The following is a 114,031-nucleotide window of genomic DNA, read 5'->3' on the forward strand; positions in this document are numbered from 1 at the left end:
CGCTCGATGGCGAACGGCGCGTTCTCGTCCGAGTACAGCCCCCGGCAGCTCTTGGAAGCCGCCAGCGCCAGGATCGCGAACCGCGATTCCTCGCCGATGCGCCGGCGCATGTCGAACGATACCGTGATCTCGGTGCGCTATTGCGCGCTGCCCGAGGGCGGCTTCGTCGCCACTTACGAGGACATCACCGAACGCGAGCACGCGATCGAGGAGCTGAGCGAGCAGTATCGCCGCTTCGACGCGGCGCTGAATAACATGAGCCAGGGCCTGTGCATGCTCGACGCGAGCCTGCGCGTCATCGTGTGCAATCGCCGCTACATCGAGATGTACGGCCTGTCGCCTGACATCGTGAAGCCCGGCGTCTCGATGCGCGAGATCATGGAGCATAGCTGCGAGCTGGGCATCCATCAGAACACCACAGCCGCGCGGCTTTATGCCGATTACGTCGAGCGGCTGCGCGAGGGCGAGCATACGCTGCATCGCCATTTGAGCGACGGCCGCATCATCAAGCTCAATCACAAGCGGATGGAGCATGGCGGCTGGGTCGTCACCTACGAGGACGTCACCGAGCGCCACAAGGCCCAGGCGCGCGTCGCGCATATGGCGCGGCACGATTCGTTGACCGACCTGCCCAACCGCACGCTGTTCCGCGAAAAGATGGGCGAGGGACTGAACCAGGTCGCGATCGCCGGCGGCGCCATGGCCGTGCTGTGCTTCGACCTCGACAATTTCAAGACCGTCAACGACCGCCTCGGCCACGCCGCCGGCGACCGGCTGCTGCGCTGGGTCGCGGCGCGGCTGAAGGAGAATGTCGGCGAGCACGATACCGTCGCACGGCTCGGCGGCGACGAGTTCGCCGTGCTCCAGCGCGGACCGCAGCCGCAAGCGGCGGAAAAGCTGGCCCGGCGTCTGGTCGAGGTTCTTGGTCATCCGCCGCCACTGGAAAATCAGTCGATCCATGTCGGCGCCTCCGTCGGCATCGCGATCGCACCCGACCACGGGCTCGATGCCGACGAACTGATGAAATGCGCAGATCTCGCGCTGTACCAGGCCAAGGCCAAGGGGCGCGGCGCCTATCAGCTGTTCGAGCCCGAGATGGAGGAAGAGGCGCGCAGCCGGCACGCGCTGGAGCACGATCTGCGCGGCGCGCTCGAGGCGCGTCAATTCCATCTGGTATTCCAGCCGCAGCTGCGGCTCGATTCGTCCGAGCTCACCGGGTTCGAGGCACTCCTGCGCTGGAAACATCCCTCGCGCGGCTTCGTCTCGCCGGCCGAGTTCATTCCGATCGCTGAAGAGACCGGGCTGATCGTTCCGATCGGCGAATGGGTACTCCGCAGCGCCTGTGCGACCGCCGCGTCCTGGCCCGATGTCAACGTCGCGGTAAATCTGTCGCCGGTGCAGTTCCGTTCGCGCGGGCTGGTGGCGATGGTCACGAGCGCACTTGCCGAAGCCGCCCTGCCGCCGCAACGGCTCGAGCTCGAGGTCACCGAGACGGCGCTGCTCGACGACAGCGAGGCGACGATCGAGATCCTGCACCAGCTTCGCGCGTTAGGCGTGCGCGTCAGCCTCGACGATTTCGGCGTCGGCTATTCCTCGCTGAGCTATTTACGCAAGTTTCCGTTCGATCGCATCAAGATCGATCGTTCCTTCGTCGGCACGCTCGGCGAAAGTCCGGAGAGCGTTGCCATCGTCCGCACCATCGCAAGCCTCGGTTCCGTGCTCGGCGTCGAGACGACGGCGGAGGGTGTGGAGACCGAGGAGCAACTCGACTTCGTCCGCGAATGCGGCTGCACCGCCGTACAGGGCTATTATTTCGGCAGGCCGTGCCCCGCATCGGAGGTCGGCCGCACCATCGAGACGCTGAACACGGTCCGGCGCGTGGCGTAGCGGCTTTCTGCTCCCTCAAATTCCGTCTCTCGGCACACGACCAAACGACGAATTGTCGCATGTGCCGCCTCGACCGGGATTGCCGCATCGCCCGGCGTCCGCGGTCCGCGCAATGCGCTTTTCTTCTCCCTCGATTTCAGGAACAATCGCCGCGCAAGAACGAGAAACGGCGGCCCGCAAAGAGGCCGCCGCGAGGGGAGGAGTTTCGATGCCGCGATACGGGCTGAAGACGATCGCATTTGCCGCGATGCATGCTGTCATGGGCGCATTGCTCTCGACTGCCGCCAGCGCGCAGGACTATCCCAGCAAGCCGATCACGCTGATCGTGCCATGGCCGGCCGGCGGATCGACCGATATCTCGATGCGCGCCATCGCCGACAGCGCCTCGAAGGTGCTGGGGCAGCCGATCGTGATCGACAACAAGGCCGGCGGCGGCGGCACGGTGGGCCCCGCGACCATGGCGGCGGCCGCGAAGCCGGACGGCTACACCATCTCGCAGATTCCGATCACCGTGTTCCGCCTGCCCTTGATGCAGGAAGTGTCGTGGGATCCGGCCAAGGACTTCACCTACATCATCCATCTCACCGGCTACACCTTCGGCGTGACCACCAGCGCGGAGTCGCAGTTCAAGAGCTGGAAGGACGTCGTGGAGTTCGCCAAGGCGAATCCGGGCAAGGTGACCTATGCCACGCCGGGCGCCGGCACCTCGCTGCATATCGGCATGGAGCAGATCGCCGGAATGTCCGGAATCAAGCTGACGCAAGTTCCTTTCAAGGGCGGCGCGGAGACCAACGCCGCGGTGCTGGGGCAGCACACGATGCTTCAGGCGGACTCCACGGGATGGCGGCCGCTGGTCGACGCCGGCAAGCTGCGGCTGCTGATGGTGTGGACCGGCGCACGCTCGCCGAACTATCCCGACGCGCCGACGCTGAAGGAGCTCGGCTATCCCATGGTTTACGATTCCCCCTTCGGCATCGCCGGCCCGAAAGGCATGGATCCAAAGATCGTCGCCAAGCTGCACGATGCCTTCAAGAAGGCGGTCGAGGATCCAGCGGTGGTCGCGACGCTCGCCAAATACGACATGGTGCCGAACTACAAGAACACCGAGGACTACAAGAAGTTCGTCGTCGAGGTCACGGAGTCCGAGCGCAAGGTGATCGATACGCTCGGGCTCGCGAAGAAGTAGCTTGTCCCACCACACATGCTGACCTCATCCTGAGGTGCGAGCCGCGCTTGCGGCTCGCCTCGAAGGATGGATCGGGGCACCGTCGCCCTTCGAGGGCTACGCTGCGCTCCGCCACCTCAGGACGACGGTGATCTCAAGGCGCTTCACATGAACAACGACACCAACGTCAAACTCCGCCTCAGCAACTCCGAGCTCTGGGGCGGGCTGATCGGGCTCGCGCTGGGCGGATTCGTGATCTGGTCCGGCATGAAGCTCAAGCTCGGCACCATCAACGATCCCGGCTCCGGCTACGTGCTGTTCTACACGGGCATCCTGATGTGCGTGTTCGCAGGCGCCATCATCGTCTCGGCGGTCACCGAGGGCGCGCCGACGCTGGCCTCGCGCTGGGAGAATGTGCGCTGGAGCAAGCCGCTCCTGCTGATTGCCTGTCTCGTGGCATTCTCCATTGCGCTGGAACCACTCGGCTTCCTGCTGTCGTCGATCCCCCTGGTGCTGCTGCTGTTGCGGCTGATCGATCCCGTTCGCTGGACGCTGGCGATCCCGATCGCCGTGCTGGTGCCATCAGGCATGTGGTGGGTGCTCAAGCGGCTGCTGCTGATCCAGCTGCCCTCGGGCCTGTTCGGGATCGGCTGACCCTATGGATACGCTATTCAATGTCGCGCATGGGTTCGGCGTCGCGCTGCTGCCAGTCAACCTGCTCTACTGCTTCATCGGCGTCTTCATCGGCACGCTGGTCGGCGTGCTGCCGGGCATCGGGCCGATCTCGGCGATGTCGCTGCTGCTGCCCGTGACGCTGTCGGGCACGCCGGAATCCGGCATCATCATGATGGCCGGGATCTATTACGGCTCGATGTATGGCGGCTCGACCACCTCGATCCTGGTCAACATCCCCGGCGAGGCGGCCTCCGTCGTCACCTGCATCGACGGCCACCAGATGGCGAAGCAGGGACGCGCTGGCCCTGCACTCGGCATTTCCGCCTTCGGCTCCTTCATTGCCGGCACGTTCGCGCTGATCGCCTTGATGCTGGTGGCGCCGAAGCTCGCCAGCGTCGCCATCGCGTTCGGCCCGGCCGAATATTTCAGCCTGATGGTGCTCGGCCTCGTGGTGCTCACCTTCCTGACCCAGGGTTCGATGCCGAAGGCATTGCTGATGGCGTGCATCGGCGTCGTGCTCGGACTGATCGGGCTCGACAGCATCACGGCGCAGCCGCGTCTGACCTTCGGCCGCATGGAGCTGATCGACGGCATCGGGCTGGTGCCCGTCGTGATGGGCCTGTTCGGCGTTGCGGAGGTGCTGCTCAACACCGAGCAGGCGATCAAGCGCGACATCATCAACACCAAGATCACCCATCTGCTGCCCACCAGGGAGGACTGGAAGGCGAGCGCAGGTCCAGTCGGCCGCGGCACCATCCTCGGCTTCTTCCTCGGCATCCTGCCGGGCGGCGGCGCGGTGGTGGCGTCCTTTGCCTCCTACGCGCTGGAGAAGCGGCTGTCGAAGACGCCGGAGCGCTTCGGCCATGGCGCGATCGAAGGCGTTGCCGGACCGGAATCGGCGAACAACGCCGCGGCGGGCGGCGCCTTCATTCCGCTGATGACGCTCGGTATTCCGCCGAACGTGGTGATGGCGCTGCTGCTCGGCGCCTTCGTTATCCACGGCCTGCAGCCGGGACCGCTGCTGATCACGAAGAACCCCGGCCTGTTCTGGGGCATCGTCGCCAGCATGTATATCGGCAACGTCATGCTGCTGATCCTGAACCTGCCGATGATCGGCATGTGGGTGCAGCTGCTCAAGCTGCCGTACAACATCCTGTTCCCCCTGATCATCCTGTTCACGATCCTGGGCGTCTACTGCTCCAGCAACAACGTGTTCGACGTCTATGTGATGATCGCGTTCGGGATCATCGGCTATTTCATGCGCAAGCTCGGTTACGAGCCAGCGCCGCTTGTGCTGGCTTTCGTGCTGGGACCGATGATGGAGAACAATCTGCGCAAGTCACTGATCCTGTCGCAGGGCGATCTCTGGACCTTCGTACAGCGGCCGATCTCGGGGGTCTGTCTCGTGTTTGCCCTGGTGCTGCTGATCGCGCCGCTATTGCCGTCGCTGCGCAAGAAGCGCGAGCTGGTGGCGCTGGATGAGGGGGCGTGAAGTTTCGCAGGGTGGGCAAAGCGACTTGTCCGCCGTAGCTCGAAGAGCGAAGGCGGAAGCGTACCCACGATCTATATCCATCACGGAGGAATGGTGGGCACGGCGCAAGTGCGCCTTTGCCCGCCCTACGAGACCTCAGCATGCAGCAGGAAGCGCACTATCCGTTGAAGTCCCCCACGGACGCTCGCCAGACGCAAGCCCGATCAGGCGGCCCTGGATGTAGTCGCAGCCCCAATCGCGCAGCATGCTTGCGGCTTCCTCGTCCTGCACCCATTCGGCGACGGTCTTGATGTCGAGGCGGCGGGCGAGATCGATCAGGGTCTGCACGAAGGCGCGGTCGTCGGCGGAATGAGTGATGTTCTGCACGAACGCGCCATCGATCTTCACGATATCCACGCCGAGCTTGCGCAAGTTTCGGAACGAGGTGTAGCCGGCGCCGAAATCGTCGATGGCGATGCGGCTGCCGAAATGCTTGAGGCGGCCAACGAAGGCGCGGACGTCATCGATGTCCTGGATCGCGACCGTCTCGGTGATCTCGACGATCAGCCGCTCGGCAACGCCGGGATGGGCCTGCATCAGCGATTCGATGCCCGCCCACCAGTCCGGGTCCATGGTCGTATCAGGCGAGATGTTGAGGCTGAGGCAGATGTCGGGCGCGGCGGCGAGTTCGGCGACCACGAGCTCGAGCACGCGGTGATCGACCAGGCGGATCAGGCCGAGCCGTTCGGCGACCGGCACGATGTCGGGCGCGAGCAGCACCTGGCCGTCGCCCTGGTCCATCCGCACCAGGCATTCATGGAATGCGCGCTCGCGGGAGACGGCCGAGACCACCGGCTCATAGGCGAGCTTGATGCGGCGCTCGTTCAGCGCGGTGACGATCTCGTCGGTGACGCGGATGTTGACGCGGCGCTGCGCGTCGCGTATGGCATCCGGACGCCATGCCGCGAACGAGCCGACGCGGCGGCGCTTGGCGGCATCCAGCGTCTCATGGGCGCGGTTGACGGCCTCGTCGGTGTTGCGGGCATAGCGCGGTACGCTGACCGCGCCGATCGAGGCGGTGACCGAGACCGGACCGGATTTGGTCGGCACCACCTCGTCGCGAATGCCGGCGAGGAAGCGCTCGGCGGCGACATTCATGTCGTCGACGGTGCAGTTCTTCAGGATCAGGCCGAACTTGTTGCCGGAAAAGCGGCCGAGCACGTCGCCGCCACGCAGGCGCGAGCGGATGCGCTTGGCGATGTCGAGGATCACGGCGTCGGCAACGTCGAAGCCAAAGGCGTCGTTGACGCGGGCAAGATGGTCGATACCGACCAGCATGAAGGCCGCGGTCGAACGGAAGCGGGTCGTCTCCTCGATCGCCTCGGCCAGCGCGGCAATCAGATGAGAGCGGTTGAGCTCGCCGGTCAGCGGATCGAGCCGGGCCAGCTTGGTCAGCTCCTCGTCGCGGGCGTGGCGTTCATTGTTGATTCGGACCGAGCCGATCGCGCGCACCGGGCGGCCGTCGGGGCCGGCGAACCAGCGGCCGGTCTCCTCGATCCAGATCACGGGATCGGCGGCGCTCATGCGCACCCCGTACTCGACCCGGTAGGGCGTGCCGTCGGCACCATGCACGGCATAGGCTTGCGCCAGCGCGGCGCTCCGCAGCGTTGGCGAGGGCTCGATCAGCTTGGCAAATTCGGCTCCCGTCGCCAGCCGCTCGGCGGGAATGCCGGGAAAGACGCTGCCGACCTGGTCACCCCAGACGATCGCATCACTGCCAATGTCCCAGGCAAACACGGCCTGGCCGAGGGCGGCCAGGATGTCGGAGGCTTGCGGTAATGCGGGGATCAAAATCGCCTCGTTTCGGGACAGCGGGAAAGTCCTGAGCTGACACAGGATAGAGCTAGATTCGCCCCCAACCCTAGGCAAAGTTGATAAACAATTTGGAAACCACGTTTCTACAGGCCGGGGGAACCAAACCGGCCCGTCCGGCATAGGCCTTGCGAGTACTGACACGCACCCGGCACCAGCGTCCCGAAACGCGACAGGCTCTGCCGGATCAACGGTGATAGCGATGTTGAGTACCGATCGATCGGACGCGGCGGATAGCGGCACAGGCACGGCCCTGGTGCCGGTACTGCCGATTTTGCAATGGGTCCACAAGACGCCGTTGCCGCGCCCCGATCCCAGCTTCGTCGCCCAGCTGATCGCCAATGCCGAACATCTGCCCCAGGCGAGCCGGCTGCGCCGCGCCTCTTCCGAAGATGCGCAGACGGCCTATGGCGACAAGCGCCCGCTGCAAAGCGTCAGCGCGCGCACGCGGCAGGTGGCTTGAGATCGGTCAGCGCGGCGGCGTGTCGGGGGACGGAGACGTGCCGTCGCCCGGCTGCAAATGCGGCGAGGGGACTTCCGGCGAGGGCGTGCTCTGCACCGGCTTCGGCGCGGGAGGATCCATCAGCACGGATTCGGCGACCGACTGTGCCGAGGGCGCGGGCGGTGCCGCCGGTGCTGCGATCGGCGCGGACACCGGTTCGAACTTGGGCTCGGCCACGGCATCCGGAGCTTCCACCTGGCGCTTGGCCTTGCGTGACGCCGGCACCGTTGTCTCGGCGACATAAGTGACGCGGCGGCGCGTGCGCTGGGCAATACCGCCGAGGAAATCGGCCATCGCGAGCAGCACCAGCAGGAAATAGGTCGAGTTGCCGAATTTGGGCCACATCACGAATTCGGCAGCGGCAGCACCAAACAGGATCAGTGACAGCAGATGATCCATCAGGAATTTCGAGCCCGGCCGCGCGCCCTTCACCACTTCGAGCAGCAGCAGCACGATACCGAGCGCCAGCATCACATCGGCGAGCGTGACCGGCCAGGTCTCGCCTGAGACCATCGGCACCTTGAACAGCACGTCCGTGAAGGACACGGTCGGCATCAGGAAGGCGATGATGTTGTAGACCGCGAGCGGAATGAGAAGCAGCGGGAAGCCGACCATCGGCGAAATGCCTTCTCGATCAAGATATCCAGACAGGACAATGCGGCGGCGAAGCATTAGCTCCGCCGCCGCCACTGTCATATCTCATGGGTTGGCCGAAATCAGGCAGGCGCAATCATCCCGCCTGGAGAAAGGTCCTTAACTCAGGACTCTTTCTTCTTCAGGACCTGGCGGCCCTTGTACATGCCGGTCTTGAGGTCGAGATGGTGCGGACGACGCAGCTCGCCGGAGTCCTTGTCTTCCACATAGGTCGGCTTCTTGATGGCGTCTGCCGAGCGGCGCATGCCACGGCGCGACGGCGAGGTTTTTCTTCTCGGAACGGCCATTTCAATATCCTCTAGGGATTGGTGTTATCAGGGCATCGTCCGCGAGGGACGGCTCAGCACCCGCAATCCGAGGCGAGCTGAATGCCGATCAAGGTCGCGCTTATAGAGGAAGGCTGGCTGCAAAGCTAGGCTCTTGGGCCGGAAAATGCGCCCGAAAAGAGCCCAAAATCAGCGATTTTCCCGCCAGCAGGTCGCAAGCGAAGAGGCCTGCGCCCTTGCCACATAGGTCCCTGCCAGCCGCCGGACGCCCGGACCGGGGGTTTTGGCGCTGCGTTTGACCGGATTCGGCAGGATCGAGGCTAGAAGGGCCGCCTCACGCGGAGAGAGGGCGGCGGCCGATTTGCCGAAGGCATAGGCGCTGGCCGCCCCCACCCCGAACTGGCCCTGCGGGCCGAGCTCGGCGATGTTGAGGTAAATCTCCAGGATCCGCGGCTTGGGCAGGACGAGATCGATCCAGAGCGCCAACGGGAATTCCAGCGCCTTGCGGACGAAATCCCGCCCCTGCCAGAGGAACAGGTTTTTTGCGACCTGCTGGGTAATGGTGGAGGCGCCCCGGAACGGCGTGCCGTCCTCCTGCGCGTCATCGATCGCCTCGCGCAGCGCCCCCCAATCGATGCCGTGATGCTTGCAGAAATGTGCGTCCTCAGCCGCCACCACCGCGCGCGGCAGATAGGGCGACATCGCCGCCAGATCGATCCATTCCCGCTGCATTGGCGCGCCGCGAAGCGAACGCCACGCCATCAGTGTCGAAACCGGATGGCCGGTCCGATAGAACGGCGCGATCACATAGGGCGCGAGAATGACGACCGCGAGCGCTACCAGCAGGATTTTGACGATGCGCAAATCGACCTTTCCGGCATGGAACGAAACGCGGCCACGGCTCTCCCCATTAAGTCTGTGATAATTCGGGCCTTTTCCAGCACTTTTTAGGCCTTCCAAACGATTGACTGGGGCGGGCGCATAAAGGATTGTCCCGCCGAATTTTAGTTCTGGAGCCCTTCTTGATGACCGGCACGTCCCCGTCCGATTTCGCCAAGCGTCTGGACAAGACCGCTGATGACACCGAGGCCCTGCTCGGGCGCCTGTTGTCGGACGACATCCTGCACGATGAGATCGCCCGGCCCAAGCGACTGATGGACGCAATGCGCTACTCGAGCCTGAACGGCGGCAAGCGTCTGCGCCCGTTCCTGGTGGTCGAGAGCGCGGCCGTGTTCGGTGTTCCCCGTGAAGCAGCGTTGCTGGTCGGCGCCGCGCTCGAATGCATCCACTGCTATTCGCTGATCCACGACGATCTGCCCGCCATGGACAATTCGGACCTGCGCCGCGGCCGCCCCACCCTGCACAAGCAGACCGATGACGCGACCGCGATCCTCGCCGGCGACGGTCTGCTGACGCTGGCCTTCGACATCGTCACCCGTGACGAAATCCATCGCGACGCCAATGTGCGGCTGCTGCTGACGCGCGCGCTGGCGCGCTGCGCCGGCATCGGCGGCATGGTCGGCGGCCAGATCCTCGACCTCGCCGGCGAAGGCCGCTTTGGCGGCAACGAGCCGATCGATGTCGCCCGCATTCAGCAGATGAAGACCGGCGCGCTCTTGCGTTACGGCTGCATCGCCGGCGCGATCCTTGGCCAGGCCTCGCAGAAAGAATATCAGGCACTCGACGATTACGGCCGCGCGCTCGGCGAAGCCTTCCAGATCGCCGATGATCTGCTCGATGTCGAGGGCGATGCGGCGGCCCTCGGCAAGCCGGCCGGCGCCGATGCCGCGCTCGGCAAGACCACCTTCGTCACCCAGCTCGGCATCGAAGGCGCCAAGCAGCGCGTGCGCGACCTGCTCGCCCGGGCCGACAGCGCGGTCTCGATCTTCGGCGATCGCGCCGCCGTGCTGCAGGCCGCCGCGCGGTTTGTCGCCGAGCGGAAGAGCTGACACGCATCGATGGCGGCCGAGGGCAAAGAAGATCCCGTCCTCGTCCGCTTCCGCCAGATGTCGCGGCCGATGCGGCTGCTTTACGCGCGGCCGCGGACCTTCATCGCGCTCGCGGCTGGCGTCCTGGTCTGTCTGCTGCTGCCGGGCTCGCACCGGCTGGTGACACGGCTCCTGTTCGGCTGGGATGCGCTGATCGCGGTCTATCTCGTGCTGGTCTACGCAATGATGCTTTGCAACGACCATCACCATATCCGGCGCGCCGCCGCGATGCAGGACGACGGCCGTTTCGTGATCCTGCTGGTGACGGCGACCGGCGCCTTCGCCAGCATCGCCGCGATCGTCTCAGAACTCGGCACACCGCATCGGGGCGTGTTGGAGCTGACCATCGCAATCAGCACCATCGCCATGTCATGGGCCGCCGTGCACACGACCTTCGCGCTGCACTACGCGCATGATTATTATCGGAACGCCAAGCCGGGCGGCCTTCAGTTCCCGAGCGGCGACAAGGAAGACCACGCCGACTACTGGGACTTCGTCTATTTCTCGTTCGTGATCGGCATGACCGCGCAGGTCTCCGACGTCGGCATCACCGACAAGACGATCCGCCGCACGGCCACGGCGCACGGGATCGTATCGTTCATCTACAACACGGCCTTGCTGGCACTGACGGTCAACATCGCGGCGAGCGCGATTGCGACCTGACGTCGTCCCGGCCTTTCGGGACGACGATCTGGCTCATGCATGCCCTAGCGACACACCTCGGCATTGGCGTCGTTGCCGGGACCGCCGCCGCCGCGATATTCGAGGTGGCAACCGCGGCTGACCGGGCGGCAGCCGGTGCTATTGCAGATGACTTGCCCGCCACCTGCGGCGCGACCGGCGCCCGCAGCGGCCGCAATGCCGGCCGCGGCACCATAGCCGCCCGCCGCGCCGCCGGCCTGAGGACGCTGCCGGGCGGGACGTTCGTCGCCATCATCGCGCTTCGCCGTTGCAGGCTTGGCCGGCTTGGCGGCGCGCTTCTTCTCGCACTCATTGTCGTCGTTGACCGCATAGCCCTCACGGCAGACGATCTTGGTGCACTTGTCGCCATCGGCCTTGAAGCCGTGCTCGCAGACCAGCGGGCAGACGCGTGACGGCTTGGCCTTGACCGCATCCAGCGCGTCCGTGCTCGCCACCTTCACGTCGAGCTTGGTGCCGGCATAGCGGTTGAACTGCGACAGCGAGCGCTGCGAGGATGTGCTCCAATTGCCGTCGGCAGTGCCCGAGAAGCAGCCGACGCGGCCGAGCTCGGTCTGCACCGAACGGCTGAGATCCGCCGGCGCGGTCGCCGGCGTCAGAGAGGCAACGTTGGTGCCGGCGGGGCTCGCCGTGCTGGCCGGCGCCGCGCTCGGGGCCGCAGCGGCGAGATTGACGCGCTGCTGCTCGGCGGCAGCTGCCTGCTGTTGCGCCTGCTCCTTGGCCTTCTGCGCAGCGAGCTGCGCCTGCTCGGCGGCCTTCGCATCGGCCGCGGCCTTGGCCTGCGCATCCTTCTGTGCGCCGAGGGCGGCAAGACGATCGCGTTCTGCCTCGGCCTGTTTCGCCTTCTCGGTGGCAGCCGCATGGGCCTGCTCGGCACCAATTTTCTCGACCTGAAGCTTGGCGAGGCTCGCATAGAAGCCATCGGGATGCTGGGCGAGGAAAGCGGCCCACGCCGCCTTGTTGCCGACCTGGAGCGCGAGCTCGTAATCGCGGCGGATATCGGCCTGCGGGTTCGGCGCGGGCGCAACCGTTGCTGCGGCCGTCACCTTGACCGGAACCAGCGGCACGTCCTCGCCACCGAGCGAGCCGTAGACGAACGGCTCCTGCTTGTTGCCGGTCGACTTGAGCACGTCGTCGCGCACGAAGCCGAAGGCACGGCGGACGTCGAGGCCCGGCGTCGTCAGATGCTTCGACAGCGCGACCGTAAAGGGGCTGTTGGCGCCGTCGCCGTCCTGAGCGGTGAAGCCGGCCTTCGCCGAATAGGCGATCAGCGTATTGGGGCTGGTCGGCTCGACCTGGGCGAGGCCCCGGCCGATACCGCGCGCGGCCACCGTGCGCTTCATGGTCTTGCCGAACGGATTGTCGCGGCAGGCATCCAGGATCACCAGCCGAAGCTGTTTTGCCGGTTCGACGGCGACCAGGACGCGGTCGAGCGAGAGCGCCTCGTCATAGACGTCGGTGTCGCGCTCGAGCTTGGCGTCGACGGGGATCAGATAATTCGAGCCCTCGACCTCGATGCCGTGGCCGGCATAGTAGACCACGGCGATGTCGGCATTGCGGGTCGCATCGGCAAAGTCGCGCAGCACGCGCCGCGTATCCAGGGCTGACAGGTCGTGCCGGAAATCGACGCTGTTGAAACCGGCCTCTTTCAGCGTCTTCGCCATCACCGCACCGTCATTGACGGGATTGGCGAGCGACGGCGCGTGCTGATAGGCCGAGTTGGCAATCACCAGCGCGACGCGGTTGCCGGCAAAAGCGGGATCCATGCCGAACAGCAGCACGGCGACGAGGAGAAGCGGGCAGAGTCTGAGCAGGTTGCGCATGACACGACTTCCGAAGTTCGGGACGTTTCGGTCCCCCTTGGGACCGCTTTAGCAGGATCCGGTGCCGGCGCTTGTGATGGAGGTCACCAAGGCCGCGCCGGCGACAGCCCGAAGGACCCCCTTTGTTTGTCGCGCCAGCGCGGTCACGGTTCGCTGCCAAACAGGCAAGCAGACCGAATTCCCCTAGGGATCGCCGATATGCCCCCGATATTGCGGCAGATTGTCCGTAATTTCGTGCCAGGGCGCCTTCGAGGCCACGAAGATGTGGGCGCTCGGCCGGATCGAGGGGGCATCAACCAGGGTTCCCATGGCGACATGGACCCATTGTCCTTCACGTACCCGGGAATAAAGCAGCGAGCCGCACCGGGAGCAATGGGCGTCATGGGTGGTGTCATCGCCGAAAATCATCCGCTGGTCCCCTCCCCGGACAATGCGGAGCTTGTCCTGCGCGATGCCGGCGAAGGGCTTGAAGGCGGAGCCGGTGGTGCGACGGCAGTTCGAACAGTGGCAGTTCATCGCATAGGAGAACGCGTCGGCCACCTCAAACCGCACGGCGCGGCAGTAGCATTCGCCGATCAGGATACGAGCGTTCGAAGTTTCTGATCCGGTCATTCCAGCGTCCTTGCGCGATTGGCAAGAGACACCCATAGCGCATTTCGGTGTGTACGACTAAGTTCCGCCCAAGCCATCATGCAACAGGATGACCTATGAACCAGAACCGTTCGAGTGTCGAAGCCGTCGTGCAATCCTATTTCGACGGGCTTTACGAGGGCGACGCCGAGAAGCTCGGCACCATCTTCCATCCCTCCGCTGACTTGCGCTGGGTCGAGAAGGGCGAGCTCCAGGTCCTGACCGTACCCGACTGGCTCGACCGCGTCCGCAAGCGCGCCTCCGCCAAGGCCGAAGGCAAGCCGCGCGAGGATTTCATCGTCACCATCGACCGTTCGGACGACAAGACCGCCTTCATCAAGGTCCGTTGCCAACTGCCGCCACGTTTCTTCACCGATTATCTGGTGGCGATGAAGCTCGCCGACGGCTGGCAGATCGTGTCGAAATCGTATCGGTATGACCTGAGGGAGTGAGGCTGCTCGACGTTCCGCTGCCCCATATCTGCCGCGCTCGATATCCATCCTCCGTCGTTGCAAGCGAAGCAATCGAGAGACCCTCCGCGGAGACAGACTGGGTTGCTTCGTCGCTTCGCGCCTCGCAATGACGAGGCGGATACAGCATCCGCCACATTTCTCGCCCCCACCTGTCTGAAAGCTCCCCCATGCCACTCGACCGCCGTTCCCTGCTCGCTTCGCTGTGCTGGATCGCCGCCTCTCCTGCGTTGGCCGCTGAGGCACCGCCTGAGCTCGAAACCTATGAGCGCGAGAGCGGTGGACGGATCGGGGTCTATGCAGAGAACCTTGCGACCGGCAAAAAGCTCGCTTGGCGCGCCGACGAGCGCTTCGTCATGTGCTCGACCTTCAAGGCCTCGCTTGCGGCTTGCATGCTGGCCCGGGTCGACCGCGCCGAGGACCAGCTTGCGGCCATGATCGCTTACGGCAAGCCCGACCTCTTGGACTACGCGCCGGTCGCCAAACAGAATCTTGCGGCCGGCGCGATGTCGGTCAGCGACATGTGCAAGGCGATCGTCGAGCTCAGCGACAATACCTGCGCCAATCTGCTGCTGGCGCGGATCGGCGGACCCGCCGCCCTCACCGCCTTCTGGCGATCGCTCGGCGACACCACCTCCCGGCTCGACCACAACGAGCCAGAACTCAACCGCTCGCCGCCGGGCAATCCCCGCGACACCACGACGCCGGCAGCAATGGCGGGAAATTTGCAGCGCCTGGTGGTGGGCGAAGCGCTGTCGCCAGCCTCGCGGGCCCTGCTCACCGACTGGATGGTGAACTGCAAGACTGGGGCGAACCGGCTGCGCGGCGGCCTGCCCGCAAGCTGGACCATCGGCGACAAGACCGGCAACAACGGCAAGGACGCTTCGGGTGATATCGCGGTCGCCTGGCCCAAGCCCGGGACGCCGATCCTGATCGCGGTCTATACCCAGGGCGGCACGCCGAATCCGGCGCAGATCGAAGCCGCCTTTGCACGCATCGGGCGGATGGTGGCCGAGCGGCTGGCGTAAGCCGCGCGCATTGACGTAGCCGTCGCTTCCGGGTCAAGACAGACTATCATGGAAGCGAAGTTTCAGACCTTTCTCATCCTGCTCGCCGTGCTGGCAGGCGTGGCGCTGGCCGCACGCCGCTTCAACGTCGCCCCCGCCATCCTGCTGATGCTGGCCGGCGTCGGCCTCGCCTTCGTGCCTGGCATGCCCCCGGTGGAATTGCCTCCCGAGCTGGTGCTGCTGATGGTGCTGCCGCCGCTGATCTACTCGGCGAGCGTCGCCATGAGCTGGCGTGAGTTCAAGAACAATTTGCGCCCGATCGTGCTGCTCGCGGTTGGCGCGGTGATCTTCACCGCAGCGATGGTGGCGGCCGCCACGCACTACATGATCGGCCTGCCCTGGACCATCGGCTTCCTGCTCGGCGCCATCGTCGCGCCGCCCGACGTGGTGGCACCACTCGCGATCGCGCGCCGGCTCAACATGCCGCGGCGGCTCCTCGTCATCCTCGAGGGTGAAGGGCTCGCCAATGATGCCACCGCGCTGATCCTTTACCGCTTCGCGCTGGCCGCCATCATGGTCGGACATTTCTCGCTGCCGCTCGCCGCCGGCGAATTCCTCCTCATTGTCGCCAGCGAGATCGCCTTCGGCATCGGCGTCGGTTGGCTCTCCCTTCGCTTCCGCAAATGGTCCGGAGATCCGCAGGTCGAGCTGACGCTGTCGCTGATCACCCCCTACGTCTCCTACTGGCTGCCCGAGCATATCGGTGGCTCCGGGGTGATCGCGACGGTGGCCTGCGGCCTCTATGTGAGCTGGAACGGCCCGCTGCTGATCTCGTCGGCAACGCGCCTGCAGGGCATCTTCTTCTGGGACCTCGTGATCTACCTGATCGAGGGGGTGCTGTTCCTGCTCACCGGATTCCAGATGCGCGCGCTCTACGAGAAATCGAAGGCGTTCCCGCTCGACGACATCCTGATCGCAACTGCCGTGGTCCTGGTGATCGTCGTGGTCGCGCGCTTCGCCTGGCTCTATCCTGCAACCTATCTGCCGCGCATGCTCAGCAAATCGCTGCGCCAGCGCGATCCGTCGCCACCCTGGCAATGGCCGTTCGTGCTCGCCTTCACCGGCGTGCGCGGCGCGGTGTCGCTGGCGGCCGCGCTGGCACTGCCGTTCACGCTGCCGGATGGCGATGCATTTCCGTATCGCGACCTGATCCTGTTCGTGGCCTTCGGCGTCATCTTCGTCACGCTGATCGGCGTCGGGCTGACGCTGCCGCCGGTGGTGAGATGGCTCGGCGTCGCCGAGGCCGGCCGTAACGAGCATGCCGCCGAGCACGAAGCCGAGATCGCCGCGCGCCGTCAGGCGCTGGATGCAGCGCTGAAATCGCTCGACGCGCTGACCGAGGAGAAGGAGGTGTCCGACGAAGTGATGCGGCTCCTGCGTGCCCGCCACGACATCCGCGTCAACCAACTGCCTGATTCACTCGATCCCACCCACCACGACGTCTCCGCCGCCGGTACCGCGCTGACCCGCGACCTGATCGCCGCCGAACGCAAATTCATTCACAACCTGCTGCGCGACGGCCAGATCACCGACGAGACGCGGCGGCGAATCGAGCGCGACCTGGATCTGGAGGAAGCGAGCCTGGCGAACCGGGAGTATCGGCGGACGCCGCTGTAGCCTCCCGTCACTGCGAGGAGCCGTTGCGACGAAGCAATCCAGACCGCCTCCACGGAAAGACTCTGGATTGCTTCGCGGAGTCTGTCCTCGGGCCGCGCTAGGCGCGGACCCGTTGGCTCGCAATGACGGCGGGAGCAACTACCGCCTTGCGCAAAACTCCGCTATGGCGGACGCCACGGCCGCCGCAATCGTTTCATGCCGCTCGGGTGCGTTCATCGCCATTTCCTCGTCGCGGTTGATGATGGAGCCGGCCTCGAGCAGCACTGCGGCACTGCTGGTCCGCGACAGGACGACGAGCCCGTCATAGCGGTAGACGCCGACGTCCTTGTCGAGCAACTGGCGCCGGTAACGGCCCATCAGCGGCAAAGTGTATTGGCTGGCATAGTGCAGGCCTTGCTCCTTCAACTGCCTGCCGATCATCCGGGCCAGCATCAGGCTGCTGGCGAAGTGCGAATTCCGCTGCGACACGAACAGCGAGTGGCCCGAAAAGCGATCGCTGAAATAGCTCTTCGCACCATCGAATTCCCAGGTCTCGAGCAGCTTGTCCGGCACCGAATCATGATGGATCGACAGGAAGAGATCGGCGTGCGACCCATTGGCGCTGCCGACACGTTTAAACAGGCTGGGCCTAGCCTTGCCGTCCGTGACGAGCAGACGTGTTGCGGCAAAGCCTTCGGACTTGAGTTTCGCCGTGATGAGTCTTGCGAGACGGAAGTTGAAGCCGAACTCCGGATCGTTGCGCGCGCTCAACGCGCCGTAGGAGTCCGGCGTATGCCCGACATCCACGACGATCCGGAATTTCGGCATCTCACATTTGGCCGGCGCGGGCGAAGGCTTGAGCCTTGCTTTCGCGACCTTTCGGGCCGGGGCAGCCTGCCCCGCATCGATGGACGGAAGCAATAACGCGACCAGCGACACCAGGAGAATTGCGACGATGTCCCGCCCTGACGACAAATCCTACTCCGCTGCCGCGATGCGTGGCCGGCCGACGAAGCCCGCGACGTCGCCGAATCGTTCGAGCATGACCGCGGGCAGATCCTTCGACTTGCTGGTGACGCAGGCGCCGGAGCGCACCGCATAGCGATCCTGATGCGCCGCCTGCGGGGGCGGCTCACCCTGCTGCAGCGCCCGCGCCAGATCCATCACCACTTTACGAAAATGCATGATGCCGAGATCGGTCGGCCCGAGATGCTCGCGGGTGCGGTCGGCGATCGGCCCCTGGCTGTCCTGCACGGCGGCGTCCTGCTCGGAGACACCCTTGATGCCGGTGTAGCTCCTGGTCTTCTGCAGCTTGCGATCGATCAGATAGTCGTTGCCCTTATGGCGCAGCGGCACGTAATTGTCGTCGACCTCCGCGATCACGCCGTTGCCGCGGTCGTAGGCATCGCGCTCCGCTTGCGACAACGGCCGCTCCGGATTCCAGGCATAGGTGTAGATCCAGCAATTGGTGTCGGTCACAGGCACGAAGGTCTGGCCAAAAATGCTCTCGCCCGGCATCGCGCTCGGCGCGTAGGCGTGGAATGGCATCAGGAATTGCGCGATGCGCCAGTAGATGCTGTCGCCGCCGGTGAGCCGGCCACCGGCAATGGTCAGTCCGGCCTCGTGCGAGCTGATCTTGATCACCGGCCGCGGGTCTTCCGCGATCCAGCGCATGTGATCGCTCGACATCCGCGCGATCGGATTCACGAAATGCTTCTTGATGTCCAGGATCTCGTTCTCCTCCTTGTCGAAGGAGAGATGGGCAAAGGTGAAATGTGCGGTGTCGATCGAGCCTTCCAGCGCCTGCACCCAGTTGCAATCCTGCCATTTCTTGCTGACGTAGCGGTGCGAGGCCGGCAGCAGCGCCATTTCGAGATCGGGCAGCTCGGGCATGGCCTCGATCGGACCCATATAGGCCCAGATCATCTCGCCCCATTCGCGCACCGGATAGGACTTGATGCGGATCAGGTCCTTGGCGTTGAGATCGGGATAGGAGGTCGGCATGTCGACGCAGCGGCCGTCGGTGTTGAACTTCCAGCCGTGATAGACGCAGCGGATGCCGCATTCCTCGTTTCGCCCCAGCCAGAGATTGGCGCCGCGATGCGGGCAATATTGGTCGATGACGCCGACGACGCCGCGCGTGTCGCGGAAGGCAAGCAGTTCCTCGCCGAGCACGGTGATCTTCTTCGGCTCGCCGTCTGGTTCGGGGAGTTCTTCGGACAGCAGGACGGGAATCCAGAACCGGCGCAGCAATTCGCCCATGCCTGTTCCAGGGCCGGCCTCGGTCAGGAATTTGTTGTCCTCGGCGCGGAGCATGGCTGATCCTCCCGAATATTTTCGGGAAGATTGGCGCGAGAGTGAGAGAACGTCAACGCAAGAACAACGGGGCGGTACGAGGACGGGTCAGCGAAGCCTGACCCGCCGTCCTTCTTGCGGACCGACGAGGCGAGTCATTTGCTTCGATTCGTCCCGTCGCAATTACCTGACCGTGACGGCGACTGTGTATACCTTGCCATTATCCGGGTCGGTGGGATCCGCCGTCACGCGCCGATAGGTGAAGGAGTCTTCACCGACGTAGCCCTTCTTGGATTGGTACACCACGCTGGTCAGCCGCACGGTCTTGGCCTCTCCGTTTCTCAATTTGCGTTGCCCGGTGCTCACTCGCGTCGTCACGGCGCCACTCTTCGGCGGAGACACGACTTCAATGCTCACGGGCCAGACCTTGCCACTGCTGTCGACTCGCCAGTGTCCCCCGCATTTGCAGATTTCCTTTGCCTCGCCCGATTTTACGACGAGCGACATGTTCGACCCGCCCGCATGGGCGCCACAGAGGATTCCGAAGAACAGGACGAGCCCCGCCGTGATTTTGATCAAAAGAGCCGTCGGCAGGCGTACCGGGTAAGTTGTCATGTCATATGTCTCCAATGAAAATACTGGTGCTATTGTTTGAGGTCGTTCCGGCTGGCGAGGCCGATGCATTCGGACCTGGCTATCTCAATGTCCTCGCGACACGAAATCCAACGTTGCTGACGCGTCCTTCGGACTGCACGCCATATCGGCTCCCCGCTTCGACTGCATCCGCCTTGCTGACCCAGGAGCCTCCCCTCAGGACACGCTGCTCACAGCGGCCTTTCGTCCAGGGGCTGCCGTCAGTAGGCGCGCCCTCATAAGTGTCGTTGACGCAATCCTCGACCCATTCCCAGATATTGCCGTGCACCTGATAAAGGCCCCACGGATTCGGCTGAAAGGAATCGACCGGGGCCGTCTTTTGCCCAGAGCCTCCTTTTGCGTTTTTGTCCTGTCCGGTCTTGTCATCGTAGTTAGCCCGCCCCCGAGAGACCGAGGCGCCCCACCAGAACGACGTCGTCGTCCCCGCCCGCGTCACATATTCTCGCTCGGCTTCGCTCAACAGCCGATAGGCCTTGCCGGTGCGAGCCGACAGCCAAGCCACGTAGCTCTTGGCATCCGACCAGGAAATGTTTATCGCCGGCCGCCTCCCGCGGCCCCAGCCGTTGTCCCAGGGCTTATATCCGTTGCATCCACCATCGGCGACGCAGGCATCCCATTCGTCGAATGTGACAGCGTAGCGCCCAACTGCGAACGAACGCGCGAACGTGACCTTGTGGCGAGACGATTCCGTGGAGCGTTTGGATACGCTGTCCGACGACCCCATCATGAAGGTACCCGGCGCGACCACGACCATCTCCGGGCACTTCTCGCATTCCTTGAAGCTGGCCTTCTGCTTCAGGGCGCCCTCTTCCGAATCGGACAGCGCCTTGATGCCGAGCGCACTCAATCCCTCGCGCGGCGGGGCGGTGTCGGCGGGGAGCGTCGCATTGGTGGAGGCCAACTGCGTCCCTTGTAGTGCCCTGAGACGTTCGCGCACCTCCGCCGATCGCGAGCTTTCCGGAAATTTGCTGAGGAACTCTTCGAACATGGCCGGCGAACGGCCGTCCTTGATCGCGTTCCAGACGATTTCATCGGTCGCGGGCGGGGGCGGAGGTACTGCCGCCGCTACTCTTTCTTTCTTCAATTCGTCGCGACGTGACAACGCGGCAGAGAGGTGCGAACTGTTCGAATATTTTGCGGCAAACTCCTCAAAGATCGCGGGGTCGTGCGACTCCTTTATCGCGTTCCAGACGATCTCGTGCGCAGGCGGTGGAGGCGGCGCTTGAGCGGCAGCGATCTCCTTCCTGAGGTCATCCCTGCGCTGTCGTGCGTCCGCGACGTGCGAGCTCGCCGCATATTTGCTCACGAACTCATCGAAGATCGCGGGATCACGCGAGCCCCTGATTGCGGCCCAGACGATGTCCTCTGCGGCGGGAGGCGGCGGAGCCTGCGTGGCGGCAATCTGCTTTTTAAGCTCATCCCGGCGCGTCCGTGCGTCCGCCAGATGCGGGCTTGCGGGAAACTTGCTGGCGAAATCATCGAAGATTGCCGGATACGTCGAGCCCTTGATGGCATCCCAGACGACCTCATCGGCCGTCGGAGGCGGCGGAATGCGGGCGGCGGCGGCCGTAATCTGCTTTTGCAGTTCGTTGGCACGCGATTGCGCTTCGGCTCGATGCTTGCTGGCGGGGAACTTGCTGAGGAAATCATCGAAGATCGCGGGATAGGTTGAATCCCTGATCGCCGCCCAGACAATTTCGTCGGCGGTCGGCGGCGGGGGTATGCGCGCGGCTGCAGCAGCTTGCGCCTGCCTCAGTTCGTCGCGCCGCGCCTCGGCCGCCTTAAGATGCGGGGTGGTCGGAAACTTCGCGATAAACTCCTCGAACACGCCTGGATAGGTCGAATCCCTCACGGCATTCCAGACGATATCATCCGTCGTCGGCGGAGGCGGCAGTTTCGGTGCATCGACGATCGAGACAATGGAGCCGCCCAATGATCCGTAGACGAACGGCTCCTGGTGACGATTGGTGACCTTCAGCACTTCGTCACGAACCCGACCGAACGCAATCCGCAAGTCCAAGCCGGGAGAAGCAATGTTGTGCAGAAGCGCGGACGTGAAGGGACTGTTTTTCGCATCGCCGTCCAGCGCGACCGATCCGGCCTTGGCCGCGAAGGCAATCAGCGTATCGGACACCGCGGGCTCGACCTTCGCCAGACCGCGACCGATCGATCGGGAGGCTATGGTTCGCTTCATGGTCTTCAGGAACGGATTATCCCGGCACGCATCGAGGATGACGAGGCGAAGTCGCCTGGTCGGCTCTATCGATTTCAGAATGCGATCAAGAGAAATGGCCTCGTCCTCGATGTCGAAATCACGGGACAGCTTCGCGTCGACGGGAATGACGTAGTTCACACCGTCGACCTCGATGCCATGGCCGGCGAAATAGATGACGGCCACGTCGGCATCGCTTGCCATCTCGGCGAAATCGCTGATCGCGCGCCGCATATCTGAAATTCCGAGGTCGCGACGGGCATCGACCGCGGAAAATCCTGCAGATCTGAACAGCGAGGCAATCTCGGCGGCGTCATTCCGAGGATTCGGAAGGCTCGGGACATTCCGGTACGACGAATTGCCAACCACCAGAGCGACGCGCTTCTCGGCCAGCGCTTGTCCCGCGAACCCGTAAAAAACGAGCGCAAGAATGGTAGCCGCCACCCAGCGCATAAAATTCCCCCAAATCGCCCTTAGCGAGTATATCGCTGGTTGCAGCGCCTGCAAGCAGCACCGCGAGCCCACATCATTCGACGGGGACAGCGCCAAATCCGTGATTCAGATCACTTAGCAATCGGCGACGGTCGCCACCTAAACCGGCCTCTCCCCCTTCACCGTCACCCGCGTGCCCGAGCGCGTGTGGGGCCAGTAGTCCCACATCGCGCGGTGCTGGGTGCAGCGGTTGTCCCAGAAGGCGATGGCGTTCTCGGTCCAGCGGAAGCGGCACTGGAACAGCGGGTTTTCGGCGTGCTGGTAGAGATAGGCGAGCATCGCATCGCTCTCGTCGCGCGGGATGCCGTTGATGTGGCGGGTGAAGCCGCGGTTGACGTAGAGCGCCTTTCTGCCGGTGACCGGATGCGTGCGCACAACGGGATGCTCGGCGCTCGGATAGGACGGACGGTCGGCAACGCCGTAGTTCGCATAGAGCCCGCGATAGATCGGCTCGCCATCATGCAGCGCGGTGAGGCCATTGAGATAGGTCTTCATGCGGTCGGACAGCGCCTCATAGGCGGCGTACATGTTGGCGAACAGCGTGTCGCCGCCGCGCGGCGGGCACTGCTTGATGTAGAGGATCGAGCCCATCGGCGGTTCGAGATCGCAGGACACGTCGGAGTGCCAGCCCTCGCCGTTGGCACGCGGCGAGTTCTTGTCGGCGTAGATCTTCATCAAGGCGGGGTCTTCGTCCTCATGCGGCGCGGCGGGATGGAAATGCAGCTCGCCGAACTTGCGGCCGAAGGCGAGCTGCTGCTGCGGCGTGATCTGCTGGTCGCGAAAGAAGATGACGAGGTTTTCGGCGAGCGCGCGGTGGATCTCGTCCATCTGCTGATTTGAACGCGCGTCGTCGGAGACGAGCCCGCCGATGTCCACGCCCGATATTTCCGCGCCGATGATGGGGGTGAGCTTTTCGACCGCGATGGTCTCGTAGAGCGCGCCGTCGTCAGCCGTGTGGCGATAGCGCGGGCCCTGCTTGCCGGCGAGTGAGCTCATGGCGTGTCTCCCGATCTGTTGTTCGTTGCTTGCTATCCTAGGCCTCGGGAGCGCAGACGCAAAGATAGCAACCCGCGAATCTTGACACACTTATAAAGCTTTAATAGTGTGTAGAAGGAAAAGAGGCTTCCACGATGGGTAAATATGAGCGACTTGGCGCGTTCCTGAAGTCCCAACGGGCCAAAGAGGTCCCTATGACCTTTGCCGAAATCGAGCGAGTCATTGGAAGCAAGCTCCCTCCTAACTCTCCTCAATACCCGGCCTGGTGGAGCAATAATCCGACCAACAATGTGATGACCAAGGTCTGGCTGGCCGCCGGCTTTCGTACCGAGCAGGTCGACACGAAGGCTCGCAAGGTCGTGTTTCGCCGGGTCGAATTGAGTTCCGCAGAACCGGCGCCGTCGCGCGTCAAGAAGCTCGGCCGCCCTCCGCTGTTCGGCGCCCTCAAAGGATTGGCACACATCCCACCCGGCGTTGATTTGACACAGCCGGCCGATCCCGATTGGGGCCAAGTGTATGAGTGATCCTGCGCCTCTTTTGCTCGATACGCATGCCGCGATCTGGATTGCAGAAGACAAACCTATTGCCACCGAGGCGAGCGAGGCGATTGAAGCCGCCTATCGCGCAGGATCTGCCATCTTCGTCTCTGCAATCACCGCATGGGAAATCGGCTTGCTCGTTGCACGCAACAGGCTGGGCCTCTCCACGAGACCAGAACTCTGGTTTCAACGGCTGCTTGCCGTCGAAGGAGTGCGGCTCGCCGAACTCACGCCCAATATTTTGATCGCGTCTTCATTCTTGCCCGGCGCACCGCCGCGTGACCCTGCGGATCGAATCATCATTGCAACCGCTCGCGACCTTGGCGCGAGCGTGATTACCCGGGACGGATTGATGCTGAGATATGGCGAGACAGGCCAGGTCAGCACGATTACATGCTGACCTGAACGCCTACTCCGCCGCGGTCACCGGCACCTTGGCGCCCTGGCCGTAACGCTGCTCGATATAGTCGATCACCAGCGCCTTGAAGTCGGCGGAGATGGTCGGGCCGCGCAGCGTGCGGAACTTCTTGCCGTCGACGAACACGGGTGCGGCCGGCGCTTCACCGGTGCCGGGCAGCGAGATGCCGATATTGGCGTGCTTGGATTCGCCGGGGCCGTTGACGATGCAGCCCATCACCGCGACGTTGAGCTCTTCGACACCAGGATATTTCGTCTTCCAGGTCGGCATCTCGTCGCGGATGAAATCCTGGATCGAGCGCGCCAGTTCCTGGAACGTGGTCGAGGTGGTGCGGCCGCAGCCGGGGCATGCGGCGACCAGCGGCACGAAGGTGCGGAAGCCCATGGTCTGCAGCAGCTCCTGGCCGACCTGCACCTCGCGGGTGCGGTCGCCGCCGGGCTCCGGCGTCAGCGAGATGCGGATGGTGTCGCCGATGCCCTGCTGCAGCAGGATGCCGAGCGCGGCGGACGACGCCACGATGCCCTTGGTGCCCATGCCGGCCTCGGTCAGGCCGAGATGGATGGCGTAGTCGGAACGAGAAGCGAGATCCTGATAGACCGCGATCAGATCCTGCACCGCCGAGACCTTTGCGGAGAGGATGATGCGGTTCTTGGGCATGCCGAGCTCTTCGGCGCGCGCGGCCGAGAGCAGCGCGGACTGCACCATGGCCTCGCGCGTCACCGCGCGCACGTCGCGCGGATTGGCGGAGGCGGCGTTCTCGTCCATCAGCTTGGTCAGCAGCTCCTGGTCGAGCGAGCCCCAATTGGCGCCGATGCGCACCGGCTTGTTGTTCTTGTTGGCGATCTCGATGATGTCGGCGAACTGGGTGTCGCGTTTGTCCTTGAAGCCGACATTGCCGGGATTGATGCGGTACTTGGCGAGCGCCTCGGCGCAGGCCGGATAGGCCGCGAGCAGCTTGTGGCCGATATAGTGGAAGTCGCCGATCAGCGGCGTGGTGATACCGCGCTTGGCGAGGCCGTCGCGAATGTGCGGCACGGCGGCCGCGGCTTCCTCCCGGTCCACAGTGATGCGGACCATTTCGGAGCCGGCGCGCGCGAGCGCTGCGACCTGGGCGATGGTACCGTCGATGTCGGCGGTATCGGTGTTGGTCATCGACTGCACGACGATCGGCGCACCGCCGCCGACGGCGACGTCGCCGACCTTGACCTGGGTGGTATGGTAACGCGGCGCTGGCCCCGCGATGTCGGAATCGATGGTGGTTTCGGGCTTGTTCATGGGGTCCAAATATCAGGTTTTGGTGACGTTCAGCAATGCATCGCGCGGCGCCGCAGCGACTTGGCTGGGACGGTTAACCAGAAAAAGCCCAGCAATTACAAGGACGGCGGCCGCCCCGAACGCCAAGCTTAGCGTGTCGTGCATGATGAAATAGCTACCGACGACGCCAAACAAAGGGGTGATGAAGGTAAAAGCCGACAATTTGCTGGCCGAATAGGCCTTCACCAGCGCGAACCAAAGCGTGAACGTGGTTCCAACGACCCAGATCGCCTGGAAGGCCATCAGGCCGAGCGACAGCGGCGCGGGGGTGTGCGTGATGGTCTCGCCGAACAGCCAGGCCGCCAGCCCCAGGATCGGGATCGAGATCGCAACCTGATAGCCCAGCGCCTTCTCCGGCGCGGCAAACCGCAGCCGCGTGCCCTTGGCAACCAGCGTGGTTGCCGCCCACAGCGCGGCGCCGCCGACGATCATGAGGTCGCCGAGCAGGACATGCGAATCGACATTGGGCTGCGGCACGCCGATGGCGAGCGCGACGCCGGCAAAGCTGATGGCAAGACCCAGCCATTGCGAGGCGCCAAGCCGTTCGCCGAGCACCTGATAAGAGCCGAGCGCAACGAAGAACGGCGCGGTGTAGAGGAACACCACCGCGCGCGAGGCCGACGTGAGGCGCAGCCCCTGGAAGATCAGCACGAATTCGATGCCGAACATCAGCCCGGCGATCAGGCCCGGCTTCCACGTGCCGTCATTCTCGAAGAATTTAACCCCGCGCAGCGTGCCGATGAGGAACAGCACCGGCAGCGCGCCCGCCGACCGGATCGTGGCCTGCAGCATCGGCGGAATGTCCGGTAGCACCAGCTTCACCGCGATCTGGTTGAACCCCCAGGTCAGGCACAGCATGAGCATCAGGGCGATGGCGCCGGCACTGAGGGGACGTGCGGCGGAATGTAAGGCTTGTGGTGAGGACATCTCTTCCCGATTACCGGCTTTGCGCCGTTGTTGCTCTATGCAGCTTTCTGACAATGGGTGCAGACGCCCGTGATCTCCACCACGGACAATTTAGGCGCAAAGCCCGAGCTGCGCGCGGCGGCATTGAGGTCCCCGGCAAAGGACGCCGACGGGATCTCGCCGACCAGGCCGCAGCGCTCGCAGATCAGGAACGCCACCGCCGAGGTCGCGTCGTGGTCGTGGGCGGCACAGGCAAGGTAGGCATTGCGGCTCTCGATGCGATGCACGAGGCCGTTGGCCATCAGGAAATCAAGCGCGCGATAGACCGTGATCGGCGCCGGCCGCGACATCGATTTGGCGAGCTCGTCGATCACCTCATAGGCGCCGAGCGGGCGATGGCTGGAGAGCAGGGCCCCCAGCACCTGACGGCGTATCGGCGTGAATTTCTGTGCGCGCTGCTTGCAGACCTCTTCGGCATGCGCCAGCGCATCCGCGGTGCAGCGGCCGTGATCGTGGTCGGGCGCGGGAAATGCCGGTTTTGCGAGGGTCATGCGGCCACGTTCTAGCATTTGGGCCCGGGAACCCAAAGCACGACCCTGCGACCGGCTGCCAGCCATGCTCGCGCTGCGGGACAGCATCGTGATATCCGCCGTGGAATAATCATAAGCTTGCTTATTATATCCCAAGCTTATTGGAGACCAAGCTTATGACCCGCGGGTCTGTCGACCAGAACTTCCTGTTCACGCTCGGTGAGCTCTACCGCCTCTTGCGCGTCTATGCCGACAAGGAGGCCTCGCGGTTCGGCATCACCCGGGCGCAATGGGCGGTGCTGGCCAAGGTTGAGCGCAGCGAGGGCATGAAGCAGTCGGAACTCGCCGAGCTGCTCGAGATGCAGCCGATCACGCTGACCCGCCTGATCGACAAGCTCTGCGACAATGACTGGATCGAGCGCCGCAGCGACGCTTCGGACCGCCGCGTCAAGCGCCTGTATCTGAGGAAGGCCGGCCGGCAATTGCTGGGCCGGATGAGCGGGCTGAAGTCCGAGCTCACGGCCAACGCGCTCGACGGCATCACGCCGGCGGACGCCCATCGCCTCCTGACCCAGCTCGAAACCATCAAGGAAAACGTGCGTACCGCGATCCAGACCAGCGGCGCGGAACAGGCACGTAAGGAGCAGCGCTATGGCTGACCAAGTCCTCAAGTTCCAGCCCGAGCAGAAGACCGACAGCGGCAAGCCCACCAAGAAGGCCGGCACCGACCCGCGCCGCCGCCTGGTAGCCGGCCTGCGGCGTTACCGCCGCTTCCTGCTCCTGGTCGTGCTGCCGGTGATCGCCGCCATTGGCGGCATCACTTTCTACCTGCATGGCGGCCGCTATGTCGGCACCGACGACGCCTATGTCGGCGCGCAGAAGGTGCTGGTGACGCCCGACATCTCGGGCAAGATCCAGAAGGTCGTCGTGAAGGAAGGCCAGTCCGTCAAGCAGGGCGACGAGCTGTTCGAGATCGACCCCGCTCCGTTTCGCCACGCGGTGGTCGAAGCCAAGGCGCAGCTCGCGCAGGCCCGCACGACCTACGACAACCTCGTCGCCAACATCAAGATCTATGGCGACATGCTGGGCCTCGCCCAGCAAGGCATCGATTTGAAGCAGCGCGACGTCGAGCGCAAGCAGGCGCTGGTGAAGAACAATTACGGCTCGCAGCTCGATCTCGACAATGCCTCGAATGCGCTGGTCACCGCCGGCGCGCAGGCGCAATACATCAAGCAACAGCTGTCCAACGCCAGGACGCAGCTTCTCGGCGACCCCGAATTGCCACTGGAGCAATTCCCGCCTTACGCACAGGCGAAAGCCAAGCTGGACGATGCCCAGCGCAACCTCGATCACACCGTGCTGCGCGCGCCGATGGACGGCGTGGCGACGCAGGTCGAGCAGATCCAGCTCGGCCGCTATGTCGCCGCCGGCACGCCGGTGTTTTCCATCATCGACGTCGCCCACCCCTGGGTCGACGCCAATCCGAAGGAGAGCGACCTCACCCACGTCACCGAAGGACAGTCCGTCACGCTCGAGGTCGACGCGTTCCCGAACCACGTCTTCAAGGGCAAGATCGGCTCGCTCTCGCCCGGCACTGGCGCGCAATTCGCGATCCTGCCGCCGCAGAACGCCACCGGCAATTTCGTCAAGGTGGTGCAGCGCGTGCCGATCCGCATCTATTTCGACGAGACCGACAAATATGTCCGGAAGCTGAAGGCCGGCATGAGCGTCTACGCCACCATCGACACCGGCCATCAGCGCTCGCTCGCCGGCCTGCTCGGCCTGTCGGCGACCGCGAGCCAGGATAAAGACTGAACGCAAGGACTGATCCGATGTCTGGTCCCAATGCCAGCCTGATGGTCCCCGGCCTGCGCCGGAACATGGTGACGATCTGCGCCATGACCGCGACCATCATGCAGGCGCTGGACACCACCATCGCCAACGTCGCCCTGCCCTACATGCAGGGCACGCTGTCGGCCTCACAGGACCAGATCAACTGGGTGCTGACCTCCTACATCGTCGCCGCCGCGATCATGACGGCGCCGGTGGGCTGGATCGCCAACCGCTTCGGCCGCAAGCGCATCTTCATCATCTGCTCGGCCGGCTTCACCATGGCCTCGGTGCTGTGCGGCCTCGCCCAGGACATCAACCAGATGGTGCTGTTCCGCCTGCTGCAGGGCGTGTTCGGCGCCGCCCTGGTGCCGTTGTCGCAATCGGTGATGCTCGACTATTACACGCTCCAGGAACGTGCCAAGGCGATGTCGATCTGGGGCATGGGCGTGATGATGGGTCCGATCATGGGGCCCTCGCTGGGCGCCTGGCTGACCGAGACCTATTCCTGGCACTGGGTGTTCTTCGTCAACCTGCCGTTCGGCTTCATCACCGTGCTCGGACTGATCGTCTTCATGGACGAGACGGACAAGAATCTCAGCCTCAAATTCGACTGGTTCGGCTTCGCCGCGCTGGCGGTTGCGATCGGCTCGCTTCAGCTCGCCCTCGACCGCGGCGAGCAGCTGGGCTGGCTGGAATCCAATGAGATCCTCGCGGAGTTCATCGTTTCGGCGGTCGCCTTCTACTTCTTCCTCGCGCACTCCTTCACGACCTCGACCCCGTTCATCCGGTTCGCGCTGTTTCGGGATCGCAACTTCGTCACCGGCTGCGTGTTCATGATCGTGATGGGGCTCGTGCTGTTCTCGACCATGGCGCTGGCCTCGCCCTATATGCAGAACGTGATCGGCTATCCCATCATCACCGCCGGCCTCTTGCTGGCGAGCCGCGGCTTCGGCACCTTCTTCGCGATGATGCTGGTCGGTCGCATGATGCGCTATTTCGAGGCGCGCACGCTGATCATCGCCGGCCTGACGCTGACCGCGGGCTCGCTGTTCCAGATGACCGGCTGGACCGATCTGACCCAGGTGCCGGAGATCGTCACCGTCAGCGTCATTCAAGGCTTCGGCTTCGGCCTTGTCTTCGTGCCGCTCTCGACCGTGGCCTTCCTGACACTGTCGAACGATCTCCGTACCGACGGCACCGCGATGCTGACCCTGATGCGCAACGTCGCGAGCTCGGTCGGCATTTCCGTCGTCATCGCCCAATTGACGCAGGGGACGCGGCGGACCTACGCAATCCTGTCCGAGCACATCAACCCGTTCAACCATGCACTGCAGATGCCCGACGTCAGGGGCCTGATCAACCTGTCCACCGACGCCGGCCGCGCCATGGCCGACAGGATGGTCAGCGTCCAGGCGCAGATCATCGCGTTCGCGCAAGACTACCAGATGGTGATGCTCTTCGTCCTCTGCACCATCCCGCTCGCCTTGCTGATCGGTTCGACCAAGGCCGCGCTGCGCAAGCAGACCGCGGGACCGGAGCATGCGGTGATGGAGTAACGCACGCTCGATCTCCCAATCTCCACTGTCATCCCGGACAAGCGCAGCGAAGCGGAGCGCAGATCCGGGATCTCAGCGCGAGCGCTTGCGCTCGTCGCGATAATCACAGGGAGTAGTTTGGCGAAGACTGTGAATTACCAGTCTCGCGCCAAACTACTCCCTGTGGTTATGGGTCCCTGCGTTCGCAGGGACGACACTGAATATGCGGCGCGCCCTACAACAACTCCTCGCAGCCCAAATCATCCACCGCCGCAAACACCCGCTCCAGATTATTCCACCAGATCAGCGGCGGGAGATTGACGCTCCATTGCCAGACCGGCTTGGTGATGTGCCAGAGCACCGACCGGCGATAATCCTGGTCAAGTGCGCCGCGCGTGTAGCCGCTGACGCCGTGCGAGATCAGGGTCTCATGATAGCGGTTTAGCAGCAGGCGCTCGAGCGTCTGCCGGCGCTCCGGATACCATTGTGTCGCCATCATGTAGGCGAGATCGTGGGTCGGCACGTTGATGCGCCACTGGTCGAAGTCGAAAATCCGCACGGTGTCGGCGATGTCCGCGCGCGGCAGGAGGAAATTCCAGGTATGGGCATCGCCGTGGGCAATAGAGAGATGTCGATGGGAATGATAGCGCTCAAGCAAACGATCCGACTGCTCAATGAACCGACGATAGAGGATGCGTCGTTCTTCGCTCAGACGGTCGCCGAGAAGATCGGCAAAACGATCATAGTGGCCAGCAAAGGTCTCCATCAACCTTGACGTATCATCGGCGCTCATCCAACTGCCGACGATGTCGCCGAGACTTGGGTGGTCCCACCATGCCGCGTGCCAGCCCGCGAGCGTCGTGACGATCGCCATCGCCTGTTCGCGAGACGGCGGCAAGGGCCACGGGGCCGCGACCTCATGGCTGTCGGTGAGGTCCTCGAGCAGCAGATGCCAACTGACATTTTCCTCATCGAACTGTCCGTCAAAGCAACGCGGCACCAGCCCCGGCGGCATATTCGGTGCAAGTTTCGCATAGAAGGCCACTTCGTGCCGGCCACCATGCGCAAGCGTCTTGGCAAAATCGGCATGCGGCGTCTTCAGGATCAGTGTCTGCGGCGCGCCGCCGGATTCACCGACATAGCGCAGACCGAGGCGGATGATGTGTGACACGACGGTGTCGCGCTGATGCAGCACCTTCACCTCACGGACCGCGCCGGCGTCCAGCACGCCGCCTCTGCGCAGTGCCGCCGTCAGTCGGGCGGGCTCAACGACATCAGGCAGTTGTGGAGGTGTCATGAAATTCACGATGCCCCTGTCCCGCGCCATACTGCACGATCATAGCCCCGCGCACCAGCGGCCGAACCGACGCCGCGCTCAAGCCGCCTCGGTCGAGTCGCGCACGGTCCGCACCACGACCGACCGAAGCTGTTCGAGATTGGCCGCCATGCCGGCGATCGCCTGCCTGACCTCGGCGGCGCGCTCGTTCACGGAAGCGGCGTCGCGGCTGACATTGCCGATCTTGGCCGAGACCTCCTTCGCCGCTGAGGCCGATTCGGAAATCGACCGCGTGATCTCCCGCGTCGCGGCGTCCTGCTCTTCCATCGCGGCGGCAACCGAGGTCGCCACGCCGTCGATCTCGGCGATGTGCCCTCCCATCGTCTCGACGGCATCGACCGCGGCCTGGGTCGAGGCCTGAATCTCGGTGATCAGCCGCGTGATCTCCTCGGTGGATTTGGCGGTCTGGTCGGACAGGGATTTCACTTCGGCGGCGACCACGGCGAAGCCGCGGCCGGCCTCGCCGGCACGGGCGGCCTCGATCGTGGCGTTGAGCGCCAGGAGGTTGGTCTGGCCGGCGATGCCGCCGATGAGGTCGGAGACCTCGGCGATCTTCTTCACCGATCCGGCCAGTGCCTGGATGGTCGAACGCGCCTGCTCGCGGCCGGCGACCGCCGATTTTGTGACGGTGCTGGTCCGCACGACCTGGCTTGCGATCTCGCGGATCGAGGCGCTCAGCTGTTCGGCCGCGGCCGAGACGGTCTGCGAGCTGCCGAGGGCCTGGGTGGAGGCCGCCGCGACCGCTTGCGACTGTGCGGAGAGCGACCTCGCGATCTCGGACAGGCTGGACGCCGCCCGCTCGACGCCTTGCGTCGCTGCGCCGGCGGTGTCGACCGATCGGCCGGTCTCGCGCTCGACGGTCTCGGCCATCTGGTGCAGGGCGGAGCGCTTGGCGAGCGCCGCCTCCTGCTCCTGCCGCAACTGCTCCTCGCGCAGGCGGGAATTCTCGACCGCCGCCTGCTTGAACACCACAAGCGCCCCCGCCATCGAGCCGACCTCGTCCTTTCGGTCAGCGAAAGGAATATCGGCGGCGAGATCGCCGGTCGCGAGCTTCTGCATCGTGCCCGTCATGCGCACGATCGGCCGCACCACGCCGAGTGCGACGCCGAGCAGGCCCGCAGCAACGAAGGCCAGGACAGCGGCGGAGACGCCGAGGAGGATATAAAGCATCGAGCTGTCGCGGTCCGCGGCCAGCTTTTCCATGGCTGCATTCTGCTTGTTGGCGTTCTCGACGATGCTGTCGATCACGGCGCGATGCGCGGTGTAGGCGTCCTTCACCTGCGCATAGATGCGCTCGGACGCAGCGGCGTCCTTGGCTTTGAGGGCCGGCAGGAGCTGGTCGGACGCCTTCCAGAACTTCTGCACCTCGGCGTCGGACTTGGACACCAGCGCCGTCTTCAGGTCGGCCGAGAGGCTGGAGGTGATCCAGAACGCCTTGCGCTCGTCGTAATCCTTGCGGAGCTGGACCAGGCGTTCGCCGTGGGCCGCCAGCTGGTCCGGCTCGCGCACGGCCAGGGTCGCCTCGAGATAGGCCTCGATGACATATTCCGGCGGCGGCAGAATGTCCGCGATGAGGTCGTTGCCGAGCTTGATGTCGGAATAGAGCGGACCGCCGACCTTGAGCTCTTTCAAGGCGTACAGGCTGGTCGAAACCACGGCGGCAAAACCGATGGCGAGAACGATGCCGAACGCAATGATCGCAGATGACAACGACAGACGAAATTTCATGAAAACAATCCAGGGCGGTGTCAAAACTGCAGCCACCCTAGACGAATACGGTAAATACGGGATTGCTTCGCGCCGAAATTGTATCGCGCGCACTCCGTCTAACTACGGGAATTTGACGTCAAGCCATCGGTATTTGAGTCAGCGAGGCTGACGCACACGCGTGCGGGAGAATCGTTTCGGCCGGAGGCAGCCTCGACCTCGATGCGCCAGATGAGACATGCGTGCCGAGGATCAAGCCTCCCCGGCACGCATTGTCTCACACGTCGAAGAACACCGTCTCGTTGTCGCCCTGCAGCCGCAGGTCGAGCCGGTAGGCCGGCTTGCCGGCCTCGCGCGCCGCGGTCAGCGTGGCGCGGCGCTCGGTGGGCACCAGCGCCAGCACGGGGTCGGCGGCGTTGCTGGCCTCGTCGGCGAAATAGATCCGGGTGTAGAGATGCCTGAGCATGCCGCGGCCGAACACCGCAAGGAGGATGTGCGGCGCCTGCGGCTTGCCGTCGGGATCCGGCACCGTGCCCGGCTTGATGGTCTCGAACGCGTAATTGCCGTCCTTGTCGGTGCCGCAACGGGCAAAGCCGCGGAAGCTTGCATTTGGCAGCGCACGCTTGTCCTGCGGGTCGGCGAAGCGGCCTTGTGCGTCCGCCTGCCAGATCTCCAGCATGCAGTCCGGCACGGCAACGCCGTCACCGTCGAATACGCGACCCTCGATGCGGATGCGCTCGCCGGTGACATCTGGCGTCAGCGTCGAGTTGGTGAACGCGTCGTTCCAGGCGTACTCGCCGTTCGGCGTCAGGCCGTATTTGAAGAACGGGCCGACCGTCTGCGATGGGGTGATCCCGTCGGGCGTCACAGAATCCTGCACTTAGTGATTCTCCATGGGGGTGGCGTTCTTGCCGCGCAGCACGACGTCAAAGCGGTAGCACAGCGCCCATTCGGGCTGGGTGTTCTCGAGATCGAACGAGGAAACCATCCGCGCTCGCGCCTTCTCGTCCGGCACCGAGTTGAAGATCGGATCGAACGGGAACAGCGGATCGTTCGGAAAATACATCTGCGTCACGAGGCGCGTGACGAAGGAATGGCCGAACACCGACAGATGGATGTGCGCGGGACGCCAGGCATTGTGGTGATTGCCCCAGGGATAAGCACCCGGCTTGACGGTGACGAAGCGATAATAGCCGGAGGCATCGCTTTGGGCGCGGCCGGCCCCCGTGAAATTCGGATCGAGCGGCGCCGGATGCTGGTCGCGGACATGGACGTAGCGGCCGCAGGCATTGGCCTGCCAGATCTCGACCAGCGAGTTCGGCACGCCGCGGCCGTCCTCGTCGCGCACATGGCCGTGCACGATGATGCGCTCGCCGATCGGCTCGCCCTTGTGCTGGGTGGTGAGGTCGTTGTCGCCCTCGCGCACGGTCTCGTGGCCGTAGACCGGGCCGGTGAGCTCCGACAACGTATGGCGCATCGGGATCAAGGGCTTGTTCGGCGCACGCTTGATCGAGCTCTTGTAGTCGGGCGACAGCGGCAACGGATGCGCCTTGTTGCTGTCAGTGGGATAGATGAATGTCATGGGCGGACTCCTCCCCGGCCATGTGGTCCGGCCGGACAACGCTTCCGCCAATCATTATAGGATATAACTAATTGGGGGAAGCGGGTTTGAGCCCTATTTGATCGGCGGACGCGGCAGTACGGCTTCCCCGACTTCGAGCCGGTAGACATGGTCGAGCGAATACCAGGGCGTCGCAACCTCGCGTTCGGTCGGATGTAGCGCGTCATGGCGCAGGAACTTGCCGATCAGCGCCTGCGTCACGCCGAACTGCACGTCGCTGTCGATATGGGGATCGTTGGGATCGTAGACCTGCGAGATCAGGACCTTGAAGCCCGGCTTGAAGATCAGGGCATGCAGATGCGCGGGGCGGTAGGGATGGCGGCTCTGCGCCTCCAGCAGGCGGCCGACCACGCCGTCCGTCGGAATGGGATAGCCGACCATCATCACCGAACGGAAGGAGAAGCGCCCATCCAGGTCGGTCGTGAACTTGCCACGCAGGTTCATGTCGGCCTGGTCAGCATCCTGGTTCTCGTAAAGGCCGACCGGAGAGGCGTGCCAGACATCGACCTCGGCGCCGACGACCGGACGACCGTCCTTGTCCACGACGCGGCCGTTCACGAACAGCGGCGCGCCCGGGGTCTCGGAGATCGATCCGCCATTCTCGACCCGCGGCGAGTTCAACCGCCAGAACGGCCCGAGCAGTGACTGATCGGTTTCGGTATTGCCCTGATCGCCGTTGTTGAGCAGGCAGACCAGCGGCGAGACGCCGAGCGAGCCCGCCATCAGCACCACTTCGTTGTGCGTGTCGGTGGTCAGCTTGCCGAGCTCGGCGATGACAGCGGTGGCATCGCGAAACTCCTTCTCGGTCAGGCGGACGTCGCGCACGAAGCCGTGCAAATGCTTGACCAGGGAAATCATGATCTGGCGCATCCGCGGATCGGAAGTCCGCTCCATCACCGCCAGTGCCGCGGCCGTGACGTCCTGCTCGCGCTCGATGATCATGCCCGCCTCCCGATCGCCCGTCATTCCGGGGCAGCCCGACAGGGCTGAACCCGGAACCTCGAGATCCCGGATTCCGCTCTAACGAGCGGCTCCGGGATGACGGTCCACTGCGTGGACCGTCAGTTCACCTTCTCGATCGCGACCGCGACGCCCTGGCCGACGCCGACGCACATGGTGGCGAGCGCGAGCTTGCCGCCGCGCTTCTCCATGCCGTGGACGGCGGTGAGCGCGAGGCGCGCGCCGCTCATGCCGAGGGGATGGCCGAGCGCGATCGCGCCGCCATGCGGATTGACGAAATCCGCATCGTCGGCGACGCCGAGCTGGCGCATGCAGGCGATGCCTTGCGAGGCGAAGGCTTCGTTCAGCTCGATCAGGTCGAAATCGCTGATCTTCTTGCCGAGCCGTTCCATCAGCTTGCGGGTCGCGGGCACGGGACCAATGCCCATGATGCGCGGCGGCACGCCGGCCGAGGCAAGGCCGAGGATGCGCGCGCGGGGCGTGAGACCATGCTTCTTCACCGCAGCTTCCGAGGCCAGGATCATCGCGGCCGCGCCGTCATTGACGCCGGAAGCATTGCCGGCGGTCACCGTGCCGGGATTGCGCACGATCGGCTTCAGTTTTGCCAGACCTTCGAGCGTGGTTTCGGGACGCGGATGCTCGTCCTTGTCGACGGTGATGGGACCCGCCTTGCCGCCGGGAATGGTGATCGGGACGATTTCCTCGGAGAAATAGCCCGCCGCGATCGCCTTGCCGGCGCGCTGCTGCGAGCGGATGGCGAAGGCGTCCTGGTCGGCGCGCGAGACCTGGAATTCCTCGGCGACGTTCTCGCCGGTCTCCGGCATGGCGTCGACGCCATACTGAGCCTTGAGCAGCGGATTGATGAAACGCCAGCCGATCGTGGTGTCGAAGATTTCGGCCGAACGCGAGAAGGCCTCCTGCGCCTTGCCCATCACGAAGGGCGCGCGCGTCATGGATTCGACGCCGCCGGCAATGGCGAGCTCGATCTCGCCGGAGCGGATGGCGCGGCCGGCGGCACCAACCGCATCGAGGCCCGAGGCGCAGAGCCGGTTGAGCGTCTGGCCGGGAACCGAGTCCGGCAGGCCTGCGAGCAGGAGCGCCATGCGGGCGACGTTGCGGTTGTCCTCGCCGGCCTGGTTGGCACAGCCGAAGAAGACTTCGTCCACCTGCGCCCAGTCGAGATGGGGGTGCTTGGCCATCAGTGCCTTGATCGGCGCTGCGGCGAGATCGTCGGCACGCACCTTGGCGAGCGAGCCGCCGAAGCGGCCGATCGGGGTCCGCACGGCATCGCAGATAAAGACGTCACGCATCGTTGTTCTCCCTGAATGCCGCGGTTCGGCCCAAATTCTTCAATGACGCCGGAGTTTTAGGAGGGCGCCCGCAGCAGGTCAATTGACTGATACACGCGTGTTCCGAGGGGGCCGCACGCCGGCCACGCATGCCGCAATGCGGACAACGTGGAAAACCTCCCCTTCCCGGCCAAAGCGATAGGAGCAGGGGGCGAAATTTTGTAGGTTGCGCCGCCCATGACCATGCAACAGCCGATACAAGTACCGTCCCCCGACGAAGCGCCCGCTTCGCCAACGGAAGCCGTCGCGCGCGTCACGCCGATGATGGAACAGTACCTGGAGATCAAGGCGGCGCATCAGGGCCTGCTGCTGTTCTACCGGATGGGCGATTTCTACGAATTGTTCTTCGAGGATGCCGAGATCGCCTCCAGGACGCTCGGCATCGTCTTGACCAAGCGCGGCAAGCACCAGGGCGCCGACATCCCGATGTGCGGCGTGCCGGTCGAGCGTTCCGAGGACTATCTGCACCGCCTGATCTCGGCCGGCCACCGCGTCGCGGTGTGCGAGCAGACCGAAGATCCTGCTGCCGCCAAGGCACGCGGCAACAAGAGCGTGGTTCGCCGCGGCGTGGTGCGGCTGGTGACGCCGGGCACGCTGACCGAGGACACGCTGCTCGATGCGCGTGCCAACAATTATCTGCTCGCGATCGCGCGCGCCCGCGCCTCCGGCGGTGGCGACCGCTTCGGCCTCGCCTGGATCGACATCTCGACCGCCGAGTTCACCGTGATGGAATGCTCGGGCGGCGAGCTCGCCGCGACGCTGGCGCGCATCAACCCGAACGAGGCCATCGTCACCGACGCGCTCTATAACGACAGCGAGCTCGGACAGACCTTGCGCGAGCTGCCGGCGGTGACGCCGCTGACCCGCGACGTCTTCGACGGCGCCACCGCCGAAAAGCGCCTTTGCGATTATTTCGCCGTCGCGACCATGGACGGGCTGACGCAGCTGACGCGGCTGGAGGCCACGGCAGCAGCAGCCGCCGTCACCTATGTCGACCGCACCCAGGTCGGCAAGCATCCGCCGCTGTCGCCGCCCGCGCGCGAAGCTTCCGGCGCGACCATGGCGATCGATCCGGCGACACGCGCCAATCTCGAGCTGACCCGGACGCTCGCAGGCGAACGTCGCGGCTCGCTGCTCGATGCGATCGACTGCACGGTGACCTCGGCGGGGTCGCGTCTGCTGGCTCAACGTTTGGCCGCGCCGCTGACGGATGCGCCGGCGATCGCGCGCCGGCTCGATGCGGTCAGCGTCTTTGTCGCCGATTCTGCCGCGCGCGAGGACATCCGCAGCATCCTGCGCGGCGCGCCCGACATGTCGCGCGCGCTGGCGCGTCTGTCAGTCGGCCGCGGCGGCCCGCGCGACCTCGCAGGTCTGCGCGACGGCATCATCGCCGCCGACCAGGTGCTGGCGCGGCTTCGCGAGCTCGATCAGCCGCCGCAGGAAATCGCCGCGGTGATGGCGGCCTTGCAGCGTCCCTCGCGCGAGCTCGCGGCGGAATTCGCCAGCGCGCTCGACGAGCAGCTGCCGCTGATCAAGCGCGATGGCGGGTTCGTTCGACAGGGCTATGAGCCCGCGCTCGACGAAGCCCGAAACCTGCGCGACGCCTCGCGCCTCGTCGTCGCCTCGATGCAGGCGCGCTACGCCGACACGACATCCGTGAAAGGCCTGAAGATCCGGCACAACAACGTGCTCGGCTATTTCGTCGAGGTCACCGCGCAGCACGGCGACAAGCTGATGTCGGCGCCGCTGAATGCGACCTTCATCCATCGCCAGACGCTGGCGGGGCAGGTGCGCTTCACCACCTCCGAGTTGGGCGAGATCGAAGCCAAGATCGCCAATGCCGGCGATCGCGCGCTCGGCCTAGAGCTCGAGATTTTCGAGCGGCTGTCAGCCAAGGCCATGACCATCAGCGACGATCTGCGCGCCGCCGCCCACGCCTTCGCCTTGCTCGACGTTGCGACATCACTGGCAAAGCTCGCGGTCGACGACAATTATGTGCGGCCGGACGTGGACGATTCCCTCGGCTTTGCGATCGAGGCCGGCCGCCATCCCGTGGTGGAGCAGGCGCTGAAGCGCAATGGCGAGCCGTTCATCGCCAATGCCTGCGACCTCTCCCCAAGCCCGGCGCAGAAGTCCGGCCAGCTCTGGCTGCTCACCGGTCCCAACATGGCCGGCAAATCGACCTTCCTGCGTCAGAACGCGCTGATTGCCCTGCTTGCCCAGATCGGCAGCTTCGTGCCGGCCGCGCGCGCGCGGATCGGCATCATCGACCGGCTGTTCTCGCGCGTCGGCGCCGCCGACGATCTCGCCCGCGGCCGCTCCACCTTCATGGTGGAGATGGTCGAGACCGCGGCGATCCTGAACCAGGCCGGCGAACGCTCGCTCGTGATCCTCGACGAGATCGGCCGCGGCACCGCGACCTTCGATGGTCTCTCGATTGCCTGGGCCGCGATCGAGCATCTGCACGAAAGCAATCGCTGCCGCACGCTGTTCGCCACGCATTATCATGAGCTGACCGCGCTCTCCGCAAAACTGCCGCGGATGTTCAACGCCACCGTGCGGGTGAAGGAGTGGCAGGGCAATGTCGTGTTCCTGCACGAGGTGCTGCCGGGCTCGGCCGATCGTTCCTACGGCATCCAGGTGGCCAAGCTCGCCGGCCTGCCGCCGGCCGTGATCACGCGCGCAAAATCCGTGCTGTCCAAGCTGGAGGCGCAGGACCGCGGCCAGACCGCGCGCGCGCTGGTGGACGATCTGCCACTGTTCGCCGTGCCCTCACGCGCGGCGGCCGAAGCCGCGCCGCCGAGCGAGGCCGAACTGCTGATGGAGGCCGTGCAGGCGCTGCATCCGGACGAGATGTCACCACGCGAGGCGCTGGATGCGTTGTATGCGTTGAAGGCGAAGCTGCCGAAGCAGTAGCGGTGCCGTAGGGTGGGCAAAGCGACTTGTCCGCCATAGCTCGAAGAGCGACGGCGGAAGCGTGCCCACCGCGTTTTGGACGAGATCGGGAAGAGATGGTGGACACGGCACGCGAAGTGCGCGCCTTTGCCCTACGATTCCGTGCGCTGAGCGCTACGCCCTTGCCGCGATCGCCGCGGCTTCCGCAGCCGCGCGCTGCATGCTGGTCGACATCTCGTTCGTCACCGTGCTCTGCTCCTCGACGGCAGCGGCGGTCGATGTCACGTATTCGCTGACATTGTTGATCGCCTGCTTGATCGAGCCGAGCGCGCTGACGACGTCGCCGGAGATGCCGTTGAGGCTGCCGATCTCCTGGCCGATCTTGTCGGTGGCCTGCTTGGCCTGATTGGCGAGGCTCTTCACTTCGGAGGCGACCACCGCAAAGCCGCGGCCGGCTTCGCCGGCCCGTGCGGATTCGATCGTGGCGTTGAGCGCGAGCAGGTTGATCTGTCCGGTGATGCTGTTGATCATCTCGACGATGCCGCTCATCGACTGCGCCGCCTCGGTGAGGCGCTGGGCCTGAGCATCGGCGGAGGCGACCTGCTCCACTGCGCTCATCGCCGTCTCGCGGGACTTGGTCATCGCCTCGGAGATCTCCCGCACCGAAGCGTTCAGCTCTTCCGAACCGGCGGCGACCGATTCCATCATGCCGCGCACGCGCTCGTTGCCCATGCGGACCTGCACCTGACGCGTGGTGTCGGTGGCATATTTCACGACCTTGAACGGCTTGCCGTTGAGATCGAGGATCGGGTTGTAGGAGGCCTGGATGTAGACCTCCTTGCCGCCCTTGCCGATGCGCTTGTATTCGGCCGCCTGGTACTGACCGCGGTTGAGGGCGGCCCAGAACTCGCGATAGGCCGCGCCGTCGCGCTCCGTGGGCTCGACAAACATGCTGTGGTGCTTGCCCTTGATCTCGGCCAGCGAGTAGCCGAGCGCGCCGAGGAAGTTGGCGTTGGCGGCGATGATCGTGCCATCCATGTTGAATTCAATCACGGCCTGGGCCTTGTCGATCGCCGCGATCTGGCCGGCGAGATCGGCGTTCTTCAGCTTCTCCGCGGTGACGTCCGTTGCGAATTTGACGACGCCGTAAGGTTTGCCGTTCTCGTCAAGCAGCGGGTTGTAGGAGGCGAGGATCCACACTTCGCGGCCGCCCTTGCCGATGCGCTTGAACTCGCCGGCCTGGTATTCACCGCGGTTGAGTGCAGCCCAGAACTCGCGATAGGCCGCGCCGTCGCGGTCGGCCTGCGGCATGAACAGGCTGTGATGCTTGCCCTCGATCTCGGCCAGCGAATAGCCGAGCGTCTTGCAGAAATTCTCGTTGGCGCTGACGATGGTGCCGTCGAGCTTGAATTCGATGACGGCCTGGGCACGGCTGATGGCGGCGATCTTCGACGCATCCGTCATGCTCCGGATCTTCTTCGCCGTGATGTCGGTCGCGATCTTGGCGACCATCACCGTCTTGCCGTTGCCGTCGAGCACCGGATTGTAGGATGCTTCGATCCAGACCTCGCGGCCACCCTTCGCGATCCGCTTGAACTCGCGCGCCTGATACTCGCCACGGTTCAATGCAGCCCAGAACGCCTTGTACTCGGCGTTATCGCGCTGGTCGGCCGGCACGAACATGGAGTGATGCTTGCCCTGAATCTCGTCAAGCCGATAGCCGAGGGCGTCGAGAAAATTCTGGTTGGCCGTGATGATCGAGCCATCGAGATTGAATTCGATCATGGCCTGCGAACGGCCTATGGCGTCGAGCCGCCCTTGTGCATCGCTGTGGGACTTGCGACCGAACATCAAACAATCTCCATCTCGAAACAACGTGGACAGCCCGTAAGGGAAGTGACCGCTGCGGCAGCACAGCCGTATTCAAATCGACAATTCCCGCGAGTCCCTGCACTCGGATGCAGCTCGGACGAGTTCACGTCGACGACGGCGGAAGCGGGTACGCGAAATTATTCGTACGGGAAAAGCTCGAACAAAGTTCTAATAGAAATGTCGGAAACCAGCAGGGCCGGGAACGATCCGGCGGGCGTCGAGAGCCGCCACCTGCGCCCCTGCGACTTGAAATGACATGTCTCATTCAATGGCTTGGGAAGATGCCGCGTTGCCCGTCGGCATGAGATGCCGTCTCCAACATGTCTTTCGCGACGCGGTGTCGCGCGTGTCCGTAGTCTCACGGTCCTTGCCGCGCCTTGTGCATCGTTCGCCGGCCGATTCCCCACAGCGTCAGATTCCAGGCGATGCAGGTGCCGAGCGCGAGACACAGACCGACGGCTGAACCGAACGACACCACCGCAACGTGCAAGACGGCAATCGCCGTGCCGAATCCGAGCAGGCCCCAGGCGGAGTTGGCGAGCACCGCCGCGGTCGGCGGGCCGCCGATGCGCGGATGCAGGATCACCATGATGCTGGAGAACACCACGGGATACAGCGCGATGATGCCGCTGATGCGGGGTCCCACCCAGCCCGAAGTCGAGACCACGATGGCGACCAGGGTCGCGACCAGCGCAGCCCGCATCGGCACGTCGTACCAGCGGCGCGTGACCAGCGGCATCTTCACATGGCGATAGCCCGCCAGGAGCGGAATGCAGATGCCGAAGGCGATCAGATTGGCGGCGAGCCCGGCGGTGAGCGACCAGTCGAACTGGCGGATGATCGAGGCCAGCACGATCCAGACGGCAACCGCGCTTCCACAACTCACCGCGAAACCATGCCGCTGCGCCAGCACGACATAAGCGAGGCACATGAAGATCGTCGCCCCATTGATCGGAAGGCTCGCCAGCGAACCCTGCGCGATGAAGGCGGCATCGTGGTCGAGCGCGAGGAAGACGTAGGAGGGACCGGCCGAGATCGGCAGGGTCGCGACCAGCGCGCCGATCACCGGACCCGCGCGCTCAGTGATGATCGAGGCCGTCACGACGAACGCCGCCGCGATCGCCATGCGCAGGAGAAGGAAGAGGAAGAAGTGGAGATCGGGGGACATTTTTGGCTTCTTACCCTCCCCTGGGGGAGGGTCGGCTCATATTGGGCGCAGCGAAATATGAAACGGGGTGGGGTGACAGTCTCTCAACGGCGACGGTGCCCGAGTGGAGAGATCACCCCACCCCGCTCGCGCTATGCGCGATCGACCCTCCCTCTCCAGGGGAGGGTAAGAGACTCACATCCGCTGCATCGACACCGACACCTTCGGGCCGTTCTTGATGGTCTGATAGACCACGCAATATCGCTCGGTCAGCTTGAGCAGGAGATCGAGCTTGTCCTGCGGCGCCGATGTATCGACCTCGAAGCGCAGACGGATCTCGGCGAAGCCGACCGGGGTCTCCTTGTCGACGCCCAGCGTGCCACGGAAATCGAGATCGCCCTCGGCATAGACGTTGCCGGTCTTGAGCGGCACCTCGATCGCGGTCGCGACCGACTTTAGGGTGACCCCGGCACAGGCGACGAGCGCCTCGAGCAACATGTCCCCGGAGCAAAGCTCGAGGCCGGAACCGCCGGTCGCCGGATGCAGGCCGGCAAGCGCGATGGCGCGGCCGGTCTCGACCTTGCAGGCGATGCCTTCGCTGTCGGTGGAGCCCTTGGCCTTCAGCGTGATCAGTGCGGTCTTGGGATCGGTCTTGTAGCGCTCCTTGATCGGAGCCTGCATCTGGCGCAGCTCTGCAGCGTCCATTTTCGTTCTCTCCCGGAAAATTGCCCCTCGATGTACCGGTTCAGAGCGAAATTGTCACCACCACATGGCCTGACCGGGACCCTGGGTTGCGTCACGGTCGGGCACGTTGCGGTCAAGCGAACGGTCGAGTGACGTCAGCACACTTCGCTTGAAATTCTCGAACAGCGGCGAATTGCGGTCGCGCGGCCGGCCGAGATTGATCTCGATCTGGTCGAACAACCGGCCCGGCCGCGGCCGCATCACCAGCACGCGGTCGGCCAGCACCACGGCCTCGTCGACGTCGTGTGTGACGAGGATGAGGGTCGGCCGCGTGTCCGCCCAGAGGTCGAGCAGATGATCTTGGAGATCCCTGCGGGTGAAGGCATCGAGCGCGGAGAACGGCTCGTCCAACAGCAGCACCTCCGGCTGCGGCACCAGCGCGCGTGCGATCGCAACCCGCTGCGCCTGTCCGCCGGAGAGCTCGCGCGGCCAGGCCTGCGCCTTTTCCGCCAGCCCGACGCGTTCGAGCGCACGCGCGACCTTCTCGCGGCGCTCGGCCGCGGGCAGATCGGCGAGTCCAAAACCGATATTGTCGGCGACGCTGAGCCAGGGCAGCAGCCGCGGCTCCTGGAAGATGATGCCGATCTTGGCATGCGGCGAGACGATCGCCTCGTTGTCGAGCGTCACCGTGCCAGCGCTGGCGCGATCGAGGCCGGCGATGGCACGCAGCAGCGTGGACTTGCCACAGCCGGAGCCGCCGATGATGGCGATGATCTCGCCCAGCCTGATTTCAGCGGAGAAGCGTGAAAGCGCCTGCACGCCGTTGGGATAGGTCTTGCTGACCCGGTCGAGCGCAAGCATCGCCTCAAGCTCCCTTCGCGCGCCCGAAGGCGTCCTGCCAGCGCAGGAAAGGCGCGGCCGCGACCTCGATCAACCAGTCCGTGAGCTTGCCGAGGATGGCGAAGATCACGATGGCGGCGAGGATCTGCGCGGGCTTACCCAGCTGCTGGCCGTCGAGCAGGAGATAGCCGAGGCCTTCGGAGGCGCCGATCAGCTCGGCTGCGACCACGAACATCCAGCCGAGGCCGAGACCGACGCGCAAGGACACGACATAGGCCGGCAGCACCGCCGGCAAGAGGATGCGGCGTATCATCGCCGGGCCGGACAGGCGGAAGGTGCGGCCGACCTCCACGATCTTGCGATCGACTGAGAGTATCGCGCCCATCACGCCGAGATAGACCGGAAAGAACACGCCGACCGCGATCAGCGCGACCTTCGAGGTCTCGAAGATGCCGAGCCAGAGGATGAACAGGGGCACCCAGGCGAGCGAGGGAATCGCGCGCAGCGCCTGCACGGTCGGATCGAGCAGCCGGCGCGCCAGCGACCAGTAGCCGGAGACGGCCCCCAACATCGTGCCTGCGATCACGCCGAAGGCGAAGCCGAGCCCGACGCGCCACAGCGTCGCTATGACGTGGCGAACCAGCTCGCCGGAGCGGGCAAGCTCGGCGATGGTGGCAAACACGCGCGAGGGCGGCGGCACCAGGCGCCCGTTGGACCAGCCGGACCAGACCACGAGCTCCCAGCCGAGCGCAAGCGTCAGCGGCAGCAGCACGCCCAGCATCGGCCGCGCATAGCGCGACAGCCGCGACGGTGCGGCGGCACTTTCGGCGGGTTCCGAAGATTGTTGCAGGACTGGCGCGTCGGAGATCATGGCCGGTAGGAAGCGCGTCTCGGGCGGGAATGCAACACTACTCTTGCCGCGGCCGCTGCTGTCGTCCCGGCGAAGGCCGGGACCCATAACCACAGGAAGGGGTTTGAGGCGAAGACGGTCACTCCGAGTCCTCGCAACCACATCTTCCTGTGGTTATGGGTCCCGGATCTGCGCTTCGCTTGTCCGGGACGACAGCGGAGTTTGCAGCGCCGTGCCTGCCTCTTCCCTGCCAATCAATTCGTCGGCAGCGGGACCTGATCGTCGATCAACGCATCCAGCGTCGCCTTCACGTCGACCTTGGCATCGACGACACCGGCTTGCTGGAGGGCGAGGCCGGCGGCGAGGATCGACTCGCGCTGGGGCGCGCCGATGCGGCTGTGGGTGAGCTCGGTGCGCTCCTTGAGCTGCTTGTCGACGACCGCCTCGGGGAGTTTTGTGACCGCGATGAAGGTCTTCTTCAGCTCGTCGTAATTGGCCAGCGAATATTTGCGCGCCTCTTCGTACACGGCGAGGACGCGGCGGGCAGCGTCGGGATAGTCCTTCAAAAACTGCTCGCGCACATTGAGGATGCCCCACGTGTTGGCCTCGGCCTTGCGATAGAACAGTTTTGCGCCCTCCTCGACCTCGGCCTGCGCCATCATCGGATCGAGGCCGGCCAGGCGTCGACGTCGCCGCGGATCAGCGCGGTCTTGCCGTCGGCGTGCTGGAGCAGCACCGGGGTGATGTCCTTTTCGGTGAGGCCCGCTCCCAACAGCGCGCGCACCAGGAAGATGTGCGGATCGGTGCCGCGCGTCACCGCGACGCGCTTGCCCTTGAGGTCTGCGACGCCGGCAATCTTGGAATCCTTCGATGTCACCAGCGCCGTCCACTCAGGGCGCGAATAGACATAGATCGACTTGATCGGGTTGCCGTTGATGCGGGCGACCAGCGCCGCCGAACCCGCGGTCGAGCCGAAATCGATCGAGCCGGCATTGAGGAATTCGAGCGCCTTGTTGGAGCCGGCCGACTGCACCCAGGTGACGGTGATGCCCTCCTTGGCGAACTCCTTCTCAAGGAGCCCCTTCTGCTTCAGAACCATCGACACCGGATTGTAGGTTGCCCAGTCGATGCGGATTTCCTTGAGCGGATCGGCCGCCTTGGCCGCGGGGGTCACGGCGAGCGCAATCGCTCCCGCCAACAGAATGCGTCGTGTAATTCCGGTCATGCCCAACCTCCTCCAAAACTTCATTGTTTTTCAATGAGTTATATCTAGAGGTCAACGAGAAAATCCGCCCCTCGAAAGCGCGCCGGCCGAGAACAGATTTGCCCAAAGCCGCGCCTTTCCAGCATGGAACGACTATTGCCAGAGAATGGCGGGTGACAGCGCCTGTCACCTCTTATATCCGGTGGGACATGGACAGCGTCGCGACTGAGCACAAGGCCGAGGTGGATGATCGTTTCGACACTGCGCGGATCACCGCCGCGGTCGATGCGCTAGCCGAAAAGCACCAGGGACGCGAGGACGCGTTCCGCACGGCCATGGCGCAATTGCTCAAGGCCGAGCTGATCGCGGCACGCGCCGCGGCACAGGAAATCCTTCTGAAGGACCGCCACGGCCGTCGCTGCGCCGAGCGGCTCTGTCACGTGCAGGACGAGATCATCCGTATCCTGTATTCGGCGGCGACCCGCCATCTCTACCGCTCGCCGATCCCGAGCGGAGCCGAGCGCATGGCGGTGGTCGCGACCGGCGGCTACGGCCGCGGCCTGATGGCGCCCGAATCCGACATCGACCTGTTGTTCATCCTGCCCTACAAGCAGACCGCCTGGGGCGAGCAGGTCGCCGAAGCTATCCTTTATTGCCTCTGGGACATGGGGCTGAAAGTCGGCCACGCCACGCGATCGGTGGACGAATCCATCCGGCAGGCGCGCGGCGACATGACCATCCGCACCGCGATCCTGGAGACGCGCTTCCTCACCGGCGACAAGCCGCTCTATGAGGAGCTGGTCGCGCGCTTCGACAAGGAGGTCGTGCAGGGCACCGCATCGGAATTCGTCACAGCCAAGCTCGCCGAGCGCGAAGAGCGGCACCGCCGCGGCGGCCAGTCGCGCTATCTGGTCGAGCCCAACGTCAAGGATGGCAAGGGCGCCTTGCGCGACCTGCACACGCTGTTCTGGATCGCCAAATACGTCTACCGCGTCCGCGACACCGGCGAGCTGGTCGAGCGCGGCGTGTTCGATGCGCAGGAATACCGCAGCTTCCGCCGCTGCGCCGATTTCCTCTGGTCGGTGCGCTGCAATCTGCATTTCTACTCCGGCCGCGCCGAAGAGCGTCTCTCCTTCGATCTCCAGCGCGAGATCGCTGTGCGGCTCGGCTACACCTCGCATCCCGGCATGCAGGACGTCGAGCGCTTCATGAAGCACTACTTCCTGGTCGCCAAGGAAGTCGGCAACCTCACTGCCATCCTCTGCGCCAAGCTCGAGGACCAGCAGGCCAAGCCCGCGCCGGTCTTGAGCCGGATGATGGCGCGGCTGCGGCCGACCGCGGCGAAGCGGCGCGTCCCCGACAGCGACGACTTCATCGTCGACAACAACCGCATCAACGTTGCCGCACCCGACGTGTTCAAGCACGACCCGGTCAATCTGATCCGGATCTTCCGCCTTGCGCAGAAGAACAACCTCGCCTTCCATCCGGATGCGATGCGCGACGTGACGAGATCGCTCGGCCTGATCAACGCGCAGATGCGCGAGAATCCCGAGGCCAACCGGCTGTTCATGGAGATCCTGACCTCCGACAACGCCGAGATCGTGCTGCGGCGGATGAACGAGACCGGCGTGCTCGGCCAGTTCATCCGTGCCTTCGGCAAGATCGTCTCGATGATGCAGTTCAACATGTATCATCACTACACCGTCGACGAGCACCTGATCCGCTGCATCGGCTTCCTCCAGGACATCGAGCGCGGCGGCATCGAGGAATTCGCTTTGGCCAGCGACCTGATGCGCAAGTCCCGGCCCGAGCACCGGTCGGTGATCTACATCGCAACGCTGCTGCACGACGTCGCTAAGGGCCGGCCGGAGGACCACTCGATCGCCGGCGCCAAGGTGGCGCGACGGCTGTGCCCGCGGCTCGGGTTCAGCCCGGCCGACACCGAGCTCATCGCCTGGCTGATCGAGGAGCATCTGACGATGTCCACGGTCGCGCAGTCGCGCGACCTCTCGGATCGCAAGACCATCGAGAATTTCGCCGCCGTGGTGCAGTCGGTCGAGCAGATGAAGTTGCTGACGATCCTGACCACCGCTGACATCCGTGGTGTCGGTCCCGGGGTGTGGAACGGCTGGAAGGCGCAGCTCTTGCGCTCGCTGTACTACGAGACCGAGCCGGTGCTGACCGGCGGCTTCTCGGAGGTCGACCGCGGCAAGCGCCTCACCGCCGCCTACGCTGAATTCCGAAATGCCTTCGCCGAATGGCCGGCGGAGGAGCTCGATGCCTATATCGGCCGGCACTATCCGGCCTACTGGCTCAAGGTCGAGCTGCCACGGAAAATTCGGCACGCCCGCTTCGTCCGCTCCAGCGAACAGGCCGGCCATAAGCTCGCGATCAATGTCGGCTTCGACGAGGTCCGCGGCGTCACCGAGCTGACGATCTTCGCGGCCGACCATCCCTGGCTGCTCTCGATCATCGCCGGCGCCTGCGCCTCGGCCGGCGCCAACATCGTCGATGCCCAGATCTACACCACGACCGACGGGCGCGCGCTCGACACCATCTCGATCTCGCGCGAATACGACCGCGACGAGGACGAGGGACGGCGCGCCACACGCATCGGCGAGATGATCGAGGACGTGCTGGAAGGCAAGCTGCGCCTGCCTGAAGTGGTGGCGCGGCGCACGGTGCGCAGCAAGGCACGGCCCTTCGTGATCGAGCCTGAGGTGACCATCAACAACCAATGGTCCGACCGCTACACCGTGATCGAGGTCTCCGGTCTCGACCGGCCCGGCCTGCTCTACGAGCTGACCACCGCGATCTCGAAGCTCAACCTCAACATCGCCTCCGCCCATGTCGCGACCTTCGGCGAGCGCGCCCGCGACGTGTTCTACGTCACCGACCTCCTGGGTGCGCAGATCAGCGCGCCGACCCGCCAGGCCGCGATCAAGAGCGCGCTGACCCATGTGATGGCCGGCGACAAGGCGGTCCAGCCGGCGGCGTGACCTTCCTTCGTCACTCTGCGCTCGCGGCTAATGGACCCTGCCCCCTGACTATCATCGCGCCGACTTTTGCTCAGAGTGTCGCAGCGCGTTCACGAGCGCAGACAGCGCGGCTGGTTGATGCTGACGACTGGGATAATACATGAAGAAGCCGGGAATTGGCGGCGTCCAATCCTCCAGCACCCGAATGAGGCGGCGCTTCGCAATATGTTCGGCGACCTGCTCTTCATAGGCGAGCCCGATACCAACTCCGGCGAGCGCCGCCTGAATCACCAGGTGAGTGTCGTCAATGATGAGCGGGCCATTCACGTTGATCGTGACCGACTTTCGTCCTTGCTCAAACTCCCACCGATATGGACCACCTGCAAGACGCAGGGTAATGCACCGATGATCGCTCAGGTCCCTCGGCTTTTCGGGGATGCGTCGTGAAGCGAAATAGCGTGGCGACCCTATGACCGCCAATCGCAGTTCGGGCGTGACACGAACCGCGATCATGTCCTTTTGAATGTACTCGCCAAGCTGAATGCCGGCATCGAACTCGCCTGCAACGAGGTCCACTGGGCCAGTGACGGTGACGACGTCCAGAACGATGTCGGGGTAGGCCTCAGCGAAAGCTCTGAGCCGCGGTAACAGTACCATCACCGCAGCCGATCGCGACATCACAATTCGAAGGCGGCCTTCGGGTCGGCGCCGAATGCTCCGGGCCTTATCGAGGGCATGACGGATTTGCTCAAGGGCCGGAGACAGATCCTCCAGGAGAGCCGCTCCCGCAGCGGTCGGTGCAACGCTCTTGGTCGTTCGAGCGAGCAGCTTCAGTTCGAGCCGTTGCTCAAGCCTCCGGATCGTGTGGCTCAAGGCAGACTGAGACACGCCCAGCTTTATCGCGGCGCGTGTAAAGCTTCGTTCGCGGGCCACGATTGCAAACGCGGCGAGGTCGTTCATTTCGTCTGTCATCATCATGAATATCGCTCATGAGCCCATGCCATTCAAGGCACCTAGTCTCATAAGTCACCTCGCCGTAGGTCTTGCGCGAGCACGGGAGACGACCTGCAGCACTTTTCTGCGCGATGGGCAGGTCGACGCTCGGCACAGCTGCCGGACCGAATGAATGAGTCCGGTGCAAGAGCTTTGAGGATGACAATGGATACGGACGTTCCCGCCTTGCGCTCGCTTGCGCAGACCTATTTCGACGCTGCCTATGAAATGGATGCTGAGAAGTTTGCATCCATATTTCACCCCTCGAGTTCCGTGACGAAGGTGGCCGAGGACGGCAAATTGGGCGTGACGCCGATTGCGTCCTGGCTGGCAGTGGTCCGCAACACGAAAGCTCCGAAGCAACTGGGCTTCGAGCGGGAAGATCAGATCCTATCAATAGACGTTGAGAGCGAGCTCGCGCTCTTGAAAGTCAAACTGCGCATTCCCCCGCGTTCCTTCACGGACCTGCTGTCGTGCTTGAAGGTGAACGGGACCTGGAAAATAGTGCAGAAAGTGATGACGTCGAAAGTCTGACGGATTCGTTACGGCAGGCAGCGTCCATGAGGCAGGTGCGGCCACAGGCACGGTCCGCTCAATCCATTCTCAAACGGACTCTCGGACCTGCACCCCCTCATGCCGCAGCAGCCAGCGCTTGCGCTCGAGCCCGCCGCCGTATTTCACCAGCGAACCGTCGGCGCCGATCAAGCGGTGGCAGGGCAGCACCACGCTGATCGGATTGGAGCCGTTGGCATGACCGACGGCACGAATGGCTTTTGGCACATCGATCTTTGCGGCCAGCGCGCTGTAGCTCATCGTGGTGCCGGCGGGGATGTGAGCCAGCGCGTTCCAGACCTTCTGCTGAAACGGCGTGCCGGCGATACGCCATGCGATGGCCGAGAGCTGACCGAGATCGCCTTCGAAGTACCCCGATAGCGCCGTCCGTATGGACCCATGCGCAGGCCGGTCGCTGAGATCGACCGCACCGTAGTGCAAGCGCAAGAGCTCGCGCATGCGATGCTCATAGTCTTCCCAGTCCAGTGCGCGTAGCGCACCCTCGGCATCGGTGACGAGCAGAGCAATCCCGATCGGCGTCACCAGGCGATCGAGGCCGAAGCTTGCAGACGGTTTGGTTGATCGCCCGGGCATGGTGGCACCATAGCATCGAAACATGCCGTCGCACTTGCCATGCCGGCCGTGCTATCGTCCACCCGAAAGCTGACGCTGGGGGAGCTCAACTTGATCCTGATCGCCAATATCCTGGTGGCGCTGGTCGCCGCACTGCACGTCTTTTTCCTGATCCTGGAGATGTTCCTCTGGGACAAGCCGCAGGGCCTGAAGGTGTTTCGCAACACGCCGGAGAAGGCCGAGATCACGAAGGTGCTGGCCGCCAATCAGGGCCTCTATAACGGCTTCCTCGCCGCCGGCCTGATCTGGGGTCTGGTCCACGGCAACCCGGCCTTCGCATTCCAGATCAAGGCGTTCTTCCTGCTTTGCGTGATCGTGGCCGGCGCCTATGGCGCCGCGACCGTCAGCAGCCGCATCCTGATGGTGCAGGCGCTGCCGGCGGCGGTCGCGCTGGTCGCGTTGTTCCTGGCCTGAGACGCCTGACCACGGGCTCCTCGGCCTGAGACGCTACGGCGCAGCGCCGCGATCCTTGCGCGGCGACGAACCTTCCTCCACAATCTTCGGCAGCGATGGCGACCGTTGCAATCGACGGGAAAAGACCATCGGCCGAAAATTCCGTCAGGAGGAACAACCAACATGACCAATCGCAGAGCCTTCTTAGCTGCCACGACAGCGCTCGCCTTCGCGTTCTCCGCGAACCAAGCCTTCGTAAGCCAAGCCTTCGCCCAGAAGAAATACGACACCGGGGCGACCGACACCGAGATCAAGATCGGCCAGACCGTGCCGTTCTCCGGCGCCTACTCCGTCTACGCCAATATCGGCAAGACCCAGGCCGCCTACTTCAAGATGATCAACGATCAGGGCGGCATCAACGGCCGCAAGATCAATCTGATCCAGTATGATGACGCCTATTCGCCGCCGAAGACAGTGGAGCAGGTGCGCAAGCTCGTCGAGGGCGACGAGGTGCTGTTCACCTTCCAGCTGATCGGCACCGCGGCCAACGCCGCCGTGCAAAAATATCTCAACGGCAAGAAGGTGCCGCAGTTGCTGGCCTCGACCGGCGCGGCCCGCTTCAACGATCCGCAGAACTATCCCTGGACCATCGCCTACAATCCCAACTACGTGTCCGAGGGGCGCATCTACGCCAAATACATTCTCAAGGAGCATCCGAACGCCAAGATCGGCGTGCTCTACCAGAACGACGACATGGGCCGCGACTATCTCGCGGGCCTCAAGAGCGGCCTCGGCGACAAGGCCGCCAGCATGATCGTCGGCGAGGTGTCCTACGAAGTCACCGACCCGACGGTCGATTCCCAGGTGGTCAAGCTGAAGTCGATGGGCGTCGACGTGTTCTTCGATGCCTCGACGCCGAAATTCGCGGCACAGGCGATCAAGAAGCTTGCCGACCTCGGCTGGACGCCGGTGCACATCCTCGACATCAATGCGAGCCCGATCTCGGCAACGTTGAAGCCGGCCGGCCTCGACATCTCCAAGGGCATCATCTCGACCCAATATGGCAAGGAGCCCAGCGATCCGCAGTGGAAGGACGATCCCGGCGTGAAGGCCTTCTTCGCTTTCATGGACAAGTATTTCCCGGAAGGCGACAAGCTCAACACCGTCAACACCTACGCCTATTCCGTGGCGGAGCTGCTGGTGCAGGTCCTGAAGCAATGCGGCGACGATCTGACGCGTGAGAACATCATGAAGCAGGTCGCCAACATCAAGGACTTCACGCCGAGCTTCGCGCTGCCCGGCATCAAGATCAACACCGGGCCGAACGACTTCCGCGTCAACAAGCAGATGCAGATGATGAAGTTCAACGGCGAACGCTGGGAGCTGTTCGGACCGATCATCGAGGACACGGGACCGTCGGGCTAGTCCCGATCTCGTAGGGTGGGTTACGCCCAGCGGACTGCACTTCGCGCAGCCCGCAAGGCTAACCCACCCTACGAACGCCCACCTTGCGTCGCAACAATCGTTCCTCCACACTCGCCCTCAGCGATGGCATCGGATGCGCAAGCGCGCGCCGAGAGATCATCGGCAATAACAACTGAGGGAATTGCGAATGAGGAATGGAATGCTGCATCTGGCCGCGGCTACGGCGCTGACCCTGGCGCTGTCGATCTCTGCGGCCAATGCCCAGAAGAAATATGATCCGGGCGCCAGCGACACCGAGATCAAAGTCGGACAGACTGTGCCGTTCTCGGGGCCGGCATCGGCCTATGCCACGATCGGCAAGACGCAGGCCGCCTATTTCAAGATGATCAACGACCAGGGCGGCGTCAACGGTCGCAAGATCAACCTGATCCAGTATGACGACGCCTATTCGCCGCCGAAGGCGGTGGAGCAGGTGCGCAAGCTCGTCGAGAGCGACGAGGTGCTGCTGACCTTCCAGATCGTCGGCACGCCCTCGAACGCAGCGGTGCAGAAATATCTCAACTCCAAGAAGGTGCCGCAGCTGTTCGCCGCCACCGGCGCCTCGAAGTTCACCGATCCCAAGAACTTCCCTTGGACCATGGGCTACAACCCGAACTATTTCGTCGAGGGCCGCATCTACGGCCAGTACGTCCTGAAGGAGCATCCGAACGCCAAGATCGGCGTGCTTTATCAGAACGACGATCTCGGCAAGGACTATCTGAACGGCATCAAGGCCGGCCTCGGCGACAAGGCTGGCAAGATGATCGTGACGGAAGCGTCCTACGAGGTCTCCGATCCGACCGTCGACTCGCAGATTCTCAAGATCAAGGATGCCGGCGCCGATCTGTTCTTCAGCGCGACCACGCCGAAGCAGGCCGCGCAGGCGATCAAGAAGATCGCGGAGATGGGCTGGCATCCGGTGCAGATCGTCGACATCAACGCCACTTCGGTCGGTGCGGTGATGAAGCCGGCGGGCCTGGAGGCATCCAAGGGCGTGATCAGCGTCAACTACGGCAAGGATCCGCTCGATCCGGCCTGGAAGGACGATGCCGGCATGAAGAAATATTTCGACTTCATGGCGAAGTACTATCCTGACGGCGACAAGGATTCGAGCTTCAACACCTATGGCTACGGCACCGCCCAGCTGCTGGTGCACGTGCTGAAGCAGTGCGGCGACAACCTGACGCGCGAGAATGTCATGAAGCAGGCCGCCTCGCTGAAGGACTTCATCGGCGACACCGCGCTGCCCGGCATCAAGGCCAACACCTCGGCGACCGACTACCGCGTCAACAAGCAGCTTCAGATGATGAAGTTCAACGGCGAGCGCTGGGAGCTGTTCGGCCCGATCCTGGAGGATGCGGGTCCGGCGGGTTAGCTTCTCACGCAACTTCGTAGGGTGGGCAAAGGCGCGCAAGCGCCGTGCCCACCATCTCTCCATAATCGCGACGAAAGTCGTGGGCACGCCCCCGGGATGCGCATTCGCGCACCCCGGGGCTTTATCCACCCTACGAGCTACTCCGGTATCTCTCCAAAATTCTTCCCGATCGGCAGCACGGCGTGCCGGATCAGCCGCGAGTCCTCCACTGCGGCCTGGCGATGCTTGACCGCCTCGCGGTAGACGGGATCGCGGATCATCTCGACGAAGGCTCCGACATCAGGATATTCGGCGATGAAGCAATGGTCCCAGCGCTCTTCCTGCGGGCCGATCAGCATCAGCTCGAATCTGCCCTGCCAGATGATGCGGCCGCCGAGGCGTTCGAACACCGGGCCGCTCTCGCGGCCATAGGCCGCGTAGGCTTCGGCGCCGCTTGCCTTGCGGCCATCCGGATAGGCCGCCTCCTTGCGCAGACGCACCAGGTTGAGCATCTGGATCGGCCCGGGACGGTCGTTCTCCCGGAATTGCGCGAAAATCTCCTTGGTCGGATCGATATGGCCCATGCGTGCTTCCTCTGCGTGTTTCCTCGTGTTTTGTGCCGGCGATCCTAGCTCCGGCACGCAACCAGCGGAACTGCGGCGAGCGAATGCCGCACCTCCTAATCGCGCGTTAAGGTCTGGGTAACCGGGCCTTAAACAGCGACCGCTAGCGTGCGGCGGGGCGGGCTGACCGGGCGTTTTTGCGTATGGCGTGGGGAAAGAAAAAGGGTGGGCGGAAGGAGCCGCTATTCGGCTTGCCCGCGGCGCTCGCCGATCTGCGCCTGACCGCGGCGGACCGCATCCCCGGCGGCGACGACAAGCCGAAGAAATCAACGAAATCATCCGCCAAGCGCAAGAGCGAAGATTCCGGTGACGAGCCGCCGCGCGAACGGAAGGCGCCAGCCAGCCGCAGCGGTGCCAAGCGGCGCACCAAGTCGCGCATCGGCGCCAGCATCGGCCGCCTGGTCTATTGGGGCGCGGTGCTCGGCCTGTGGGGCGCGATCGCCGTGATCGGCGTCGTGATCTATGTCGGCGCCCATCTGCCGCCGATCCAGTCGCTGGAGATCCCCAAGCGGCCGCCGACGATCCAAATCGTCGGCATCGACGGCAGCATGCTGGCGCAACGCGGAGAGATGGCCGGCGCCAATGTCTCGCTGAAGGATTTGCCGCCGTACCTGCCCAAGGCATTCATCGCCATCGAGGACCGCCGCTTCTATTCGCATTTCGGCATCGACCCGATCGGCATCCTGCGCGCCCTCGTCACCAACGTCATGCATCGCGGCGTCTCGCAGGGCGGCTCGACGCTGACGCAGCAGCTCGCCAAGAACCTGTTCCTGACCCAGGAGCGCACCATGCAGCGCAAGCTGCAGGAGGTAGAGCTCGCGATCTGGCTCGAGCGCAAGCATTCCAAGAACGAGATCCTGGAGCTCTATCTCAACCGCGTCTATTTTGGCTCCGGCGCATATGGCGTCGAAGCCGCCGCGCAGAAATATTTCGGCAAGTCGGCGAAGAACGTCACGGTTGCCGAGGCCGCGATGCTGGCCGGTCTTGTCAAATCGCCCTCGCGCCTCGCGCCGAACCGCAACCCCGAAGGCGCCGAAGCCCGCGCGCAGATCGTGCTGGCGGCGATGGCGGATGCAAAATTCATCACCGATGCGCAGGCGCAGGCCTCGATCGGCCATCCCTCCTACAATGTGAAACCGGTCGGCGCCGGGACGGTCAATTACGTCGCCGACTGGATCGGCGAGGTGCTGGACGATCTGGTCGGCCAGATCGACGAGAGCATCAAGGTCGAGACCACGATCGATCCGAAACTGCAGAGCGTGGCGGAAGCCGCCATCATCGACGAGCTCGCGGCCAAGAGCGTGAAGTTCAATGTCAGCCAGGGCGCGCTGGTGGCGATGACGCCGGATGGTGCGGTGCGCGCCATGGTGGGCGGGCGGAACTATTCCGAGAGCCAGTACAACCGCGCTGTGACGGCAAAGCGCCAGCCGGGCTCCTCGTTCAAGCCGTTCGTCTATCTGACCGCGCTCGAGCAGGGCCTGACGCCTGATACGATGCGCCAGGACGCGCCAATCGAGGTCAAGGGCTGGCGACCCGAGAACTACACTCATGAATATTTCGGCGCGGTGACGCTGACGCAGGCGCTGGCGATGTCCCTCAACACCGTCGCCATTCGCCTCGGCCTCGAGGTCGGACCGAAGAATGTGGTGCGCACCGCGCACCGGCTCGGCATCTCCTCCAAGCTCGAGCCGAACGCCTCGATCGCGCTCGGCACGTCGGAAGTCTCGGTGGTCGAGCTGGTCGGCGCCTACGCCCCCTTCGCCAATGGCGGTCTCGCGGTGGCACCGCACGTCGTCACGCGGATCAAGACGCTGGGCGGCAAGCTGCTCTACATGCGCCAGCCTGAGGAGCGCAATCAGGTCATCGACCCCCGCTATGTCGGCATGATGAACGCGATGATGCGCGAGACGCTGATATCAGGCACCGCCAAGAAGGCCGAGATCCCGGGCTGGCCCGCGGCCGGCAAGACCGGCACCAGCCAGGATTACCGCGACGCCTGGTTCATCGGCTACACCGCAAGCCTCGTCACCGGCGTCTGGCTCGGCAATGACGACAATTCGCCGACCAAGAAGGCGACCGGCGGCGGCCTGCCGGTGGAAGTCTGGTCGCGCTTCATGCGCGCCGCGCACGAGGGTGTGCCGGTGGCGGCATTGCCGAGCACACAAGGTGGCTGGGGCCTGTCGAACCTCGCGCAGGCGGCTTCGCAGGTGTCGCCGCCGACGTTGGCAGCGCCCGGGCCGGCACCCGCAAGCAATGGCGGCTATCGCCCACCGCCGACACGCGCCAATGCGCGGCCGGAGGCTGCGGCAGGGCTCGATGGCTGGCTGATGGACCGGCTGTTTGGCGGAAACCGTTAGGCGCGGCCTGAGGTCCGCGTGGCCTCAAGACAAAAACTGCGAAAACAACCCCATGCACAGTAGCCCGCGCTAACGATATCAACGGCTTGCGCGGGCCGCACAGACGCCTGAACTGCGCCTCGAAGTCAGCTCCACCACTTCGACAAGTCCTGCCAATCACGGCAGGATCAACCGAGGTGAGCTACTCCCCAAAAGCAAAAACACCAGCCGCTCCACTCTCCGCTGTCATTCCCCGCGAAAGCGGGGAATCCAGTACGCCGCGGCTTCTCGATTCAATCAGCGCCGTCTCGGCGCACTGGATCGCCCGGTCAAAGCCGGGCGATGACACCTTTCAAGACGTTTGCAGCGCGTCCCTAATCCTCGACCCCATACCGGTGCAGATCGTTGCCGTAGGTATCGAGCCACTTCTTGGCGCGCTCCATCGACGGGCAGACTTTTCCGCACACGCGCCAGAACCGCGCCGAGTGGTTCATCTCGACGAGATGAGCGACCTCGTGCGCGGCGAGGTAGTCGAGCACGAAGGGCGGCGCCAGGATCAGGCGCCAGGAGAACGACAGCGAGCCGGCCGAGGTGCAGGAACCCCAGCGGCTGGACTGATCGCGGATCGAGAGGCGCTTGACCCTGACACCGAGCTCGGCGGCGTAAGCCTCCGCCGATCGCTGAAGGTCGCGGCGCGCCTCGCGCTTGAGGAAGTCGCTGACGCGGCGATCGACATGCTCGAGCCCGCCGGCGACGCAGAGAATGCGCTCACCGCTGTCGCGCATCTCGGTCCACACCGTGCCGCGCGTGCCGGCGCGATGAACGATGCGATGCGGGGTGCCACGGAGCGGTATCACCGTGCCCGGCTGGAACGGCGCAGCCTTCGGCAAGCGACCGAGGCGCGCCGCGATCCACGCACCGTGGCGCTGCGCGAAGTCTTTCGCCTCGGCCAGCGTGCCGCGCGGCGGCATGGTGAGGATGGCTTCGCGATCGCTGGGGTGAATTCTCAGCGTGTAGCGGCGCGCGCGGCGGTGCCGGCGCAATCGGATGGCAAAAAATTGCGATCCATGGGTGATCAGGACGGTCTTGGGTTCGTGGGGCCGCCGATAGAGGAGAGCGCGAGTGGCCATGTCTGTCAGTCCGGGGGGCAGGAGGGCGCCCGGATTCTGCCATAACCGCCGCCAGGGAAAGCGCTCGGCGCAAAAACAAATCATTTGCCCAATATACAGCGGTCTGACGTCCGGGAGACCCTACAGACTGGGGTTGGAACCGGCTTTTTTCGCCCCCGCTGGACGCATGCGGCACCCCCAAGGGGTGAGGGAAGACTCACTCCTATAAAGCTACCTAAATACCGCGAATCTGGAGAGAACCTGGCCCGGCCGGAGCCTCCGGCAGGGCCTGAATTTTCGACGGGAAAGCCGAAAACGAAGGTTATTCGGCCGCGAGAGCCTGCAATGAGCTCGGATTCGCAGCTGAGACCATGAAGTCATGGATTCGCGGAACGATTTCCGACTTGAAGCGCGAGCCGTTGAACACGCCGTAATGTCCGACGCCCTTCTGGACGTAATGGACGCGGCGATGATCGGGGATCGAGCTGCACAATGTGTGCGTCGCTTCGGTCTGACCGAGACCCGAGATGTCGTCGTTCTCGCCTTCGACCGTCATCAACGCCACGCGCGTGACCTTGGAGGGGTCGACGCGTGTTCCGCGATGCGTCATCTCGCCCTTCGGCAGCGAATGTTTCACGAAAACGGTGTCGACCGTCTGCAGGTAATACTCGGCGGAGAGGTCCATCACCGCGAGATATTCGTCATAGAACTCGCGATGCTTGTCGACGAGGTCGCCGTCGCCCTTCACCAGATGGGCAAAGAGCTGCTTGTGGGCGTCCATGTGCCGGTCGAGATTCATGCTGATGAAGCCGTTGAGCTGCAGGAATCCCGGATAGACGTCGCGCATCATGCCGGGATGCGGGAACGGCACCTTGGTGATGACGTGGTTGCGGAACCAGTCGATACCGCGCTCCTGGGCGAGATTGTTCACCGACGTCGGATTGCGACGGGTGTCGATCGGGCCGCCCATCAGCGTCATCGAGGTCGGCACGAAGGGATCGCGCCGCGCTTCCATGATCGAAACGGCGGCGACCACCGGCACGGAGGGCTGGCACACCGCCATGACGTGGGTGTTGCCGCCGAGGACGTGCAGCATCTCGATGACGTAGTCGATGTAATCGTCGAGATCGAAGCGGCCATCGCTGAGCGGCACCATGCGGGCATCGGCCCAATCGGTAATGTAGACCTCATGTGCGGGCAGGAAGGCTTCGACCGTCCCGCGGAGCAGCGTCGCATAATGCCCGGACATCGGCGCCACGATCAGCACGCGCGGCTGCGGGCTGCGCAGGGGACGAGCGAACTTGCGATCGAAGTAGAGCAGCCGGCAGAACGGCTTTTCCCAGACTGAGCGGACCTCGACGGGGACGCGGATGCCGTTGACCTCGGTGTCGTCGAGGCCCCATTCCGGCTTGCCGTAGCGGCGCGTGGTGCGCTCGAACAATTCGCAGGCCGCGGCAACCGACTTGCCGACCTCGGTGCGCGCCCAGGGGTTGAGAGGATTCTGAAACAGCAGCTTGGTCGCGTCAGTGACCGCACGTGCCGGATTGAGAGAGGCGTGCGCCATCTCGTACATCCAGTACATCGGCGTCGTCAGGACCGGACTGCCTTCTGCAGCCAGGGGCGGTGCGCCGCCGAACTCACCAATAGGCATCGCTATATCCCTCTTCGCATCGCAGCATACTGCCGAATGCGCAATATTGCGTCAATGCATGGTTCCGTACATCTACGTGGCGGAGACGGGTAAATCGGCCTGAATCCACGGGAAAGTGACGTTATTCGCCGCCCGACAGCAGCGAGCCGTGCTTCTTGGCGCTGCGCAAAAGGGCAAGGAATGCCCAAAAAGATGCAACCAGGAGTACTGCGTTGATGGCCAACGCCTCCAGCATCAGATCGGTCCTAAAGGTCTGCTCGATCAGCAGCGCGCGCATCCCCTCGAAGGCATAGGTCGGCGGTAATGCCCAAGCGACGTACTGCAGCCAGACCGGCAACACGCTGACGGGATAGTAGACGCAGGCGAGCGGCAGGATCGCGAACATCAGGGTCCAGACGATGCTCTCGGCGCCGAGGCCGTTTCGCAGCACGAGACCCGACACGAAGATGCCGACCGACCAGCTCGTGAAGATCAGATTGCAGAAGAATGCGATCAGCGGCAGGCCCAGGGCATAGACATTGAATTGAAACATGAACAGCGCGAGCAAGGTCATCGGAATGATCCCGATCGCGAGCCGGATCAGGCTCATGACCATCAGCGACAGCAGAAACTCGATCGGCCTCAAGGGGCTCATCATGAGGTTGCCGATGTTGCGCGCCCACATCTCCTCCAGGAACGAGATGGAGAAGCCGAGCTGCCCGCGAAACAGAATGTCCCAGAGGATGACGGCGCCGATCAGCGTGCCGCCGGCGCGCGCGAAGAAATTGGAATTCTCGGCGATGTAATACTGGATGAAGCCCCAGGTGATGACCTGCAGCGCCGGCCAGTACAGCAATTCGAGCAGCCGCGGCCAGGACGACAGCAGGAGGTACCAGTAGCGCAGGATCATCGCGCCGATGCGATGGACGGAGATGCCGCGGTGGAGGGTGAGGCCGGTCATGGCACGCTCCCGTAGCCCGGATGGAGCGCAGCGCAATCCGGGAATCGTGCCACATGCGACAGGGGTCCCGGATTACGCTTCGCTTTATCCGGGCTACGAAGACGGCTCCCGCTCACCTTGCTGCCTCCTTCGCGCCGTTCACCCGGCCGCGCGCAACGTCCAGAAACACCTCCTCCAGCGTGGTGCGGTTGTAGCGCGCCATGATCGCCTCCGGCGTGTCGTCGTCCTCGATGCGACCGCGCTTCATGATGATGACGCGATCGCACAGCCGCTCGACCTCGAGCATGTTGTGCGAGGCCAGAAGGATGGTGGCGTTGTTGTCCTTGCGATAACCCTCCAGATGCGCCCGCACCCAGTCGGCGGTATCCGGATCGAGCGAGGCGGTCGGCTCGTCCAGCAGCAGCAGCTCGGGCCGGTTGATCAGCGCCTTGGCGAGCGCGACGCGGGTCTTCTGCCCGGCGGACAGCTTGCCGTTGGCGCGGTCGATGAAATCGGTGAGATCAAGATCGTCAGCGAGCTCGGCGATGCGCTCCGACAGGTTCTTCACCGCATAGAGCTTGCCGAACACGGTGAGATTCTGCCGCACCGTGAGTCGCATCGGCATATCGACATAGGGGCTCTCGAAATTCATCCGCCCCAGCACGGCAGCGCTCTCCTCCGGCATCCGATGTCCGAGCACCTGCACGCGGCCGGAGGTCGGCAGCACCAGGCCCATGATCATCGCGATGGTCGTGGTCTTGCCGGCGCCGTTGCCGCCGAGAAGCCCGGTGATGCTGCCGCGCGGCAGCGAAAAGGAGATGTCGTCGACCGCGCGGGTCTGCTTGTAGATCTTGACGAGGTGCTCGACCGCGATCGCCGCGGACGAGCTGCGCTCCGCGACAGTCGGCCGACTTGAAGCCTTGTCATTCTCGGTCATGCTGGTCGTTCTTCTGCTATTGCAGCGGATAGCGCAAGGCTTGTAATCCGGTGGTTCCGCGAGCCCAGCGTTTGTGATCTGGAAGGCACCCCCATTGGCCGATATGACTGAAATTGCTGCTTCCGACTTTCGCCACGCGCAGCGGCATATCCGCCTGGACACGATCCTGCGGCTGCGCTGGCTGGCGGTGCTGGGCCAGCTCGCCGCGATCTTCATCGTGGCGCAGGGGTTGGAATTCAACGTCGAGATCGTCCCCTGCGTCAGCATCATCGCCCTGTCGGCAGCACTCAATCTGGCGCTCCAGACCGCGGCCAATCCGATGCAGCGGCTGGAGCCGATGCAGGCGGCCGGACTGCTCGCGCTGAACATCGTGGAACTGGCCGGTCTGTTGTACTTCACCGGCGGACTGCAGAACCCGTTCTCGTTCCTGTTCTTGGCGCCGGTGCTGATCTCGGCCACGGCGCTGCCGGCGCGCTTCACGTTCGGCCTCGGCGTGCTTGCGGTGGCCTGCGCCTCGGTGCTGTTCTTCTTCCATTTGCCGCTGCCCTGGGATTCCGATGATCCCCTGGTGCTGCCGCCGATCTATCTCGTCGGCGTCTGGCTCTCGATCGTGCTCGCGATCGGCGTCACCAGCCTCTACTCGTTCCAGGTGACCGAGGAGGCGCGCAAGCTTGCGGACGCGCTGGCCGCGACCGAGCTGGTGCTGACGCGCGAGCAACACCTGACCCAGCTCGACGGGCTCGCAGCCGCGGCCGCACACGAGCTCGGCACGCCGCTCGCGACGATCTTCCTGATCTCGCGCGAGCTGGAGAAGACGGTGAAGGACGCCAGCTTTGCCGCCGACCTGAAGACGTTGCGCGAGCAGACCCAGCGTTGCCGCGACATATTGAGCAAGATCACCCAGCTCTCCTCCACCGGCGCGCCGTTCGACCGCATGAAGCTGTCGGAGCTGATCGAGGAGGTGGTGGCCCCGCACCGCGATTTCGGCGTCGAGATCAAGGTGCGGATCGCGGTCGCCGCCGTGTCCGAGCCGGTCGGCTCGCGCAATCCGGCAATCCTGTACGGCGTCGGCAACATCGTCGAGAACGCGGTCGATTTCGCCCATACCACCGTCGAGGTGAACGCGTGGTGGAACAAGGACACGATCGAGCTTCTGATCTCCGACGACGGCCCCGGCATTCCGCCCGATATCCTGAACCGGATCGGCGAGCCCTATCTGTCGCGGCGGCGAACCACGGATGACGGCGGCGGTGAGCGACGCGGTCTCGGATTGGGCGTGTTCATCGCGCGCACCTTGCTGGAACGCACCGGCGCCAAGGTCTTGTTTACCAACCGGATCTTTCCGGAACACGGCGCGGTGGTGCAGATCACTTGGCCGCGACAGCGTTTTGAGGCTATCGAGAGCCTCGAAGAAACAATAGGATAGGGCATGATCCCGGAAAAGTGTTCAGCGGTTTTCCGATAGGATCATGCGAAAACAAGAATCGCGAGCGCGATGACCTTCATCGCGCTTGTGGCCGCGACCTTGCGTCGCACAACAGGGCCGATCGACTATCGGCGGCCTTGGCACCGCTCGATTGCGAGGCCATATGTAGTCGCGTTGGAGAGAGGACAAAACCTTGAACGCCATCGCCGAACTGAACGAACAGACCGACCGCTCGCTGCTCATCGTGGAGGACGACAAGCCGTTCCTGGAGCGGTTGTCGCGCGCCATGGAAACGCGCGGCTTTGCGGTGACGTCATGCGACACCGTTTCGGATGGTCTTGCGCAGATCGGCAAGGCAGCGCCGGCATTCGCCGTAGTGGACTTGCGGCTCGGCGACGGCAACGGCCTCGACGTGGTCTCGGCGCTGAAGAAGAAGCGCCCGGATGCGCGCGCGATCGTGCTGACCGGCTACGGCAACATCGCCACCGCCGTCACCGCGGTGAAGATGGGCGCGATCGATTATCTCTCCAAGCCAGCGGATGCCGACGACGTCGTCGCGGCGCTGCTGTCGACCAGCGCGGAGAAATCCGAGCTGCCGACCAACCCGATGTCCGCCGACCGCGTGCGCTGGGAGCACATCCAGCGCATCTACGAGATGTGCAACCGCAACGTTTCGGAAACGGCGCGGCGGCTCAACATGCACCGCAGGACGTTACAGCGCATTTTGGCCAAACGCGCGCCGCGATAATTTACGGCAATCAGCAACCTATCCCCGTCACCCTGAGGTGGCCGCTCCTTCAGCGGCCCTCGAAGGGCGACGGCCCGGCCACATCGCGGGATGACGGAACGACAGGTCTCGTAGGGTGGGCAAAGGCGCAAAGCGCCGTGCCCACGATCTGTAAGAGCTGGATAGAGACCGTGGGCACGCTTCGCTTTGCCCACCCTACGGCACCGATGTTTGCGGCGCCGCTACTCCCAAAAATCCGCATGCCCCTGCGGATCGACCAGGCGGTTGATGCGCAAGGCTGCCGCCATTCCAAACCGCACCGTCATCTGCTTCCTCGTCGCGGCAGCCAGCTTGTGCTCGGGCGCTTCGCATTGCATGTGCGCGCCATAGGCGTCGGCGATGATCAGGCCGGTGCCTTCCGGAAAGATCTCGCACGGCAGGTCCTGCGTGAAGGCGAAGAACAGCCGGTCGCAATGGGCACGGTATTCATGCCATTTCTGATCGGTGCGCAGATCCTCCACCGACGATTTGATCTCGACGATCCAGATCTCGCCACGCTCGTTCAGCGCCACCAGATCGGCGCGCCGGCCCGAGGGCAGCGGCAATTCGCTGATGCAGGTAAAGCCGAGCGAACGTAAGAGCCGCGCGGTGCCGCGCGCGACCGCGAGCGCCGTTTCCGACTGGCGGCGATCGGGTGGCGGCACCAGGGCGATGTTGCGGGCCGTGCTGTCCATGGGGGGAGAGTAGCCGATTCCGTATGGGGCGGACACCATCCAATAGAGGCGAGCTGTCACCACACACTCCATGTCGTCCCCGCGAAAGCGGGGACCCAGAACCCCAGGGAGAGGTTTGGCGAAGACTCGTCATTCGGTACTTCGACCACTGCAATCGAGAGATCCCGCGGTATGGATCCCCGCGTTCGCGGGGACGACACCGAGGATGGGACGCGGAACCTCCCCTCCCCCACGAACTTATCACGCAGCCGCCGCACCTCGGCGGAACCACCGAGGCTGCGCGGATGATCGACGATCTCTGGTACAAGAACGGGGTAATCTACTGCCTTTCCGTCGGCTCCTATATGGACGCCAACGGCGACGGCGTCGGCGACTTCAAGGGCCTGCTCCGCCGGCTCGACTATCTGCACGGCCTCGGCATCACCACGATCTGGCTGATGCCGTTCCAGACCTCGCCCGGCCGCGACGACGGCTACGACATCGCCGACTATTACAGCGTCGATGCCCGTTACGGCACGCTCGGCGATTTCGTCGAGTTCGCCCATGGCTGCAAGCAGCGCGGCATCCGCATCATCATCGATCTCGTCGTCAACCACACCTCGGATCAGCATCACTGGTTCAAGGAGGCGCGGCGCGACAAGAACTCGCCGTATCGCGACTGGTATGTGTGGTCCGACAAGAAGCCGGCCGGTGCCGACAAGGGCATGGTGTTTCCCGGCGTGCAGAAAACGACCTGGACGCGCGACAAGGAAGCGGGCGCGTATTACTTCCATCGCTTCTACGATTTCCAGCCCGACCTCAACACCTCGAACCCGCATGTTCAGGCCGAGATCCTGAAGATCATGGGGTTCTGGATCCAGCTCGGCGTCTCCGGCTTCCGCATGGACGCCGTGCCCTTCGTGATCGCGACCAAGGGCGCGAAGGTGAAGAAGCCCGTCGAGCAATACGACATGCTGCGCGCGTTCCGCGAATTCCTGCAATGGCGGCAGGGCGACGCCATCATCCTCGCCGAAGCCAACGTGTTGCCGAAGACGGACATGGAATATTTCGGCCGCGACGCCGACCGCATGCATATGATGTTCAACTTCCACGTCAACCAGCACCTGTTCTATGCGCTGGCCTCCGCAGATTCGCGGCCGCTGGCGAAGGCGTTGAAGGCGACCAAGCCGAGGCCGGCGACCGCGCAATGGGGCCTGTTCCTGCGCAATCACGACGAGCTCGATCTGGGACGGCTGACCAAGGCGCAGCGCGACACCGTGTTCAGGAATTTCGGTCCCGACAAGGATATGCAGCTGTACGACCGCGGCATCAGGCGGCGACTCGCGCCGATGCTCGGCGGCGACCGCCGGCGGCTCGAGCTCGCCTACAGCCTGATGTGCACGCTGCCGGGAACACCCGTGATCCGCTATGGCGACGAGATCGCGATGGGCGACGATCTCTCACTGCCGGAACGCAATTGCGCGCGCACCCCGATGCAATGGTCGACCGAGCCGCATGGTGGCTTCACCAAGAGCAACAAGCCGGCCTGCCCTGTGATCGACAAGGGGCCCTACGGCTATCCGCACGTCAATGTCGCAAAGCAGCGGCGCGACCCCAACTCGATGCTGAATTGGACGGAGCGCATCGTCCGCATGCGGAAAGAAGTGCCGGAGGTCGGCTGGGGCGACTTCGCCATCATTCCGGTGCGCGATCCCGCCGTGTTCATCATGCGCTACGACTGGCGCAACAATTCGGTGCTGTTCGTGCATAATCTCGACGAGAAGCCGCGCGAGATCGCGTTCTCAGCCGGGCTGCCGGATGACGCCGGCGCGCACCTGATCAATCTGCTCGCGGAGGACCACAGCCACGCCGACAAGCGCGGCCAGCACCGGATCGTGCTGGAGCCGTATGGGTATCGCTGGTACCGCGTCGGCGGGCTGGATTATCTGTTGAAGCGGAGCGATATCGACGGGGATACGGTGCGGGGCAAGAAGCATCCGGGGTAAGAGTATCTACGCATCGCTATACTCCACCGCAGCCATACCCTCCGCTGTCGTCCCCGCGAAAGCGGGGACCCATAATCACAGGGAGCTAGGGTGGGGCGACAATCACCCCCTCATTGCCACGCAGATCCAACACGCCTTCAATGCGCTCGCCGTCGCGATCCAGAAACGTCGACAGCAAGATCTCGCTGCTGAAACGGATCGCGCTGGTGGTCACCGCGACCGGATCGGGGCCGAGATTGAGCGCCACGATCAGCGCCCGGCCCTCGGCTTCGCGGCGATAGATCAGGAGATCGCCTTGCGCCGCGATCGGATGATAATCGCCCGCGACCAGCGGCGGACTGCTCTTCCGCAGGGTGATCAGGCGTTTGTAGAGGTTGAGGATCGAGCGCACATCGGCTTCGAGATTGACGACATTGTCGCGCACATAGTGCTCCGGCAGCGGCAGCCACGGCCGCGCCGCCGAGAAGCCGGCGAATTCGGTCGCATCCCACTGCATCGGCGTGCGGCAGCCGTCGCGGCCGACACCGATGCCGGGCACGTTCTTCTCGAAGGGGTCGCGGACATCCTCCGGCGCGATCGCCACCTGGTGCATGCCGATCTCGTCGCCGTAGTAGAGCGTCGGCGTGCCGCGCAGCGTCAGCAGCAGCATGGCGGCGACGCGGGCCTGCTCGGACCCGACGCGGCTTGCGACCCGCGGGCGGTCGTGATTGCCGAGCACCCAGTTCGGCCAGGCGCCGCGCGGCAGCGCCTTCTCGTAATCCTCGATGATTGTCTCGATCGAGCGCGCGCTCCAGAAGGTCGAGAGCAGCGCGAAATTGAACGGCATCTGCGCGCCGGTGAGATCGTTGCCGTAATAGGCCATGAGACGGTGCAGCGGCAGATAGATCTCGCCGATCAGCACGCGGGCTCCGAATTCATTGGTGACACGCCGCATCTGCGAGATCACGTCATGCACCTCCGGCTGGTCGGTGGAGTATTGCGTCATGATCCTTTCATTCGGTGGCCGTCCCTCGACGTAATGCGGATTGGGCGGGTTGTCGCGGAATTCGGCATCCTTGATCAGGTGCCAGATCACGTCGACGCGAAAGCCGTCGACGCCCTTCTCAAGCCAAAACCGCATCACGTCGTAGATCGCGGCGCGGACGTCAGGATTGCGCCAGTTCAGGTCCGGCTGCTGGGCGAGGAAGGCGTGGTAATAATATTGCCCCGTGGTCTCGTCGAACTGCCACGCGCTGCCGCCGAACTCGGACAGCCAGTTGTTCGGCACTCCGCCGTCGGGTGCCGGATCGCGCCAGATGTACCAGTCGCGCTTGGGATTGTCGCGCGAGGCGCGGCTCTCGACGAACCAGGGATGCTGGTCCGAGGTGTGGTTCGGCACGAGGTCGAGGATCAGCTTCAGGCCGTTGTCGTGGGCGGCCGCGATCAGCGCATCAAAATCTTCCATCGTGCCGAACAGCGGCTCGATGCCGGTATAGTCGGCGATGTCATAGCCGAAATCTTCCATCGGTGAGGGGAAGATCGGTGACAGCCAGATCGCATCGACGCCGAGCGATTTGACGTAAGGCAGCCGCTGCAAAATGCCGGCGAGATCGCCGACGCCGTCACCGTTCGAGTCCTGAAAGGAGCGCGGGTAGATCTGATAGAAGATGCCGTCGCGCCACCAGTTTTCGTTGCTCTGAGCCATGCGGGAAGACCACCCATAATCTGCGTCTTGCGCGGGAGAACGCGACAACACCGCCCCGGTTCAAATTGGCAGGCCAATTGGGACGGCCGTGTGACGATTGTTCCCGGGCGCGGCGGCGAATCTTTTGCTTGGCGGCCTGGCAAAAATCGGCATTGTGGCGCCATGACCGAGCAAAATAACAGCCAAGACTCTTCGCAAGCCAAGGCCGGCGCGATCATCGTTCCCGTGACGCTGTTCGAGCAGAACTGCACCATCATCTGGGACGAGCCCAGCAAGAAGGCCGTGGTGATCGATCCCGGCGGGGACGTGCCGAAGATCCTGGACGCGATCAAGCAGACCGGCGTCACCGTGGAGAAGATCTGGCTGACCCACGGCCATATCGACCATGTCGGCGGCGCGGCCGATCTGCGCGATGCGCTGAAGGTGCCGATCGAGGGGCCGCATGAAGCGGACAAGTTCCTGCTCGACAATGTGGTCGAGAGCGGCGCACGCTTCGGCATGACCGGCGTGCGCAATTTCGCGCCGGACCGCTGGCTCGCCGAAGGCGACAGCGTGTCGATCGGCAGCTTGCAATTCGACATTTTCCACTGCCCCGGCCACTCGCCGGGCAGCGTGGTGTTCTTCAACAAGGAGCTGCGCTTCGCTCATGTCGGCGACGTCCTGTTCGCCGGCTCGGTCGGGCGCACCGATTTGCCCGGCGGCAGTCACGCCACGCTGATCAACTCGATTTTGACAAAACTGCTGCCGCTCGGCGACGACGTCGGCTTCATCTGCGGCCACGGCGCCGGCTCCAGCATCGGCCAGGAGCGGATGACCAATCCGTTCATCACCGGCGAGATGTGAGGTTCATTCCGCCGCGTCCACAAGCGTGGCGGTCTCACTGAGGTGACGATCGCCCCATTCGCGGATCGCCGCGACGACCGGCACGAAGCTCTTGCCCTTGCGGGTCAGGCGATACTCGACCTTCGGCGGCACCTCGCCGAAGTCCTTCCGGTCGATCAGGCCGCTCGCAGTCAGGGCCTTCAATTCACGACTGAGCACGCGCGGGGTGATCTCGGCGCTGCCTTCCGTGCCGCGCAAAAGGCCGCTGCGGATCTCGCCATAGCGGCGCGGGCCGTCCTTGAGATCCCAGACGATGCGCAGCTTGTACTTGCCGCTGATCATCTTCTGAAAGGCCGCGACCGGACAGGTGCGCGCCGGGTTCGCCTTCGCCATGTCGTCTCCTCCACGCGTTAGCCACGCCTCAGGATAGGAGCGACGTCGAAAAAGTCCATACTATCAATTTTGTCCATACTTGCAGGATCGCTTGCAAGCCGCAGATGATGACGCACACGACGAACAGGGAGCGTCACATGAAGCACTTCATGATCAGATATGAATTCAGGAACGGTACGACGGAGGCCTGGCACCAGGAGGTCGGCCGCTTCATCAAGGCGATCGACGGCGATCCGGAGTTGACGGGCCGGATCGGCTATCGCGTCTTGAAGAACCGCGACGACGGCAGCTATTTCCATCTCGCCAGCGTCGCTGACGATGCCGCGCAAAAAGCGCTGCAATCGCGCGACTTCTTCAAAGCCTATCAGGAGATGACGCGGAAGGTCGCCGGCGGCGAGGTGACGGTGACGCCGATCGAATGGATCGGTCAGACGGCCTGAACTACTTCATCAGCCCCGCGGCGGTCAGTGCGCGCGTGATGATCTGGCCGAGATCGAAGCCGCGAGCCTCCTCGCGCGTCGGCTCGGCCGGCTGTTCGGCGACCGTGGCGCGGATCGAGCGGGCGAGATGCGGCGCGGGCGTCAAGGCCGGCTGCGCGGCAGGCTTGCTTGGAGACTTGCTTGTAGGCTTGGCCTCCGCCTTTGCAGCATCTGCAATCCAGCCGGTGAGGCCGAAGAACTTTGCGATGTGATAGGACGAGGAAATACCGGCCTCGATCAGGAATGCGCCTTCCACGCCGTAGCGCTGGTCGTTGTCGGCAAGCCCGAGCGGCGTGCCGTGCGCCATGTCGGTGATGGCGTAGGACTCGACCAGCGTCTCGCCGTCCTTGCCCCACCACGCCTGGCGCGGGTAGCCGTCGACATTGGTCTCCGCCATCGGCGCTTCCGGCAGATCGTGCAGATCGAGCCACTGCTTGACGATCTCGTTGGCATTGCCGGGATTGACGGTGCGATCGGCGCTGCCGTGCCACACCGAGATTTTCGGCCAGGGGCCGCGATAATCCGAGGCATTGCGCACGAGATCGCCGAGCTCGCGCGCGGGACGCACCGGGGAATGAAACATGCCGTCCAGCGCCTCGCGCAAATTCGAGGCGATGCCATAGGGCAGTCCGGCAATGACCGCGCCGGCCGCGAAGACTTCCGGATAGGTCGCGAGCATCACCGACGTCATGCCGCCGCCGGCCGACAGGCCGGTGATGAAGATGCGCCTGGGATCGATGCGATGCGCTTCGGCCATGTGCGCGATCATCTCGCGGATCGAATGCGCCTCGCCGCTGTCCCGCGCCGTATCTTCCGGATTGAACCAGTTGAAGCAGGTGTTGCCGTTGTTGATCCGCTGCTGCTCGGGCATCAGCAGCGCGAAGCCATAGTGCTTGGCGAGCGTCGACCAGCCCGCGCCGAGGTCGTAGCCGGCTGCCGTCTGCCCGCAGCCATGCAGCACGACGACCAGCGCGCGCGGCTTCTGCAACTGCGCCGGCACGAACGCGAACATGCGCAAGGCGCCCGGGTTTTCGCCAAAGCCGGTGACCTCTTCCAATGGACTGGACGCATCCGCGCTGCGGCCGAGTTCGGCAAAGCGCAGACCGTCCAGCCTCGGCAGACGTCTCAACAGATCAACATTCTTGGCTAACGACACGGCAACTTCCTGGTGGGCGACTTTCAACGCTCAGCCAAACCAGATAGTTGCTGCATTGCAAAATAAAAAGACCATGCGCTGTCCATCCACGAAAATCACGGGAAATCCCGCCGAAATCCGCACGTATTAACCGCAATGCCTCAACTTCATGCAGATGCGCGACGCATCCACGACAGAAATGCGGCGCAGATCAGGATTAATGTCACAAACAGCGCAAGCGAAACCAGAAATCCTGCGCGCGCTGATTGCAAAGCATCGACGGCGAAGAATACCGCGCCGATTGCGGCCACTCCGGCCGCATTTCCGATCTGCGCAGTCGTGCCGTAGATGCCGGACGCCGAGCCTGCGGCGACGGGCTTGACGGTCGAGAGCACCGCGCCGGAGAGCGGCGCCATCACCAGTCCCTGCCCGTAGCCGAAAATGATCATGGCGAACGCCAGCAGAAGCGGCGATGGCGCATCGATACAGGCTGCAACAAGCGCGAGCGCGGCGAGGCCTGCGATCTGCAGCGCGCAGCCTTCGATCAACACCTTGGTGCCGCGATGACGCGCCCGCGCGCCGCTGTGGCGCGAGGCCACGACGAAGGCCAGCGCGAGCGGAATGAAGGCCATGCCGGCCGACAGCGGCGGGATCTTCAGGCCGCGCTGCATGAACAGCGTCATGACGAGGTAGAAGGAGAGATTGGCAAGGAAGAAAAAGAAGGCGGCGCCAAGCCCGCGCAGGAAAGCGGCATCCGCCAGCAGCGTGAGGTCGATCAACGGCATGCCGCCGGCACGCGCGACGGCGTGCTCGAGCTTCAGGAACGCTACGAGGACGGCGCCGCCGATCGCCATCACGGCCCACAGCCAGGGAGCCCAGCCGACATCGTGACCAAACAGCAGCGGGCCGATCAGGCACAGCAGCCCCGCGAACAGGACCACGCTGCCCTGGATGTCGAGCCTCGTCCCTGATCGCCGCGGCACCGACGGCATGATGCGCCAGGCGGCAGCCACAATGACCAGGCCGCAGGGAACGTTGACGAAGAAGACCGAACGCCAGCCGGTGCCAGCGAGATCAATCGTGACCAGCAGACCGCCGAGCAGGAAGCCTGCGGCACCGGCCAGCCCCAGCACGATGCCGTAGATCGCGAAGGCGCGGCTGCGCGATTCGTCCGTGAACAGGAGATGAAGCGTCGCCAGCACCTGGGGCACCATCAGCGCCGCGGTCGCGCCCTGCGCCAGGCGGGCGATGATCAGCTCCACGCCGGATTGCGCGAGCCCGCACCACAGCGAGGTCGCCGTAAAGCCGAGCACGCCGGCCAGGAAGATAGTCTTGGTGCCGTGGACGTCGCCAAGCCGGCCCCCGGTGACGACAAGCGTGGCGTAGGCGATCAGGTAGATCGCGATCACGGATTCGATCTGCGCCGGCGTGGCCTGCAGATCGACCGCAATGGTCGGAATGGCGACGTTCACGATGAAGGCATCGACGCCGAACATGAACTGGGCAGCCACCACGATGGCCAGCACCCACCAGCGGCGGGACGAATCGATTTGTTGTGTGACGATCTGATGCATCGGCGCGTGACCCTGGATTACCGTGCCGATGATTTCAGGTCTGACGCGGTGTCACGATTACCTCGGAGGTAGGATTCGTGTGCTTCGTTCGAGGCACGGCTGTTTCGCCTCTCCCCACTTGCGGGGAGAGGCGGGATTCAAACGCAGTTTGAATTCGGGGGAGCTTCCGCGAGTCCCAATGCCACCGAATTTGGCGAAGTGGCCCCTCACCCCAACCCTCTCCCCGTAAGAACGAGGGGGAAGACTCAACGCACGCATGCCTGCATTCCGCCGCGCGGGACACCGCGCGATTGCGTTCGCGCCTTCCGGCACGTAGCTTCACCGCCTCAACAAACAGAAAATCAAAGCCGGAGAGAACGCCATGGCGCGCCTGAAGTTCGGAGCCTTCCTTGCCCCGCATCACCCGATCGGGGAGCATCCGATGCTCCAGTTCCGGCGCGATCTCGACCTGGTCGAGCAGCTCGATGCGCTCGGCTATGACGAGTTCTGGTGCGGCGAGCATCATTCCTCGGGCTGGGAGATGATCGCCTCGCCCGAGATGTTCCTGGCCGCGGCCGGCGAGCGCACCAAGCGGATCAAGCTCGGCACCGGCGTGGTGTCGCTGCCCTATCATCATCCCTACAATGTCGCCCAGCGCATGGTGCAGCTCGACCACATGACCGGCGGCCGCGCCATCTTCGGCTCCGGCCCCGGCGCGCTTGCCTCCGACGCACACACGCTCGGCATCGACCCGATGACGCAGCGTGACCGCCAGGACGAGGCCATCGGAATCATCCGCCGCCTCTTCAACGGCGAGCGCGTCACGGCGAAGAGCGACTGGTTCACGATGAACGACGCCGCGCTGCAGATCCTGCCGTTGCAGGAGGAGATGCCGTTCGTCGTGGCCTCGCAGATCTCTCCATCAGGCATGACGCTGGCCGGCAAATACGGCATCGGCATCATCTCGCTGGGCTCGATGACGACGCAGGGGCTGATGTCGCTGCAGCAGCAATGGCAGTTTGCGGAGGACGCCGCGAAGAAGCACGGCACCAAGGTCGACCGCGCCGACTGGCGCGTGCTGCTGACCTTCCACATCGCCGAGACGCGCGAGCAGGCGCGCAAGGAAGCCGGCGCCGGGCTGATGCGCTGGCACAACGAATATAATGTCGGCACGCTGCAGCGGCCGGGGCTGACCGCGTTCTCCTCGCCCGACGAAGCCGTGGACAAGACCGCCTTCGTCGAGGGCGCGGCCTCCACCATCGGCACGCCCGACGATCTCGTCAAAACCATCAAGAACGTGATGCAGGTCTCCGGCGGCGTCGGTGCCATCATCGGTTTCGTGCACGACTGGGCCAATCCGGAAGCGACGCGCCGGAGCTGGGACATGGTGGCGCGCTACGTCGTGCCGGAGATCAACGGCTATATCGACGGCCTGCGCAGATCGCAAAAATTCGTGATCGAGAACCGCGCGATCTTCGAGCGTGCGGGCCAGGCCGTGATGGCCAAGATCATGGAGAACGAGAAGGCCGCCGAGGCGCTGAAGATGACCGGCCCCGGCCGCGTCGCCATCCCCGCCGTCAACGCCCCGGATCTGCAGAAGGAGGCGGCGAAGCGATAGGACGCACTCCACTCGTCGTCCCGGGGGGGCGCGTGGCGCGAACCCGGGACGACGGCCGTGGGTGTGACGATTTTGTGCGCAAGACGACCGCAGCTCATCGCTGCCGGATCGTGCTATGTTCGCGGCGCCTGCCAACCGGAGCAATCGTCATGTCGATGCAGAATGTGGCCGCACCGGCGCCCGACTATACCGCGCCCAAGCGCAACGCCCTGACGCACATTCCCGGCGACGAGGGATGGCCGATCATCGGCAAGACCTTCCAGGTGCTGGCCGATCCCAAGGGCCACATCGAGGCGAACGGCGCCAAATACGGCCCGGTCTACCGCACCCATGTGTTCGGCGAGACCAACGTCGTGCTGCTCGGGCCCGAGGCCAACGAGCTCGTGATGTTCGACCAGCAAAAGCTGTTCTCCTCGACCCACGGCTGGAACAAGGTGCTCGGCCTGTTGTTTCCGCGCGGATTGATGCTGCTCGATTTCGACGAGCACCGGCTGCACCGCAAGGCGCTGTCGGTCGCGTTCAAGTCCGGACCGATGAAATCCTACCTGGCCGATCTCGACCGCGGCATCTCCGCGCGGGTCGCCCAGTGGAAAGCCAAGCCCGGCGAGATGCAGCTCTACCCCGCGATGAAGCAGCTCACGCTGGACCTCGCCGCAGCGTCCTTCCTCGGCGCCGATATCGGGCCGGAGGTCGACGAGATCAACCGCGCCTTCGTCGACATGGTCGCGGCCGCTGTCGCGCCGATCCGCCGTCCCCTTCCGGGCACCCAGATGGCCGCCGGCGTCAGGGGGCGCAAACGCATCGTCGCCTATTTCCGCGAGCAGATCCCGCTTCGGCGCGGCAATCACGGCGGCGATGATTTGTTCTCGCAGCTCTGCCGCGCCACCCATGAGGACGGCGCGCTGCTGTCCGAGCAGGACATCATCGACCACATGAGCTTCCTGATGATGGCGGCGCACGACACGCTGACCTCGTCGCTGACCTCCTTCATCGGCGAGCTCGCCGCCAATCCGGACTGGCAGGACAGGCTGCGCGCGGAAGTCCTCGCGCTCGGGCTCGCGCCGGGCGCGCCCAGCAGCTTCGACGATCTCGAAAAGATGCCGCTGTCCGAGATGGCGTTCAAGGAAGCGCTGCGGATCAAGCCGCCGGTGCCTTCGATGCCGCGCCGCGCCATGCGCGACTTCACCTTCAAGGGCTTTACGATTCCCGCCGGCACCGCGGTCGGCGTCAATCCGCTCTATACCCATCACATGAAGGACATCTGGCCGGAGCCGGATCGCTTCGATCCCTTGCGCTTCACCGAAGAGGCGCAACGGGGTCGCCACCGCTTCGCCTGGGTCCCGTTCGGCGGCGGCGCGCATATGTGCCTCGGGCTGCACTTCGCCTACATGCAGGCAAAATGCTTCGCGCGGCACTTCTTGCAGAACATCGAGGTGTCGCTGGAGCCCGGCTACAAGCCGGACTGGCAGATGTGGCCGATCCCGAAGCCGCGGGACGGGTTGCGGGTGAGAGTGCGGGCGGTTTAGCCTCACGTGTCCGGACGCGCGAAGCGCGAGCCGGAACCCAGAATGCTGCGATCGAGTAGGTGGAGAGATGGGCCCCGGCTCTGCAGCGCACCGCACCGGACGATGCTTCGCATCGCCGGGGGCGCTGCGCTGCGTCCGGAGCACGAGATCTCGTAGGGTGGGCAAAGGCGCAGAGCGCCGTGCCCACTATTTGCCGCTATGGAACGGGTTGGTGGGCACGGCGCGCGAAGAGCGCGCCTTTGCCCACCCTACGGCACCGTCTCCGTCGCTTACGCCCCCTGATCGAACGCCTTGCGCAAGGCCACATAGCCCTGCTGCTGCTGGCTCCAGTTGCGGCCGCCGGTCATGGCGCCATCGACGACGAGGTCGTGGCCGTTGATGAAGCTGGATTCGTCGCTGGCCAGGAACACCGCGGCCTGGGCGATGTCATCGGGAAGGCCCGCGCGCGGGATCGGCTGCGCGGTCTTGTAGACCTCGCGCATCACCGCCGGCGTCTTCTCCGCAGCATCGGTCGAGAGCCCGAGCGCCTTGCCGAAGATGCCGGTCGCGATCGCGCCCGGCGAGATCGCGTTGACGCGCACGTTGGACTCGCCGAGCTCCATCGCCACGCATTTGGTGAGATGGATTACCGCCGCCTTGGCCGCGCTATAGACCATCGAGGACGAGAACCCGGCGAGGCGGCCGGCGATGCTGCCATTGTTGATGATGCTGCCTGAGCCCTGCCTCTTCATGTGGGGCGCGGCGTGCTTCATGCCGAGCATGACGCTGCGCACCAGCGTCGCCATCGCCGCATCGAAGCGCTCGACCTCAAGGCCTTCGATGCCGCCGGTCTGCGCCGGGCCGCCGGCATTGTTGAACAGGCAGTCGATCCGGCCGAACTTGTCCACGGCGAGCGCGATCAGCGCCTGCATCTGTGCTTCGACCGTCACGTCGGTCTGGCGGAAGATGCAGTTGGCGCCGAGCTGCTTGGCCAGGGCTTCGCCCTCCGGTAGACGCCGCCCCGCGATCACAATTTTGGCACCTTCGGCAACGAAGACTTCCGCAGTGCGCAATCCGATCCCGCTCGTCGCCCCCGTAATCACCGCAACCTTGCCGTCCAGCCTGCCCATGGAATGTTCCTGTTTTCGAACGATTTGATGCCAAATGGCGAACATCGGCCGCTGCCATCGCAGCGGTGGCCACTATCTCTGCCTGTCTGCGGCAAGGCAAGCTATGCTTGCGCGGACGGGATGCGTAACATCCTGATGGGCCGCTCGATTTTCGAACGCATATCGCAACTGGGCTGCGCATGGGGAAGCTGATCGAGGAATTCCGCAGGGGTTGGCAGGGTGCGGCGCCGCCATCGCTTGGTCTGAGCATTGCCTTTGCGGTGGCCTGCCTGCTGATTGCGACGCTGACGCGCTGGGCCCTCGCCCATGTGCGGCCCGACGTCTACTTCACCCCCTACTTTCCGGCCGTGTTCTTTGCCGCCGCGTTCGGGGGCTTCCGGATCGGAATCGTGACCGCGCTGGTCGGCGGCATGCTCGGCGTCGTCGTGAATTTCGGCGATGCCTTTGCCGATCGGGCGCGGTTTGCCCTGCTGGCACTGTATTGGGCGGTCTGCGCGCTCACCATCTGGGGCGTCGAGCACTATCGCACGATGCTCGCGGAGCAGCGCCGGATCTCCAAGCGCCTGATCGAGGAAGAAGAGTATCGCAAACTGCTGGTCGACGAGCTCCAGCACCGGCTGAAGAACAAGCTGTCGACGGTGCACGCGGTGCTGCACCAGGTGCTGCACGACCACCCCCAGGTCTGGGCCCGGGTCGATCCGCGGCTGCGCTCGCTGGCCGCGACCGACGATCTGATCTCGCGGATCGACAAGGCCGGCTGTGACATCCGCGACCTCCTGATCTCGGAGCTCGGCCCCTACGGCCATGTCCGCTTCACCCTCAATGGCGATCGACTGTTCCTGCCGCCGAAGCTCGCGGTCACCCTGTCATTGATGTTTCACGAACTCGCCACCAATGCGGGCAAGTACGGCGCATTTTCCGCGCCGCGCGGTCTACTGCAGGTGTCATGGACCGTCAGCGACGACCGCCTGATCATCACCTGGGACGAGACCGAGGGTCCGAGTGTGGATGAGGTGTCCGAGCCCGGCTTCGGCACCAAGCTGCTGAAATCGGCACTGTCGTCCTTCGATGGCAGGACCGAGATCTCTTACCTGAAGACCGGGCTGCATTGCATCATGCAGTGCCGCATCCCCCGAAGCGAATAGCATCGCGCGTCAAGCGAAAGCCGGCCCGCGTGCCGCCCGCAGTTTCGCACGCGCTGTTGACCCTCTGTTAATGACGATCGTCGGCGCGCGTCGCAACGCCGCAAGTTTCCTCCAAAACACCCCCGTATTTCTCCTGACCCCTTAACCAAACTTAAGAGGGAACCGCGCAAGATCGCGCCCATTGCAAAGGCGCGCTGAAACAACAAGATTCATGACTTCTATGAACGACAACCAATATTCCGGCGCGACTGAAGCCGAGCTCGGTTTTCTCAAGGAAATCGTTAGAATGCTGCCGGCCGGTCTGACCGTGCAGGATGCGCATGGCGAGCTTCTGCTGGTTAACGATGCCGCCGCCGCGCAGCTCGGCATGGACGGCAGTCGCCCTTCACCCGATCTTGCGCCGCGCCGCGAGGCCTGCCGCCAGGCACTGAGCGCCGGGCAGGCTGTCGTCACCGAGGAGGCGCTTCATGGCGACGGCGCGCGCCAGGTGCTGCTCACGACCCATCGTCCCGTTCGCCTCGCCGGACGCGAGCTGCTGATCTCGGCGTCCTCCGACATCACCGAGCAGAAGAATTTCGAGGACCAGCTGTTCCGCTCGGCCTATTTCGACGAGCTGACGGGATTGCCCTCGCGGCGCGTGATCGAACATCACGCCAACAATCTGCTGGCGGAGAATGGCGGCGGCGAGCGTTTCGCGCTGGCCTTCCTCGACGTCGACAATTTCAAGCACATCAACGACTATTACGGCCACGCCGTCGGCGATGCGCTGCTGGTCGAGCTGTCGAAGCGGCTCGGGCGCGACTTGCGCGATTCCGACATGCTGTCGCGCATCTCCGGCGATGAATTCCTGCTGCTGCTCTCCCCGATCCAGAGCCAGGAGGAAGTCGCCGAATTCATGCAATCGACGCTGGAGCGGCTGACGGCGCCGTTCTTCATCGACCATTCGGAACTCTTTGCCTCCACCTCGGTCGGCATCAGCCTCTATCCCGATCACGGACGCAGCTTCGAGACGCTGCGCCAGAATGCCGACATCGCGATGTACCGCATCAAGAACGACGGCAAGGGATCGGCAGCCTTCTTCGACTCCAGCATGGAGCGCGAGGCACTGGCGCGGATGAAGATCGAGCAGTCGCTGCGGCTCGCTATCCTGGAAAAGCGTTTCTGCTGCGCCTTCCAGTCCAAGGTCGATATCCGGACCCAGGCGGTGAAGGGCATCGAGGCCCTGGTCCGTTTGCGCGACGACGAAGGCGTGATCCAGGCGCCGGGATCCTTCATCAATCTTGCCAGCGAGCTCGGCCTGATCGACGAATTGACCCATCTCGTGCTCGCCGAAATCGTCAAATCGATCGACCTGATCAACGAGACGTTCGGCGCGGAAGCGACCATCAGCATCAACGTCGCGGCCAAGCAGGCCGGCAACCCAGAATTCATGCGCAGCTTCGCGCGGGCGCTCGACGACACCGGCTTTCCGCAGCGCTTCATGATCGAGGTGACCGAAGACGCCTTCGTCGCCAAGAATCATTTCCAGGACGAGATCCTGCCGATGTTCCGCAAGCTCGGCGTCGGCATCTCGATCGACGATTTCGGCACCGGCTATTCCTCGCTCTCGGCGCTGGCGGACATCACCGCGGACGAGATCAAGATCGACCGCTCCTTCATCACCGACATCCATAAGCGCCCGCGCAGCCAGGGCATCCTGCGCGCGATCGAATCCTTGAGCGAAGCGCTCGGCATGACCGTGATCGCCGAAGGCCTCGAATCCTACGAGGAGCTCGCCTATCTCCAGGCGGCCACCAAGATCCGCTACGCGCAGGGCTATTACTTCTCCCGGCCGATCTTTTTGGAGGAGCTGAAGCTCGCAACGCCCGCGTCCAGCGAGTCGCGCGCCAGCGTCGCAACTCGCCCGCACCAGCAGAACCGCCAGGGCTATTCGCGGGCGAGCGGGTATCGAAGGTAGGGTGCAAGCGGGACAACATTACCGCTGTCGTCCCGGGGCGCGAAGCGAACCCGGGACCCATCACCCCGGGGCGCGGTTATGGAGTAAGCTGCCGACTCCGAATGTTCGCCAAACTATGCCCTGTGGGTATGGGTCCCGGATCTACGCTCCGCTTGTCCGGGACGACGACTGAGTATGGGGCGCCTCGCGACCGACCAATTCCCCCTTTGAAATCGACGCCCTTTTGCTAATACACAGACAGACTTCCCCCGGGATATGTCATGTCCGCCTCTTCCGCCTCGATCAGCGATCCCGCCTATCTCCGCGCGCGCGCGATGGAGACGCTGTTCGAGCGGCTGGAGAAGCTCTGCGAGGGCGCGATCGCGATCGACCGCGGCGGACGCGTCGTCTACGTCAATGAAAAATATCTCGCGGCGCTCGGCCTCAAGCGGACCAGTGAGGCAATCGGCCGGCCGATCGAGGAGGTCATCCCCAACAGCCTGATGCGCAAGGTGGCCGAGACCGGCGAGCCGATCCTGCTCGACATCATGGAGCTCGGCGGCGAGCAGCTCGTGGTCACGCGCATGCCGATCGAGGACGAGAACGGCACGGTGATCGGCGCGATCGGCTTCGTGCTCTATGACCACCTCGAAAGCCTCAAACCCCTGCTCGCCCGCGTCGCCCAGCTCGAGAGCGATCTGCGGCTGGCGCGGCGGCAATTGTCCAACGCCCGGGCGGCGCGCTTCACCTTCGCCGACTACGTCGGCACCACGCCTGGTATCGCGCAGGCCAAACAGCTTGCAAGCCGCGCCGCCCGGCAGAGCGTCACGGTGCTGCTCACCGGCGAAACCGGAACGGGCAAGGAGATGCTGGCGCAGGCGATTCACAATGCCTCCTCGCGTGCGGAGAAGCCGTTCGTCAGCGTCAATGTCGCCGCGATTCCCGACACGCTGATCGAATCGGAGTTCTTCGGCACCGCGCCCGGCGCCTATACCGGCGCCGACCGCAGGGGACGCGAAGGAAAATTCCGAATCGCCGACGGCGGCACGCTGTTCCTCGACGAGATCGGCGAGATGCCGCTGCAATTGCAGGCCAAGCTGCTGCGCGTGCTGCAGGAGCGCGAGATCGAGCCGCTCGGCTCGGACAAGATCTCGAAAGTCGACGTGCGCGTGGTCGCGGCGACCAATGTGGATTTGCGCAAGCGCGTCAGCGACGGCGCGTTCCGGCCCGATCTCTATTACCGGCTGAACGTGCTCTCGATCGATTTGCCGCCGCTGCGGCAGTGCCTGGATGATCTCCCCGACATCTGCGCCCGGCTGCTCGAGGACATCAGCGCCTCCGGCGATTACGTCAAGGCGAAGATCACGCCGAGCGCGCTTTCCGCGCTGGCACGCTATGACTGGCCGGGCAACGTCCGCGAGCTCCGCAACATCCTGGAGCGGGCGCTGATCCTGAGCGATTCCGGCCGGCTGACCGGCGAGGATGTCGCCCGCATTCTTCCCGTCGGCTCCGACGTCAGGCCCTCAGCATCCGCGCGCCCGGCCGGACCCGTGGTGCCCTATGCCGAAGCCGAGGCCGAATTCGAGAAGCACACGCTCGAGCAGGCGCTCGCCGCCAGCAACGGCCAGATCTCCGAGGCCGCCAGGATGCTGCGGATCTCGCGCGCGACCTTCTACAAGAAGCTCGCCAAGTTCGGCCTCGCCGCAGGGCCGGCCTCCGTCTGAGTTTCGAGACAATGGACTGTCCGGAGTCTCGGATTCCGGACAAGGCACCGAGCGGCTCTGTCCGGGCGCCAATGCGGAAATTGCCGGAATTTAAGCCGGTTTGCGCGAGCCAACAGCATCTGGCGCGGACCTTGCTCTTCGCTTTGCACAATGACGCATGCTGCACATGCGCATTCGCAAATCAGGGAGGACGCAAGGATGAGTGAAGCGATCTCGGTCCATCAGCTTCAGGCGAAGCAGCCCTCGCATGTCACAGTTGCCACGGCGAGCCTGATCGGCACCGCCATCGAGTGGTACGACTTCTTCCTCTACGGCACCGCCGCGGCGCTGATCTTCAACAAGCTATTCTTTCCGACCTTCGACCCCATGATGGGAACACTGCTGGCGTTCGCGACCTACGCGCTCGGCTTCGTCGCACGCCCGCTCGGCGGCGTCGTGTTCGGGCATTACGGCGACAAGATCGGCCGCAAGACCATGCTGTATCTGACGCTGCTGATCATGGGCGTGGCGACCGCGGCGATCGGATTCCTGCCGACCTACGAGACCGCGGGCATCTGGGCCGCGGTCCTGCTCGTCACCTGCCGCCTGATCCAGGGCTTTGGCCTTGGCGGCGAATGGGGCGGTGCGGTGCTGATGGCGGTCGAGCATGCGCCCGCGGACAAGAAGGGCTTTTACGGCAGCTGGCCGCAGCTCGGCGCACCGCTCGGCCTCGTGCTCGGCACGCTGGTCTTCTCGGTGGTATCGGCGATGCTGACCGATGCGCAGCTGCTGGCCTGGGGCTGGCGCATCCCGTTCCTGTTCTCGATCGCGCTGGTGCTGGTCGGCCTGTGGATCCGCTTCACCATCGCCGAATCCCCGGAGTTCCAGAAGGTCAAGGATACCAAGCAGGAAGTGAAAATGCCGATCCTGGAGGCGATCAGGATGTATCCCAAGAACATCCTGCTCGCGATGGGCGCGCGCTTCGCCGAAAACGGCTTCTTCTACATCTACGCGACCTTCGTGCTCGCCTATGCCACGCAATCGCTCGGCATGAACAAGCAGGACATGCTCAATGGCGTGCTGATCGGCGCCGCGATCGAGACCTTCACCATCCCGGCCTTCGGTGCGCTCTCCGACCGGCTCGGGCGGCGACCGATCTACATTTTCGGCGCGGTGTTCTCGGCGCTGATGTCGTTCCCGCTGTTCACGCTGCTGGCGACCAGGAACCCGCAATATGCCTGGATCGCGATCGTGCTCGGCCTCGCCATCGGTCATGCCGCGATGTACGGCCCGCAGGCGAGCTTCCTGTCGGAGCTGTTCGGTACCAAGGTGCGCTACAGCGGCGTCTCGCTCGGCTACAACCTCGCCTCGATCTTCGCCGGCGCGCTGTCGCCGCTGATCGCGACGGGACTGATGACGGCCTACGCGCCGGCGACCTGGCCGATCTCGCTCTACATGATCGCGCTGGCGCTGATCACCATCGTCTCGGTCTATTTCGCCACCGAAACACGCAAGGTCGCCCAGCCCTGAACGGGCTGAGTGCGGCCCCCGCGACGCCGGAGCGGCTGGTCGCCAGCCGCTCCACGCGATACGAATAGAGGCAAACGAGAAGAGCCGGCATGCGGTCCGCAACAGACATGGGAGGGAATGCCATGAGCCAGCATCCTGCCTTGCCCTATTTGCGCAATTCCGAGAAGGGCAAGGTCGTCACCGCGGCGGAAGCCGTCATGCTGATCCGTGACGGCGACACGGTCGCGACCGGCGGCTTCGTCGGCATCGGCTTTGCCGAGGAGATCGCGGTCGCGCTGGAGGAGCTCTATCTCTCCCACGAGGGCGATGCCCCCTATACGCAGGGCAAGCCGCGCAATCTGACGCTGGTCTACGCGGCGGGCCAGGGCGACGGCAAGAATCGCGGCCTCAACCATTTCGCGCATGAAGGCCTGGTCCGCCGCGTGATCGGCGGACATTGGGGCCTTGCGCCGAAATTGCAGCAGCTTGCGATCGCGAGCCAGATCGAGGCCTATAATCTGCCGCAGGGCGTGATCACGCATCTGTTTCGCGACATCGCGGCGCACCGGCCCGGCCACATCACCCGCGTCGGCATGGGCACCTTCGTCGATCCGCGGCAGGGCGGCGGCAAGCTGAATGCGCGCACCACCGAAGAGCTTGTGGAACTGATCAAGATCGGCGGCGAGGAATGCCTGCTCTACAAGACGTTCCCGATCAACGTCGGGATCATCCGCGCCACCACGGGCGATCCCGACGGCAACCTCACCATGGAGAAGGAGGCGCTGACGCTGGAAGCGCTCGCCATCGCGATGGCGGCGCATAATTCCGGCGGCATCGTCATTGCCCAGGTCGAACGCGTTGCCGAGGCCGGCAGCCTCAATCCACGCCAGGTCAAGATTCCCGGCATCCTCGTCGACTGCGTCGTGGTGGCGAGGCCCGAGAATCACTGGCAGACCTTCGGCACGCAATACAATCCGGCCTTCTCCAGCGAGATCCGCGTCCGCGCCGCCTCGCTGCCGGTGATGCCGGTCAGCGAGCGCAAGATCATCGCCCGTCGCGCCGCCCTGGAGCTGAAGGCCAACAGCGTCGTCAATCTCGGCATCGGCATGCCCGAGGGGATTGCCTCCGTCGCCAACGAGGAGCGGATCATCGACCTCATCACGCTGACGGCCGAACCGGGCGTGATCGGCGGCATCCCCGCGAGTGGTATCGATTTCGGCGCGGCGATCAACACCCAGGCGGTGATCGACCAGCCTTATCAGTTCGACTTCTACGACGGCGGCGGCTTGGACGCCGCCTTCCTCGGGCTCGCCCAGGTCGATCGCGCCGGCAACCTCAATGTCAGCAAGTTCGGGCCGAAGCTTGCGGGTGCCGGCGGCTTCATCAACATCAGCCAGAACGCCAAGGAGGTCATTTTCGTCGGCACCTTCGGCGCGGGCAAGCAGCGCATCGCGGTGAAGGACGGCAAGCTCGTCATTCTCGACGAGGCCAAGTCGCGCAAATTCGTGGAGAGCGTCGAGCACGTCACCTTCAGCGGCCCGTTCGCCGCCGCGCGCAAGCAGCGCACGCTGTATGTCACCGAGCGCTGCGTGTTCGAGCTCAGGCCCGACGGGCTCGAGCTTACCGAAGTCGCGCCCGGCATCGACATCGAGCGCGACATTCTGCGCCTGATGGACTTCAAGCCGCTGATCCCGCGCGACCCGGCGCTGATGGACGATCGCATCTTCCGCGAAGGTCTGATGGATTTGCGCGAGCGCCTGCTCACCATCCCACTCGACCAGCGCTTCACGCTGGACGAGCAGCAGAACCTGTTCTTCGTCAATCTCGAGCGCTATCCGCTACGCAGCAAGGCCGAGATCGACACCATCGCTGGTATCGTCGAAGCCAGGCTCGCTCCGCTTGGCCGCCGGGTCTACGCCATCGTCAATTATGACAATTTTTCCATCCTGCCGGAGTTGATGGACGATTATTCGGCGATGGTGCGCAGCCTCGTCGATCGCTTCTATTCCGGCGTGTCGCGCTACACCACGTCGGGCTTCCTGCGCATCAAGCTCGGCGAAGCCCTGGAGAAGCGCGGCGTCGCGCCGCACATTTTCGAAAGCGCTGATGAGGCGCAGTCGGATCGGCGTCAGGCCGAGGGAGCCGGCGATGCGCGGCCAGCCCAAAAATGATGCATGCTCGAAAGGCCGACGCGCTCGGCCGGAAGGTTCAATTGCAATGTTCGTAGTGTTATGCAAATCGCTGTTGCCGAGAAACGTTAAATCAGGAGGGACCATCGTGCGTCGATCACTCATCATAACAACAACCATTCTCGGACTCGCTGCGGGCACCTCCGTGCAGGCCGACGATCTCAAAGTCGCGCTGATCTACGGCAAGACCGGTCCGCTCGAGGCCTACGCCAAGCAGACCGAGACCGGCCTGAAGATGGGCTTCGAATACGCCACCAAGGGCACGATGACCCTCGATGGCCGCAAGATCGTCATCATCACCAAGGACGACCAGGGCAAGCCGGATCTCTCGAAGGCCGCGCTCGCCGAAGCCTATCAGGACGACAAGGCCGACATCGCGATCGGCACGACCTCGTCGGCTGCGGCGCTCGCCATTCTCCCGGTCGCCGAGGAGAACAAGAAGATCCTGATCGTCGAGCCCGCCGTCGCGGACCAGATTACCGGCGAGAAGTGGAATCGCTACATCTTCCGCACCGCGCGCAACTCCTCACAGGACGCGATCTCCAATGCGGTCGCGATCGGCAAGCAGGGCGTCACCGTCGCAACGCTGGCACAGGACTATGCGTTCGGCCGCGATGGCGTCGCCGCCTTCAAGGAGGCACTCGCCAAGACCGGCGCGACGCTCGCTGCCGAAGAATATGCCCCGACCTCGACCACCGACTTCACCGCAGTCGGCCAGCGCCTGTTCGACGCACTCAAGGACAAGCCGGGCCGCAAGGTCATCTGGGTGATCTGGGCCGGCGCCGGCAATCCGCTGGCCAAGCTGCAGGACATGGACCCGAAGCGCTACGGCATCGAGCTCTCCACCGGCGGCAACATCCTGCCGGCGCTCGCCGCCTATAAGGGCCTGCCCGGCATGGAAGGCGCGACCTATTATTTCTACGAGATCCCGAAGAACCCTGTGAACGACTGGCTCGTCGCCGAGCACCAGAAGCGCTTCAACGCGCCGCCGGACTTCTTCACTGCGGGCGGCTTTGCCGCCGCGATGTCCGTCGTCGCCGCCGTCACCAAGGCGAAGTCGACCGACAGCGAGAAGCTGATCACGGCGATGGAAGGCCTGGAGTTCGACACGCCGAAGGGCAAGATGGTGTTCCGGAAGGAAGACCATCAGGCGCTGCAGAGCATGTACGCCTTCAAGGTCAAGGTCGATCCGAACGTCGCCTGGGCCGTGCTCGAGCCGGTGCGCGAGCTGAAGATCGAGGACATGGACGTTCCGGTCAAGAACAAGCGCTGACGTTTCTTACTTCACCTCCCCCGCTTGCGGGGGAGGCCGGGAGAGGGCTCTCTCCCCTTGGGGGTTCTCGCGTGCGGAAATACCCTCTCCCCACCCCTCCCCCGCAAGCGGGGGAGGGAGCCCACTGTGATCGCGGATACTTCCTCATCTCATCATTTGCCAAACAATGACGCTCACCCTCGAAACTCGCGACCTCACCATCCGCTTCGGCGGCCATGTTGCGGTCAACAACGTGACCTGCACGTTCCGTCCGGGCGAGCTCACCGCGATCGTCGGGCCGAACGGCGCCGGCAAGACCACCTATTTCAATCTGATCTCGGGCCAGCTACGCGCCTCGAACGGCAGCATCCTGTTCGACGGCACCGACATCACCCAGCACTCCGCGCCGATGCGGACCCGCGCCGGCCTCGGGCGCGCCTTCCAGCTCACCAACCTCTTTCCAAACCTCACCGTGGAAGAGAACGTCCGCCTCGCAGTGCAGGCGGCGAACGGCACCCATTACGACATGCTGCGGCCCTGGATGGTGCGCCGCGACCTGATCGCCCGCGCCGACGCCATCCTCGACCAGGTCGCGCTCGGCAGCCGCCGCGGCGTCGCCGCGACCGCGCTGTCGCATGGCGACCAGCGCAAGCTCGAGGTCGCGCTGATGATCGCGCTGGAGCCAAAAGTCTTCATGTTCGACGAGCCGACCGCCGGCATGAGCATCGACGAGGTCCCGGTCGTCCTCAACCTGATCGCGCAGCTCAAGCAGGACAGGAGCAAGATCATCCTTCTCGTCGAGCACAAGATGGACGTGGTGCGCTCGCTCGCCGACCGCATCATCGTGCTGCATAACGGGCAACTCGTCGCCGACGGCCCGCCTGCCGAAGTGATCGCCTCGCCGATCGTGCAGGAAGCCTATCTCGGTGTCGCGCCCAAGACAGCTGCAGGGAGCGCGGCATGACCGATCTTTTAAGGCTCTCCGGCGTCCACACCCATATCGGCCGCTACCACATCCTCCAGGGCATCGACCTCGCCGTCCCGCAGGGGCAGACCACGATGCTGCTCGGCCGCAACGGCGCCGGCAAGACCACGACGCTGCGCACCATCATGGGGCTGTGGCAAGCTTCATCGGGCGAGATCAGCCTCTCCGGCGATCGTATCGAGAGCCGTGCCACGCCCGACATCGCAAGGCTCGGTGTCGGATACGTTCCGGAGAGCATGGCGGTGTTCTCCGATCTCACCGTGAAGGAAAACCTGGTGCTGGCGGCGCGCGACGGGCCGCTGGACGACAAGCAGCTCGACTGGATTTTTGGTTTCTTCCCGGCGCTGCGGCGGTTCTGGCTGTCGCGGGCGGGAAGCCTCTCGGGCGGGCAGAAACAGATGCTCTCGATCGCGCGCGCCATCATCGAGCCGCGCAAGCTCTTGCTGATCGACGAGCCGACCAAGGGGCTGGCGCCGGCGATCGTGATGGCGTTGATCGAGTGCCTGAAGGAGATCAAGCGCAAGGGCGCAACCATTCTCCTGGTCGAGCAGAATTTCTTTGCCGCCAGCGAGCTCGGCGACAACGTGCTCGTGATGGACAACGGCACCATCGTCCATCGCGGCGAGATGGCGGCGCTCGCCGCCGACGTGCCGCTACAGGAGCGGCTGCTCGGCTTGAGCCTGGAGGCGCATCAGTGACTGACCTTGCCGCAACCGATCCGCTGCCGAAGCCGAAGCGCGACATCGCGCCGATCCTGCTGCCGGTCGCGCTCGCCCTCGTGACCATCCCGCTGATCGGCTCGCCCAGCACCTGGCTGACGCTGACCGCGGCGAGCCTTGCCATGGGCATGATGATCTTCATCATGGCCTCGGGCCTGACGCTGGTGTTCGGCCTGATGGACGTGCTCAATTTCGGCCACGGCGCCTTCATCGCCGTCGGCGCCTATGTCGCGACCCTGGTGTTGGCGCCATTCGCAGCGTCCATTCAGGCGGATTCGCTCTGGATGAACCTCGCTGTGCTGGCGCCGGCCGCGCTGCTCTCGATGGCGGTGTCGGGCGCGCTCGGCCTCGTCGTCGAGCGCGTGCTGATCCTGCCGGTCTACGGCCAGCACCTGAAGCAGATCCTGATGACCACAGGCGGCCTGATCGTAGCCGAGCAGACCCTCTATGCGCTGTGGGGGCCGCAGATCATCCCGATGCCGCTGCCGGCGTCGCTGCGCGGCTCCTTCATCCTCGGCGACGTCGCGATCGCCAAATACCGCGTGCTGGCGATGCTGATCGGCCTTGCCGTCTTCATCGCGATCCAGCTCGTGCTCAACCGCACCAAGCTCGGGCTCCTGATCCGCGCCGGCGTGGAGAACCGCGAGATGGTGGAAGCGCTCGGCTATCGCATCCGCCGGCTGTTCCTCGGCGTTTTCATGACGGGATCGGCGCTGGCCGGCCTCGGCGGCGTGATGTGGGCGCTCTATCGCGAGCAGGTCCATGCCTCCATGAGCGACGACCTCACCGTCTTGATCTTCATCGTGGTCATCATCGGCGGCCTGGGGTCGATCGGCGGCTGCTTCATCGGTGCGATCCTCGTGGCCATGGTTGCCAATTACGGCGGCTTCCTGGTGCCGAAACTCGCCCTCGTCTCCAACATCCTGCTGATGGTCGCCATTCTGATGTGGCGGCCGCGCGGCCTTTATGCGGTGACCAGCCGATGATGATCCTGTCAGGCGATCCGCCGCGTAGCCGGATTCTCACCCTCGTTCTGGTCGTCATCATCCTGGCGCTGGCGGCGACGCCGTTCCTGTTTCCGGGTGCCAAGGCATTGAACGTCGCCGCCAAGATCTGCGTCTTCGCCGCGCTGGTCGCCTCCTACGACCTCCTGCTCGGCTATACCGGCTCGGTGTCGTTCGCCCACACCATGTTCTACGGCATCGGCAGCTACGCGATCGCCATCGCGCTGTACGGGATGGGCCCGAATTGGGCGGCGGTCGCCACCGGCATCGTCGTCGGCCTACCGCTCGCGGCCCTGCTCGCGCTCGCCATCGGGCTGTTTTCGCTGCGGGTCGCCGCGATCTTCTTTGCCATGATCACGCTCGCGGTCGCCTCCGCCTTCCAGGTGCTGGCTTCGCAGCTGTCCTGGCTGACCGGCGGCGAGGACGGGCGCAGCTTCCAGCTGCCCCAGTTGCTCCGCCCCGGCACGGTGCTGATCCCAAAGAGCCTGGTCGGCTTCGAGGTCAACGGTCGGATCCTGACCTACTACCTGGTGTTCGCCATCTCGGCCCTGATGATCCTCGCACTGCTGCGCGTCGTGAACTCGCCGTTCGGGCGCGTGCTGCAGGCAATCCGCGAGAATCGCTTTCGCGCCGAGGCACTCGGCTTCCGCACGGTGTTCCACCTGACCTATGCCAACTGCATCGCCGCGCTGGTCGCCGCCAGTGCCGGCATCCTGAATGCGCTGTGGCTGCGCTATGCCGGTCCCGACACCTCGCTCAGCTTCTCGATCATGCTGGACATCCTGCTGATGGTCGTGATCGGCGGCATGGGCACGATCTACGGCGCGATCATCGGCGCCACCATCTTCATCCTCGCCCAGAACTATTTGCAGTCGCTGATGGGCGTCGCCTCCACGGCGGCGTCGGAGGCCGGCTTGCCGCTGCTGCCGGGGCTGCTGCATCCCGATCGCTGGCTGCTGTGGCTCGGCCTGCTGTTCATCGCCAGCGTCTACTTCTTCCCGACCGGCGTGGTCGGACGGCTGCGTAATCCCGCTGGCGACAAGAGCGCCGGCAGTTCGCATTAAGGCGCGATTAATGATGCAGTGCGGCGGTTGCTGCACCCGCCGCACAACCGCGACGCGATTCCCGCTCTGATGGATACGGACGCGATGGCGCAACTGGATTAATGCTTAGGTAACTGGCTTTCCTAAGGTTTAGGCCATTTGTGCGGTGTATTCGTGTTCCTCCAGGGAGGGGGAATGCGCCAGGTCTTTTCCACGGTGGCAGCCGGAATGTCTCTAGCCGCAAGGAACGGCTGGGAGGCCTTGGCACGACGTGGTCCTGTCCTGTGGCTGACCCTGTGCGGCGTGTTGCTGGTCGCGGGCATCTTCGGTGTGACGGCCGTGGCCGTCGGTGAATTTCGCGAGCGCACACTGGCCAACCGCGAGCGCGAGCTGGAAAACACGGTCCAGCTGATCGCCCGGCATTTTGATCAGCAATTCGAGGACTCCGACGTCGTCGCTGCCGATCTGATCGGTCAAATGAGCCTGACGGAGATCACCTCGCCGACGATGTTCCGCGAGCGCATGTCCGGGGCTGCGGCGAACCAGATGCTGCGCAGCAAGATCAGCTCCGTGTCTTACCTCGGCGATATCGCGATCTACGATGCCGACGGCGAGCTGATCAACTGGTCGCGGGCCCAGCCCCTGCCCAAGATCAACGTTTCGTCGCGGGCCTACTTTCAGACATTCAAGACCAATCCGCAGTCCGAACCGGTGCTGCTGGAATCAGTCCGCAGCTTCATCATCAACAAATGGACCACGATCGTGGCGCGCCGCTTGAACGGCGCGGACGGCACCTTCCTCGGCGCGATGGTCCGCCGGATCGATCCGGACAGCTACCAGCATTATTTCGCATCGGTCGCGCTTGCCGAGGGCACGGCCATCTCGCTGTTCGACCGCGAAGGCAAGATGCTGGCGCGTTATCCGCATCATGAGGAGCTGATCGGACGGAGCTTCAAGGATGCACCGCTGATGCGGAAGGTGCTGACCAAGGGCGGTCAGCAGACGCTCCGCGTCAAGAGCCCGCTCGACGGCGAGGAGCGGCTCGGCTCAGCGGCGTCGCTGACGCATTTTCCGCTGGTCATCGTCGCCACCAACACGACAGTCGCGGCCCTGGCGGACTGGCGGCAGCAGACCGGCTTCATGGTCACGACCGCCGCGCTTTCGGCTGCCGTGATCGCGCTGATCCTCTATCTGATCATCCGCCTGATCAACCGGCAGAACCGCGAAGCGCAGGAACGGCTGGAAGCGGAGCGGCTGCGGCTCGACACCGCCTTGAACAACATGACGCAGGGGCTGATCCTCTACGACGCGAGCGGCACCATCGTCACCTGCAACCGACGCTACGCCGACATGTTCGGCCTCTCCCACGACGTCATCAAACCCGGCTGTCACATCCGCGAGGCGATGTATCATCGTCAGGAGTGCGGCGCGTTTGACGGCGACGTCGAGGAATTTTGCGCTGACGTCATGAGGGTCGTCGCCGAAGGCACGGTCTCCACGCGAATTCATCAACTGGCCAATGGCCGCGCCTTCCAGGTCATCAACACCCCGCTCGCCCAGGGCGGCTGGGTCGCGACGATCGAAGACATCACCGATCGCCGCCATCTGGAACAGGAGCGCGATCGCAACCACACCTTCCTGCGCGAGATCATCGACCATATTCCTTCGCGGATCACCGTGAAGGATGCCCGAACGCGGCGCTACCTCCTGGCCAACCAGGTGGCCGAGCAACAGCTCGGCGAAACGCCGGAGACGATCGTCGGCAAGAGCGCGTTCGACCTTTACCCGACGGAAGACGCCGAGATCATCACCCGGGACGACGACAAGCTGCTGCAATCGCCGAATGGCCTGTTCCTGGATGAGCACATCTGGAATACCCCGGCCACCGGACGGCGCTATATCACCTCGACCCGGATCGGCATCCGCGACAAGTCCGGCGAGCCGCGCTACATCATCAATGTCGTCGAGGACGTCACCGAGCGGCGGCGCGCCCACGAGAAGATCGCGCATATGGCGCATTACGATGCGCTGACCGACCTGCCGAATCGCACCCTGTTCCGCGAACAGATCGAACGCGAGCTGGCGAAGGTCGCCGATGGCGCGCAGTTCGCGCTGCTCTACATTGACGTCGACGAATTCAAGGGCATCAACGATTCGCTCGGCCACCACGTCGGCGACGAGCTGTTGAAGGCGATCGCAGGCCGCCTCCGCGGCTGCCTCAAGCAGGACGATTTGATCGCGCGGCTCGGCGGCGACGAGTTCGCCGTGATCCAGACCGGCATCCAGTCCCCTGCCGACGTGCTGGCCTTCGTGACGCGGATCTACGAGGCGATCCGACAGCCCTATCACTGTCTCGGCCATCAGCTCTCCACCGACGCGAGCATCGGAATCGCGCTGGCGCCGCAGGACGGCACCGATCTCGACCAGCTCATCAAGAACGCCGATCTCGCGATGTACGGCGCCAAGGCCGAGGGGCGCCGCACCCACCGCTTCTTCGAGCCGGAGATGGATGCCTGCGCCAAGGCGCGCCTGAGCATGGAGCAGGATCTGCGGCAGGCCCTGGTGAACGGTGGCTTCGAGATTCACTATCAGCCGCTGGTCGACCTGCGCACCAACGACGTGGCGGGCTGCGAGGCATTGCTGCGCTGGCGCCATCCCGAACGCGGCATGGTCTCGCCGGCCGAGTTCATTCCCGTCGCCGAGGACACCGGCCTGATCAACGAGCTCGGCGACTGGGTGCTGCGCATGGCATGCAACGAGGCCGCGACCTGGCCGACGCATATCCGCGTCGCCGTCAACGTGTCGCCGGTGCAGCTCAAATGCGACACGCTGGCGCTGCGGATCGCGGGCGCGCTCGCCGCCTCCGGGCTGGACCCGCGCCGGCTCGAGCTCGAGATCACCGAGGCCGTGCTGATCCGCGACGACGAAGCTGCGCTCTCGATCCTGCACCAGCTCCGCTCGATCGGCGTACGCATCGCGCTCGACGATTTCGGCACCGGCTACTCCTCGCTCAGCTATCTCAAGCGCTTCCCGTTCGACAAGATCAAGATCGATCGCTGCTTCGTCGCCGACATCGCGGAGACGAGCGGTGCGCCCGTGATCGTGCAGGCGGTGGTGAACATCGCGGCCGCCAGCAGCATGACCACGGTCGCCGAGGGCGTCGAGACCGAGGCGCAGCGCGAGATGCTGCGCGCGCTCGGCTGCACGCAGATGCAGGGCTATCTGTTCAGCCCGCCGAAGCCGGCCAGCGAGGTGCGGAAACTGTTCGGCTCGGGCAATGGCTTGCCCGGAGCCTTGCCGGTGGCGGCGGTGGCCTGATGACGAAATCTATGAAGTCGCCGAGCAAGACGTCGGCCAAGTCTTCGCGCAAGTCTTCGCGCAAGCCTTCGGCGAAGATTTCGGCCAAGACGGTCGACGTCGCGGATTCCTATGCCGTGCGGCTGATGCAGCATCTGGTGGTGCCGACCTTCGTGATCGATCCCAAGCGCCGCGTCGTGATCTGGAACAGGGCCTGCGAGCGGTTGACCGGCCTCGCCGCATCCGAGGTGATCGGCACCAACAAGCACTGGCAGGCCTTCTACGAGACGAGACGCCCCTGCCTTGCCGATCTCGTCGCGCTCGACCGGCCCGAGCGGCTTCCGGAGTTCTATTCGGAATACGCCGCGCGCGGCCATAACGGGCTCGGCTTTTCCGCGGAAAACTGGTGCACGATGCCGAAGCTCGGCAGCCAGCTCTATCTCGCCATCGACGCCGGCCCGATCCACGACGAGGCCGGCCATCTGATCGCCGTGGTGGAGACGCTGCGCGACCTCACCGACCAGAAGCGCGCCGAGATGGCGCTGAAGGAGCTCGCCACCAAGGACGGGTTGACCGGCCTGTCGAACCGCCGCTCGTTCGACCAGATGCTGATGACCGAATGGGCCCGCGCCCAGCGCACGCAGAAGCCGCTTGCGCTGCTGTTCGTCGACGTCGATCATTTCAAGCTGTTCAACGACCACCACGGCCACCAGATCGGCGACGAATGCCTGCGCGCGGTCGCTTCGGTGGTCAGCCGGCATGCCGTGCGCCCGCTCGATCTCGCCAGCCGTTATGGCGGCGAGGAGTTCGCGCTGATCCTGCCGGACATGGATTGCGATACCGCCTGCGTCATCGCCGACGAGATCCGCTGCGCCGTCATCGCCTTGCGGATCGCCCATGGCGCCATCGGCGCCGGCGACCACGTCACCCTCAGCGTCGGGGTCGCCAGCCACATTCCCGGCGGCGCCGACGGCGGGCCCGACCGGCTGCTGGGCGCGGCCGACGAGGCGCTCTATGTGGCCAAACGCCTCGGCCGCAACCGCGTCATCTGCGCCGAAAGGGTGCTTGCCGAATTCGCAAGCCTCGGCCGGGAAGCCGCAGCGGTTCCGGCCCCTTTCCAGCGCAAAACCGCTTAAAGCGCAATGTGGCGAGAACCGGTTGCCCGCCCCGCGCCAATCGGCTAAATGAGCGAGCACTGCACCCGTAGCTCAGCTGGATAGAGCGTTGCCCTCCGAAGGCAAAGGTCACACGTTCGAATCGTGTCGGGTGCGCCAGTAAAATCAAACACTTAGTTGATTTCAGATCTTCTTCCTCTCCGGCTGGGTAAGCACCGGGTAAGCAGCAGGGATACTTTAGATGCGCCGAAGCATTTTGCTCGCGGTTGTAATCGCGTCGACTACTTTCACTGAAGCATTCGCGTGGGACGGCACCAACACCACGACCGGCTCAAACGTTGAAATTGAGCGCGGTCAGCTTGTTCGATCGGGTCGAACAATAGAGGTGTACGACAGCACCCAAGGATACAAAGAGTATGACGTCGACAGCATCCGACGCTTCGGCCGAACGGTCGAGATTGAGGCGACGGACACCTCAACTGGCGAGAGCACTACGCTTGAGATGGACGACGAGTGAGAACTGACCGGCGGCCTAGGCAGATGCGAACAGCCTAAGGAAGTCTGCGATAGGTTCCAGCATACTGAGCACTGCTGGCTTGAAGAGCCATATCGTCCCCCCGATCACAAGCAGGCCACTCACGAAGAGCAGGGCTATAGCGCTCCTTTTCCGGACGTAGGTTGCCTCCAGGAGAGAACGCCCTAGACGGCGATTATCCATGGCCATGTTGAAGGCAGTAGTGAACCAAGTGAGCACGATTATGAGCGCCGATGCTCCTATGAAGTTGAAGAAGTTTTCTGCTGCAAAGGTGCTCACCTGATAGAGCAGCGGAAAGTGCTCTTTGTCCTCGCTCGAAATGCGCGGTTGGATCAGAATCGCAATAGTGGCCACCACTATAGCGACGAATGCCAACACGACGGTCCTCGATGCGACCGCCTTGCTTGTAGACGCGTTCTGCCGATTGGCGACGATCTGTTCGGCTACCGCGATTTCATTAGCTTTCGCCTGAAGGCTTAGAAGTAAGGCGTCTTCATTGAAGTCAGGGAAATCGCGATAGTCCTCCTTGAGTTTGGCTTTGCAGCAATCCGCAAAGCTCTTGCAATAGGCCAAGATCCCCATTGCTCTTAGAGAGGATCTTGCGTCGGGGTCTCGCTTGAAGCGTATGATTGCATAGTGCAGTGAATAAATGACGTTCTTTCGCCATTGAACGTCGTCGCTTTTGCGGTCCTGTAAGATAAGGATCGTGTCGGAAGACGGTTCGTGATGCTGGTGAGCGTGCGCAGCATCCCGAAGGAAAAAATAGCACTGATCTGCTACCCACTTCCGAATGTTGTGCCCATCATGCTCAGCGAACTGCTCCGATGCTCGCTGCAGCGCCTCTTCTTTGAATCTTGGTTGACTGAAATAGACCTCGCCATTCCGTTGGAGATCAAAGTCGATCTCAATGTCGGCGCCATCCTCAACCACCTGCCTGGCACGTTCGAATGCCAGGTTTGCTTGAGCCGGAACATTGATCTGGCTTTCAAAACGAAGTTGCCAGAGTTCGCCGATCAGCTTGCGCAGCTGTTTGTCAGCACGAGCACGCCAATCTTCTCGGCTCTTGAAAACGTGGATCTTTCCACTGATCTGGTCGGCCAACAGTGGACTGTTGTTCGACTTCGCCGTCAGCGTGAACCAAAAGTCCCCGCTGATGTCCCGCGCCCAATGTATGAGACGAGGGAACAGAATGTCGCTTAGCGGTCTTCTTTGATATGCGACGATTATTCTTTCCTGGCCGGTATCGACGTTGGCGAAGATCGACTCCGTCGGCCGGCGCGTATCTCCGACATGCCGAAACGACAATCGTCCATTGACCGTCGGGATCCAGCCGACGTATGGGCGCAGAACGAAGCTTGATGAGGAGCCTTCAGCGGAAGATGCGATCGAAGGCTTCGTCGGAGAGTCTTCCGCAGACTTCAAGTCGATTTTCTCTACGATTATAGATCATGCCGCCCTTGATGCGTCCGTCGGGCAACCAATCGTCACGGGTCCGAGCTCGCCCCATGACGGCATCGGACACGCCCCTGACGCGCGAGGAGCCCTTCTTCGCTTCGAAGCGATCCAGGCGAAACAGTTTGTAAGCAATGGAGAGCAGCATCGCTGCCACAGAAAGGCCAACGGCCAACCCGAGATAATTAAGAACCAGCATGGGAGCGTTCCCGAGGTTGAGGCGAAAAAAATTCAACCGGAACAACGAACTACGAATCAAAATGTGCCAGTCGTGGTCACATGTCAAATAGCCGCGTTTGCCCAGCCCGGCCGGTCGATCGACCGAGCACCTCTTCGACGGAAGCCCGCTATTTGCCCTTCCAAGCCGGTTCCCGGACTCGCATGTTCGTTAAAACGGGAGTGACTCGATCAAGCCCACCCAGAACCGAGCGCCTCTCAGCGGCCATCTCTATGCGTTCTGGCGGCAGAAAATATTTTTGGGCATTACCGTCGGAATGGCCCAGTTTGCGGCTCCCAGAGCAGGATCTTAACCGGTCTTAACCTTTCGTTGTGGCCAGTGGCTCGGCTCCGCATCGCGCCAGTACCCGTGCTCCTCTCTTGCTTAGCGGCGGCATACCGGACGATCGAGATTCCTAAGACAGGGGCGAAGAAGTAAAATACGCCACGGTCCTTCGTCGATATTGACCTATCAGTTGCGATCTAGTTGGCGAGGCCCCCAAGTGCCAGCGGCTGGCTCTCGAGCCCGACTCGCCCTTATCCTGCCCGATGACCAAGGCTGAGAACAGAGCGGCCGCGAGGGCCTGGCACGAAGAGTGGAAGCGCCAGCGTGACGCTGAGGCCCGCGGCATGGCCATCGAGGCCGAACTGAACGAGCTGGACCGCCTCCGTCGCTACCTCATCCGGGAGAGGACGCTTGGACCGAGCCGCCAGCTGGTCGACGCGATCGACGATTATGTGGAGCAGCTGACCGGAGACCGGACCAAGCTTCATGCCCGATCGTCTAGCATTGGATGAAGAATCGCCTATAGCTCAGCGACTCGTTCCGCGGCTGAGGAGCCGATCCATGAAACTGGCAATCGACCGTCCTTACTCCGATCCGGAGGCCGCGGCGCGCAAACTGATCGAACTCGCCAAGAGCATCGAGGCGGTTCAGGATGGCCGCATCCATATCGAGAAGATCAACGCGCCGTTCCTGTCGAAGAGCGGCTGCAAAGCCACCGGGTCGGAGTTCGGCGCCGGCATCAAGTGCGCAGTCGATCAAGGCTGGATCGAGCTTCACGAGAGCGGAACATACGTGAGACTTCTGACGAGAGAGTGATGCAATTAAGCCTCCCCGACTATGCGACCCGCTTTGATTCGCTGTCGCTATCCGCATGCTTTCTCAAGCTGAAAGGCGTTGGCAACGAACCGCGACAGGCGACGGGCTTCTTTTGGCGCCTGGGCAACAGAGTTTTTCTGATTACGAACTGGCACGTCGTAACCGGCATCAACATGATGGATGGCAAGCCAATCGGCAACGGCTGGGTACCTGAGCAAATTGAGCTGAGTTACTTCGAGCGCCAGATTGCAAATAATCCGTCAATCCCCTCAGACCCCTCTATGCGCACGGGGCTAGTACCGATGGTGGAGGTCCCGCTCTACGAGGACTTTCACAACCCATTTTGGATTCAGCATCCGATGGCGTTCGAATGGAACGTTGATCTTGTCGCTCTGGAACTTGGCAATCTTGCAGATCAAAGCCGGGTGTTCTGCGTAAATGATATGAACTACGACAAGTATCTGCATTTTGCTGGTAGCGATGTGTTTGTGCTTGGCCACGCCTTGCCCGAGAGCACTAATGCTTATCCCGTGCCGTTTCCGATCTGGAAGCGTGGAAGCATTGCCAGTGAAATTATTGTCCCATGGAACATGAGGCCGGCATTCTTGATCGATAGTAGAACCTCCAAGGGGATGTCTGGCTCGCCCGTGTTTGCTCGAATCTTCGGCCCCGCTCCGCTGGCTGATTTGACGATCCGGACCGACAATATTCTCACCTCGGAATTTATGGGCATCTATTCCGGTCGTCTCTTCGACGGCGATAACAACGCCAGTATTGGCCTTGTCTGGCATCGCCACCTGATCGATGAATGCTTGCAGTCTCCGGCACGAGGCTCAAGGGAATGGGTTCCAAGTCAATCCATAAAGCTTTTCTCGCCTCTTAAGGGATCACCAGAGAGCGGTCCGCCAGTGTGAACCGGCGGGCCTTTTGTCCTCTCGAACCATCGTCAGGCGAGATCGAGCTTTTTTTGGAGAGCCCTGATCATATCAACTACGTGATCAACGGCGAACAGAGCCCGCGTAACGCCATCCGGCGTTAGGTCGTGTTGGATGACCTCGAACACTTGGCCGTCCTCCCCGCTGCGGTTAAATTCCGTTTCTCCGACCACTTCGAATACCGTCAAGGACGCAATGCGCGCCATCTGCGCGATTTCTGAGAGGTCGTTTTCGAGATCGAGCGGGCTGATCGGCCGGCGTCGATCCTCGACTATCGGCGTCGAGCCGGCCAAATCTGCGCTCTTTAGCATCATGTTCATGGTCGCACTCCCGTTCATTTGATTCCTGGCAATTGATTGTTCGGCTTGAGGTCAGCTGGGGCCGCCCGCTTGGACCCGTGATCCGCTTGTAGAAGGCTCATCGAGCCCCATCGTCAGAGAAACCGTGACGTTTTCGATCAGGAAGTGGTGCCAGCTCCTGGTGATATTTCGGGTGTCGCCGCTTTCCAATGCACTGGGCCAGCTGTGCCCGTCCTTGTCGTGTGTAAGCGCATAATTGAGGAGTGCGAGGAGCCCTTGCCGGGTGGTAGGGCGGGTATCGCATAGTGTGCATGCTGCATCGGTCTCTGAATTGAAGGCCGCAAATAGCGCGCGTTCGCTTGCGATCCAGCGGGGATCATCGCTCTCGACGATGAACTCTTCCTCCCAAGGATTCACCTCCGACTGCCGCTTCTCCAGTGGGATTTCTCTCTCTAGCGCAGAGTGGCGACTAACTTCCTTGGCGAGATGCTCGTAAACTTGCCTATGGGTCTCAATCGCAGCGAGGATCGGATCCGGCCCCGCAGCACTGACAGCCGCCTCCGGGATTGCTGTGCCGACAACGGCGGCGCTAACTAACATGTTCATGACTGACCTCCTGCTGAGCTGTGCCCCGGGCTCAGGAATGTTTGAGCAGGCAGTTAGTTCTGGCCTGGCTTGTCCGACCTGGCATGCGCTTGGCCCGCTTTCCTGCTTCCGGGAAGATGTTGAAAATAGTCCGGCGCCTGTGGCGCCCTTAGCTACCGCGTTGCTCATGCTGTTTCTCGAATTGCGGGATTGATGGGTCAGCCGAGCACCGCCCGTGCTCGGTCTGTGACAGTCGGGAAGCCTACGGTTGCTTCACCTCCTTCCGTGCTTGCCAGCCGAACAACTGGGGCCACAGAGGATCGAAGTGCTCGCAGAGAGCTTCAAATGCCGCCTGTGCTGCGCTTTCGATCAGATCGATGTGCAGGCGCGGCCAAACCGCCGTTGCCTGAACTCGGGGCGCCCAATGGCTTGAGGAGAAGCCGTTGCGGACGCCTTCAATGGTCTCATGGAAATAGCCCTCGCACTGGCCAATCGTACCGAAGCGAAGAGCGAGCACACCAATTTCGCGCTGCTGTTCAGGTGACATGCGGTCCCATGCCTTGGCGGCGTCAAACGAGGCGAGTTCATGAAACGTGGGCAACCGATCCGAGAGCGGAATTTCCGCCTCGGGCGCCGCGACTTCGACTGGAGCCTGATCGCCACGGCGCACGCCGATGATTGTCCGCGCGTTCCAGATGGCAGCGCGCTTGCGCTCGCCCTTCTGCAAGAGGACATCGACCATTCCGCGGGGCGTCTTTGCGCCAGCGCTAACGCTAAGCACGACTTCTCCAGAGCCGGTCACGTCACCGCGCAGAAGGTGGCGGGCCGGGACTTTGACGAAAGTGCTGCTTTTGTTGGACGGGGCCAGCATGTGCGCTCTCCTCATGCCCAACGCTGAGCGGGGAGTTCGAAAGCCGGCGCCATGCCAGTGCGCGCGACGCGGGCCTCAGCGAAGCCGCTGCGCATCTGGAGGCCGAGGTAATAGCTGTAGGGACGGTTGACGTGGTGGGCGCGACCGCGGCAGGCAAGTTCGTCGGCGTAGTCTGCCTTGGCGCGGGCGTGGGCCTCGATCATGAGCTTGGAGCGGAACGCGTTGGCCGAGGAGCGCGGCTTGGCGTTGACCGAAGCCTCACGGCGAACGAAGGCCGGGGCGCGGTTGAGCTGCCCGCTCTGCTGATTGGTGAGGAAGGGGGCAGGCATAGCTCCGCCGTTCACCGGGAAGGTGTTCTTGCTCATTGGGGTTGCCCTCGGGCTTCTGTCTTGATACAAAATGGATCATAGCGCTGATCCAAAAAGTGTCAAGCAGGAATCGAGATGATTTCGATCGAACAGATAAGAGCCGCGCGGGGGTTGTTAGGTTGGTCTCAGACCGACCTTGCAGAGGCCGCCGGGCGCTCGCTACCGACCATCAAGCGCCTGGAGCGGGAGAGCGACGACGGCCCTGCTGTTTCAGAAGATGTTCGAGACGCGGTCCGCGGTGCGCTAGAGAAGGCCGGCGTCGAGTTCATCCCCGAGAATGGCGGCGGTGCGGGCGTCAGGATGAAGAAGCGGAAGCGCTGATTTTTTATTCAGAAGTACCCCACCCCTTTTGGGGCCCCAGCCTTCCTACTTCCGAGCGACAAAAGGGCATTTACTGGGACTGGAAAATCCGGCGAACTTACACACCCCATAAAAGAGGGAATTATTTTGCCCCAAAATTCACAATTTCCCTATTTTTGAAGGGTGAACAATCATCTTAAAAATCGAAATAAATCGAATTTTCGGGCTGGCCCTGGCAATTTCCGTTCTGCCCGCTCTTACAGCCCGTGCTGACGACATAGTCGGGCAGGCCAGCGTGATCGATGGCGATACGATCGAGATCCACGGCAGGCGCATCAGGCTTTGGGGGATCGACGCTCCCGAGAGCGCCCAGCTTTGCAGGAACGACGACAGCAACCTCTACCAGTGCGGACGCGCCGCCGCGACGGCACTAGCCGGACTGCTATGGGCCATCAAGAGGCCCGTCCAATGCACTTCCGTTGATAGAGACCAGTACGGACGGACGGTCGCAACGTGCCAGCTCGGGACGCCGGGCCCGGACATTGGACAGTGGTTGGTCGCTAATGGTCATGCGCTAGACTGGCCACAGTACTCAAAGGGCAAGTATGAGAACGCCCAGCACGGCGCCGAGAAGGCGAACCGCGGGATCTGGGCAGGAAGCTTTGTCGAGCCTTGGCAGTACCGCGCCTGCGTCAAGGCCGGTGGCAGACCGGCTGCATGCTCCGACGATTCGGACGGTCGCCGCTGATCGGAGTGTCAGGCCTAACTGGCAGGTGCTGCGCAGGTCTTCTCGATCAGACCGGTCAGCAAATGGCCCGCGATGTTCATATCCGATCGACCTGGTAGGATGCGCTGCCCTTCGGTCAACTTCAGGAACGGCAGTGCCCAAGTTTCCCTCATGACGATGTAGCCTGGGCCGGATCGTTGTACGTTTGCGCAAATCTGCGGGTTAAGTCGTGGCGGCGGGGCCGTCTGAGTGATGGATGCAGCCAGCACAACTGCAAAGATCATGACCTGCCCCTTAGATCGGAGAGGCGCATCGCAGCTTTGAAAGCGGTATCGAAGAGACCCTGATATTGAGCTGCGTTCACGTTTGAAATGTGGGCGGTGTCTCTAAAGTTGGCTTGTCCGTTCCGTACGAGAAAGCAATAACCACCGCTGCAAACAGCGCGCTGTGGATCCACGAGGAGCAAGCGCGGGTCTTCTTGGTAAGCTGCAAGGCGTTGCGCTATTTCGGACCTTAGCGTTTCTTGGGTTAACCGCGGATCCACCTCTACCTTCCACTCGCGTATCGCTTTTCCAGCCCGGGCCTGCTCTTCCATCCAGCGTTGAGGCACGTCAAAGCCGATATTTAGCAGCGGCAGGATCAGTACGACGGTTTTTCCCGAGGAGAGCAGCTTTTGGACCAGGGGGGCAATCTCATCTGGGCCGCCCCAGTTGCCGCCAAGGATCACGGTGCTCAGGTCGGCTCTGCTCAAAACTAAGTTCAGCGTGTCACGGTTGAAGGCGCGGCATGGCTCCTGCTCAGACGAGTGCTTTAGTGCATCATCGATAAAGGGCCGGCATGCACTTTGCGTCGCAATCAACCCATGCATGCCAGTTGCGATGGCCGCCGACGATATCGGTGCAAGGTACTGGTTTGCGAAAGAGTCGCCCCACAATATCGCCTTCTTGGCTTCAGGGGCTTGACTGCCGAACTCGCAGTAAGGCTCGGCCACTCGCTTGATCGAGTTAGCATTTCTGAAGCATTCATCGCGCGGTGTATCGGTCCGCCGCGCCTCCTCAGCCGCGCCAAGATAGCTGGGGAGCCTGCTCGGGAAGCCATGGCGGATGAAAGCGGTCACTGTGAATGCAAGAAGCAAGCAGAAGGAAGCGGTGGCGATCCCCATCAGTCGCGGGTCGGACAACACGTCCCGGTTTCTCCGGGTGGGCTGTTCGACAAGTACGTAGGAAGCCGCACCTAAGCTGATCGAGGCTGTTGCTATCAGCATCTTGGCCGCGAACGTAACCGAGTAGCCGCGGAACGACAGCCAAGTCAATGCGAACACCCAAATTGGCCAGTGCCAAAGGTAAATCGAATACGACCAATCGCCGATGCGTTGAAAGAAGCCCAGGCTCGGCCACCTCGCTAGTAGGTTCTGCTGGCGAGCGCCGACGATTAAAACGGCACCAACGATTGGCAACAACGTGGGGAGACCAGGCCACGCCTTTTCGGGCATGGGATATGTGACGCAACCCGCAAATATAAACCAACCCAATGTTGCGGCGGCTTTTCGCAGTCTCAGCGCCTTGCCTCCATCGTCATGAACTCGGAGCTCGATCAGCGCAATTAAGCCGCCCGCCAATGGCTCCCAAGCACGCGCGCGCAACGAGAAGAAGGCGGATCCTGTCAGGTCACTTTGGCTTTGCCAAATGCACCACACAAAGGAAGCGAGCGCGACTGAGCAGAATGCTCCAATCAGTACCTCAATACGCGGCTTAGAGGTCAGTGCCTTGCGCCATACAGCGGCGGCGATCAGGGGCATCCAGATGTAGAATTGCCACTCAACCCCAAGCGACCATGTGTGCAATAGCGGCTTGGTTTGAGCTGGTGCCGCGAAGTAGCCGCTATCGGCATCAAACGCTAAGTTTGAGAGCGACAATAGAGCGAAACAAGCCTGCCTAAGATGGCGCTGATACTCGCCCGGCAGAGTGAAAAACCAACCTGCTACTATCGACGACGCGATAACGATGCCCAGCGCCGGGAATAGCCTACGAATCCGCATCATCCCGAAGCTGACAAGAGAAAACCTTTGGGCGACCAGATCGGCGACCACGATTCTCGTCATCAGGTAACCTGTTATGACGAAAAAGACGTCTACACCCACAAACCCGCCGGCGAACCCTGGGACACGGAGATGGTAACCTAAAACAGCTAAAACAGAAGCCGCACGCAGAGCGTTGATGTCTAACCGGAAGGACCGGCTGACAACTGAATTTGAAGAGTCGGCAGTAGCGAGCGTCGACCCTCGCCAGGGTCGATCTCCACTCAAAGAGATAAACAAAATAAGGCCCCCACAGCCTGAAGTAGGGGCGACCATAACCACTCAACGGCAACCTGAGCAAGCAGTAGAAGTCCGGGGATCGTGGAGGGGGACCCGACTTTCGTGCTAGAAGCCCTGCGGTATGGACCTTGCCGCCACGTTCCGAAGGCTAAAGCAGGCGCCAATCTTGCTGCGGAAGCTTTTGCCCTCGACTTTCCCTTGCCGACCATAAGGCTCGTGGCAGGTTAGTCCTCGGATCTAGGCTTTCCAATCTTCGCCGTCAGTTCGGCTATTCGCTTGTTGTCCTTCGCCTTGATCGCCTTGCGCAGCTCTTTCAGGTCGGCCTGGTTAAATCCAGTGCTCCGCGCTGCCGTGCTGCGGTGAGAGGCCTCAATCGCCTCTGCAAGCCGCTCGCCCAACTTGCGCTGAGTGGTCGTCGGTGGCCCGAGATCCACGACATCATCCCAACCCGCCGCCTGCCCTCTCTTGGTTTGTCGAAGTTGCGGCTTTGGTGGTGGCGGGGGACGCTTCGATTCCTCGATTGACTTGATCCCCCGCTCGATCACTCTTTCGGAATGCATGCCACCGAAGGCCGGATCTTCGCCAAGAAGCTTATGCGCTGCCAGGCGAAGCGCTCCCTTCACAATATCGTCGAAGCCGTCCTCGCGGAGCCAGCGACGATGGCGCCAATCGTCATCGACCGTGTAATCCATTTCAGCTCGTGGCAGCAGGAGCGCTTCCCGCAATTCGAAAACTGACATCCCCCGATCCGCATGGCTCTCAAATTTCTTGATCGCCTGGATGAGGAAGGAAAGCTGCCGGACGAGATAGGCCGCCTCCGTTTCGTTGCCCGCCATCGTCCGGAGCAGAGCCGCTGCAAACTGTGATAGGGCACGCTGGGCTTCTACCTTGGCCCATTCAATCTGCCGGTCGGCGCGAGCGCGGGGGTTGTCGCTTACGACTCTCAGAGGAGGCGGCTTGTCCTCATCATCGTCTTTCATGGAGCGCCATCCCGGTCTTACCAGACCCTCCACAGGATCAGACCAAGAAGCGCTGTTTGCAAGATCAGAACGGCAAGAATAACACCGAACCTGGCGCCCGCCTCCGATTCCATATCATCAAGGTTCTCACAAACGTAGCGGCGGAAGTTTTCCTCGCTCTGGAGAACCGTATATTGATCGTTGAACGACCAGCGCAGGAAATTTGATCGCGTCATAAATCAAAAACCGTTCATTTGATGCGGCCTTAGCATTCCAGGATTCCGCCAAGCCCAGCTGATCAGCCTAGCGGGACATCATCTAAGATGAAGCGGAATTTGCGTTTTGGCCGCGAGCTTGCCGTGTACGTAATAGATTCGTTACCCTGCGCTATATTCTTCATCTGCTTTTCCAGGTGCTCGGCCACCATCTCCTCAAAGTAGGCCTGTGCCTCCTTGATCACGTTCTCATAGGTGTCCGACGCACCGCACGTTGGGCATACGAAGATAGAATCGCTTGTATGCCCAGCCGGTCCGGTCAAGTCGGATTTGCAATTACCGCACAATATGCGCTGACTCGTGGTTGACATACGGATCTCCAATTCACCATCGCAATAGTTGGCCTAGAAGCAATTCACCGTGTTTCCGGTCCTTGTGCATGAAACGGGCGCAGAAGCGCGCCAAGCTGCAGCCGCAGCTGACTCCTGCGCGCCCACTGATCGAGCGGCCAAATTCCGTCGTTGTTCGTCCTCCGCTATCTGCGAATGCACCGCGGCAGCGTGCTGATTTGCTTCTGCCAAAGTCACTTTGCCTGCTTGCAACCGTTCAGCAATGACAGCTCGCTCAGCTTGCTCGCGATCGAACAGATCAGGATAGGTTAGGTATGGACGAATCGATTGGGCGGCGGCGCTATCGCATTGTTGCTTTGCAATATATTGCTTTGATCCGTCTGGGAATCGAGCCTTGCAATCGGCGAACCCGGCCTGCATCTCGGCAACGGCCGCCTGCTGCTTCTCCTGCAATTCCTTGCGGGCCATGAGCCCACATCCGGCCACGATGAGGCAAAGCGCCGGCACCGCTAAAATGCGCATCAAATTACCCCCAACCCGGTTGCCATCCAATAACAACCTGGAGTCGCAGGCAAGTCCCCAAATCGACTGAGTTGATCTTTTCAGGCCATGTCTGGCCGCTTGCCGGTAAGGCAAAGGAAGCCGTCCTGGCGACTGGCGACCCCGGAGGCGATTAGCTCGGCCACCTGACGGTCGCTATCGGATTGGTCAATTGCCTTCACGAAATGCATTTGCCGATGGCCGTTGCTGCGGTCCTGTTCGAGAAGAGCGATCCGACGCTGAAGCGATGCTTTCACGTCCGAACCCCGAGAATGGCGTAGATCAACTCCGCATCCGTCATTTCCTTCGCGCGGTCCTCCGTGAAGTTGGGATAGGGTGCGAAACCGGCCTTGTTTCGCGAAGCCGCGGAGCCTTCCGCAACGCGCTCAATTGTGCGTTCAACCTGCGCATATTTGGCCGGTCCCATCGCCGACCTCAAACGGCCCCGGTACCACCGCGGCTCCGGCACTGGGCCCTCCTCGAACCATTCCGCGCAGATCACCTTATCTCCTTTGGCAAAGGTGGCCCCCTTCAAGGCTTCGGCAACCTCCCCACTCGGCCTGCGCCACACCACCAGCATTTCATCCGGACGTGCGGTCCTGGCCTCCAACTTAATCAGCCGTGTTTCCAGATGAAGCACGGTCATTGAAGGGCCTCGGGACGGCCATGGATTGATAGCCATTCTTCGACTGTCCGGCACGGCCAAGGTGCGATGATGAAATAATGACCTATAGCCTTTGCCGCTTCGATTGCAGCAAGCTCCTCTGCAGTTACGGGCTGGCTAACATGATAGACATACGGCGGCCGAACCTTGGCGTTTCGGCGGTCTTCCAACTTGGTGACGCGCGATTGCAGATTTCGACCCATCATTGGTGCGTCATCCTTTCCAGCCGCTCCAACCGCTCAGCGAGTTCGGCGGTCTCGAACGCCTTCACCCATGTATCAATCAGCTTGCTGATCTCGCCGGCATCTGCGGGCGTGAGGTCGCCAGAAGCGACCGCAGCAAGGACAGCAGACGAGACCTTCGCGGCGTCCTGGGCGCTGTTGATGGTTGGAAGTTCGAAGATGACGGGCCGATCCTTCCGCGCCGGCATGATGCGATCAAGGCACAGTCGGAGGGCGCCCATGTCGCCGGTAAGGGCTAGGTCGATCGCCTTCCGCGTTAGCGCCTCGGCCTGCCCGTCCAAGAGGGCTTCCATTGCCAGCGTGGTGACATTGCGAGCGCCCTTTGGACGTCCAGTGGGGTTTCCAGACTGTCCCTTTTGAAAAGGCCGCCCCCGCTGTTTCTCGGCTGTTTTTTCAGTTCCCGGCATCGGCGAGCGGCTCAGATGTAGGAACTTCGATGATCAATCTGAAATTCTCATCGATCCCGTAGGTTTGAGATTTCCCCACCTCCTGGTTCACATCCCCGTCGCGCCAGACCTGCTGGTCCCCATCCATTGTCTTCACCTGAAAGCGCACGGTGAATTGTTGCCCGTCTTTTTCGTTTATCGTGAGTGTGATCATTGAGGATCCTAGAGCTTCAGGTACGTCGTCGCGAGAATCGTCGGCTGGACGATGGGATGAGATCCGCCGCCACCGGTGCTGTAGGTGGTGTCTAGGCCATTGGAGCTGTTCACGCGCACGCCGGTCACTGCAGCACTGATGGTCGCGGTGCCGTAGCCAGAGATGGTGAAGCCGCCGCCGCCCGTTGTGCTCGAACTGACGCCAGTAATGTTGTGCCCGTGCGTGTGGCCCGGATCGTAGATACTCGCGGAGTGAAAGTGCGAAGGCATCTGGGCGATTGTCAGCGTCTGATTTTCAGCACCGCCGGCGGCGCCAAGCAGAGTTCCACTCGTACCGAAGTAGGACGATGTCAGCCTTCCTGCCGCGGAGTTGCCCATGTCGTCGAGACTTGCAACGACGCGGCCTCGGCAATCCGGAAGAGCCAACGTCTTGTTAGCCGCAAAGTCAGCAGCCGCGGAGACACCCCGACCGCCAGAGACCGCAAGGTTGGTATCGGCGCTCCAAAGATAAGCGAATAGGGGTTGGGTGTCGGAATTGGCGCGCTCTGTCGCGCCAGAGGTAGCACCCCCGATGGTTCGACCGTTGCAACGAACCCAGCCAGACAGTACGCCCGTGCCGTAAAACTGCATGAAGGCGCCGGTCTGGAAGATAGTCGTCGGATCGACGCTGCTTCCGCCGCCACCACCCGAGCTGGGGCCAATCACCAACACGTTGTCCGCAACGAGTTGCTGGACGCCATTTTTGTCCGTCAGCCTGACCTTGATTGACCCGTCAGCGCAGAACAGCTGTGGGACCCGGCCGGCGGCATCCAACGTGAGCGGATTAGGCCACGGGATACTGAGCCCTGAATCCTGGAAGCAATTTTGCGGGGCGCCGACCGTGCCAGCCTGGATCAGGAATAACTGTCCGCCATTGAGAGGCTTTCCCAACGAGTCAAATTGCTGCGTCATCGACAGCGGGATCGTGCCCGCAGCCAAGGACGGTGTGGCAGAAATCGCGATCAACGCGCCTAGGATCAGACAATTCGATCTGGATGTAATGCCGCGCATAGCCATCAGGCGCACCCCGACAGCGCGACCACATCGATACCATCAGCCTTTAGATTTTCGATCAAGCGTTGCCGGATATATTCCGACTTCGACTGGAGGTGCTTGTTTGCCGCCAGGTCGATAGCCTCGGAGAGGTACTCAGGGGCTCGAAACTGGACTAGTCTTTGGAATCTGGTCGCATCGTCCATGGTAATTCCCAACAGCCACATGCGAGTTGCATGTGATTGAAATTACACGGACTAACGAAGGAGCGTGCGTGAGTTCTGCCTTCCTTGCGAACTTTGTGATTTTTTTGATGGGCTCATTCGGGCGCTCACGCAACGGCCGGCCTCGCAAATGGCGGCTGATGGCCTGCAGATGCTCAGATTAGCCTAGCGATATCTCGGCGAATTGGATAACCTTGGGTTGCGCACCGGGCTACGGGGAGTTCAATTATGAACACACGCTATAGCCTAATCCAGCTGCTTGTCTGCACCACTTTGCTTATCTCGAACTCCACGCCGTCCAGCTCTGCACAGGAAGACTGCCTTCAGCAAGCTCGCATGGGAGTCCTGCCGGGGGCGTGGGAGACAATCAAGAATTACTTCACGTCCCTCGACGTCACGAACCAAGCTACGAGAAATCGATCGCGTCTTCTGCAGCTGCGGGCCGAAATCATCAGTCTCGAAAGCTGGAAACAGCGCCTAATCGAAATTGTCGACGCCCATATACGTGGCAGTTCGGCGGGAATGGGAGTCTCCGAAGATTTACGTCTATCGAAGATACCCGACGCCTTGGCTCAGATCGAGGCAATCACTCGAGAACTGACATGGCTCGCCAAAGAGGGAAATCTATTTGCAGCTGAAGACGCGTTCAAGGAATTGATGATCAATCTTAATGCAAAACGGGTCGACACGCTTTGCAGAATTGCTCAGGAGGCGGCATCGACTGCCCCAAACACCTTACTGATGACAGCGCTAGTGAAAGACCTGAAGAATGAGCTGACAGCCATCTCGGCCGCTGAGGAAGCGCTTGGTAGGTACATTCGGGAAAGTAATAAGTAGCCAGGGTCGCCAGGAATGAAAGAACTGCTCCTTCCACTGGCAAGCGCGTTAGCTACTGCTATCGGCGGCACGTTGGTAGCTTGGTTTTTAGCTCGGGTGCGCGCAGGTCGCTTCTCGCGAACGTTAGATCAGGCCAACAAGGTCATTGATCTTGTCGAGCGATATTCCAAAGGTTACGAGGGCCTAACAAGGATTCCTGAAGGGACGAGAACCGCTGCAGAGCAGCTAATGCAAGACACGATCCGCGCGGTACAGGAGGACTTTTTCACGGATCGGGCGACACTAGCGGAATTTGGGAAAACTACCTCTTCTGTACGCGATTCCCTTCTGTTCTCCATTCCTCACCGCAAGACCATGTGGCTGCCGTTTCTCTTGTTTCATACCCTGCTGTTGTTCATGTTCTACGTTATTGTTGCTAGGGCGCTCCAAGGACAGTGGGAGTTGGGAGATACACTGGCATTGCTAATTGCCGGGGTCTGCGCCGTTGCTATTCGTTTCGCTGTGCGTCTAGTCCCCACATGATAGCGCAAAGACCTCCTTCAACCGCGCATGATTGGCGACTCTGTCATGGGAGCCCGTATTGCGCGTTCACCGGCTTTTGTGGCAGCAGACCAAATCGGTGAAAGTATGAGATAACGTCCTTACTTTCGCGGTCGCCGCTCAGATACCGCCCGAGTGCCTTCGCTTCACCGTCGAGGTACATCTCGAGAGCAATCTTGCTAACGCACCACGTCCCGCCAATTTGGCGACCGATGCCTTCGCTGCCACACCAGTTCCGGATAGTACCTGGCGATTTCTTTGCTCGCTCTGCCGCCTGCTTCAAGGTCAGGCCCTCAGCAGGATCGTAGGGAGTCAGGACGAAGCAGCGATCGAGATTATCGATCATAATCGCTCCACCTGATTCAGGAGGGTTGCGAGCGGACCCGCATTGCCACCTGACCTAGCCAAAGCGTGCTGGATGGTCTCCACCGGGCAGCCGTGCTGGAGGGCCAAGGACGCGACGATTGCCGCGTCCTGAGCGTTGGTCTCGGCAGCCGTGCCGACCTTCGTCCCGTTGATGAACACCTCGGCGATCCGTCCGTCTTCGAACCGGCCGATGCCGCCGGTATAAGACTGGCCGTCGCATTCGAACCGGAAGAGCCAATGGGCTCTCCGATCTTTCAGGCGGGATCTGGGGCGCGTCATTGCGGACCTCCACCCTCTCCATGGGCGCCCAAATCATCCGTAGGCGCCCTTGTTTGGGAGGGGGCGCCCATGGGGTTTTTGGGCGCCCATGGTGCGTCCGGTAACTCCAACACGTACCGGGAACCCGGGCCAAAGCCGTCCCTGGTGGACTTGATGCCCAGCTCGGTCCGAGCATCGCGGAAGGCCTTGCTCTTGCTCAGCCGCTTGTCGTCCTCAAGCAACGCCGCCGCCCGCGCCTGACGCTCGACCTCCAGAACGTCCACCGGTCCGGCCGAGAGGATGTCCCTCAGAAACTGCATGACGTCGTCCTTGCCGCCGCCCGACTGTCCCTTCTTGGCCCCTCGGTTCTCCGAGGCTGACAGGGCTTCGTCGATCGACTCGCTGACGTGGTCGCCCTCGAACATGACATTCGACGACATGACGTCGTCGCCGACCAGGCGCTGCTCGAGCCGGAAGGCCAACCCCTTGCACTTCTTGCCGAGATTGTTTTTGGCCTGGAGCAAGAACCGCCGCTCCTCGTCCTCCGGATCTTCGATCACGGCGAACGCAGCTCGGGCCGCGGCAACGAACGCGATCGAGCCGGCAAACCGGTTCAAGGCGCTCTGATTGCCCCCACCTCCACCCTTGTTGAGGTGCGTAACGGCGACCACGGCGATGCGCAGACGGTTTGCCATGTCGGCCAAGGGCTCCAGCACTTCCCGGGTCTCTACGTTCCCGTTGCCGTCGCTGCCGCCCATGTATGCCGAGATCGGATCGACGATGATCAGCCTGACATTGCCGATTTTCCTCGCCATCTCTTCCAGGAGATCGACGTCGGTCTTCAGGCTGAACGTCTTCCGTCCGGTCCCATCCGGTTTCGTCGCGGCCGAGACGATGTGAACACGGTCACGATCTGCCCCCGCCGCCATGAGGCGCGGGATGATGGTGTCTTGCACACCATCCTCCGCGGACATGAAGATGACGTCTCCCGGAAGCGTCGAGCCCTCACCACACGGCCAGTGACCACCGTTGGAGACAGTGGCCGACATGAATGCGGTCAGTTGGCTCTTGCCCAAACCAGGCGGGCCACCCAACAGGACGAGCTTGCCTTCCGGGATGCGGCCGGGCCAGACCCAGACGAGCTTCTCCGGTTCGAGGTCGCTGGCGCGATGCGCAATCAACCTGCGCTTGGCGGGCTTGGCACCAGACGCGGTTTGATCGGGCTTCTGCTTCGGGGCCGAGGTCCGTTCGGCGTACTGGCCGATCAGCTCTTCCACCTCGCGCCGATCTTGCCCAAAGTATCCGTGAGCGATGGCGATTTCTGAGAGACGATCAACCATCACGTTCTTGGGTACCCATTGGCTCGCCACGGCTTCCGCCAGCGTTGCGGCGGCTTCCGTGAACACGGCGAACTTGGCCTCTTGAGATGCCAGCGCAACGCTGCGCTTGACGTCGCGCAGCACTTTCGCCGCCGTGGGGCCGTACTGCCGTTCGTCCCCGACTTCCGAACCGGC

106 protein-coding genes, 1 tRNA gene and 1 pseudogene (2 of these 108 running past the window's edge) are annotated in these 114,031 nt (G+C 63.3%); 50 read left to right on the plus strand and 58 right to left on the minus strand.

The window, feature by feature from the left end; translation table 11 throughout:
• The 4 genes from GGD65_RS15045 to GGD65_RS15060 form a co-directional block, all read left to right on the plus strand.
• A protein-coding gene (locus GGD65_RS15045) for a PAS-domain containing protein (RefSeq protein ID WP_183235755.1) crosses the window boundary here: on the plus strand, positions 1-1,887 show its 3' portion. The gene continues 981 nt to the left of window position 1, outside the view; the window shows 1,887 of its 2,868 coding nt (coding positions 982-2,868); its start codon lies beyond the left edge, outside the window; it ends in the stop codon at positions 1,885-1,887.
• Between the two features lie 208 nt (positions 1,888-2,095).
• Positions 2,096-3,073 (plus strand): tripartite tricarboxylate transporter substrate binding protein, encoded by a 978-nt coding sequence (locus GGD65_RS15050; RefSeq protein ID WP_018316760.1) that lies wholly within the window; start codon positions 2,096-2,098, stop codon positions 3,071-3,073.
• A 147-nt stretch (positions 3,074-3,220) separates the two neighbouring features.
• Entirely contained in the window at positions 3,221-3,706 is a 486-nt protein-coding gene (locus tag GGD65_RS15055; RefSeq protein WP_092251594.1) for a tripartite tricarboxylate transporter TctB family protein, read from the plus strand.
• 4 nt (positions 3,707-3,710) lie between these two features.
• Entirely contained in the window at positions 3,711-5,219 is a 1,509-nt protein-coding gene (locus GGD65_RS15060; protein WP_183235756.1) for a tripartite tricarboxylate transporter permease, read from the plus strand.
• 135 nt (positions 5,220-5,354) lie between these two features.
• Here GGD65_RS15060 and GGD65_RS15065 read toward each other — a convergent pair whose 3' ends face one another.
• The gene (locus GGD65_RS15065) at positions 5,355-7,049 is read right to left on the minus strand and encodes a bifunctional diguanylate cyclase/phosphodiesterase (RefSeq protein WP_183235757.1); all 1,695 of its coding nucleotides are present in this window, start codon (positions 7,047-7,049) and stop codon (positions 5,355-5,357) included.
• 223 nt (positions 7,050-7,272) lie between these two features.
• Between GGD65_RS15065 and GGD65_RS15070 the strand changes: the two genes are divergently transcribed.
• Entirely contained in the window at positions 7,273-7,533 is a 261-nt protein-coding gene (locus GGD65_RS15070; protein ID WP_018316756.1) for a hypothetical protein, read from the plus strand.
• A 6-nt stretch (positions 7,534-7,539) separates the two neighbouring features.
• Here the strand turns inward: GGD65_RS15070 and GGD65_RS15075 are convergent, their stop codons facing one another.
• The 3 genes from GGD65_RS15075 to mtgA form a co-directional block, all read right to left on the minus strand.
• The gene (locus GGD65_RS15075; protein WP_177236852.1) at positions 7,540-8,187 is read right to left on the minus strand and encodes a hypothetical protein; all 648 of its coding nucleotides are present in this window, start codon (positions 8,185-8,187) and stop codon (positions 7,540-7,542) included.
• A gap of 143 nt (positions 8,188-8,330) precedes the next feature.
• On the minus strand, positions 8,331-8,513 hold the full coding sequence (gene rpmF, locus GGD65_RS15080) for a 50S ribosomal protein L32 (protein WP_007598106.1): 183 nt from the start codon (positions 8,511-8,513) through the stop codon (positions 8,331-8,333).
• A 168-nt stretch (positions 8,514-8,681) separates the two neighbouring features.
• The gene (gene mtgA, locus GGD65_RS15085) at positions 8,682-9,356 is read right to left on the minus strand and encodes a monofunctional biosynthetic peptidoglycan transglycosylase (RefSeq protein ID WP_092251590.1); all 675 of its coding nucleotides are present in this window, start codon (positions 9,354-9,356) and stop codon (positions 8,682-8,684) included.
• A gap of 161 nt (positions 9,357-9,517) precedes the next feature.
• Here mtgA and GGD65_RS15090 point away from each other — a divergent pair, with 161 nt between their 5' ends.
• Positions 9,518-10,441: a polyprenyl synthetase family protein gene (locus tag GGD65_RS15090; protein WP_018316753.1), complete on the plus strand. Its 924-nt coding sequence runs from the start codon at positions 9,518-9,520 to the stop codon at positions 10,439-10,441.
• A gap of 9 nt (positions 10,442-10,450) precedes the next feature.
• Entirely contained in the window at positions 10,451-11,143 is a 693-nt protein-coding gene (locus GGD65_RS15095; RefSeq protein ID WP_018316752.1) for a DUF1345 domain-containing protein, read from the plus strand.
• A 44-nt stretch (positions 11,144-11,187) separates the two neighbouring features.
• Here GGD65_RS15095 and GGD65_RS15100 read toward each other — a convergent pair whose 3' ends face one another.
• Both GGD65_RS15100 and GGD65_RS15105 read right to left on the minus strand, forming a co-directional pair.
• Positions 11,188-13,002 carry a caspase family protein gene (locus GGD65_RS15100; RefSeq protein ID WP_183235758.1) on the minus strand — a complete coding sequence of 605 codons (1,815 nt, stop codon included), beginning with the start codon at positions 13,000-13,002 and terminating at the stop codon, positions 11,188-11,190.
• 183 nt (positions 13,003-13,185) lie between these two features.
• A complete protein-coding gene (locus GGD65_RS15105; RefSeq protein WP_179732916.1) occupies positions 13,186-13,614 on the minus strand; it encodes a GFA family protein in 429 nt (142 codons plus the stop codon).
• 95 nt (positions 13,615-13,709) lie between these two features.
• Between GGD65_RS15105 and GGD65_RS15110 the strand changes: the two genes are divergently transcribed.
• The 3 genes from GGD65_RS15110 to GGD65_RS15120 all read left to right on the plus strand — a co-directional run bounded on the left by GGD65_RS15110 (position 13,710) and on the right by GGD65_RS15120 (position 16,786).
• Entirely contained in the window at positions 13,710-14,084 is a 375-nt protein-coding gene (locus GGD65_RS15110; RefSeq protein WP_018316749.1) for a nuclear transport factor 2 family protein, read from the plus strand.
• A gap of 188 nt (positions 14,085-14,272) precedes the next feature.
• On the plus strand, positions 14,273-15,130 hold the full coding sequence (bla, locus tag GGD65_RS15115) for a class A beta-lactamase (RefSeq protein WP_183235759.1): 858 nt from the start codon (positions 14,273-14,275) through the stop codon (positions 15,128-15,130).
• 48 nt (positions 15,131-15,178) lie between these two features.
• Positions 15,179-16,786, plus strand: a complete 1,608-nt coding sequence (locus GGD65_RS15120; RefSeq protein ID WP_018316747.1) for a Na+/H+ antiporter — start codon at positions 15,179-15,181, stop codon at positions 16,784-16,786.
• A gap of 138 nt (positions 16,787-16,924) precedes the next feature.
• Here GGD65_RS15120 and GGD65_RS15125 read toward each other — a convergent pair whose 3' ends face one another.
• The 5 genes from GGD65_RS15125 to GGD65_RS15145 all read right to left on the minus strand — a co-directional run bounded on the left by GGD65_RS15125 (position 16,925) and on the right by GGD65_RS15145 (position 23,414).
• Positions 16,925-17,740 (minus strand): N-acetylmuramoyl-L-alanine amidase, encoded by an 816-nt coding sequence (locus GGD65_RS15125; protein WP_183235760.1) that lies wholly within the window; start codon positions 17,738-17,740, stop codon positions 16,925-16,927.
• Positions 17,741-17,743: 3 nt separating this feature from the next.
• Positions 17,744-19,081 (minus strand): Rieske 2Fe-2S domain-containing protein, encoded by a 1,338-nt coding sequence (locus tag GGD65_RS15130; RefSeq protein ID WP_183235761.1) that lies wholly within the window; start codon positions 19,079-19,081, stop codon positions 17,744-17,746.
• A gap of 162 nt (positions 19,082-19,243) precedes the next feature.
• On the minus strand, positions 19,244-19,675 hold the full coding sequence (locus GGD65_RS15135; RefSeq protein WP_183235762.1) for a hypothetical protein: 432 nt from the start codon (positions 19,673-19,675) through the stop codon (positions 19,244-19,246).
• 79 nt (positions 19,676-19,754) lie between these two features.
• Entirely contained in the window at positions 19,755-22,379 is a 2,625-nt protein-coding gene (locus GGD65_RS15140; protein WP_183235763.1) for an SUMF1/EgtB/PvdO family nonheme iron enzyme, read from the minus strand.
• 138 nt (positions 22,380-22,517) lie between these two features.
• On the minus strand, positions 22,518-23,414 hold the full coding sequence (locus tag GGD65_RS15145) for a TauD/TfdA family dioxygenase (RefSeq protein WP_183235764.1): 897 nt from the start codon (positions 23,412-23,414) through the stop codon (positions 22,518-22,520).
• 194 nt (positions 23,415-23,608) lie between these two features.
• Here GGD65_RS15145 and GGD65_RS15150 point away from each other — a divergent pair, with 194 nt between their 5' ends.
• Together GGD65_RS15150 and GGD65_RS15155 are read left to right on the plus strand one after the other, a co-directional pair.
• Positions 23,609-23,938, plus strand: a complete 330-nt coding sequence (locus GGD65_RS15150) for a hypothetical protein (protein WP_244550564.1) — start codon at positions 23,609-23,611, stop codon at positions 23,936-23,938.
• Entirely contained in the window at positions 23,931-24,353 is a 423-nt protein-coding gene (locus GGD65_RS15155) for a type II toxin-antitoxin system VapC family toxin (protein ID WP_018316742.1), read from the plus strand. The genes GGD65_RS15150 and GGD65_RS15155 overlap by 8 nt, the downstream gene beginning before the upstream one ends.
• Positions 24,354-24,362: 9 nt before the next feature.
• Here the strand turns inward: GGD65_RS15155 and ispG are convergent, their stop codons facing one another.
• Genes ispG through GGD65_RS15170 form a run of 3 tightly spaced genes read right to left on the minus strand, consistent with a single transcriptional unit; the run spans position 24,363 to position 27,142 of the window.
• The gene (gene ispG, locus GGD65_RS15160) at positions 24,363-25,646 is read right to left on the minus strand and encodes a flavodoxin-dependent (E)-4-hydroxy-3-methylbut-2-enyl-diphosphate synthase (RefSeq protein ID WP_092251581.1); all 1,284 of its coding nucleotides are present in this window, start codon (positions 25,644-25,646) and stop codon (positions 24,363-24,365) included.
• A gap of 12 nt (positions 25,647-25,658) precedes the next feature.
• The gene (locus GGD65_RS15165) at positions 25,659-26,612 is read right to left on the minus strand and encodes a DMT family transporter (RefSeq protein WP_183235765.1); all 954 of its coding nucleotides are present in this window, start codon (positions 26,610-26,612) and stop codon (positions 25,659-25,661) included.
• Between the two features lie 35 nt (positions 26,613-26,647).
• Positions 26,648-27,142, minus strand: coding sequence for a Fur family transcriptional regulator (locus GGD65_RS15170; RefSeq protein ID WP_018316739.1), 495 nt, complete (start codon positions 27,140-27,142; stop codon positions 26,648-26,650).
• Positions 27,143-27,297: 155 nt separating this feature from the next.
• On the opposite strand from GGD65_RS15170, the gene GGD65_RS15175 reads away from it, so the two are divergent.
• From GGD65_RS15175 to GGD65_RS15185, 3 genes are read left to right on the plus strand one after another with little or no spacing between them, the layout of a single operon-like run.
• Positions 27,298-27,780: a MarR family winged helix-turn-helix transcriptional regulator gene (locus tag GGD65_RS15175; RefSeq protein WP_026201730.1), complete on the plus strand. Its 483-nt coding sequence runs from the start codon at positions 27,298-27,300 to the stop codon at positions 27,778-27,780.
• Positions 27,773-28,936, plus strand: coding sequence for an HlyD family secretion protein (locus tag GGD65_RS15180; RefSeq protein ID WP_183235766.1), 1,164 nt, complete (start codon positions 27,773-27,775; stop codon positions 28,934-28,936). The genes GGD65_RS15175 and GGD65_RS15180 overlap by 8 nt, the downstream gene beginning before the upstream one ends.
• A 17-nt stretch (positions 28,937-28,953) precedes the next feature.
• Entirely contained in the window at positions 28,954-30,510 is a 1,557-nt protein-coding gene (locus GGD65_RS15185; protein ID WP_183235767.1) for an MDR family MFS transporter, read from the plus strand.
• Positions 30,511-30,724: 214 nt separating this feature from the next.
• Here GGD65_RS15185 and GGD65_RS15190 read toward each other — a convergent pair whose 3' ends face one another.
• The 6 genes from GGD65_RS15190 to pcaF form a co-directional block, all read right to left on the minus strand.
• Complete coding sequence (locus tag GGD65_RS15190) at positions 30,725-31,816, minus strand: phosphotransferase (RefSeq protein WP_018316735.1); 1,092 nt, start codon at positions 31,814-31,816, stop codon at positions 30,725-30,727.
• 48 nt (positions 31,817-31,864) lie between these two features.
• Positions 31,865-33,553 carry a methyl-accepting chemotaxis protein gene (locus tag GGD65_RS15195; RefSeq protein ID WP_183235768.1) on the minus strand — a complete coding sequence of 563 codons (1,689 nt, stop codon included), beginning with the start codon at positions 33,551-33,553 and terminating at the stop codon, positions 31,865-31,867.
• A gap of 256 nt (positions 33,554-33,809) precedes the next feature.
• Positions 33,810-34,412 carry a protocatechuate 3,4-dioxygenase subunit alpha gene (gene pcaG, locus GGD65_RS15200; protein WP_183235769.1) on the minus strand — a complete coding sequence of 201 codons (603 nt, stop codon included), beginning with the start codon at positions 34,410-34,412 and terminating at the stop codon, positions 33,810-33,812.
• Entirely contained in the window at positions 34,413-35,114 is a 702-nt protein-coding gene (gene pcaH, locus GGD65_RS15205) for a protocatechuate 3,4-dioxygenase subunit beta (protein WP_183235770.1), read from the minus strand. It lies immediately after the preceding gene.
• Between the two features lie 93 nt (positions 35,115-35,207).
• Positions 35,208-36,095 carry a dioxygenase gene (locus GGD65_RS15210; RefSeq protein WP_183235771.1) on the minus strand — a complete coding sequence of 296 codons (888 nt, stop codon included), beginning with the start codon at positions 36,093-36,095 and terminating at the stop codon, positions 35,208-35,210.
• A gap of 119 nt (positions 36,096-36,214) precedes the next feature.
• Entirely contained in the window at positions 36,215-37,423 is a 1,209-nt protein-coding gene (gene pcaF, locus GGD65_RS15215) for a 3-oxoadipyl-CoA thiolase (RefSeq protein ID WP_183235772.1), read from the minus strand.
• A 216-nt stretch (positions 37,424-37,639) separates the two neighbouring features.
• On the opposite strand from pcaF, the gene mutS reads away from it, so the two are divergent.
• Entirely contained in the window at positions 37,640-40,378 is a 2,739-nt protein-coding gene (mutS, locus tag GGD65_RS15220; protein WP_183235773.1) for a DNA mismatch repair protein MutS, read from the plus strand.
• 153 nt (positions 40,379-40,531) lie between these two features.
• Here mutS and GGD65_RS15225 read toward each other — a convergent pair whose 3' ends face one another.
• From GGD65_RS15225 to GGD65_RS15250, 6 genes and pseudogenes are all read right to left on the minus strand, one after another.
• Positions 40,532-42,208: a PAS domain-containing methyl-accepting chemotaxis protein gene (locus tag GGD65_RS15225; RefSeq protein ID WP_183235774.1), complete on the minus strand. Its 1,677-nt coding sequence runs from the start codon at positions 42,206-42,208 to the stop codon at positions 40,532-40,534.
• Positions 42,209-42,587: 379 nt separating this feature from the next.
• On the minus strand, positions 42,588-43,397 hold the full coding sequence (locus GGD65_RS15230; protein WP_183235775.1) for a hypothetical protein: 810 nt from the start codon (positions 43,395-43,397) through the stop codon (positions 42,588-42,590).
• A 174-nt stretch (positions 43,398-43,571) separates the two neighbouring features.
• Positions 43,572-44,081, minus strand: coding sequence for an OsmC family protein (locus GGD65_RS15235; protein ID WP_028139616.1), 510 nt, complete (start codon positions 44,079-44,081; stop codon positions 43,572-43,574).
• 54 nt (positions 44,082-44,135) lie between these two features.
• The gene (locus GGD65_RS15240) at positions 44,136-44,921 is read right to left on the minus strand and encodes an ABC transporter ATP-binding protein (protein WP_018319533.1); all 786 of its coding nucleotides are present in this window, start codon (positions 44,919-44,921) and stop codon (positions 44,136-44,138) included.
• Positions 44,922-44,925: 4 nt separating this feature from the next.
• Positions 44,926-45,771 (minus strand): ABC transporter permease, encoded by an 846-nt coding sequence (locus tag GGD65_RS15245; RefSeq protein WP_183235776.1) that lies wholly within the window; start codon positions 45,769-45,771, stop codon positions 44,926-44,928.
• 233 nt (positions 45,772-46,004) lie between these two features.
• Positions 46,005-46,975: pseudogene (locus tag GGD65_RS15250) on the minus strand (aliphatic sulfonate ABC transporter substrate-binding protein).
• 188 nt (positions 46,976-47,163) lie between these two features.
• Between GGD65_RS15250 and GGD65_RS15255 the strand changes: the two are divergent.
• Positions 47,164-49,953, plus strand: a complete 2,790-nt coding sequence (locus tag GGD65_RS15255) for a [protein-PII] uridylyltransferase (RefSeq protein ID WP_018319530.1) — start codon at positions 47,164-47,166, stop codon at positions 49,951-49,953.
• Between the two features lie 51 nt (positions 49,954-50,004).
• On the opposite strand, the gene GGD65_RS15260 is transcribed toward GGD65_RS15255, so the two are convergent.
• Positions 50,005-50,907 carry a LysR family transcriptional regulator gene (locus tag GGD65_RS15260; RefSeq protein WP_409362741.1) on the minus strand — a complete coding sequence of 301 codons (903 nt, stop codon included), beginning with the start codon at positions 50,905-50,907 and terminating at the stop codon, positions 50,005-50,007.
• A gap of 183 nt (positions 50,908-51,090) precedes the next feature.
• Here GGD65_RS15260 and GGD65_RS15265 point away from each other — a divergent pair, with 183 nt between their 5' ends.
• Entirely contained in the window at positions 51,091-51,459 is a 369-nt protein-coding gene (locus GGD65_RS15265; protein ID WP_026202199.1) for a nuclear transport factor 2 family protein, read from the plus strand.
• 69 nt (positions 51,460-51,528) lie between these two features.
• Here GGD65_RS15265 and GGD65_RS15270 read toward each other — a convergent pair whose 3' ends face one another.
• Positions 51,529-52,071 carry a methylated-DNA--[protein]-cysteine S-methyltransferase gene (locus GGD65_RS15270; protein ID WP_183235777.1) on the minus strand — a complete coding sequence of 181 codons (543 nt, stop codon included), beginning with the start codon at positions 52,069-52,071 and terminating at the stop codon, positions 51,529-51,531.
• A 39-nt stretch (positions 52,072-52,110) separates the two neighbouring features.
• Between GGD65_RS15270 and GGD65_RS15275 the strand changes: the two genes are divergently transcribed.
• From GGD65_RS15275 to GGD65_RS15285, 3 genes are all read left to right on the plus strand, one after another.
• Positions 52,111-52,524, plus strand: coding sequence for a DUF1304 domain-containing protein (locus GGD65_RS15275; protein ID WP_018319526.1), 414 nt, complete (start codon positions 52,111-52,113; stop codon positions 52,522-52,524).
• A gap of 162 nt (positions 52,525-52,686) precedes the next feature.
• A complete protein-coding gene (locus tag GGD65_RS15280) occupies positions 52,687-53,928 on the plus strand; it encodes an ABC transporter substrate-binding protein (RefSeq protein WP_038970676.1) in 1,242 nt (413 codons plus the stop codon).
• Positions 53,929-54,115: 187 nt separating this feature from the next.
• Positions 54,116-55,342, plus strand: coding sequence for an ABC transporter substrate-binding protein (locus GGD65_RS15285; RefSeq protein ID WP_183235778.1), 1,227 nt, complete (start codon positions 54,116-54,118; stop codon positions 55,340-55,342).
• A 137-nt stretch (positions 55,343-55,479) separates the two neighbouring features.
• Here the strand turns inward: GGD65_RS15285 and GGD65_RS15290 are convergent, their stop codons facing one another.
• The gene (locus GGD65_RS15290) at positions 55,480-55,905 is read right to left on the minus strand and encodes a DUF1330 domain-containing protein (protein ID WP_183235779.1); all 426 of its coding nucleotides are present in this window, start codon (positions 55,903-55,905) and stop codon (positions 55,480-55,482) included.
• A 182-nt stretch (positions 55,906-56,087) separates the two neighbouring features.
• On the opposite strand from GGD65_RS15290, the gene GGD65_RS15295 reads away from it, so the two are divergent.
• Positions 56,088-58,301 carry a transglycosylase domain-containing protein gene (locus GGD65_RS15295; protein WP_183235780.1) on the plus strand — a complete coding sequence of 738 codons (2,214 nt, stop codon included), beginning with the start codon at positions 56,088-56,090 and terminating at the stop codon, positions 58,299-58,301.
• A gap of 353 nt (positions 58,302-58,654) precedes the next feature.
• Here GGD65_RS15295 and GGD65_RS15300 read toward each other — a convergent pair whose 3' ends face one another.
• The 4 genes from GGD65_RS15300 to GGD65_RS15315 form a co-directional block, all read right to left on the minus strand.
• On the minus strand, positions 58,655-59,494 hold the full coding sequence (locus GGD65_RS15300; protein WP_018319521.1) for a M48 family metallopeptidase: 840 nt from the start codon (positions 59,492-59,494) through the stop codon (positions 58,655-58,657).
• Positions 59,495-59,711: 217 nt separating this feature from the next.
• The gene (locus GGD65_RS15305; RefSeq protein WP_018319520.1) at positions 59,712-61,040 is read right to left on the minus strand and encodes a polyhydroxyalkanoate depolymerase; all 1,329 of its coding nucleotides are present in this window, start codon (positions 61,038-61,040) and stop codon (positions 59,712-59,714) included.
• Between the two features lie 121 nt (positions 61,041-61,161).
• Positions 61,162-61,980: an ABC transporter permease gene (locus tag GGD65_RS15310; RefSeq protein ID WP_183235781.1), complete on the minus strand. Its 819-nt coding sequence runs from the start codon at positions 61,978-61,980 to the stop codon at positions 61,162-61,164.
• Positions 61,981-62,092: 112 nt separating this feature from the next.
• Positions 62,093-62,896 (minus strand): ABC transporter ATP-binding protein, encoded by an 804-nt coding sequence (locus GGD65_RS15315; RefSeq protein ID WP_179732859.1) that lies wholly within the window; start codon positions 62,894-62,896, stop codon positions 62,093-62,095.
• Between the two features lie 103 nt (positions 62,897-62,999).
• On the opposite strand from GGD65_RS15315, the gene GGD65_RS15320 reads away from it, so the two are divergent.
• Together GGD65_RS15320 and GGD65_RS15325 are read left to right on the plus strand one after the other, a co-directional pair.
• On the plus strand, positions 63,000-64,322 hold the full coding sequence (locus tag GGD65_RS15320; protein ID WP_092251936.1) for an ActS/PrrB/RegB family redox-sensitive histidine kinase: 1,323 nt from the start codon (positions 63,000-63,002) through the stop codon (positions 64,320-64,322).
• 193 nt (positions 64,323-64,515) lie between these two features.
• The gene (locus tag GGD65_RS15325) at positions 64,516-65,070 is read left to right on the plus strand and encodes an ActR/PrrA/RegA family redox response regulator transcription factor (protein WP_008141807.1); all 555 of its coding nucleotides are present in this window, start codon (positions 64,516-64,518) and stop codon (positions 65,068-65,070) included.
• A gap of 221 nt (positions 65,071-65,291) precedes the next feature.
• Here the strand turns inward: GGD65_RS15325 and GGD65_RS15330 are convergent, their stop codons facing one another.
• Positions 65,292-65,783 (minus strand): MmcB family DNA repair protein, encoded by a 492-nt coding sequence (locus tag GGD65_RS15330; RefSeq protein ID WP_018319516.1) that lies wholly within the window; start codon positions 65,781-65,783, stop codon positions 65,292-65,294.
• Between the two features lie 284 nt (positions 65,784-66,067).
• Between GGD65_RS15330 and GGD65_RS15335 the strand changes: the two genes are divergently transcribed.
• A complete protein-coding gene (locus GGD65_RS15335; protein ID WP_183235782.1) occupies positions 66,068-67,768 on the plus strand; it encodes an alpha-amylase family protein in 1,701 nt (566 codons plus the stop codon).
• 85 nt (positions 67,769-67,853) lie between these two features.
• Here the strand turns inward: GGD65_RS15335 and GGD65_RS15340 are convergent, their stop codons facing one another.
• Complete coding sequence (locus GGD65_RS15340) at positions 67,854-69,452, minus strand: alpha-amylase family glycosyl hydrolase (protein ID WP_183235783.1); 1,599 nt, start codon at positions 69,450-69,452, stop codon at positions 67,854-67,856.
• A gap of 162 nt (positions 69,453-69,614) precedes the next feature.
• Here GGD65_RS15340 and GGD65_RS15345 point away from each other — a divergent pair, with 162 nt between their 5' ends.
• Entirely contained in the window at positions 69,615-70,295 is a 681-nt protein-coding gene (locus GGD65_RS15345) for an MBL fold metallo-hydrolase (RefSeq protein ID WP_018319513.1), read from the plus strand.
• Between the two features lie 3 nt (positions 70,296-70,298).
• Here the strand turns inward: GGD65_RS15345 and GGD65_RS15350 are convergent, their stop codons facing one another.
• Positions 70,299-70,667, minus strand: coding sequence for a helix-turn-helix domain-containing protein (locus tag GGD65_RS15350; RefSeq protein WP_179732852.1), 369 nt, complete (start codon positions 70,665-70,667; stop codon positions 70,299-70,301).
• A 137-nt stretch (positions 70,668-70,804) separates the two neighbouring features.
• Between GGD65_RS15350 and GGD65_RS15355 the strand changes: the two genes are divergently transcribed.
• Complete coding sequence (locus GGD65_RS15355) at positions 70,805-71,107, plus strand: hypothetical protein (RefSeq protein ID WP_245323506.1); 303 nt, start codon at positions 70,805-70,807, stop codon at positions 71,105-71,107.
• Between the two features lies 1 nt (position 71,108).
• Here GGD65_RS15355 and GGD65_RS15360 read toward each other — a convergent pair whose 3' ends face one another.
• Both GGD65_RS15360 and GGD65_RS15365 read right to left on the minus strand, forming a co-directional pair.
• Complete coding sequence (locus tag GGD65_RS15360; protein WP_183235784.1) at positions 71,109-72,302, minus strand: PHB depolymerase family esterase; 1,194 nt, start codon at positions 72,300-72,302, stop codon at positions 71,109-71,111.
• A gap of 146 nt (positions 72,303-72,448) precedes the next feature.
• Positions 72,449-73,855 (minus strand): MFS transporter, encoded by a 1,407-nt coding sequence (locus GGD65_RS15365; protein WP_183235785.1) that lies wholly within the window; start codon positions 73,853-73,855, stop codon positions 72,449-72,451.
• A 361-nt stretch (positions 73,856-74,216) separates the two neighbouring features.
• Here GGD65_RS15365 and GGD65_RS15370 point away from each other — a divergent pair, with 361 nt between their 5' ends.
• A complete protein-coding gene (locus GGD65_RS15370) occupies positions 74,217-75,452 on the plus strand; it encodes an LLM class flavin-dependent oxidoreductase (protein WP_179732848.1) in 1,236 nt (411 codons plus the stop codon).
• 149 nt (positions 75,453-75,601) lie between these two features.
• On the plus strand, positions 75,602-76,978 hold the full coding sequence (locus tag GGD65_RS15375; RefSeq protein WP_026202195.1) for a cytochrome P450: 1,377 nt from the start codon (positions 75,602-75,604) through the stop codon (positions 76,976-76,978).
• 269 nt (positions 76,979-77,247) lie between these two features.
• On the opposite strand, the gene GGD65_RS15380 is transcribed toward GGD65_RS15375, so the two are convergent.
• Positions 77,248-78,087, minus strand: coding sequence for an SDR family NAD(P)-dependent oxidoreductase (locus tag GGD65_RS15380; protein ID WP_018319506.1), 840 nt, complete (start codon positions 78,085-78,087; stop codon positions 77,248-77,250).
• Positions 78,088-78,266: 179 nt separating this feature from the next.
• On the opposite strand from GGD65_RS15380, the gene GGD65_RS15385 reads away from it, so the two are divergent.
• The 14 genes from GGD65_RS15385 to GGD65_RS15450 all read left to right on the plus strand — a co-directional run bounded on the left by GGD65_RS15385 (position 78,267) and on the right by GGD65_RS15450 (position 96,501).
• Entirely contained in the window at positions 78,267-79,232 is a 966-nt protein-coding gene (locus tag GGD65_RS15385) for a sensor histidine kinase (RefSeq protein WP_018319505.1), read from the plus strand.
• Positions 79,233-79,452: 220 nt separating this feature from the next.
• Positions 79,453-81,189, plus strand: coding sequence for a bifunctional diguanylate cyclase/phosphodiesterase (locus tag GGD65_RS15390; RefSeq protein WP_183235856.1), 1,737 nt, complete (start codon positions 79,453-79,455; stop codon positions 81,187-81,189).
• Between the two features lie 260 nt (positions 81,190-81,449).
• Positions 81,450-82,892 (plus strand): sigma-54-dependent Fis family transcriptional regulator, encoded by a 1,443-nt coding sequence (locus tag GGD65_RS15395; protein ID WP_092251549.1) that lies wholly within the window; start codon positions 81,450-81,452, stop codon positions 82,890-82,892.
• 198 nt (positions 82,893-83,090) lie between these two features.
• A complete protein-coding gene (locus tag GGD65_RS15400) occupies positions 83,091-84,401 on the plus strand; it encodes an MFS transporter (protein ID WP_179732843.1) in 1,311 nt (436 codons plus the stop codon).
• A gap of 122 nt (positions 84,402-84,523) precedes the next feature.
• Positions 84,524-86,551 carry an acyl CoA:acetate/3-ketoacid CoA transferase gene (locus GGD65_RS15405; protein ID WP_183235786.1) on the plus strand — a complete coding sequence of 676 codons (2,028 nt, stop codon included), beginning with the start codon at positions 84,524-84,526 and terminating at the stop codon, positions 86,549-86,551.
• 106 nt (positions 86,552-86,657) lie between these two features.
• Positions 86,658-87,842, plus strand: a complete 1,185-nt coding sequence (locus GGD65_RS15410) for a substrate-binding domain-containing protein (RefSeq protein ID WP_026202193.1) — start codon at positions 86,658-86,660, stop codon at positions 87,840-87,842.
• A 166-nt stretch (positions 87,843-88,008) separates the two neighbouring features.
• Complete coding sequence (locus GGD65_RS15415) at positions 88,009-88,785, plus strand: ABC transporter ATP-binding protein (protein WP_179732839.1); 777 nt, start codon at positions 88,009-88,011, stop codon at positions 88,783-88,785.
• Positions 88,782-89,504, plus strand: a complete 723-nt coding sequence (locus GGD65_RS15420; protein ID WP_018319498.1) for an ABC transporter ATP-binding protein — start codon at positions 88,782-88,784, stop codon at positions 89,502-89,504. Before GGD65_RS15415 ends, GGD65_RS15420 begins: the two co-directional genes overlap by 4 nt.
• Positions 89,501-90,511 carry a branched-chain amino acid ABC transporter permease gene (locus tag GGD65_RS15425; protein ID WP_018319497.1) on the plus strand — a complete coding sequence of 337 codons (1,011 nt, stop codon included), beginning with the start codon at positions 89,501-89,503 and terminating at the stop codon, positions 90,509-90,511. The genes GGD65_RS15420 and GGD65_RS15425 overlap by 4 nt, the downstream gene beginning before the upstream one ends.
• Entirely contained in the window at positions 90,508-91,593 is a 1,086-nt protein-coding gene (locus GGD65_RS15430; RefSeq protein ID WP_183235787.1) for a branched-chain amino acid ABC transporter permease, read from the plus strand. Before GGD65_RS15425 ends, GGD65_RS15430 begins: the two co-directional genes overlap by 4 nt.
• A gap of 174 nt (positions 91,594-91,767) precedes the next feature.
• Positions 91,768-94,890 carry an EAL domain-containing protein gene (locus tag GGD65_RS15435; RefSeq protein ID WP_183235788.1) on the plus strand — a complete coding sequence of 1,041 codons (3,123 nt, stop codon included), beginning with the start codon at positions 91,768-91,770 and terminating at the stop codon, positions 94,888-94,890.
• Between the two features lie 125 nt (positions 94,891-95,015).
• Entirely contained in the window at positions 95,016-96,005 is a 990-nt protein-coding gene (locus GGD65_RS15440) for a diguanylate cyclase (protein ID WP_246783291.1), read from the plus strand.
• A 61-nt stretch (positions 96,006-96,066) separates the two neighbouring features.
• Positions 96,067-96,143 (plus strand) — tRNA-Arg (locus GGD65_RS15445).
• A gap of 82 nt (positions 96,144-96,225) precedes the next feature.
• Entirely contained in the window at positions 96,226-96,501 is a 276-nt protein-coding gene (locus tag GGD65_RS15450; RefSeq protein WP_183235789.1) for a DUF5334 family protein, read from the plus strand.
• A 15-nt stretch (positions 96,502-96,516) separates the two neighbouring features.
• On the opposite strand, the gene GGD65_RS15455 is transcribed toward GGD65_RS15450, so the two are convergent.
• Both GGD65_RS15455 and GGD65_RS15460 read right to left on the minus strand, forming a co-directional pair.
• Positions 96,517-97,941 (minus strand): hypothetical protein, encoded by a 1,425-nt coding sequence (locus GGD65_RS15455; protein ID WP_183235790.1) that lies wholly within the window; start codon positions 97,939-97,941, stop codon positions 96,517-96,519.
• Positions 97,889-98,170 carry a hypothetical protein gene (locus tag GGD65_RS15460; RefSeq protein ID WP_183235791.1) on the minus strand — a complete coding sequence of 94 codons (282 nt, stop codon included), beginning with the start codon at positions 98,168-98,170 and terminating at the stop codon, positions 97,889-97,891. The genes GGD65_RS15455 and GGD65_RS15460 overlap by 53 nt, the downstream gene beginning before the upstream one ends.
• 647 nt (positions 98,171-98,817) lie before the next feature.
• Between GGD65_RS15460 and GGD65_RS15465 the strand changes: the two genes are divergently transcribed.
• From GGD65_RS15465 to GGD65_RS15475, 3 genes are read left to right on the plus strand one after another with little or no spacing between them, the layout of a single operon-like run.
• Complete coding sequence (locus GGD65_RS15465; RefSeq protein ID WP_183235792.1) at positions 98,818-98,985, plus strand: hypothetical protein; 168 nt, start codon at positions 98,818-98,820, stop codon at positions 98,983-98,985.
• A gap of 49 nt (positions 98,986-99,034) precedes the next feature.
• Complete coding sequence (locus GGD65_RS15470; protein ID WP_183235793.1) at positions 99,035-99,289, plus strand: hypothetical protein; 255 nt, start codon at positions 99,035-99,037, stop codon at positions 99,287-99,289.
• A complete protein-coding gene (locus GGD65_RS15475) occupies positions 99,289-100,203 on the plus strand; it encodes a trypsin-like peptidase domain-containing protein (protein WP_183235794.1) in 915 nt (304 codons plus the stop codon). The genes GGD65_RS15470 and GGD65_RS15475 overlap by 1 nt, the downstream gene beginning before the upstream one ends.
• A gap of 32 nt (positions 100,204-100,235) precedes the next feature.
• Here GGD65_RS15475 and GGD65_RS15480 read toward each other — a convergent pair whose 3' ends face one another.
• The 4 genes from GGD65_RS15480 to GGD65_RS15495 form a co-directional block, all read right to left on the minus strand.
• Positions 100,236-100,544, minus strand: a complete 309-nt coding sequence (locus GGD65_RS15480) for a hypothetical protein (RefSeq protein ID WP_183235795.1) — start codon at positions 100,542-100,544, stop codon at positions 100,236-100,238.
• A gap of 51 nt (positions 100,545-100,595) precedes the next feature.
• Positions 100,596-101,129, minus strand: coding sequence for a hypothetical protein (locus GGD65_RS15485; protein WP_183235796.1), 534 nt, complete (start codon positions 101,127-101,129; stop codon positions 100,596-100,598).
• Between the two features lie 241 nt (positions 101,130-101,370).
• Positions 101,371-101,979, minus strand: coding sequence for a hypothetical protein (locus GGD65_RS15490; protein WP_183235797.1), 609 nt, complete (start codon positions 101,977-101,979; stop codon positions 101,371-101,373).
• An 11-nt stretch (positions 101,980-101,990) separates the two neighbouring features.
• On the minus strand, positions 101,991-102,344 hold the full coding sequence (locus tag GGD65_RS15495) for a hypothetical protein (RefSeq protein ID WP_183235798.1): 354 nt from the start codon (positions 102,342-102,344) through the stop codon (positions 101,991-101,993).
• A 78-nt stretch (positions 102,345-102,422) separates the two neighbouring features.
• Here GGD65_RS15495 and GGD65_RS15500 point away from each other — a divergent pair, with 78 nt between their 5' ends.
• Together GGD65_RS15500 and GGD65_RS15505 are read left to right on the plus strand one after the other, a co-directional pair.
• Positions 102,423-102,668, plus strand: a complete 246-nt coding sequence (locus tag GGD65_RS15500) for a helix-turn-helix transcriptional regulator (protein WP_183235799.1) — start codon at positions 102,423-102,425, stop codon at positions 102,666-102,668.
• 274 nt (positions 102,669-102,942) lie between these two features.
• Positions 102,943-103,395 carry a thermonuclease family protein gene (locus GGD65_RS15505; RefSeq protein ID WP_312017706.1) on the plus strand — a complete coding sequence of 151 codons (453 nt, stop codon included), beginning with the start codon at positions 102,943-102,945 and terminating at the stop codon, positions 103,393-103,395.
• Positions 103,396-103,409: 14 nt separating this feature from the next.
• Here GGD65_RS15505 and GGD65_RS15510 read toward each other — a convergent pair whose 3' ends face one another.
• The 10 genes from GGD65_RS15510 to GGD65_RS15555 form a co-directional block, all read right to left on the minus strand.
• Positions 103,410-103,658, minus strand: a complete 249-nt coding sequence (locus GGD65_RS15510; protein WP_183235800.1) for a hypothetical protein — start codon at positions 103,656-103,658, stop codon at positions 103,410-103,412.
• Positions 103,655-105,727, minus strand: coding sequence for an acyltransferase family protein (locus tag GGD65_RS15515; RefSeq protein WP_246783292.1), 2,073 nt, complete (start codon positions 105,725-105,727; stop codon positions 103,655-103,657). Before GGD65_RS15515 ends, GGD65_RS15510 begins: the two co-directional genes overlap by 4 nt.
• A gap of 188 nt (positions 105,728-105,915) precedes the next feature.
• Positions 105,916-106,671 carry a hypothetical protein gene (locus GGD65_RS15520; protein ID WP_183235802.1) on the minus strand — a complete coding sequence of 252 codons (756 nt, stop codon included), beginning with the start codon at positions 106,669-106,671 and terminating at the stop codon, positions 105,916-105,918.
• Between the two features lie 598 nt (positions 106,672-107,269).
• Positions 107,270-107,683: a hypothetical protein gene (locus tag GGD65_RS15525; protein ID WP_246783284.1), complete on the minus strand. Its 414-nt coding sequence runs from the start codon at positions 107,681-107,683 to the stop codon at positions 107,270-107,272.
• Positions 107,684-107,817: 134 nt separating this feature from the next.
• Entirely contained in the window at positions 107,818-108,012 is a 195-nt protein-coding gene (locus tag GGD65_RS15530) for a hypothetical protein (protein ID WP_183235803.1), read from the minus strand.
• Complete coding sequence (locus GGD65_RS15535; protein ID WP_183235804.1) at positions 108,009-108,401, minus strand: hypothetical protein; 393 nt, start codon at positions 108,399-108,401, stop codon at positions 108,009-108,011. Before GGD65_RS15535 ends, GGD65_RS15530 begins: the two co-directional genes overlap by 4 nt.
• Before the next feature lie 220 nt (positions 108,402-108,621).
• Positions 108,622-109,068 carry a DUF5681 domain-containing protein gene (locus GGD65_RS15540; RefSeq protein ID WP_183235805.1) on the minus strand — a complete coding sequence of 149 codons (447 nt, stop codon included), beginning with the start codon at positions 109,066-109,068 and terminating at the stop codon, positions 108,622-108,624.
• Positions 109,055-109,261, minus strand: a complete 207-nt coding sequence (locus tag GGD65_RS15545; protein ID WP_183235806.1) for a hypothetical protein — start codon at positions 109,259-109,261, stop codon at positions 109,055-109,057. Before GGD65_RS15545 ends, GGD65_RS15540 begins: the two co-directional genes overlap by 14 nt.
• Before the next feature lie 8 nt (positions 109,262-109,269).
• Positions 109,270-110,316, minus strand: a complete 1,047-nt coding sequence (locus tag GGD65_RS15550; RefSeq protein WP_183235807.1) for a hypothetical protein — start codon at positions 110,314-110,316, stop codon at positions 109,270-109,272.
• Positions 110,316-110,498, minus strand: coding sequence for a hypothetical protein (locus tag GGD65_RS15555; RefSeq protein ID WP_183235808.1), 183 nt, complete (start codon positions 110,496-110,498; stop codon positions 110,316-110,318). Before GGD65_RS15555 ends, GGD65_RS15550 begins: the two co-directional genes overlap by 1 nt.
• 246 nt (positions 110,499-110,744) lie before the next feature.
• On the opposite strand from GGD65_RS15555, the gene GGD65_RS15560 reads away from it, so the two are divergent.
• Both GGD65_RS15560 and GGD65_RS15565 read left to right on the plus strand, forming a co-directional pair.
• Complete coding sequence (locus GGD65_RS15560; protein WP_183235809.1) at positions 110,745-111,353, plus strand: hypothetical protein; 609 nt, start codon at positions 110,745-110,747, stop codon at positions 111,351-111,353.
• Positions 111,354-111,368: 15 nt separating this feature from the next.
• The gene (locus GGD65_RS15565) at positions 111,369-111,875 is read left to right on the plus strand and encodes a hypothetical protein (RefSeq protein ID WP_183235810.1); all 507 of its coding nucleotides are present in this window, start codon (positions 111,369-111,371) and stop codon (positions 111,873-111,875) included.
• 43 nt (positions 111,876-111,918) lie between these two features.
• Here the strand turns inward: GGD65_RS15565 and GGD65_RS15570 are convergent, their stop codons facing one another.
• The 3 genes in view from GGD65_RS15570 to GGD65_RS15580 are tightly spaced (each overlapping or abutting the next) and all read right to left on the minus strand, a layout consistent with a single transcriptional unit that may run on beyond the window.
• Positions 111,919-112,239, minus strand: a complete 321-nt coding sequence (locus tag GGD65_RS15570) for a helix-turn-helix domain-containing protein (protein WP_183235811.1) — start codon at positions 112,237-112,239, stop codon at positions 111,919-111,921.
• Complete coding sequence (locus GGD65_RS15575) at positions 112,236-112,538, minus strand: hypothetical protein (protein WP_210317027.1); 303 nt, start codon at positions 112,536-112,538, stop codon at positions 112,236-112,238. Before GGD65_RS15575 ends, GGD65_RS15570 begins: the two co-directional genes overlap by 4 nt.
• Positions 112,535-114,031 carry the 3' portion of an AAA family ATPase gene (locus tag GGD65_RS15580; protein ID WP_183235812.1) on the minus strand. The gene runs 48 nt beyond the window's last position, so only the last 1,497 of its 1,545 coding nucleotides appear in the window; the start codon falls outside the window, past its right edge; the stop codon is at positions 112,535-112,537. Before GGD65_RS15580 ends, GGD65_RS15575 begins: the two co-directional genes overlap by 4 nt.

The organism is Bradyrhizobium sp. CIR18, from assembly GCF_014198295.1.
In the GTDB taxonomy this organism is placed as follows: Bacteria; Pseudomonadota; Alphaproteobacteria; order Rhizobiales; family Xanthobacteraceae; genus Bradyrhizobium.

Bases quoted from the DNA above. Each gene is read 5' to 3' on its own strand.
- GGD65_RS15050 (WP_018316760.1), top strand. From the start codon at position 2,096: ATGCCGCGATACGGGCTGAAGACGATCGCATTTGCCGCGATGCATGCT.
- GGD65_RS15055 (WP_092251594.1), top strand. From the start codon at position 3,221: ATGAACAACGACACCAACGTCAAACTCCGCCTCAGCAACTCCGAGCTC.
- GGD65_RS15060 (WP_183235756.1), top strand. From the start codon at position 3,711: ATGGATACGCTATTCAATGTCGCGCATGGGTTCGGCGTCGCGCTGCTG.
- GGD65_RS15070 (WP_018316756.1), top strand. From the start codon at position 7,273: ATGTTGAGTACCGATCGATCGGACGCGGCGGATAGCGGCACAGGCACG.
- GGD65_RS15075 (WP_177236852.1), bottom strand. From the start codon at position 8,187: ATGGTCGGCTTCCCGCTGCTTCTCATTCCGCTCGCGGTCTACAACATC.
- rpmF (WP_007598106.1), bottom strand. From the start codon at position 8,513: ATGGCCGTTCCGAGAAGAAAAACCTCGCCGTCGCGCCGTGGCATGCGC.
- GGD65_RS15090 (WP_018316753.1), top strand. From the start codon at position 9,518: ATGACCGGCACGTCCCCGTCCGATTTCGCCAAGCGTCTGGACAAGACC.
- GGD65_RS15095 (WP_018316752.1), top strand. From the start codon at position 10,451: ATGGCGGCCGAGGGCAAAGAAGATCCCGTCCTCGTCCGCTTCCGCCAG.
- GGD65_RS15100 (WP_183235758.1), bottom strand. From the start codon at position 13,002: ATGCGCAACCTGCTCAGACTCTGCCCGCTTCTCCTCGTCGCCGTGCTG.
- GGD65_RS15105 (WP_179732916.1), bottom strand. From the start codon at position 13,614: ATGACCGGATCAGAAACTTCGAACGCTCGTATCCTGATCGGCGAATGC.
- GGD65_RS15110 (WP_018316749.1), top strand. From the start codon at position 13,710: ATGAACCAGAACCGTTCGAGTGTCGAAGCCGTCGTGCAATCCTATTTC.
- bla (WP_183235759.1), top strand. From the start codon at position 14,273: ATGCCACTCGACCGCCGTTCCCTGCTCGCTTCGCTGTGCTGGATCGCC.
- GGD65_RS15120 (WP_018316747.1), top strand. From the start codon at position 15,179: ATGGAAGCGAAGTTTCAGACCTTTCTCATCCTGCTCGCCGTGCTGGCA.
- GGD65_RS15130 (WP_183235761.1), bottom strand. From the start codon at position 19,081: ATGCTCCGCGCCGAGGACAACAAATTCCTGACCGAGGCCGGCCCTGGA.
- GGD65_RS15135 (WP_183235762.1), bottom strand. From the start codon at position 19,675: ATGACAACTTACCCGGTACGCCTGCCGACGGCTCTTTTGATCAAAATC.
- GGD65_RS15140 (WP_183235763.1), bottom strand. From the start codon at position 22,379: ATGCGCTGGGTGGCGGCTACCATTCTTGCGCTCGTTTTTTACGGGTTC.
- GGD65_RS15145 (WP_183235764.1), bottom strand. From the start codon at position 23,414: ATGAGCTCACTCGCCGGCAAGCAGGGCCCGCGCTATCGCCACACGGCT.
- GGD65_RS15150 (WP_244550564.1), top strand. From the start codon at position 23,609: ATGACCTTTGCCGAAATCGAGCGAGTCATTGGAAGCAAGCTCCCTCCT.
- GGD65_RS15155 (WP_018316742.1), top strand. From the start codon at position 23,931: ATGAGTGATCCTGCGCCTCTTTTGCTCGATACGCATGCCGCGATCTGG.
- ispG (WP_092251581.1), bottom strand. From the start codon at position 25,646: ATGAACAAGCCCGAAACCACCATCGATTCCGACATCGCGGGGCCAGCG.
- GGD65_RS15165 (WP_183235765.1), bottom strand. From the start codon at position 26,612: ATGTCCTCACCACAAGCCTTACATTCCGCCGCACGTCCCCTCAGTGCC.
- GGD65_RS15170 (WP_018316739.1), bottom strand. From the start codon at position 27,142: ATGACCCTCGCAAAACCGGCATTTCCCGCGCCCGACCACGATCACGGC.
- GGD65_RS15175 (WP_026201730.1), top strand. From the start codon at position 27,298: ATGACCCGCGGGTCTGTCGACCAGAACTTCCTGTTCACGCTCGGTGAG.
- GGD65_RS15180 (WP_183235766.1), top strand. From the start codon at position 27,773: ATGGCTGACCAAGTCCTCAAGTTCCAGCCCGAGCAGAAGACCGACAGC.
- GGD65_RS15185 (WP_183235767.1), top strand. From the start codon at position 28,954: ATGTCTGGTCCCAATGCCAGCCTGATGGTCCCCGGCCTGCGCCGGAAC.
- GGD65_RS15190 (WP_018316735.1), bottom strand. From the start codon at position 31,816: ATGGCGCGGGACAGGGGCATCGTGAATTTCATGACACCTCCACAACTG.
- GGD65_RS15195 (WP_183235768.1), bottom strand. From the start codon at position 33,553: ATGAAATTTCGTCTGTCGTTGTCATCTGCGATCATTGCGTTCGGCATC.
- pcaH (WP_183235770.1), bottom strand. From the start codon at position 35,114: ATGACATTCATCTATCCCACTGACAGCAACAAGGCGCATCCGTTGCCG.
- GGD65_RS15210 (WP_183235771.1), bottom strand. From the start codon at position 36,095: ATGATCATCGAGCGCGAGCAGGACGTCACGGCCGCGGCACTGGCGGTG.
- pcaF (WP_183235772.1), bottom strand. From the start codon at position 37,423: ATGCGTGACGTCTTTATCTGCGATGCCGTGCGGACCCCGATCGGCCGC.
- mutS (WP_183235773.1), top strand. From the start codon at position 37,640: ATGACCATGCAACAGCCGATACAAGTACCGTCCCCCGACGAAGCGCCC.
- GGD65_RS15225 (WP_183235774.1), bottom strand. From the start codon at position 42,208: ATGTTCGGTCGCAAGTCCCACAGCGATGCACAAGGGCGGCTCGACGCC.
- GGD65_RS15230 (WP_183235775.1), bottom strand. From the start codon at position 43,397: ATGTCCCCCGATCTCCACTTCTTCCTCTTCCTTCTCCTGCGCATGGCG.
- GGD65_RS15235 (WP_028139616.1), bottom strand. From the start codon at position 44,081: ATGGACGCTGCAGAGCTGCGCCAGATGCAGGCTCCGATCAAGGAGCGC.
- GGD65_RS15240 (WP_018319533.1), bottom strand. From the start codon at position 44,921: ATGCTTGCGCTCGACCGGGTCAGCAAGACCTATCCCAACGGCGTGCAG.
- GGD65_RS15245 (WP_183235776.1), bottom strand. From the start codon at position 45,771: ATGATCTCCGACGCGCCAGTCCTGCAACAATCTTCGGAACCCGCCGAA.
- GGD65_RS15255 (WP_018319530.1), top strand. From the start codon at position 47,164: ATGGACAGCGTCGCGACTGAGCACAAGGCCGAGGTGGATGATCGTTTC.
- GGD65_RS15260 (WP_409362741.1), bottom strand. From the start codon at position 50,907: ATGATGACAGACGAAATGAACGACCTCGCCGCGTTTGCAATCGTGGCC.
- GGD65_RS15265 (WP_026202199.1), top strand. From the start codon at position 51,091: ATGGATACGGACGTTCCCGCCTTGCGCTCGCTTGCGCAGACCTATTTC.
- GGD65_RS15270 (WP_183235777.1), bottom strand. From the start codon at position 52,071: ATGCCCGGGCGATCAACCAAACCGTCTGCAAGCTTCGGCCTCGATCGC.
- GGD65_RS15275 (WP_018319526.1), top strand. From the start codon at position 52,111: ATGCCGGCCGTGCTATCGTCCACCCGAAAGCTGACGCTGGGGGAGCTC.
- GGD65_RS15280 (WP_038970676.1), top strand. From the start codon at position 52,687: ATGACCAATCGCAGAGCCTTCTTAGCTGCCACGACAGCGCTCGCCTTC.
- GGD65_RS15285 (WP_183235778.1), top strand. From the start codon at position 54,116: ATGAGGAATGGAATGCTGCATCTGGCCGCGGCTACGGCGCTGACCCTG.
- GGD65_RS15290 (WP_183235779.1), bottom strand. From the start codon at position 55,905: ATGGGCCATATCGATCCGACCAAGGAGATTTTCGCGCAATTCCGGGAG.
- GGD65_RS15295 (WP_183235780.1), top strand. From the start codon at position 56,088: ATGGCGTGGGGAAAGAAAAAGGGTGGGCGGAAGGAGCCGCTATTCGGC.
- GGD65_RS15300 (WP_018319521.1), bottom strand. From the start codon at position 59,494: ATGATTTGTTTTTGCGCCGAGCGCTTTCCCTGGCGGCGGTTATGGCAG.
- GGD65_RS15305 (WP_018319520.1), bottom strand. From the start codon at position 61,040: ATGCCTATTGGTGAGTTCGGCGGCGCACCGCCCCTGGCTGCAGAAGGC.
- GGD65_RS15310 (WP_183235781.1), bottom strand. From the start codon at position 61,980: ATGACCGGCCTCACCCTCCACCGCGGCATCTCCGTCCATCGCATCGGC.
- GGD65_RS15315 (WP_179732859.1), bottom strand. From the start codon at position 62,896: ATGACCGAGAATGACAAGGCTTCAAGTCGGCCGACTGTCGCGGAGCGC.
- GGD65_RS15320 (WP_092251936.1), top strand. From the start codon at position 63,000: ATGACTGAAATTGCTGCTTCCGACTTTCGCCACGCGCAGCGGCATATC.
- GGD65_RS15330 (WP_018319516.1), bottom strand. From the start codon at position 65,783: ATGGACAGCACGGCCCGCAACATCGCCCTGGTGCCGCCACCCGATCGC.
- GGD65_RS15335 (WP_183235782.1), top strand. From the start codon at position 66,068: ATGATCGACGATCTCTGGTACAAGAACGGGGTAATCTACTGCCTTTCC.
- GGD65_RS15340 (WP_183235783.1), bottom strand. From the start codon at position 69,452: ATGGCTCAGAGCAACGAAAACTGGTGGCGCGACGGCATCTTCTATCAG.
- GGD65_RS15345 (WP_018319513.1), top strand. From the start codon at position 69,615: ATGACCGAGCAAAATAACAGCCAAGACTCTTCGCAAGCCAAGGCCGGC.
- GGD65_RS15350 (WP_179732852.1), bottom strand. From the start codon at position 70,667: ATGGCGAAGGCGAACCCGGCGCGCACCTGTCCGGTCGCGGCCTTTCAG.
- GGD65_RS15355 (WP_245323506.1), top strand. From the start codon at position 70,805: ATGAAGCACTTCATGATCAGATATGAATTCAGGAACGGTACGACGGAG.
- GGD65_RS15365 (WP_183235785.1), bottom strand. From the start codon at position 73,855: ATGCATCAGATCGTCACACAACAAATCGATTCGTCCCGCCGCTGGTGG.
- GGD65_RS15370 (WP_179732848.1), top strand. From the start codon at position 74,217: ATGGCGCGCCTGAAGTTCGGAGCCTTCCTTGCCCCGCATCACCCGATC.
- GGD65_RS15375 (WP_026202195.1), top strand. From the start codon at position 75,602: ATGTCGATGCAGAATGTGGCCGCACCGGCGCCCGACTATACCGCGCCC.
- GGD65_RS15380 (WP_018319506.1), bottom strand. From the start codon at position 78,087: ATGGGCAGGCTGGACGGCAAGGTTGCGGTGATTACGGGGGCGACGAGC.
- GGD65_RS15385 (WP_018319505.1), top strand. From the start codon at position 78,267: ATGGGGAAGCTGATCGAGGAATTCCGCAGGGGTTGGCAGGGTGCGGCG.
- GGD65_RS15390 (WP_183235856.1), top strand. From the start codon at position 79,453: ATGAACGACAACCAATATTCCGGCGCGACTGAAGCCGAGCTCGGTTTT.
- GGD65_RS15395 (WP_092251549.1), top strand. From the start codon at position 81,450: ATGTCCGCCTCTTCCGCCTCGATCAGCGATCCCGCCTATCTCCGCGCG.
- GGD65_RS15400 (WP_179732843.1), top strand. From the start codon at position 83,091: ATGAGTGAAGCGATCTCGGTCCATCAGCTTCAGGCGAAGCAGCCCTCG.
- GGD65_RS15405 (WP_183235786.1), top strand. From the start codon at position 84,524: ATGAGCCAGCATCCTGCCTTGCCCTATTTGCGCAATTCCGAGAAGGGC.
- GGD65_RS15415 (WP_179732839.1), top strand. From the start codon at position 88,009: ATGACGCTCACCCTCGAAACTCGCGACCTCACCATCCGCTTCGGCGGC.
- GGD65_RS15420 (WP_018319498.1), top strand. From the start codon at position 88,782: ATGACCGATCTTTTAAGGCTCTCCGGCGTCCACACCCATATCGGCCGC.
- GGD65_RS15430 (WP_183235787.1), top strand. From the start codon at position 90,508: ATGATGATCCTGTCAGGCGATCCGCCGCGTAGCCGGATTCTCACCCTC.
- GGD65_RS15435 (WP_183235788.1), top strand. From the start codon at position 91,768: ATGCGCCAGGTCTTTTCCACGGTGGCAGCCGGAATGTCTCTAGCCGCA.
- GGD65_RS15440 (WP_246783291.1), top strand. From the start codon at position 95,016: ATGCAGCATCTGGTGGTGCCGACCTTCGTGATCGATCCCAAGCGCCGC.
- GGD65_RS15450 (WP_183235789.1), top strand. From the start codon at position 96,226: ATGCGCCGAAGCATTTTGCTCGCGGTTGTAATCGCGTCGACTACTTTC.
- GGD65_RS15460 (WP_183235791.1), bottom strand. From the start codon at position 98,170: ATGCTGGTTCTTAATTATCTCGGGTTGGCCGTTGGCCTTTCTGTGGCA.
- GGD65_RS15465 (WP_183235792.1), top strand. From the start codon at position 98,818: ATGGCCATCGAGGCCGAACTGAACGAGCTGGACCGCCTCCGTCGCTAC.
- GGD65_RS15470 (WP_183235793.1), top strand. From the start codon at position 99,035: ATGAAACTGGCAATCGACCGTCCTTACTCCGATCCGGAGGCCGCGGCG.
- GGD65_RS15475 (WP_183235794.1), top strand. From the start codon at position 99,289: ATGCAATTAAGCCTCCCCGACTATGCGACCCGCTTTGATTCGCTGTCG.
- GGD65_RS15480 (WP_183235795.1), bottom strand. From the start codon at position 100,544: ATGAACATGATGCTAAAGAGCGCAGATTTGGCCGGCTCGACGCCGATA.
- GGD65_RS15485 (WP_183235796.1), bottom strand. From the start codon at position 101,129: ATGAACATGTTAGTTAGCGCCGCCGTTGTCGGCACAGCAATCCCGGAG.
- GGD65_RS15490 (WP_183235797.1), bottom strand. From the start codon at position 101,979: ATGCTGGCCCCGTCCAACAAAAGCAGCACTTTCGTCAAAGTCCCGGCC.
- GGD65_RS15495 (WP_183235798.1), bottom strand. From the start codon at position 102,344: ATGAGCAAGAACACCTTCCCGGTGAACGGCGGAGCTATGCCTGCCCCC.
- GGD65_RS15500 (WP_183235799.1), top strand. From the start codon at position 102,423: ATGATTTCGATCGAACAGATAAGAGCCGCGCGGGGGTTGTTAGGTTGG.
- GGD65_RS15510 (WP_183235800.1), bottom strand. From the start codon at position 103,658: ATGATCTTTGCAGTTGTGCTGGCTGCATCCATCACTCAGACGGCCCCG.
- GGD65_RS15515 (WP_246783292.1), bottom strand. From the start codon at position 105,727: ATGGTCGCCCCTACTTCAGGCTGTGGGGGCCTTATTTTGTTTATCTCT.
- GGD65_RS15520 (WP_183235802.1), bottom strand. From the start codon at position 106,671: ATGAAAGACGATGATGAGGACAAGCCGCCTCCTCTGAGAGTCGTAAGC.
- GGD65_RS15525 (WP_246783284.1), bottom strand. From the start codon at position 107,683: ATGGCCCGCAAGGAATTGCAGGAGAAGCAGCAGGCGGCCGTTGCCGAG.
- GGD65_RS15535 (WP_183235804.1), bottom strand. From the start codon at position 108,401: ATGACCGTGCTTCATCTGGAAACACGGCTGATTAAGTTGGAGGCCAGG.
- GGD65_RS15540 (WP_183235805.1), bottom strand. From the start codon at position 109,068: ATGCCGGGAACTGAAAAAACAGCCGAGAAACAGCGGGGGCGGCCTTTT.
- GGD65_RS15545 (WP_183235806.1), bottom strand. From the start codon at position 109,261: ATGATCACACTCACGATAAACGAAAAAGACGGGCAACAATTCACCGTG.
- GGD65_RS15550 (WP_183235807.1), bottom strand. From the start codon at position 110,316: ATGGCTATGCGCGGCATTACATCCAGATCGAATTGTCTGATCCTAGGC.
- GGD65_RS15555 (WP_183235808.1), bottom strand. From the start codon at position 110,498: ATGGACGATGCGACCAGATTCCAAAGACTAGTCCAGTTTCGAGCCCCT.
- GGD65_RS15560 (WP_183235809.1), top strand. From the start codon at position 110,745: ATGAACACACGCTATAGCCTAATCCAGCTGCTTGTCTGCACCACTTTG.
- GGD65_RS15565 (WP_183235810.1), top strand. From the start codon at position 111,369: ATGAAAGAACTGCTCCTTCCACTGGCAAGCGCGTTAGCTACTGCTATC.
- GGD65_RS15570 (WP_183235811.1), bottom strand. From the start codon at position 112,239: ATGATCGATAATCTCGATCGCTGCTTCGTCCTGACTCCCTACGATCCT.
- GGD65_RS15575 (WP_210317027.1), bottom strand. From the start codon at position 112,538: ATGACGCGCCCCAGATCCCGCCTGAAAGATCGGAGAGCCCATTGGCTC.